This is a genomic window from Alishewanella jeotgali KCTC 22429 (genome assembly GCF_000245735.1).
Classification (GTDB): domain Bacteria; phylum Pseudomonadota; class Gammaproteobacteria; order Enterobacterales; family Alteromonadaceae; genus Alishewanella; species Alishewanella jeotgali.
Genome location: NZ_AHTH01000048.1, coordinates 57,672 through 173,014, shown reverse-complemented (window position 1 = coordinate 173,014; position 115,343 = coordinate 57,672). Strand labels below are relative to the sequence as shown.

Genomic DNA, 115,343 nt, shown 5'->3' with positions numbered 1-115,343 from the left:
ACCCAGGTCGAGCCGGAAGACCGGCCCTTTGAGTTTTTTATGAACCGCTTTCGCTTACTGGAGCCCTGCCCGATCAGTGACTTTAGCGCCCTGACCGGTTTGCCGCTGAGTGTTATCAGTGGCCCCTTGGCTGAAGCCGAACACAAACAATTACTGACGCTAAGCCCGGGTCACTGGCAAATTACGGCCAAAGGTGCCCGCTATCTGAATGATTTACTGACACTCTTTATTTAAATAACCAAACAGAGGTCTGTTATGCGACAACATTTGACTTTCCGAACTGCTACCCTGCCGCTGCTACTCGGTAGTCTGCTAATCAGTGGCTGCGGCCCGAAAACGGCTGAACCCAGCGCCGTAGTACCGACGGTTGCACAGCAACAGGTGGATATGAATGAACGGGCGAATCAGCTGTTTGAGCAAATCTTTAACGAGCGGGTGCAGCGCAACCCGGTATTACAAACCAGCCTCGGCATAAAAGATGACTATGATAAATGGCAGGATCTGTCTGATGCGGCGTTCGAAGCAGAACTGGCACTCACCCGCCAGCATCTGGCCTTACTGGGAGCGATTGATGTTGCCGCCCTGGATCCACAAAGCCGTTTAAGTTATCAGCTAATGCACAAGCAGCTACAGGAAATGCTGGAAGATGCGCGCTGGCGCCTGTACAGCTATCCGGTGAATCAGATGTTTGGCGTGCATTCGCAGGTGCCGGCGCTATTGATCAATCAACATAAAATCGACTCCGTCGACGATGCCAAAGCCTATATCGCCCGGCTAAATGCGGTGCCGGAATTATTCCGTCAGTTACAGCACCTGCTCACGCAAAGTGCCGAAGCCGGCATCATAGTACCGAAATTTGTATTTCCGCACCTATATTCGGCCAGCGAAAATCTACTGCAGGGCGCCCCGTTTTCAGAGCAGGGTGACAGTACTCTGCTGGCAGATTTTAGTAGCAAGGTGGCAGCCCTGCCGTTATCAGAGCACGAGCAAAAGCTGTTGCTGGATGAAGCCAGAGTGGCACTCATTACCAGTGTAGGGCCGGCCTATCGCAGTCTGATCAGCTTTTTACAGCAATTAGAGCAGCAAGCCGGTACCGATGATGGCGTCTGGCGTTTCCCGGATGGGGCGGCCTTTTATCAAAACCGCCTGGCCCGGATGACCACCACCGATTATAGTGCCGAGCAGATCCACCAGTTGGGGCTCAAACAGGTTGAGCGCATTCATGGCGAGATGCGGCAAATTATGCAGCAGGTGGGCTTTGCCGGCGATCTGGCGGAGTTTTTTGTGTTTATGCGCGAGGCGCCACAGTTTTACTATCCGGATACCGAGGAGGGCCGTGCGGCTTATCTGGCTGAAGCCACTGCCGTCATTGACCATATGCGTACCCGGCTGGACGAGCTGTTTTTGGTTAAGCCCAAGGCAGAGATGATAGTCAAAGCAGTTGAGCCATTTCGCGAACAAACCGCGGGTAAAGCCTTTTACCAACGCCCTTCGATGGATGGCAGCCGCCCCGGCGTGTATTACGCCAATTTGTACCGCATGAGCGATATGCCAAAGTATCAGTTGGAAGCGCTGGCCTATCATGAAGGCATTCCGGGCCACCATATGCAACTGGCTATTGCGCAGGAGCTGGACGGCATTCCGAAATTCCGCCGCTTTGGTGGTGCAACCGCCTATATTGAGGGTTGGGGCCTGTATTCTGAATTGCTACCGAAAGAAATTGGCCTTTATCAGGACCCCTACTCTGATTTTGGCCGGCTGGCGATGGAATTATGGCGTGCCGCCCGCTTAGTGGTCGATACCGGTATTCACGCTAAAAAGTGGAGCCGTGAACAAGCGATCCAGTATCTGGTCGACAATACCCCTAATCCAGAAGGCGATGCGGTAAAAGCCATTGAGCGTTATATTGTGATGCCGGGCCAGGCCACCGCCTATATGGTGGGCATGATCAAACTGCTGGAACTGCGCGAGCTGGCGAAAACCGAACTGGGTGAGCGCTTTGATATCCGCGAGTTTCACAATGTGGTGCTAAAAAATGGCGCTGTACCGCTCGATGTATTAGAGCAACTGGTAAAAGATTATATCGCCAGCAAACGCGCCTAAATAGCAGTGGGCATCAGCCGTACTGCCTGGTGGTACGGCACTCGCCATGGAGGATAACGGATGATCAGCGTCAATTATTATGATCCCGAGCTGGGAGGCTGGCAACAACAGCAGGTCAGCCGCCTGCCAGCGAATGCGCGGCATACGCCGCCGCTGTGGCTTGATTTACAACAAGCCAGCGCAGCAGAAGAGCAACAACTGCTGCAGGACCTGGGCATCGCCGCTACCATGGCCGAAGACTTTAGCAAAACGCGGCACCCGCCAAAATTTGAAGCGGTGGGTGATTTTAATTTACTGATTTTGCGCGCTTATGCCGACGCTGATTTCAGCGAATTGACTGAAAATGCCCAGCTTAACCTGCTCTTTAGTCAGGATATTCTAATCACTAAGCTGCATTGCAGCCAGCAGCTGCTGCGTAGTCAACTACAGCCGCAGTTAACACAGCCCGGTAATAACCCAATCAGTGACTGGGTAAAACAGCTGACCCTGACTGTATCCGCCAGTTATCTGGAAAAATTACTGGTGTTTGAGGATGAATTGGGTGAGCTGGAAGATCGGATGTTACACAAAGGTAATGACGAGCTGATGACGATGATGATGCGTTATCGCTCCGTATTGCGTAAAGTCAGTCGCAACCTGGCCTATCAAAAAGATCTCTTTGCTGATGCCCTGTTCGAGGAGCAGCATAGTCTGCTGCGGCGTTTTGCGCTGGCCGATTTGCGCGACTTTTATGAAAAGTTTGAACGGCTGCATTCGATGACCGAGATGTATTATGACCAGCTTAGCGATCTGGTTCAGGGCTATCTGTCGACCACCTCACATCAAATCAACGAGCGGATGAAGGTACTGACTATGGTGAGTAGTATCTTTATCCCGCTAACCTTTGTCGCCGGGATCTATGGCATGAACTTTAGCAATATGCCGGAACTGGAGCTGGAATGGGGGTATTATCTTACCCTGGGTTTTATGCTGGCGGTGGGCCTTGGCAGTCTGATCTGGTTTAAACATCTGAAATGGTGGTAATAACGAATATAATCTTATGATCTCTTGCGGCGCTCCCACGGCCGCATAATAATGCCGCTATTGGCCATTATTACCGGCCGCGTCGGAGCCCATATGAAAATAGCGATTTTATCGCGCAATGCTGAACTCTACTCCACTAAACGTCTGGTTGAAGCGGCAACGTCAGCCGGGCACGAAGTACGGGTTATCGATCCCCTGATGTGTTATATGAATATTAACCGCATTAGCTCTTCGATTCACTACAAAGGGGAAGTGTTAGAAGGCTTTGATGCGGTGATCCCCCGTATTGGCGCCTCTATTACCTTTTACGGCACTGCGGTACTGCGGCAGTTTGAAATGATGGGCGTGTACGCGCTAAATGAATCTGTCGCCATTGGCCGCGCCCGCGATAAGCTGCGCTCAATGCAGCTGTTAGCGCGCCAGGGTATTGGCTTGCCAATCACCGGTTTTGCCGATAAGCCCGGCGATATTCCGGATCTGATTGAGATGGTTGGCGGTGCACCCTTAGTGATTAAATTACTGGAGGGAACTCAGGGCATCGGTGTGGTGCTGGCCGAGACCCGTACCGCGGCCGAGAGTGTGATTGATGCCTTTATGGGGCTTAATGCACATATTCTGGTGCAGGAGTATATTAAAGAAGCCAATGGCGCTGATATCCGCTGCTTTGTCGTTGGCGACAAGGTGGTTGCAGCGATGAAGCGCCAGGCGAAAGCCGGCGAGTTCCGCTCTAATCTGCATCGTGGCGGTACCGCAACCAAAGTCAGTCTGACCCCAGAGGAGCGGCGTACCGCCTTGGCTGCCGCGAAAACCATGGGGCTGGATGTTGCCGGAGTCGATTTATTACGCTCAAATCACGGCCCTGTAGTGATGGAAGTCAACAGTTCACCCGGCCTGGAAGGTATTGAAGCGGCGACCAACAAAGACGTTGCCGCTGCCATTATCCAGCATCTGGAGAAGCGGGTGCTCAGCCAAAAAAGCCGCAAACCGGCCAGAACAAAAGGAACCGGCTAATGTCCGAACTACGCGCCCCCTTTTTCCTCGGTGAAAGTCAGATCCCGGCCGGCAGCCGGGCGGTAGTAGACATCCCTTTTGGTAAGCTCTATACCCATACCGAATTGAATATCGGCGCTCATGTGGTGCATGGCCGTCAGGATGGCCCTGTATTACTGGTTACAGCCGCGCTACATGGTGACGAAATTAACGGTGTCGAAATTTGCCGCCGCTTACTGAAGGTCCCCCGCCTGAACCGGCTGCGCGGTACTTTGGTGGTGGTACCCATTGTTAATACTTACGGCTTTGTGCAGCAGTCGCGTTATTTACCGGACCGACGGGATCTGAATCGCAGTTTTCCTGGCAGTGAGAAAGGCTCCCTGGGCAGCCGGATGGCGTTTCAGTTTACCGAACAAATCCTCAGTAAATGTACTCATGCCATAGACTTACATACTGGAGCCATTCATCGCAGCAACCTGCCACAGGTAAGAGCCAGTGCCAAGGATAAGGTGGCACTGAGTATGGCGGAAAGCTTTAACGCGCCGATTATTATCAAGGCAGCCAGCCGCGATGGCACCATGCGCGGCACAGCCAACAATTTAGGGATCCCGATTTTACTGTATGAAGCTGGCGAAGCGCTGCGCTTTGATGAGCAGTCCATTAAGATTGGCGTACGCGGTATCGTCAATGTGATGCAGCAACTGGGTATGCTAAGTCGCGGCAAGCGACTCGGTAAAACCCGCTCGCTGTTTTCGAAGAAGAGCAGCTGGGTGCGGGCCGAGCATGATGGCATCGCCCGTTATTATGTCAGCTTGGGGCAGACGGTACAGCAGGGCGATCTGCTGGCGCATATCTATTCGCCTTATTCCGACTTTGAGGTTGCGGTTACGGCGACGCTGTCCGGGGTGATTATCGGCCGCACTAACCTGCCGCTGGTGAATGAAGGCGAGGCGCTGTTCCATATTGCAGAGGTCAGTTCACTGGAGGAAGCCGAGAAAACGCTGGATGCAATCAGTGACGAAGTGGACAATGCGATGCCGTTATCGCTGACCGATGAGTATGGTGTGGTCTAAGCTAAAAACTCAACACGAGCTAGGGCGCTTTTTCGACCACTACATCAAATTCAGCCAGCTCAGGTAGTTGCTGCTGCAGCTTGGTTTCGATGTCATCCAGCTCGCGCATTCGCTGACAAAACAGCGCGGACTTGGCTTCCAACTCGACCATTTTCTGATCCATACCCAGGGTAATTTTATCCATCAGCTGATTCACTGCCTGCCAGTCCTGACTATCGGCCTTTTCAAAGTTGCTGTCCGATTGCCGCAGTGCATCGCGCAACGCGCCCCAAACCGCTCCAACGGTATGCCGTGCCAGCATAGTCAGCTGCGGCTTTAGTTCGCCGTTAAGGAAGTTATCGAGCTCATTTAAGCTTTGTGGTGCCAGATAAAAGTGATCGCCGGTGCGCACAAAGCGCGATAAAAATTGAAAGGTGGTTTCCCGGATCAGTGCGCGCCACTCGGCTTGTTGCGACTTATTACCGACGCCGGCGAGCATCGCCTCGATACTGGATAAGCCAACTTCAACGCCATCCACCGCCAGGCTAACAATTTCCGGCACAAAACGGCGTAAGCCCTGGGCATAGAGCTGCAGTAACTGTTGCGAATCATCTTCCAGCTCAAACCATTCGCCTTTGATAAAAAGTTGTTTATCTTCATTGATTTGAACGAAAGTGCGGTTATTTTGCATAATGCGGATCTGATCCGGAGAGATCAGCACACCATAGCGGAAGGCCATATTGCAATCCGCGGTGACAGAAAAACTGACAAGGAGTAATAATATTAAGCTAAGGATGCGCACTGTGTACTCTCATACCGAAAACCAATAGACAGCTTAGAAAAAAAAATGCAACAGCACACCTACCGCTATCGCAGTCAGCGACAAGTTAGTCGCATCGGTGGTTATAAAGGGCTAATAGTGGGGTGGCCATCCTGCATGACAATCAAAGATGGACCATATTCGCGGCGACTACGGATCACTTCCTTGCCAAACAAAAACTCAACGGCCGAAAATAATTGTTGTGATACCTTAACCTGCAATTGCGACAGGATTTTCAGTTTCTGTTCTTCCAAACTCCGAATTTCCTGCACTAGGGTATGAGCCAACTGTCGCTGTTCGGCAAAATCTTGCTCCAGCTGCTGCACGAGCTCATCAGCTTGACCAGCCAGCAATTTTCTTTGCTTCTCGATCCGCTCTTTTAAATCAGCTAATGAGACCTTACATTGGCTGAGCTGGGTGCGCAACGTTTCTTGTTGTTGCATCATCGGCGTTAAGTGACGATTCAGGCTTATATGCACAACTCCACTGGACGGTGACCCCAATTGACCACAGCTCAAGCCCTGCCCCAACAGCAAGTGTCCACCAACAATTTTACCCTGCGGTTTATCTACTGTGCCGGCTACCACAGTTTCCGCTTCTACCGCACAGTGCATCAGATATTTACTGACATGAAGCTGCCCATTACAAAAGAATGCTGAATATTGTGCGATATGACAATTAATGTCTCCAGCTGCTCTTAGCACTGTACTGTATTCAGCGTCAGCTGAAGGGTTGTTGAGTTGATGCCCAATAATAGAGCCGCTAATAGAAATATCGCCACCAGCCTCAACCAGCAAACCTTCCATCACACCTTTGATAAAGACATTACCACCGGCTATCACTTTCATGCCAGCGGTCACATTACCATTAATGACCACCGCCCCTTTGAAAACGATGTGACCGCTCGATAAATCAACATTTTTAACGGTAAACACATCATCTACGGTCGCACCGTTATCAATGGCTCTGGGCAAGCCATCCTGAGCCGCTAACAGCAGATCGGGATCATCAGAGCTGATTTCGACGCCATCCCCTAGCTGCCAATCCAATACCGAACCCGGAACGGGAGCGGTTTGCTGACCAGTGACATCCACACCCGCCTCTCCACTTGTCGGAGGATAACGTCGCATTAACGGCTGACCTTTGGCAACCGAGGGAATGGCACCAAAATCACGCAAGTCAGCTTTGGCATCAGACTCGATCAAGGGTTGATTGCGACGTCTAACCATATCTGAGATGAGAGGTTCGAAGCGTGAGTTGATACCATCTTTAACGGGTCGTCCATGTGCAATTTCGGCTTTTAAACGACCGCCTGGCTCTGCTCTGCTCGCTTGTTGTACCAGATGAATAATATTATCTTTACTAAAGCCAAAGACGATCCCTAATTGCTGAGCCGCTTTAACAAGTTCATTTGCGGATAATGGCGCACCACCATAGGCTGCAGTGATTACTGCAGTGGCGATCATTTTGTCGTCAGAAAGTTCAAAACTGAGTTGGGCATTGCGCTTTTCAGCAATAACATAGCTCAACACTTTACTACCTTCAGCCAAGGTCAGTGCTTTTACTTTTTGTTGAAATTGCTGATACTCTGCCAGGAGGTTATCTAGTTGATTCTGCAAGAGTAAGCACCGGCTAAAGCCAGCTTCACTCAGACCCTGCTTAACTATGGTTGCAGAGATCGCATCCGCAGTAACCGGCACCTTTATCGTAATTTTATTATCGTGCTCAGTAAATTCCATTGCCTCGTCCCGTTACTTCAGGGAAATAGTACCTTGGTTGCCTGTTAACGCGTAAAGATCCCGCTCCTCGCAGGACCCAGCTCGATAACCAGACAAGACTATACAAAATAACTACTACTGAACCAAAAATTTTGGCTAAAGGCAAGCCCTGATTCGCTACAGGGCATAATAGTGCGGGAAGGTACCACTAAAAAGTCAGATATAGTTATCCTGGTGTACCCGAATAAACATATCCGAATCACTTTTGCTGTAATCGACTTTATACTCTTTGTTGTTTAATGCCTGAATAAACAGCAAGGTTTTGGTTTCGCCAAATACCTCTACGCTGGAAACATCGACCAACTCCATGTAGCGCTCTTTAGCTTCCAGCCGACTAGCTGGAACTGCGTCGTCAAATTTCTTCACGCCGTGCCGTGTTACGATAAGAGGCGGATCCTGGTCATCATTGACAATAATCAGATCGAGTTTTTTGTTCTTATGAATGATGGTATTTCGGCCACTGACCAAAAAGGCTTTTTCATAATTATTCATTACTGCTCTGCCATTACTCTCGTTTTAGCATATTATGATACAGCACCATCCCACTGTCTAGTTTGACGGTTGTAACTGTTGTAACTGTTGCAAACGATTTTTGTTAATATCCCGACACCATTGCTCTGCCTGCTCAGCACCTACATTCACAGGCACCAGCAACTCGAAGCCACTCGCTTGCGCTAAGCGTTGCATTCGTTGGGCAAAGATGGCTTTTACGCCACTATACTGTCCAGACTGCGTTTTGAATGAATCTTTTTCACGCAGTAAGTCCGATGCGCACTGTCCGGAGCTACAGCTCTGCCTGACTGCTTCAAGATAAAGCGCCCGCTGCTCAGTCATCATCCGTACGGCAAGTCTCACCGGTAAGCCCTGTAACAGTAGATCATAGTTAGTAATTTTGAATCCAATAAATGCCAGCTGCTTCCCCTCTATCGAGGGAACTGCGCAAAAGCTAAATGCAGACCAGGGTAATAACAAGCTACCAACACGATGCTGATATCGAATACCTTGTGATTCGCAAAGTAAACTGAAAGGCGGCTCAGCCAACTTGGCCCAACCAATAAACAAGCCCATAGCACTAGCAATATAAGCTATGGCCAATATGGCGCTGAAGTTGGTAGCAAACCCTAAGGTGTAAAACACCAGTAATATAAAAACTACGCCGCTGGTGATGATGAGTCGAGCTCCGCCGCGACTGGCTGAGCCGGAAAATGCCTGCATGGTCATAACTACCTCAAACAAAAATCGTTACCTTGCAATAAAATTGGTACTACTACAGATTAGCACAGTACGGATTTACGATACGCTACAGCGCTGTGATACGACCAATAGCGCCCTTACTGCGATAACAGGAAATCTGCTTGTCGTTTATTTCCATACAATACTATCAGTTTATTTTATGATTAGCTGGAGTTACCTTGTCTTCATCACATTCGCGCTTGATTTGGTTTATCTTAGCCGCTTTACTCTGCTTTGTCGGCTTCCTTTATTGGCAATCTCAGCAAACAAATGGCAATAGCAGAGGGCCTGGCGGCCCTATCGCGGTCAAAACAGCGATAGTGCAAAGCCAGACGATGACGAGAGAAGTCGGTGCCATAGGTACCGGTATCGCCAATAACTCGATTCAACTGATCGCACCAAGCAGTGAGTTTCTGATAGAGCTCAACGTTAACGAAGGTCAGAAGGTTGCTCAAGGCGAGATTATTGCTCGCTTAAATGATGTGCAACAAAAAGCTCGGGTCGCAGAACTAGAGGCCGTGTTAAGCGAACAAAAACGTCAGCTTGACCGCTTAAAAAACCTAGCGACAACCCAAGCAACTGCTCAATCTTTATTGGATGAACAACTCACCCGCGTAAATAGTACACTGGCGCAGTTAGATACGGCTCGCAAACAGTTGCAGGATATGACTATCCGGGCTCCCTTTACCGGCTATTTAGGTTTACGACAAGTCAGTCGTGGCGCCTTTGTGAATGCAGGTACAGTAATCTCAACCCTAGACGATATGCAGCAACTAAGGGTCCAGTTTAGCGTTGCCGAGCGTCATTTAGCTGAGATTGCTGTCGGCATGCCGGTCACCGTAACCAACGTCGCTTATGGTAACCGCGCTTTTGTTGGCGAAGTCTCGGCCATAGATACCCGCTTGGATCCGGTCACTCGTTCAGTCACGGTGCACGGCGTAATCAATAACGAACAAATCTTGCTTCGTCCCGGTATGTTGCTGAATGTGCGCTTACAACTAGAAAATAGAGAAGTGCTGCGAGTGTCGGAAAAAGCACTGGTCCCTCAGCAAAACCGACAATACGTCTTTGTTGTTGATGCCGAGAACCGAGTCCGGCAGCAGGAAGTCCAGATCGGACAACGGATCCCAGGCTGGGTAGAAGTAGTTGCTGGGCTACAAGAAGGTGATGAAATCATTATTGAAGGTGTACAGAAAGTACGTACCGGCGTCACCATCAGCAAAGTCGAGGGCTAGTTATGTGGTTATCTGATACCTCTGTCAAGCGCCCGGTATTTGCCACTGTTGTGAACTTACTGTTAGTCATATTCGGTATTGTCTGTTTTACCATGCTACCGCTACGGGAATATCCGGATATCGACTCTCCGATAGTCAGTATTAATACCAATTATCCTGGCGCCTCTGCTGAAATTGTCGAAAGCAAAATCACCCAAATGCTGGAAGACCGAATCAGTGGCGTTGAAGGCATTAAAAATATTAACTCCAGCAGCCGCAATGGCCGCTCTAGCATTACTATTGAGTTTAACGTTGAGCGAGACATCGACGCAGCTGCTAACGATGTGCGCGAGCGGGTCTCCCGGGCGCTGAATAACCTACCGGATCAGGCCGATCCGCCAGAGGTATTTAAAGCCAATGCTGACGAAGACACCATTGCCTGGTTTTTGCTGAATAGCGACAATATGACCACGCTTGAACTGACTGATTATGCCAACCGCTACATTGCAGAACGCTTTTCAGTCGTCGATGGTGTAGCCCGTTTGCAGTTTGGTGGTGCCAGAGACTATGCAATGCGGGTCTGGCTAGATCGAGATGCCATGGCCGCCCGTGGCGTGACAGTTCAGGATGTAGAGGCGGTTCTCCGTGCAGAGAATGTCGAACTTCCCGCCGGTAATATCAAATCTTTTGACCGTGACTTTACCGTCAGGGTAGTACGCTCTTTCCGCACTCAACAGGATTTCGAGCGACTGGTCGTTAAACGGGGCGCCAATAATTATCTGGTTAGATTATCGGAAATCGCTGATGTTATGCTGACTGCCGAAGATGAAGAAGGCGAGTTCAGAAGCGATGGCAAGAATATTCTGGGTATCGGTATCATCAAGCAGTCCAAGGCTAATACCCTGGAAGTAGTACGGAATGCCCGGGCGGAAATGGAGCGAATTAAAGCTAATCTGCCAGCCGGCATGACAATAGAACCAGGTTACGATTCCTCAGTATTTATCGCTCAGTCGATTAAAGAGGTTTATAACACCCTTGGCATCGCCATGTGCATGGTTATACTGGTGATTTTCCTATTCCTCGGCAATATCAGAGCCACCTTTATTCCGGCTATTACCGTACCGGTGGCGCTGGTTTCAGCGGTAACAGTGCTCTTTGCCCTGGATTTCTCCATTAACCTGTTGACCTTGCTGGCGATGGTGTTAGCCATCGGCTTAGTGGTGGATGACTCTATCGTAGTATTGGAGAATATTTACCGCCGGATTGAACAGGGTGAAGCGCCGCTGTTGGCAGCCTATCGCGGTGCCCGGGAAGTCGGTTTTGCGGTGGTTGCCACGACCCTGGTACTGATTTCCGTCTTTGTGCCGCTGGTCTTTATGCAGGGTCAGTTGGGTAAGCTATTCACTGAATTTGCGCTGGCGGTGGCAGCAGCGGTGGCGTTTTCCAGTGTGGTAGCCCTGACGTTATCTCCAATGCTGTGCTCGAAAATCCTGAGTCACCGCAAACGCGAGAGTAAGCTGGGTACCTGGCTGCACGCTGCTTTTGCTAAGTTGGAAGCCGCCTATAAGAGGCAGTTAGCGGTGGTCTGCAACACACGTTGGCCGGTATTAATCGTCGTGGCGCTGTGTTTCCTGGCCAGCTATCAACTGGTACGGATGTTACCAAGCGAACTGGCACCGCAGGAAGACCGTGGCACCTTCTTTGTAATGATGAGTCCGGCTGAGGGCGCCAGCTATCAGAGCAATAGCCGCAATATGCGGTTAATTGAAGATATCCTGACCCCTTATTACCAGGACGGTCAGTTGACACGAATGCTGATCCGGGTACCAGGCTGGGGTAACAGTGGCGGTATTGCCATTGTGGGCACCGAGAACTGGTATAACGGTAAACGACCGACTCAGGAGCTAGTGACTGAAATTGGCCGAAAAATAAACGAACTGCCAGATGTTAGGGCCTTCACCTTTATGCGTGGTGGCTTAGGTGGCGGCGGTGGTGGAAACCGGCCAATTCAGTTTGTAATTCAGGGCAATACCTACGAAGAGCTAGCGCAATGGCGCGATATTATTCTGCGCAAAGCTGCAGAAAATCCAAACTTACTGATGCTGGACCATGACTATAAAGAAACAGTGCCACAGGTTTTGGTAGAGATCGACATAGATCGGGCTGGCGATTTGGGGATCTCAGTTGGGGCAATTGGTCGCTCTTTAGAAGCGATGCTGGGTGGCCGGCGGGTGACTACCTTCCTGGACCGTGGCCGGGAATATGATGTGATTATCGAAGGTCTGGACGATGACTTCCGCGCCCCCGGTAAAATCAGCAATGTGTATATCCGCTCAGACAGCAGCAGGGAGTTAATTCCACTGGATAACCTGGTGACCTTGCGTGAAGAAGCGACGGCCTCCAGCCTGAACCGCTATAACCGGATGCGCGCCATTACCATTACCGGTGGTCTGGCACCGGGTTACAGTCTGGGGGAAGCACTGGAATATCTGGAGACTATCGTCCGTACCGAAATCAATGAACCGGTCGGCATTGATTATAAAGGCGAGTCTTTACTGTTCCAGGAAAGTGGCAAATCAACCGCACTGGTGTTTGTACTGGCATTGATTATCACCTATCTGGTACTGGCGGCTCAGTTTGAAAGTTTTATCCATCCGCTGGTGATTATGATCACCGTACCACTTGGTTTGGTTGGTGCCCTGTCGGGTCTGTATTTCTCTGGCATGACACTGAATATCTACAGTCAAATCGGACTCGTGATGCTGATAGGCTTAGTGGCGAAGAACGGCATCCTGATTGTGGAGTTCGCCAACCAGCTGCGTGATGCCGGGATCGCCTTTGAAGAGGCGGTAAAGCGCGCGGCTGCGCAGCGACTACGCCCTATCGTAATGACCGCCTTTACTACGGTGATGAGTAGCTTGCCGTTAGTACTGGCAACAGGCCCGGGCTCAGAAAGCCGAATGGTAATTGGTATGGTGATTTTAAGCGGTGTCGCCTTTGCGACTCTGCTAACGCTCTACGTAGTGCCTGTGACCTATATTGCGATTGCCCGCAACACTGGCTCACCGAAAGCATTAAGTCGTGAGCTGGAACGGCTGGAGGCGGCAGCGCCGGACGAACATGCGGCTGATGAGGTGGTACCAGGCGCTATCGATAGCGATAACTCGCCTGCAAAGCCCTAACTGGCGTAAGTAAAAATCCACTTCCATAGGAGGTGGATTAAGAACGATAATAAAAAACGGGAGCCTGGTGCTCCCGTTTTTTATTGTGCCGCATCAGAGCATTAAAAAGGGATCGGCTGCCCGTCCCAGTTTAGCAGCAAACCGGAGTCCATCGGCTGGCTTTGCCGGATCACGCTTAGCAAACGTTCGGCCGTTGCCGCTGCGCTTTGCAATTGCCCAGCCGGCAGCCGCTGCTGAAAAGGTGCCGACAAAGCACTGTCGGTGGTGCCCGGATGCAAGCTAAACAGCGCTGCGGTTTTATTCACGCGGCCAAGCTCAATACTGGCGCAGCGTACCAGCATATTCAGCGCCGCTTTCGCCATCCGGTAACTGTACCAACCACCGAGCTGATTATCACTGATACTCCCGACCTTAGCACTGAGTACCGCCACTCGGATCCCCGGTTGTTTCTGTAGCCAGGGCTGCAGCGCCTGCAAATAGAAAACCGGACTAAACAGATTAATCTCCATACTCTGCTGCAGCGCCTCTCGGCTTACTTGCTGCAGACTTTTCTCTGGCAAATGCCCATCGCCATGCAACCAGCCCTGGCATATCACAACGGCGGTAACGGACAGCTGAAAAATCCTGGTCAAAACCGCGTCCGCTGCGCCCTGCTCTGCACTCTGTAGTTGGTACCAGCTCACACCGGATATCGGCTCAGCTAACGGCTGGCGGCTGATCGCCGACACCTGATGCCCGGCAGCCAATAAATTCTGTAGCAGGCCCTGCGCAATGCCGCCGCTGGCGCCAATAATTAACCAGTGTTCAGTCATTTTGTATCTGCTCCGCCACCTCAGTACCACTTAACCAGGCATTTTCTACCCTTCCGCCGCGCAACCAGTCACCGGCCAGCCAAAGGCCAGCTGCAAGACTAACCGGCGGTACTGGCTGTGCAACCTCCGCAATCTGAGCAAAGCGCCAGCGATGACAGATAGCAGCAGTAACCTCGACCGGCCGTGCCAGAACCCTAGCCAGCAATTCGACAGCAAGGTCCTGCCAGAAGCTGGGCGGCTGCTCCAGATGCTGCTGACTAAAGGCTGCCGTAAAATGCAATAACCAATGCTCCGGGCTTGCCCGTCCGGGTTTACTATTTTGCCGGCAAAGCCAGGACAACGGCAGTTGCGGGTCTTTGACAAAGATCCCGCCAACATTGCTACCGCTTGGCCTTGTCAATTGCAAATCAACCGCCCAACAGGGGGTCAATATCTGTTGTGGTAACAGTGTGCTGTACTCAGCTGGCAACATTGCCACAGCTTGCTGAGGTGGTACTGTCAGTACGATCTGGCTAAAAGGGCCATAGTCCTGGCCTGTTCTATCCTGCAGCCACCAATAATGATCTTGCTGCCAGATCCGTTGTAATTGACATTGGTAGCGGATATCCAGATCCTGCGCCAGCTGCCGCAGTGGGCTATGCATCGCCGGCACACCGACAAAACGCAGCTGAGCGTCCGGAGATGGCAGCAGTTTACCCGCCACAAACTGCGACATAGCAGCCAACCAGGGCGCAACCACGCCTTGCTGTTGCCATTGTTGAACCTGTGCCATAAAAGCCGGGTGCCGGGCGGTAAAATACTGCGCACCTAAATCAAGATAACCCTTCAGCGCTACGTTTACTGGTCATACGCCCACCCGGCCCGCGGGCTTTATCAAATAGCTGAACCGGCTTGCCCAGTTGTTGCAGCCGGTTCGCACAAGCCAGGCCGGCGATACCGGCACCGACTACCGCGATCGTCATCTTTTACTGCTCCCATCTAAACTAATAATGTGTTACTTACGTTAAACTTAAGGTAGATGATCAGATCACAGTGCAGGGAGTATCAAAAATGGCAAACGAAGTAGCAACCTTTGGCGCCGGCTGCTTTTGGTGTCTGGAGGCAGCACTGAATGAACTTGAGGGCGTGCACAGCGCGCTCAGTGGTTATATGGGCGGCCATACCGCAGCGCCGGATTATCAGAGTGTCTGCAGTGGCCAGACCGGTCATGCCGAAGTGGTGCAGGTTAGCTATGACCGGGAGCGCATCAGCTTTGCCGAGCTCTGTCAGGTATTTTTTGCCCTGCATGACCCGACCCAGCTAAACCGCCAGGGCAATGATATTGGCAGCCAATACCGCTCAGTCATTTTTTATCACAGCGGCAGCCAACAGCAACAGGCGGAGGCCTTTATTAGCGAGCTCAATCAGGCCGGTCTGTTTGATGCCGCTATCGTCACCGAGCTCAGTCCGGCCAGTACCTTTTATCCGGCAGAGGCCTATCATCAGGGCTATTACCGCCAGAATCCGCAACAAGGCTATTGCCACTGGATCATCACCCCGAAGCTGCAGAAGTTTCGCCAGCAGTTTTTAGCTCAGCTAAAACAAAGGCCGTCATAACGACGGCCTCGGGCGCACCATATCGCTTAGAATAAGCGGTATTGCAGGCTAAGATTCAGATTCACACCGGCGGTATTGTAACCGTCACTGGTTTGATACTGTTTATCCAGCAGGTTATCCACTTTGGCCCGTAGCGTCAGCGCAGGTTGCAGCTGATAGGCCAGGCCCAGCCCCCATAGCGTAAAGCCGCCCAGCTCGCTGCGGCTGGCAAAATCGCCCTGATAGGTATCACTCTGATAATCCGCTGTCACAAAGGCGCTCAGCGCCTGCCATTGCTGCTCTAATCGCCAGTGTAACGTATGTTTGGGCCGGCGCACCAAACGCTGACCACTTAACTGATTTTTGGTATTCAACAAGGTATAGGCCAGCTGTTGGGTCAAACTGCCCAGCTCTGCGGTCACGGCAAACTCGACACCGGACAAACGCGCCCGGCTGATATTTTCCGGCCGGAAGCTGGTCATATCAAACTGGATCAGATCCTGCACCTGGGTTTCGAACCAGGCCAGTTCAAAACCACCATTGGCAACCTGATAGCTAACCGCAATCTCATCCGCGATACTGCGCTCTGGCGCAAGCTCTGCATTGCCGCTGCCCGGATAGTATAAATCATTAAAGGTCGGCGCTTTAAAGGCCGCACCACGGCTGGTCCGTACTAACCAATGTTCGGCAAAACGATAGCCAGCCGCCAGTTGCCAGGTATTATTGGCGCCATATTGGTCGGTCAGATCGCGCCTGGTCGAGCCCTCCAGTAACCAGCTATCCTGCTTCAGATGCACACCACTGAATAGCGCCCGATTGATGCGCCGGCTTTCCAGATAACCGACACCCGAGCGCTGTACATCTTCGCTATACCAGTTAACACCCGCTAACCAATTCAGTGCCTCGCTCAATGCCAGGTTGGCCTGATAGTTAAACTCCTCACGCTCGGTGACAAAGGGGCTACGGGAGTCTGGACCAAAGCTGGTCTCATCATCCAGGCTACGGCTAAGCTGAGCCTGCTGTTGCAGCTGGTCGGCAGCATACTGCCAACCGAAAATATAGCTGCGATGCAATACATCGCCCTGATCTTCAGTTCCCCAGGCGGTATCATACTGATAGGTGCCGGAATTAATATCAAACTGGGCATTAAAGTCCCCCGCTACCGTGGTCAGGGCAGCAGCAAATTTGGCAAAACGCTGTTGATAGCCATCCCGATCCGGATCCAGACCATCCCGCACATCAAAACCGTCGGCCCGGCTGTAACCGAAAGCGCTGTTTAACTGCAGCGCCCCTAATTGCTGGCCCAGTGCCAGATCGGCAGCGGCCTGACCGTAACTGCCGGCATTCAGTTGCAGCTCAGCGCCCTGCCCCTGGCGGGTGCTAATGACAATCACCCCAGCGAGTGCATCGGCACCATACCAGGCCGCGCGGGGTCCACGGATCACCTCAATCCGCTCAATTAATTCCAGCGGAACCATACTCAGGGCTTTGGCACCGGTGGTAGCCGAGCCGGCACGCACACCATCAATCAACACCAGGGTGTAACCGGTATTACCGCCGCGCAGATAAAGACCGGTACTTTGGCCACGGCCACCATCCCGCGACAGGTTAATGCCCGGTAACTGTGCCAATAAAGCTGGTAGGTCAGCAGCTTGCCGGGCCAGAATATCTTCACGCTCCAGCACCGAGATACTGGCCAGTACATCGGCTTCTGCTAAGGCAGTGCGGCTGGCGTGAATATTAATGCGTTCAACAGACTCAGCCATAGTTGTGGCTGAACAAAGCGTAAGTAGCAGCGGTGCTGCCAGACGAAATTGCAACATAGCATCTCCCAATGTGCCCACCGCACATTGCATCAGGTTGGTCGGATTGTCAGGCCGGTCTCCGGGCTTGTTACCTGGCAGCTCTGGGCCACCACCTGCTTCGCCTTCCCATCTTGCGACAGTGGCATTAGAAACAGGTACAGTTACTTACCGTTGCGGGGGCAGCTCTGGTGTTACACCAGATTCCCGTTTAACCCTCGGCAGCATCTGCCAGGGCACCTGAAAATAAAAACGGCTTTTATCCGAAGATAAAAGCCGTCGCAGTTTACGCCGTAATCTCAGAATGTCAATAGACTTCTGGATGGCTGAAGCTTAATCACGGAAATTGGTGAACTGAAACGCCTGCTCCAGCTCGGCGCCACGTACCAATGCAATGACTTCCTGCAGGTCGTCGCGTTTTTTGCCGGTCACCCGTACCTGCTCCCCCTGGATCGAAGCCTGTACCTTGGCTTTGCTGTCTTTAATCAGCTTAACCAATTTTTTCGCCATCTCGGTTTCAATACCTTGTAACAGATTCAAGGTCTTACTACAGGTTTTACCGGAGAAGGTGACACTCCCCTCTTTGAATGAACGGATATCAATACCGCGTTTCACAGCCTTAGTCAGAAAAATCTCTACCATTTGCTGCAGCTGAAACTCGGCATCAGCGGTCAGGGTCACCACTTTGTCTTTTAACGCAAATTCAGCGGTGACACCGCGAAAATCAAAGCGGGTTTGTAATTCCCGATTGGCATTATCAACAGCATTCAACACTTCCTGCTGATCGACTTCTGAGACAATATCAAAGGACGGCATCTTATTCTCCTGTATGCGGTTTACTGGCGATTATAACCAGAAAACTGTTACAATCCGAGCGACTTTCGCGGAGGTTGTAACGTGCCCCAATCCTTTTATCAAGTGTTATGCTGTTTTGTGCTGCTGCTATCAACCTTCGGTTTCCTGGCTGAGCTGAGTGGTCACCGAATTGGGCTTGGTGTAGCTAATCTGGACAAACTGGCACATTTCCTGATTTTCTTAGTGCTAAGCTGGCTATTTTTTAAAGGCTTCCGGCTGGTCTTTTGGAAGCTATTTTTGTTACTTGCTATCTATGGTGCTTTAATTGAGGTAGTGCAAGAATACTTTACACGTCGACACGGTGATATCTGGGATTGGGTTGCCGATATGGCCGGTGTGTTAGCATTTTACCTGGGCCGCAAATTATGGCATCAATGGCGACCACGCAGCCGCAGTGCAGCATAGTTGGCCAGGGTGCCATCGGCTTGCTGGCAGCCAGCAACCTGCAGCTGGCTGGATGGCAGGTAAGTTTGTGGCTGCGCCAGTCAGTACCTTTAGCGATTGACTATCAGGCAATAGACGGCGCTCTTCATTCTCTGCGATTTCAGGCGTCACGCCTGCCTGCCCAGTTATTGCTGGTTCCTGTAAAAGCGTACGCACTGTTCTCTTGTCTGGATGAGTTGCTGCCTGCATTGAATCCTGGTACCCAGCTGGTAATCAGCCATAATGGTATGCCAGATCTCGCCGCTTTAACCCAGTTGGTGGGGCCGAAACAAGCTTTGTGGTTTCTCAGCACCAGCCAGGCAGCATTACGAACCCCAGCTGGTGTCAGTCATACTGGGGTTGGCAGCAGCATCCTGGCACCACTAAATCCCGAAGCTCAGGCCTATACCAAAGAAGTAACGTCTTGGCTGAACATCGCGTTAGGCCCTTTAACCCTGACTTCAGATATCCGTCCAGCGCTGTGGCGCAAACTTGCTGTTAATGCTGCAATCAATCCACTGACGGCATTATTGCAATGCAAAAATGGAGTTTTGGCGGATGCTGAATTTCAACCTCAGCTGCAGGCTATAGTGGCAGAAGTCTGTGTAGTGGCTGCTGCCGAGGGCATTGCTCTGTCACTGGACGCCACCCTAGCTCTGGTTTATCAGGTCATCGCAGCAACGGCAGCAAATCAATCATCGATGTTGCAAGATGTGAAAGCGGGCCGGCGTACCGAATTGTCTGCTATTACCGGCTTTATTGTGCAAACCGCCGCCAGGCATGGCCTGGCGGTACCTGCGAATCAGAAACTCTGGCAAGCGCTTGCCGCAACGGCTTAAGGCCGGTACACCGCCACATTTTGATAACCCATTTCCTGCAGCAGTAAGGCCTGTAGCCGGCTCATTACGCCGCGTTCGCAATAACAGTAATACTGTTTGCTCTGATCCAGTTGCGGGAATTGCGATGCCAGACGGAAAAAGGGGATCTGTTGTACCTGGTGGCTATGCAATTGCAAGGGTTTAGCCTCGGTTTCATCCGGTGACCGGATATCCAGCACCACCGCATCCGCAGGCAAGACATCTTCTACCCCAACGGTACGGGCCTGTTGCTCAGCCTGATACTCGACGGTGCGAATATCCAGAATTTTGGCGTCCCGAACCACTTGCTGCAAGATGGCACTGTCAAAGGCCGCTTCTGTCGCCTCCACCTCAGACAGCACGGCATTGACGGTCGGGCTTTTTGAGATCACGCCACAGTATTCCGGCATGGTACGGGCCAGTTCCTCAGCACCGATCTGTTTTGCCAGGTCGATGATTTCCTGCTTATCCTGATAAATCAGTGGTCGCAGGATCAGCGTATCGGTAACCCGGTCAATGACCGCCAGATTGGCAATGGTCTGGCTGGCAACCTGACCGATGCTTTCACCGGTTACCAGCGCTTTGATGCCTAAATCTGCTGCTACCTGACTGGCGGCACGCATCATCATCCGTTTTAACACTACGCCCATCAGGCCGGATTCCACTTTCTCCAGAATTTCGGTCACTACCGGCGCAAAATCAACACTGACAAATTTCACCCGATGCGACAAACTGTATTTTTGCCACAGATAGAACGCCATTTCCCGCACGCCAGTCTCATGCGCTGCACCACCTAAATTGAAGAACAGATAGTGCGTGCGTAACCCCTTGCGGATCATCAGATAGCTGGCTACCGCTGAATCATAACCGCCCGAGATCAAGGACAGCACATCAGATTGCGACGGCAGCGGGAAACCGCCCATACCGGCAAAACTTTCACTGACCAATAAAAACTGATCCTGCTTAATTTCCAGCTTAATCGTCAGCTCAGGCTTTTTCAGTTGCACCCTGGCACTGTCGACCCGCTGGTTCAGCCCGCCACCGATATAACGCTCGGCTTCCAGCGAGCTAAAACTGTGGCTCCCCTGTCGCCTGACCCGAACACAGAACGTCTTGCCCGGCAACTGAGCTTCATAAACCGCCGCTACCTGCAGAAAAATATCGTGCAGATCGGTAAACTGTCGGGTTTGCATCTGGGAAAAACTGACGATACCAGGAATACAGCTCAAACGTTCAATCATCTGGCTGCGCAGTGACGCTGTTGCCTGCTGGCTGCGCACGGTAAGGTGGTCAAAGTTATTCAGCACTTCTACCTGTTCATCCAGTTGTTTCAGGATAGTTCTCAGATTGCGCTCCAACAGCATGGTCTGCCGTTTTCGCACTGATTTACTTTTGATCGAGATTTCCGGGTGCAGCTTGATAATAAATTCCAGCATGATGGCTTGTCAGTAGCAAAAAATGGCGCGTATTATAGCGAAAAAGCCAGCGAAGTGCGAACAAGGCACTGTGCTGGCTGTGTAGACGATAAAAGGTTCGCCTAAGGTGGGCTTACCGGTTGTAAACTGACAGGCTCAGATTCTTTAGCCTTACCTTGCATAATGGCAATTTCTACCCGCCGGTTGCGACGCCGGTTTAGCTCGCTATTATTGGGCATCAGTGGTCTGGTATCGGCATGCCCTACCACGATCAAGCGATTACGGTCAAAACCTGGTGCCCTGAGCAATTCGGTCGCAACCGATACCGCCCGCTTCGCCGACAAATCCCAATTATTCAGATGCAGCTCATCCGCGACCTGGAAGTCATCAGTATGACCACTGACGGTAATTTCACCCGGAATATCCACCAGCATCCGGCCAATTTGCTGCACGATAGGTCTAAACCTTGGTTGTAGGAAAGAGGATCCAGACGGAAAGGAACCATTTTCCCGGATACGAATGATAATTTGCTGCCCCAAAGATTCCAACTCTATCGCACCATCTACAATTTGCTGTTCCAGCTCTTCAGCCAGTTTCTTAACGGTCTCATTTAATTGTTGTTGTGCTGCTTCAGCCAGGGCTTCGGCCGCCTCCTGCTCCTCAGCATTTAATGCGGACTGACCTCCGGTTTGATCATCCCGCTGTTCCTGCCGCCCACCAGCTGAGTCTTCTTCCCCTGCCTGAAACTCAATCATTTGTTGCGTTATTTCTATGGTTTGCTGTTGGATGGTCTCTATCGGCGTCGGATCCGGCCGACCAGGTCGAAACTCCATCGCAATCACGCTAGTCCCTTTTGGGATATCATCCACTTCAATTTTGTTCTGCACACCAAAGGCGAACTTCATCGAGCCGGCAATTTGCTTAAACTTCAACACATCCATTTCGGAGAAAGCCAGTAATAGCACAAAGAAGCACATCAACAGCGCCATCAAGTCGGCAAAGGTACCCATATACTGGGGTAAACCTGGCGGTGGGCATTTACACTCTTGTTCGCTATCACTCATGCAGCTTCTCCGGCGACCTCACGTCTGCCCTGAGCCAAATAATTGCGCAGGATCCCTTCGATCACTTTCGGGTTCTGTCCATCCTGAATACCCAGCACCGCATCCAGGATCAACATATTATTGAGTTTTTCCTGTTGATTGCGAATGGCCAGTTTGTCGGCCAGTGGAATGGCAATAACGTTAGCAATAAAAGCACCGTAAAGCGTGGTCAACAAGGCCACCGCCATTGCCGGACCTATCGCTTTGGGATCGTCCATATTGGATAGCATTGCCACCAAACCGATTAGAGTACCAATCATCCCCATTGCCGGTGCCACATCGCCCAGACTTTTAAATACGGCGATAGCATTTTCATGGCGCTTTTCCGTTAACGCTATATCTTTCTGTAAGGTTGCCCTTACTACATCGGCATCATGACCATCGACCAACATGTTAATGCCCTTTTGCATAAAAGCATTAGGTATTTCGGCTTCCTCTAGCGCGAGAAAACCACCTTTTCTCGCCGAATCTCCCAGTTGTACTGCTTTTTCAATTAGCTCTTCAGGTGATTCAATTTTGAACACAAATGCTTTGACCGCAGCTTTACCTGCACCTAAGAAACCCGCCAACGGAAACTTAGACAGCACAACAAAAATTGAACCACCAAGAACAATCAGTACCGAGACCAGGTCGCCAAACATCCCAGGATCACCGGCACTGCCGATAACCATCGCCATCACTATGAAACCGATGGCTCCTAACATTCCGATTAGCGTCGCTAAATCCACTTCTTACTCCTTAACAATCAGATACCTTGGCGGCCACTTCAGCTTGCTGGCTAAGTATTTTATATGAGGCAACGTACAGTTATCGACCTATGCTAGCGAACATTAAGCAATAAATCGTCACAAAATACCAATTTAGTCGTTTCCAAGCGCCGCTGCATTGACCATAATAGCCTGCTACGATAAGGTTGCGCACAGTTTTTGGGGAGTGGCATGAGTAAAAAAAACGCAGATTCGTTGCAGTTCGAGCAGTCCATGCAGGAGCTGGAGCAGATTGTGCAACAGCTGGAACAAGGTGAACTGACTCTGGAGCAAGCGCTTAACCAATTTGAGCGCGGCATTGCGCTGGTTAAACATAGCCAACTTCAATTACAAAGTGCCGAACAAAAAGTGCAAATCCTGTTACAACAGCAGCAGCAAGAGCAACTGGCTACTTTTACCCCGCAGGCAGGAGACTAACTTGACCCCCGCCAGTTTACCGCTGTTTCAGCAACGCCTGGAACAACAACTTAAATATCTTATGCAACAGGGGCTGCCGGATACGGCCGTGCTGGAGCCAGCAATGTCTTATAGTTTATTGCTTGGTGGCAAACGGATCCGCCCCTACCTCGTGTACGTCACCGGTCAGCTGCTAGGTGCCAGACTGGAAGATTTAGACGCGCCAGCCATGGCAATTGAAGCTCTACATACCTATTCATTGATCCATGATGACTTGCCAGCGATGGATGATGACGATTTACGTCGCGGTAAAGCCACCTGTCACAAAGCCTTTGACGAGGCTACGGCAATTCTGGCTGGAGATGCTTTACAAGCTCTCGCCTTTGAGGTGCTGAGCAGTCATCCTTATCAACACGTTAGCAGCACCAGCCAAATTAAGATGGTGCAAGCATTGGCAAAGGCCGCCGGAGCGGCAGGAATGTGTGCAGGCCAGGCCATAGACCTGGCGCAAACCAATCAGCCGATTGAGTTAGATAAACTGGAGCAGATGCACCGCCTGAAAACCGGCGCCCTAATTGAATGCAGTGTCAAACTGGCTTATTACTGCAGCCCGTGTCAGGATCAAGCCGTGTTGCATGCCTTGCTCACTTTTGCCAGTGCACTGGGACTAGCATTTCAGGTACAAGACGATATTCTTGATATCGAAGGTGACACAAAAACACTTGGCAAGCCCCAAGGCTCTGATTTAAAAGCAAATAAGTCAACTTACCCCGCTTTACTAGGGCTAGATGGCGCTAAACAGAAAGCCTGGCAACTTTATCAAGCTGCACTAACAGCACTAGATAAGTTACCGGGGGACACCAGTGAACTCAGGGCCTTTGCCCACTATATAATCGCCAGAACGTTTTAACCAAGGCATGTGGTAACCAAGCTATGCATATTGATATGACGGATTATCCGCTACTGGACAAGGCTAACCTGCCCGAGCAACTCAGGCAGTTGCCACAGGAACAATTACCGCAACTGAGCCAGGAATTGCGCCAATTTTTATTGAAAACGGTCAGCCAGAGCAGTGGCCACTTTGCCTCAGGACTGGGTACCGTAGAGCTAACCGTCGCCCTGCATTATGTCTACAATACGCCCTTTGATCGGCTGATCTGGGATGTTGGCCATCAGGCCTACCCACACAAAATTTTAACTGGGCGCCGTGACCGTATGCATACCATTCGCCAAAAGGACGGTCTACACCCTTTCCCTTTTCGCGAAGAGAGTGAATATGATGTGCTGTCAGTAGGACACTCCAGTACCTCCATCAGTGCAGCCTTGGGAATGGCGATTGCAGCACGCCAGGCCAAGAGTCAACGTAAAGTTGTAGCCGTTATTGGCGATGGCGCTATTACTGCTGGTATGGCGTTTGAAGCCCTGAATCATGCAGGTGAAGTTAAACCTGATATGCTGGTTATTCTGAACGACAACGAGATGTCGATTTCCGAGAATGTTGGCGCCTTAAATCAGTATTTTGCCCGGATTTTATCAGGAAGCTTTTACACCAGTTTGCGTGAGGGTGGTAAAAAAATACTCAGCGGTATGCCGCCTTTACATGAGTTAGCAAGTCGGGCAGAAGAACACTTTAAAGGCATGGTGACGCCGGGAACCTTTTTTGAAGAACTGGGATTCAACTATATTGGGCCTATTGACGGCCACGATGTGCTGGGTTTAGTTGATACGATACGAAATATGCGCGCCTTAAAAGGACCACAACTGCTGCATATCGTCACCAAAAAAGGTAAGGGTTACGCCCCTGCTGAAGCTGACCCTATTGGCTATCACGCTGTCTCTAAATTTGATCCAACTCAGCATAAGCAACCAGATAAAAAGGTGGGCAAACCGACCTTTTCTAATATATTTGGCCAGTGGATTTGTGATATGGCTGAGCAGGACGAGCGTTTACAAGGTATTACGCCAGCGATGCGAGAGGGCTCAGACCTGGTGGCATTCTCAAAACGCTTCCCGAAGCGCTATTTTGATGTTGCCATTGCCGAACAGCACGCCGTTACTTTAGCTGCGGGTTTGGCGATTGAGGGGTTAAAGCCAGTAGTCGCTATCTATTCCAGCTTTTTACAGCGCGGCTATGATCAGCTGATTCACGATGTTGCTTTGCAGCAGCTGGATGTTTTATTCGCAATCGACCGCGCCGGTATTGTCGGTGCAGACGGACCGACTCATCAGGGGGCTTTCGATATCAGCTTTATGCGCTGTATTCCTAACTTGGTCATTATGGTTCCTTCTGACGAAAATGAATGTCGTATGATGCTGTATACCGGCTACCAATATCACGGAGCTGCTGCAGTAAGGTATCCTCGCGGCAGCGGCACAGGTATAGCTGTTACAGATCAGATGCAACTAATCGCAATAGGAAAAGCACATACCGTTCGTCACGGGCATAAGCTTGCTATTCTCGCCTTCGGCCCCTTGCTTTCTGCATGCCAGAGTGTTGCAGAAGAGTTAGATGCAACCCTGGTAGATATGCGGTTCGTCAAACCCTTAGATGAAGCATTGCTGAAACAATTGATGCAGAACCACCAAGCCTTTATTACCGTTGAAGACAACGCTATCATGGGTGGTGCGGGTTCAGCGGTCAATGAGTTCTTACTGAGAGAACAATATACTGGTCGTATCGTTAATCTCGGTTTACCTGATGAGTTTATCAAACAAGGGACGCAACAAGAGATTTATGCCGAACTGGGACTGGACTCTGCCGGTATTATGGCAACAGCGCGCCAGCTGGTTTGACTTTCATTGCACCGGATGCCTCGAGACAGAGGCATTCCGGTTCACTCAACATCTAACCAAATCAATCCCTCGGCCTGCAGGCGTAATACCTGAAGCTCCAAATCTGCACTCTCTTCAAATTCAAAAGCATCCAACTGATCGGCAAACTTTAAGCAGCCAACACCACTTTGTCCTGCTCGCATTAGCTGTTGCGCGGTGAGTGTAGCCAGCTTCAACGATGACTCCCAGCCTAATAATTGGCCACCAAGTAAAGGTAATGGGAAAAATGCGTAACCACCGAATACATCTAACGCCAATTTTTCAACGGTCGTAGACGGTTGAATTAACACCGAAGATAATTGCTCGACCAGCCGTTTGCTATATGGCGCAACTTGCGCCACAGTGATATCCCGGAAAACCACCACAAATTGCCAGTTTTCCAGTCGGACAACATAGTCCGAACCCCGTGTTTCGCGACTTAACACCGCAGTAAACTGCTGTAATAAGCTGTCGGTAATACCCTTACCATATTGCTGAACCAGAGGCTCTAGTGCCTGTGGTTGTAGCACCAGCAGTGCAATACTTTTTCCTTGTTCTTGCAAAGTTTGACTGTTGCGCTGGAAATGCTCAATATCCTTTGGCAATTGTTCCAACAAAAACCTGCGATTGCGTAAACCGCTCTGGCTGTCGCGATGCGTTAGTTTTTGCAACTCTTCATTTAGCTCATTTAGTCGCTGGTTCGAGTTTTCTAACTCCTGAGTGCGTTGTCTTACCAGACGCTCCAGCTGCTCTTGTTTCAGTAAGGTATTTTGTCGATATAACCAGAATAATCCATATAACGAACTAATAATGAGTAATAACCATAACAAACGATATATCAGAGTTTCATCAAAACGACGAGGGATCACCAATTGTATTTGCGTTTGTGTCGCATCATGCCACCCTTGATGACGATATTTTGCCTGCACAACAAATTCGAAACTCCCCGGTGGTAAATTGGTATATACAGCCTCGCGTCGCTCAGTTACCTGGTGCCAGTCCGTATCGAAACCTTGTAATTGGTAGCGGAATTCGAGGCTCTCTGGCCTGCTAAACTCGAGGGCCGTATAACTAATAGTCAAATTACGTTCATATTGCTCTAGTACCAGACGCCGATCTGCATTTCCAAGCGGATATCGCTGCTGACTACTCACTTGCTTTAACTGTAATTGAATCGGGGGCATGATAGTACCAGCCGGTTGCTCAGGCACAGCTACGACCCCTTTTAAGGTGGGATACCACAGCTGCTGCTGCCAGTAAGCGACTTTTGACTGGCCGGCGCCATTACAGCAACGGCTGGACAACGACCCCATTTGTCGATCAAAGGGTGACAAAATTTCCTCAATGCGATAGCCGTCTTTAGCGGCATTATGCAAACTGGCACGCTCTAGGCGGAAAATACCTTTACTGGTGCTGATCCAAATCCAGCCGCTGTATTGATGGTAATAAAAGCTCATTGCCGGACCATGCAGTAAACCATTGCCACTGTGAAGTTGCTGCCAATTCTGCCCAGACTGTTGAATAAAGATGCCATCATCAAGCGTGCTTGCCAACACCGTTTGATCGGGCAAAATTATCACCGCCAGGATATAAGCGTTATATAACGGCGTACCTGAGCCAAGTCGGTTTAAGCGCTGCTGTTGTCGTCGGTATAGCCCTCTGCTGGTACCAATCACCAGTTGGGCTGCGGAATCGGCTAAAGCTGTAATCTGACGTGACTCAAACTCTTGATTCAAATCTGAGTATTCTAAGCCAGCCTCTGAGAAATAATAGAGCCCCTGTAGCGCGCCTATCCAGGTCCCACCAAGCACTGAACTTTGCACTACCCTAACCGTCTGCCCCAATAACTCTGGGAAAACTGGCTCGAGACGAGAATGAACCAAGCGGAATACTCCGCGTTCCAATCCAAACCACAATTCATCAGATGAGGGCCAATAAACGGCATGAACAGTTTGCCCAAGCAAGGCATCCTGCGTTAATAATGTCTGGTATTCTCCGTCTTTATCCAGAATACCGACGTCTGTCTGCGTGGCCAGCAGCAGTTTCCCCTGCGGCGTCAGAGCGAGACTGCGCACTACCGATTCAGTAGAGGGTTGCAAGCGCCGGATCTGAGTTATACCCGCACGATATACCCCGTCGCTGAAACTCGTTAGCCAAAGCTGCCCGCTGCGATCTTCAAACAACTCACTAAACCATGGCGAGTTGCCAAGCTCTTGCACCGTGACAGTCTGCCATTCTTGCTGCTGATACCGATAAAATAACTTACGATACGCTGAGATCCAGGTCGCACCTTGACTGTCCTCTAGTACCTGATAAACGGGCGTTTTGCCATTATCAGGCAAGGCTACCGGCACGACGGTTTGCATTTCCGTCAGTCGATATAACCCAGACTCAGCTGCGAGCATTAAGCCTTGCTGCGTCCAACTGACATCATAAACCGGGGTTTGCATTAACTCGGCTGGCAGCTCATATTGCGACCAGTCGCCATCGGCATTGCGCTGATACAACATTTCAGCGGCCACAACCCAGATTTTCTGTTGATATCGTTCTAACTGACTGACAACCGCCTTTATTTGCTCGATACGCCTGACTTGCCCCTGACTAACTTGGAACAACTGATCTGCGGCGATCCAGACGTCACCATCAGCCAACTCGATCATTGACGTGACTTCGTTAAAAATCGGCAAACGTTCGAACTGCATTTTTTGTGGTTTGAGCAAGGTTAAGCCAGCTTTAGTGCCAACCCAAATCCGGCCTTCAGTGTCGGTCAGTAAACGGGTTATGGCATTACTTGCAAGTTGCGGGTGGGTTTCGGTAGTAAAGACATCAAATTGATGGCCATCAAAGCGATGCAAGCCATAGAGAGTACCGAACCATAAATACCCCTGATGATCTTGTGTAACTGCACGTACCGAGTTACTACTAAGACCGTCAGCGCTGGTCCAATGTTTAATATCGTAGTCAAAAACAGAGGGAGTGTAGGCAGACAGCGGAGCTAACCAGATTAGCATTAAGATACCGCAGAACAGTCGCATCTTTCCTCCCTAGAGCATGGATCCCTATAGCCAGCCTTGCTTTAATAAAGCATGCATAATCAGTAAGGCCGGTATTGCTGCCAACAGGTCGTCCAGCATAATGCCAACCCCACCATGCACGCGCTGATCAAACCAACGGATCGGCCAGGGTTTGACAATATCAAAGAAGCGGAATAATACAAAGCCCACTAACAGACTGCTCACCGAAATCGGCACCAGCAGCATTGTTAGCATAAAGCCGATAATCTCATCCCAGACAATGGCACCGTGATCATGCTCGCCGGCATCAGATGCAGCCTTGCCACAAATATAGCAACCCAGTGCGGTGCCAAATAGCAAAAACAGCCCGTACCACAGCGTGCCTAACTGGCTGAATAATAAGATCAGTGGCACCGCAGCTAAGGTACCAAAGGTGCCGGGTGCTTTTGGCGCTAAACCACTGCCAAAACCCAGGGCTAAGAAATGCTGCCATTTAGACAGCTGAAATTTTGTGTTTTGCATCAGAAATGGACAAAGCCGGTATGTTGATAACTAATGGCCTGTTCCCCAGCTTTTAATTCCAGTTTGCCACTGGCGCCGGTAATACGGCCGATACAGGTAACGGGCACGCCATAGGGGCTTAACAGCACATCAAGGGCACCACGACGACTCTCAGGTACCGTAAACAGCAGCTCATAGTCCTCACCACCGGATAAAGCTAACTGTAAGGCTTCGGCCTGATCGCAGCTGTCTTTTAATGCCTGTGACATCGGAATGCGATTGACATCAATAAAGGCGCCAACGCCAGAGCGGCGCAGAATATGCGGCAAATCACCGGCCAGACCATCAGAGATATCCATCGCACTGCTTGCCAGATTGCGCAGCGCCTGCCCCAGGGCGACCCGGGCTGATGGATAATGAAAGCGTTGCAGCAGGTGGGCCTGATGCTTTTTACTGACCTGATGTTGGCCCTGCACCAACTTTAAACCAAGCGCGGCATCGCCCAAAGTGCCGGTAACATAGATATAATCACCGACCTTGGCCCCGCTGCGGGTAATGGCCTTACCATGCGGCACCAACCCCTTGGCAATCATGGTCAGACTAAGTGGTCCGCGGGTGGTATCGCCACCGATCAGCTGGCAGTGATAATAATCGGCGGTTTCATGTAAACCGGCAGCAAATTCCGCCAGCCAGTCTTCGTTGACTTCCGGCAAGGTTAGGGCTAACGATAACCAGGCGGGTTCCGCGCCCATCGCAGCCAGGTCGCTGACGTTCACCGCCACCAACTTATGCCCCAAAGCCCGGGGATCCACATCGGCAAAGAAATGGGTGCCACACACCATAGTATCGGTGGTGATCACCAGATCAAAGCCATCCCGCACCTGCAGTACAGCACCGTCGTCACCGATCCCCACTTGGGTATCAGCGCGTTTCGCCCCGGCCTGACTAAAGTACCGGGCAATTAAATCAAATTCACCCATACAGATTAAAAAGCCGACTTACGTCGGCCTCCATAAAGCAGGTTATGCTGGTCGTAATACCCGGACGGCTTTGTCCAGGATACCATTGACGAATTTGTGGCTGTCATCCGCGGCGAAGGCTTTGGCCAGTTCGATCGCCTCATTAATGACAACCTTATAGGGCACATCCAGGCGGTACTTCAGCTCATAAGCCGATACCCGTAACACGGCTTTCTCGACCAGATCGATATCTTCAAACGGCCGTTCCAGAAAGGGTTTAATGGCTTCATCGAGCTTGCTGTGATGTAACACCACGCCACGCAGAATATCCTGGAAGTAAGGCACATCCAGATGTTTGACATTGTTTTCCAGCAACAGTTGCTGTTCAATATCGGCAATCGGATTCTGGCTGACTTGCCAGCTGTAGATGCCTTGTACCGCTAACGAGCGGGACTGACGACGCACATTTGGTTTCATGCCGGTTTCCTGTTACAGCTGCTCAAGCACATTAATCATTTCCAGTGCCGACATCGCTGCTTCACCGCCTTTATTGCCTGCCTTGGTTCCGGCACGCTCAATCGCCTGCTCGATACTGTCAACAGTCAGCACGCCAAATGCCACCGGCAGGTCAAACTGCATCGCGACCTGGGCAATACCTTTCACACATTCGCCGGACACATATTCAAAGTGCGGCGTGCCACCACGGATCACCGCGCCCAGCGCAACGATAGCGTCGTATTTTTTGCTGGCAGCAACCCGCTGCACCGCTAATGGCAGTTCGAAGGCACCGGGGATCCGCACCACGGTAATATCTTCAGCGGCGATATTGCCGACACGCTGTAAGGTATCTACGGCGCCGCTAAGCAAACTTTCGACGATAAAACTGTTAAAGCGCGCGACCACGATCGCGATCTTTTTACCTGTTGCAGCATAGCCTGCTTCAATCACCTGCATTGCCAGTCCTTACTTGTTAACTGCCACTAAAATCAGCCGCGCATAATAGCATAGTTTGCGACGTTCTGGCAGAGGCTTATTCAGAAACGTAATCCACCACTTCCAGGCCAAAGCCTGACAGCGCGTGATACTTTTTCGGTTGGCTTAACAGCCGCATTTTCCGCACACCAAGGCTGGCCAGAATTTGCGAGCCGACGCCAACATTACGGGAGGTACCTTTCCAGGGGGCAGAGCGGGGTTTTTCACCTTTATCTTCGGCCTGGAAATTCTGCACCATTTGCACCAGCTCGTCAGTCGACTCGTGCTTACCCAGTAGCACGAGCACCCCGCCCTCGTCAGCAATACGCTGCATGGCAGTGTGCAATGGGAAACTCAGATTAGCGCCACGGTTGCTCAGTAATAAATCACTGAAGGTATTGTGTAAATGTACCCGCACCAAAGTTGGTTGTTCTGGCTGGATTTCCCCTTTCACCAGCGCAAAATGCAGCTGATTATCGATAGTATCTTTAAAGGTCACCAGTTCAAACTCGCCCATCTCCGTTGGCAGCTGGCAGGTTGCCACTTTTTCGATAGTGGTTTCATTCAGGTTACGGTATTCAATCAGATCGGCAATGGTGCCAATCTTAATATTATGTTGCTTGGCAAAGACTTCCAGATCCGGACGCCGCGCCATGGTACCGTCATCATTCAGGATCTCGACAATCACAGCGGCCGGTTCCAGGCCAGCCAGACGCGCTAAGTCACAACCGGCTTCGGTATGCCCAGCCCGCACCAGCACACCGCCGTCCTGCGCCATTAACGGAAAAATATGGCCGGGCTGCACGATATCTGCCGGGCTGGCATCACGAGCTACCGCCGCTTTCACAGTGCGGGCGCGGTCTGCCGCCGAAATACCGGTGGTAACCCCCTCGGCGGCTTCAATCGATACCGTAAAATTGGTCGAGAACGGCGATTTATTGGCATCAACCATTAACGCCAGATTAAGCTGCTTGCAGCGCTTTTTGGTCAGGGTTAAACAAATCAGACCGCGGCCATATTTGGCCATAAAGTTAATGGCTTCCGGCGTGACATATTCGGCCGCCATCACCAGATCGCCTTCATTCTCACGATCTTCATCATCCATCAGGATCACCATCTTGCCCTGACGGATATCTTCAATAATTTCAGCGGGGGTATTCAGTTGCATAACTAACCTTCTTATAAAAAGCCGCGCTGCGCCAGCAACGCCAAATCAACACCGCCCTTAGGCGCCGCAACCGGTGTGGTTAACAGCCGCTGGATATAGCGGGCTAACAGATCCACCTCTATATGTACCCGACTGCCTTTTTGCAAGGTCAGTAAGGTAGTTTGTGCTGCCGTATGCGGCACTATGGTTAAGCGAAATCGGTCAGTCAGTACTTCATTTACGGTCAGACTAATGCCATCGATAGTCACCGAGCCCTTGTGGGCAATAAAGGGCGCCAGTTCTGCCGGCAGCGCAAACCACAGTTGCCAGGCACGGGCGCTTTGTTCCATGGCCAGCAAAGACGTCACCCCATCGACATGACCACTCACCAGATGCCCACCGAGACGCCCGGTTGCCAGCAGTGCCTTCTCCAGATTCAGCAACTGCCCGACCTTATATTCACCAAAGCGGGTCAGGGCTAAGGTTTCAGCTGACAAGTCGGCACTAAAAGACTGGCTACCCAGCGCAGTGACCGTCAGACAGACGCCATTCGTCGCGATACTATCGCCCAATTTGACGTCGCTAAAATCCAGACTACTGCTCTGGATGGTGACACTGAGATCGCCGCCCTTGGGGCTAAGCCGGCTCAGGGTGCCAGTGGCTTCAATAATACCGGTAAACATCTTATTCCTCGCTCAGGCGGGCGCGCAGGCGCAGGTCCGGCCCCAGACTAATGACCTCATTAAACGCCAGTTTTGGCGTCTGCGCCAGTTGCTGAAAATCACCCAGTACCGCCAATGGCCGGCCTTGCTCGCCCAGCAGCAGCGGGGCCTGATACAGCAGTAATTCATCGACTAAGCCAGCTTTTAGCAAACTGCCCGCTAATATCGCGCCGGCTTCGGTCCACAGACTATTAATCTGTCGCGCTGCGAGTCGAGTTAGTAGCTGAGCCAGGTCCAACCGACCGTCAGCACTTAGCGCCAGTGGCAGTTGTTCCACTGTTACCCTTGTCACGGCTAACTTACGTGGCGCGGCGTCAGCGGCATAACACAGCAGCACAGGACCACCTTCATTGAACAGCGGCTCGTTGCCGCTTAACCGCTGCTGCCGGTCCAGAATCACCCGCAGTGGCTGGCGTAAACTGCCATCGGCGAGCGGCCGGATCAAGGCAGCCGGCTCTGCGCCAGCATCGCTACTTTGCCGTACCGTTAAACGTGCCGCATCGGCGAGTACAGTACTGGCAGTGGATAAAATCGCGCTAACCTGTGCCCGCCATAACTGCACGTCAGCGCGTGCGGCGTCACTGGTTAGCCATTGACTCTGGCCATTCGCCAGGGCGGTACGCCCATCCAGACTGGCCGCCAGTTTCAGATACAGATAAGGCCGCTGCCGCTCCATCCGGCTTAAAAAGCCCGGATTAAGCGCTCTGGCTTCCTCAGTTAATAAACCGTGCGCAACGCTAATGCCAGCTTGTTGCAATATGGCGACGCCCTTACCGGCGACCAGCGGATTCGGATCCAGCATTGCAATCACCACCCGGGCGACACCGGCTTTTACCAGGGCTTCCGCACAAGGTGGCGTGCGACCATAGTGGGCACATGGCTCCAGCGTCACGTAACAGGTCGCCCCCCGGGCGGCGCTGCCGGCTTGTTGTAAGGCAAAGACTTCAGCATGCGGGCCGCCGGCTTGCTGATGAAAGCCTTCGCCGAGCACCTGGCCATCCTTAACCACCAGCGCTCCCACATTGGGGTTGGGATCAGTAGTAAAACGGCCCTGTGCTGCCAGCGCCAGCGCGCGGCGCATAAAAGCATGATCGGCCTGACTAAAACTCACCTTATTGCTCTCCGAGGCGGGCAATTTCTTCACCAAACTCGCGGATATCTTTAAAGGAGCGGTACACCGAGGCAAAGCGCACATAAGCAACTTTATCGACTTTCACCAGCTCATCCATTATCAGATTCCCCAGCAAATTACTGGCGACTTCCCGCTCACCGGTAGCCCGGAGCTGGGATTTAATTTTATTAATCAGCTGCTCAATTTGTTCGGTCGCCACCGGCCGCTTTTCCAGCGAGCGTAATAAACCGCTGCGTAACTTATCTTCATTAAAGGGTTCACGGGAGCCGTCACGTTTAATAATTCGTGGCATCACCAACTCTGCCGCTTCAAAGGTAGTAAAGCGTTCGTGGCAAGCCAGGCACTCGCGACGACGGCGCACCTGATGACCATCGGCGACCAGACGCGAGTCAATGACCTTGGTATCATCGGCATTACAAAAGGGACAATACATACTGACCTTTTACCCCCTAGCTAACTGTTCAGGACAAGGCGCTAACAGCCTGTTTAGCCGGCGCTTTGCATAAAAGAATGGCCGCATTAGCGGCCATCATAGCATAGCACGAGTTATGCCTTAGGCATAAACCGGGAAGCGGCCACAGACTTCAGCCACCTGAGCCCGTACCTTGGCAATTACCGCCTCGTCACCACGGCTATCCAGCACATCACAAATCAGGTTAGCAACTAAACGTGCTTCGGCTTCTTTAAAACCACGACGGGTAATAGCCGGGGTACCGATGCGCAGACCGCTGGTAACAAATGGCGAACGCGGGTCGTTCGGTACTGAGTTCTTGTTTACCGTAATATGCGCCTGCCCTAACCAGGCATCGGCATCTTTACCGGTGATATCTTTATCAATCAGATCCATCAGGAACAGATGGTTCTCGGTACCACCGGATACAATCTTATAGCCACGGCTGATCATCTCAGCACACATGGCTTTAGCGTTCACCAGCACCTGCTGCTGATAAACTTTAAATTCCGGCTGCAGCGCTTCTTTAAAGGCTACCGCTTTCGCCGCGATCACATGCATTAACGGGCCACCCTGTCCGCCCGGGAATACCGCTGAATTCAGTTTCTTCTCAATGGCTTCATTCTTCCGGGCCAGGATCAGACCGCCACGAGGGCCGGCCAGGGTTTTATGGGTGGTGGTGGTCACCACATCGGCGATAGGTACCGGGTTGGGATACAGACCCGCCGCCACCAGACCGGCAACGTGCGCCATATCCACCATCAGGTAGGCACCGACTTTATCCGCAATCTCACGGAAGCGCTGCCAGTCAACAATACCTGAGTAAGCCGAGAAGCCGGCAATAATCAGCTTCGGCTTGTGCTCTAACGCCAGCGCTTCAGCCTGATCATAATCAATCACACCCGTTTCAGGATGCAGACCGTACTGTACTGCATGATACAGCTTACCAGAGGAACTAACTGTGGCACCGTGGGTCAGGTGACCGCCATGGGCCAGACTCATGCCAAGAATGGTATCGCCGGCATTTAATAAGGCCAGGAATACTGCTGAGTTTGCCTGTGAACCTGAATGCGGTTGTACGTTGGCGTAGTCGGCACCAAATAATTCTTTCGCGCGGGCAATGGCTAAATCTTCCGCGATATCCACATATTCACAGCCGCCGTAATAACGTTTGTGCGGATAACCTTCAGCATATTTATTGGTTAATTGTGAACCTTGCGCCTGCAGCACCCGGGGGCTGGCATAGTTTTCTGACGCGATCAGCTCAATGTGAGCCTCCTGCCGCTCAGTTTCCTGAACCATGGATTGCCATAATTCCGGATCAAAATCCGCAATATTCATATCACGCTTTAACATGCTTTCTCCTGGGCGCGGCTATCACGCTTAACGTTAACGACAGTTTGAAAAACTGGCGGCTATTCTACCCTGAAATAAAAATTGTTGCACCGAAAAAACAGCCATCCAGACTTCTGAAAAAGCAAATCTGCCGCCGGCGCCGTATTAGCGCGCTAAAAATGTGCAGCAAAGTTGCCAAAGCCGCGGCCATCGGCTACATTACTGGCTATTCATACAGTATTTTAAGTAACGATGACTTCGACGCGGAAAATTATTCATCTGGATATGGACTGCTTCTTCGCCGCCGTGGAGATGCGCGATAATCCGCGGCTGCGTGATATTCCGCTCGCCATCGGCAGTGACGGTAAACGGGGTGTCGTCGCCACCTGTAATTATCCGGCGCGGGCCTTTGGCGTGCGCTCCGCGATGTCCAGTCATGAGGCGTTAAAACGTTGCCCGCAGCTGACTTTTGTCCGCGGCAATATGGATAAATATCAGGCAGTCAGTAAGCAGATCCGCCAGATTTTTTTGCGCTACACGCCGTTAGTCGAGCCCTTATCTCTCGATGAAGCCTATCTTGATGTCAGTGCCAGCCCACATTTTGCCGGCAGCGCCACGTTGATTGCCGAAGATATCCGCCGTAGCGTGTTCGCGGAAACCGGTCTGACCGTCTCCGCCGGGGTGGCACCAAATAAATTTCTGGCAAAAATTGCCAGTGATGAAAATAAGCCGGATGGGCTTTTTGTGTTAACGCCGGCTAGGGTAGCCGACTTTGTCGCCGCTCTACCGCTACGCAAAATTCCCGGCGTCGGCCCCAAGGCAGCAGAGAAGCTGGCCAGGCTGGGACTACAATTTTGCCGCGATATTGTACCGCCGGGTGGTGAAGTGCCGCTGCCGTTACTAAGCGCCCTACTCAAAGAGTTCGGCAGTCAAACTGCCAGTTTATTAGAGCGCTGTCAGGGTATCGATCTGCGGGAGGTGCAACCGAGCCGGGAGCGCAAATCGGTTGCAGTGGAGCGGACCCTGGCCAGCGATTTACACCAGCTAACTGACGCCCAGCAGATGCTGCAACAGTTATTGCCGGATTTACAACGCCGGCTCGAGCAAAGCGGCAAGGCGCATTTACTGGCCAAAATCGGCGTGAAATTAAAGTTTAGTGATTTTCGGCTGACCACAGTCGAGACGCAAAGCCAGCATCTGGATCCGGTTTTACTAAACGAGCTGTTAACACAGGCCTGGCAAAGACGCGCGGATCAGGGTATTCGCTTGTTGGGATTGCAATTGGGCTTTAAAACACAGTGCGAAGAGCAGTTAAGTCTGCCATTTGAGGTGGCGCTAACGCATCCTAATGAATTTAATAATAGTGCAGTCTGTCTGCCTGGTTAAGCCAGCAGGTTTAAAGCATAGCAGCAGTGCCAACTAAACCGGCAATAAAGTCGGCTGCAATAAAAAGCCGGCGCTAGGCCGGCTCTTTTACAAAAACGAGACTAATTAACCGGTAACAGTGACGTTTTCAGCCTGTGGGCCTTTTTGACCTTCAGTAACTTCGAAAGTTACTTTCTGACCTTCAACCAGCGTTTTACGACCAGTGCCGTTGATGGCGCGGAAGTGTACAAACACGTCTTTGCCGCCGTCACGGGCGATAAAACCAAAACCTTTTTCCTCGTTGAACCACTTCACTGTACCAGAAATTAACTGTGACATAACATTCTCTTACTTAAACAAAAGTTTGCCGGAGCTCCGGCGTCTTAAATATTACCGGCCAGGTAATCGAGCTGATAGATATTCAACCGCATTATCAGTGGCGCTGATGCTGTGGTCAACATAAATACCGGAGCGAGCAGAACTTTCGTTGCTGCACAGGCCGTACCGGCGACATGGCAAGTTTTGCTATGTCACCTTTTGAGTGTAGCAGCAGATGTTGAAAAAATAATCACTCCGGCTGAATTTTTTTCCGCCGCACCGGTGCACTGCCATCATCGCCGCCCTGAAAGAAACGCTTGCCCGTGTCCGCTGGGCTGGCGGCAGGTTTTGCCGCTACCCGTGCTGCCTTGCCAGCACCTGGTTTAGTCAGCTTAGTTTGCGCGGCTTTCTTCGGCGCCACCTTAACTACCGGCTGACCATTAAAGCGTGCTGCCAACCCCTCCAGGGCACTGAATTCTGCTGGCCGTCGTAAGAAGGCTTCTATTTTCTGTAGTGCTGACCAATCCTTTGGCCCCACCAGCGAGATTGCGGTCCCCTTGGCACCAGCACGACCGGTACGCCCTATGCGGTGTACATATTCTTCCGGATGTTTTGGCAAATCGAAGTTAATGACATGCGATACTTGCAACAGATCCAAGCCGCGCGAGGCCAAATCGGTCGTGACCAACACCTGATACTTGCCGCTGGCGAAATCCTGCATCACTTTATTACGCTGTGCCTGATTTAAACGCGCACTTAGCCCGATAGCGGGCAAACCGGCTTGCTGACAAAACTCGGCCAGCCGGCCGGCATCGTCGCGGGTTGCGGTAAAGATAATCAATTGCTTCAGGCTTTCCTGCTGTAACAACTTCGCTAGCAGCGCTTCTTTGTGCGTTAAATGATCGGCAAAATAAAAGCGCTGGCTGATATCACTATGTATCTCGTGCCCGCTATTTACACTAACCCGAAACGGATTCTTTAACAGCGCCAGTGATAACGCATCTAAGTCGGTATGCTCGAGCGTGGCGGAAAACAACAAGGTCTGCCGTAAGCGGTGAGCGGCGGCTTTATTAATGATGGTCAGTTGTGGCAAGAAACCCAGATCCAGCATCCGATCCGCTTCATCGAGGATCAGCATTTCCAGGCCCTGTAAAAATACCGACTTATGCTCGAGGTGATCAACAAAGCGACCAGGCGTGGCCACGATAATGTCTGGCTGGCGTTTCAGCAGCTTTTCCTGATCATTAAAATTCTCGCCTCCCACCAGCAACACGGCAGTCACCGGGGTATTGGCCACGAATAGTCGTAACTGGGCATAGACTTGTTTAGCCAGCTCACGGGTCGGCGTTAGGATCAGCGCCCGCGCATCCTGTTTCGATAATGCCCGGCTTTTTAACAACCGCTGCATCATCGGCAGCAAATAGGCCAGCGTTTTACCCGAGCCGGTTTTTGACGATACCAGCAGATCGCGTCCAACCATCACTGCCGGTATGGCTTCCTGCTGGATCTCGGTGGGCCGGGCAAAGCCTAAATGTTGTACAGACCGCAGCAAACGCGGGTCAAGCCCCATATCCTGAAATTGCAAAATATCTTTCTCCAAAAATCTGGCGCCTATTATACCCTAATTGTCTGCGCCCGCCCATCGCGCTAGTATAGCGGCACCTTTCGCAACACCTGGATAAGTTAACGATGAGTAATGCCCTGAAAGAACAATTGCTGAAAGCCGGCCTGGCTGATGCCAAGAAACTCAAAGCCGTGAAAAAGCAGCAACATCAGCAACGGGTGCAGGCACCGAAAAATCAAAAAGTGGTCAATGAAGCCAGCATTCTGGCTGAGCAACGTCGGCAGGAACAGGTCGCCCGGGATCAGGAGCTAAACCGGCAAAAGCAGGCTGAACTGCAGAAAAAAGCCATCGCCGCCCAGGTGAAACAGCTGATCGAAACCAATCAGATTAAGATGAGTGGTGAAGTGGCGTTTAACTTTACCGATGGCAAGCTGGTGAAACGGCTTTACGTTAATGATAAGTTGCATAGTGAATTAACCCGTGGTTTACTAGCCATTGCCCGCTTAGGTGAGCACTATGCACTGGTGCCGGCGCAGATTGCTGAAAAGATCCAGCAGCGCCAGCCAGAAAGTATAGTGTTACTAAATAGCCGGCACGAACACCAGGTAGCGGCTGAGGACGACCCTTACGCTGCCTATCAAATCCCGGATGATCTGATGTGGTAACTTACAGCTCATCCTTACCGCTAACAGAAGGAGCAAGAGAATGCGGTTTCTGATTCAGTTTAGCCTGCTTTTATTACTATTCGTCAGCCAGTCGCTGTCGGCCGCGTCGGTTTGGCAAGTCAGTAAAGGGGATAAAACCTTTTATCTGGCAGGTACAGTACATCTACTTAGTGAAAGTGATTTTCCGCTGCCCAAAGCCTACGATACCGCTTTTAATGCCAGCTCTAAGCTGCTGTTTGAGACCGATCTTGGCGCTATGACCCAGCCGCAAGGCATGATGCAACTGATGTCGCAGAATACCTTTGCCCCGGGGCAAAGTCTGCAACAAGTCTTATCACCAGAAGTTTATGCCAAATTAAAAGCCGAAGCCGAAAAACGGCAATGGCCACTGACCTCGTTAGAACAATTTAAACCAGCCTTTGCTTCTATGACTATGTCAGTACTGGAACTACAACGGCTGGGAGCCGCCGGTACCGGCGTTGATATGCATTACTGGCAATTGGGCCAGCAACAAAACAAGACGCTGGCCGGTCTGGAAACCCTGGATGAGCATCTTGGGGTGTTAAACGCCATGAATCAGCTCGATGCCAATCTGGTGATCAGCTCGACCCTAAACGATCTGGATAAACTGGAAGCTATGCTGGGTGAGATGAAAGCGGCCTGGGTTAAAGGTGATGTTGCTCAGCTTGAAGCACTGTTTTTGAAAGATCTGCAGCAATATCCCGAACTGGAAGCCATTCTGCTGACCGACCGCAACCACGCCTGGATGAACACCCTGACCACACTGCAGCAAAATAATGTGATGGTTTTGGTGGGAGCCCTGCATCTGGCAGGCAAAGATGGCTTACTGAAGTTGTTAGCTGATCAGGGATATCAGTTGACACAAATGACGGAATAAAATCAGCCCCCTTACATTCCCAGAACACGCCCGCTATTGCGGGCGTAGTTTTAGGCGTCGGCTAGAGTTTTTCTCTGGCGCGGATCCCCTGCTGCGCCGGGCTAAAACTACTTTGTACCCGCCACTTCGGGCGGATCGGCGTCAAGGGTAATTCTCGTTTGCGCGCTACCAATAAGTAACTGGAGGCAAACAGGTTTAGAAAGCGTTCGTTAAACTTCTGCCAGCTGTTTTGCCTAAACTCCTGTGCCAGCATGGCACTGCAAAAGAACCGCTGCTCGGCAATCACTTCAAAACCGATCAAATGCAGCCAATCTTTGATCCGGGCTGCACTAAAGAAATGCCCCAGCCAGGGTAGTTGCTGCTGATAAGCAGGCAAACAGCGCCAAAACCCCAACCAGCTATGTGGGTTAAAGCCACTGAGTAGTAAATAGCCGTCGGCAACCAGCACCCGGTGTGCTTCGCGGATCACATGATGCGGATCATTCTGAAACTCCAAACAATGACTCAATAACACCGCATCGACACTGCTACTGGCGATCGGCAAGGCGTCCGGTTCAGCCACCAAATCCGGGGTAATACTGCCGGACCCCAGCCGTAACTGATGGCGCACCCGGCATTCCGGTGTGGCCAACTGGCAGCTAAGATCGCCGACTTTTAACAAATAGTAGCCGAAAATCTGCTGCCACCAGGGTGCCAGCTGCTGTTCCAGTGCCGCAGCCAAGGCCGGGCCCTGACGAAAACTTCGCCAGTGTTTCGGCGCTTGCAGCTGATTTTCACGTAATGCCGGTTTCATGTTAAGGTGCAGCCTTCTTTGCGATGCATGGAGCCTTCAAATGCCAGAACTGATCCCGCTACCTGCCTTTAATGATAATTATATCTGGGTTCTGACCGAGCAACACAACCCCTACTGTCTGGTTGTCGATCCGGGTGATGCTGAAGTAGTTATCCAGTTTCTGCAGCAACAGCAAAAAAGGCTGGCTGCGATCCTGATCACCCATCACCATGCTGATCATACCGGCGGTATCCGGCAATTAAAACAACAATACCCAGCCTGCCGGGTAATAGGCCCTGCTGCAGAAAAATCGAAAATTCAAGGGCTTGAACAGCTAGTTTCTGGTGGCGATCTATTGAGTGTACCCGAGCTAAACTGGCAGTGCCAGGTATTCGACCTTCCCGGTCATACCGCAGGTCATATTGGTTTTTATTCAGCGCCCGTTCTGTTTTGTGGTGATACCCTGTTCAGCGTTGGTTGTGGCCGCTTATTTGAGGGGACCGCAAAGCAGCTGTATCAGTCTTTGCAATCCCTGGCGGCACTGCCAGATGATACCCTGCTCTGCTGTACCCACGAATATACCCTTGCCAATATTGCCTTTGCCCTGAGCATAGAGCCAGAGAATACCGAGTTGCAGCTGTACCTAAAGCATTGCCAGCAAAAACGTCAGTTATCTGAGCCTACACTACCGGCGCTATTGGCGAACGAGAGAAAAGTTAATCCATTTTTACGCTGTGAAAACATAGTGTTACAGCGTAAATTTAACCAAAACTCGGCGTTGGCATTGTTTACCCTATTAAGACAAGCTAAAGACCAGTTTAAATCCTGACTTGCAATGTCTGGTCAGACAGGTAATATCGTCGTTTTACATTTGGAACCTTGTTATGACTGTAAGAATCTCTGCCGTAGTTTTGCTGGCTCTGCTTAGTGGCTGTGTCAGTACGACAGGGTCTAACGCTGATAACACGGCTGACACTGCGGTTCAGCCTGCAGTAAAACCTAAAGCTACTGATTTTCATAAAGATACAGCATCTGCCGAATTGATTGCTGAACGCTTATGGAGTGCCGGCCTCAGTGAGGAGCAATTGTTGGAGGCATCTGAGCTGGAAGACCTTTGGCAACGGATCCAGGCACAACTATCTTTTAAAGTACCGCAAACACGCCCCATTATTGAACACCGGAATTTCTACGCCGATAACCAGGGTTATCTGGATCGGATTGCCGGTCGGGCGCAGCCCTTTCTGTTTTTTATCGTCGAAGAACTGGAAAGACGGCAAATGCCGCTGGAGCTGGCGTTATTACCTATCGTTGAGAGTGCTTTTGACCCTTATGCCCAATCGCCCTCGCGCGCTGCCGGTATGTGGCAATTTATGCCGGCCACGGCTAAGCGTTTTGGTTTAGCGCAAAATAGCTGGTACGATGGCCGTAAAGATGTGGTGCAATCCACCCGGGCAGCGCTAGATTATTTAGAGTATCTGTATAACACCCTGGAGCATGACTGGCTCAACGCCATTGCCGCTTATAACGCCGGAGAAGGCCGCATTATGCGAGCGATCCAGGCCAACAAGAAGCGGCGCTTACCGACAGATTTCTGGTCTCTGGACTTACCCGCAGAAACCACGGCCTATGTGCCAAGACTACTGGCACTGGTCGATATTTTACAGCGGCCGGAAGAGTTTGAGATTGTCTGGAAATTTATTGCTAACGAGCCCAAGATCGCAATAGTCGATGCCGGACGGCAATTAGATTTGGCCGTCGCCGCAGAGCTGGCGGGCATCAGCGTCGCCGATTTACAGGCGTTAAATCCCGGCTACAGCCAGTGGGCAACCGCGCCGGAAGGACCACACCAACTGGTATTGCCGGTAGAAAAAGCCGAACATTTCTCTGCCCAGTTAGCCCAAACGCCGGTAGAAAAAATGATGCAGTGGCAGCCGTATCAGGTTAAAAGCGGCGATACCCTGGGTGCAATCGCCAAACGTTATGGCATCAGTGTTGCAGCACTACAAAAACTGAACAATCTGACCAGCAACAATATCCGTATCGGCCAGAATCTGTTAATCCCTAGAAGCGATACCACTGCTGCTGCGCAACAGACTCAATTAGCTGAAGCCACTGCTCAGACTCCTGCTACGGCGGTTAAACACCAGATCCAACGTGGCGACACGCTGTGGGATCTCAGCCGAAAATATGATGTGACGGTGGCACAAATCCGGGAGTGGAATAAGCTTGCCGCTGGCGCACCTTTACGTGAAGGTCAGCAACTGACCATTTACAGCAAGCAGCAACCGCTGGTACTGGCGACAACCCGCACGCTAAATTATCGGGTCAGACCTGGCGACTCGTTATCGAAAATCGCGCAACGATTCAGCGTATCGGTGGCAGATATTGTAAAGTGGAATAATATTAATACAGAAAACTTTCTACAGCCTGGACAACAACTAAAACTGTTAGTTGACGCCGGTGCAGTCTAATAGCGCGAATCGGGGGTACCTATGATCTGCCGTCTGATGCTACTATTAATGTTAATATTCAGCTTAGCGGCCAAGGCAGATTTTAAGCTGGATGGCCAACTTAGTCTTCACCTCAGTAACGGTGAACGAGAACAGAAGGCCTTTCCTTTATCTCTAATCAGGGAGCAAGGCGCTTACCTGTTCTCGGTAGGTGAGCTGACAACACGTTTGCCCAGTCCATTGCAAAAGTACTCTTTGGCGTTGGTTTTGCAACATGAGCAGGAAGTCTGGGTTACTGATTTTAGTCCACAGCCGCTACAAGGGTTTAACTTACAATTACCCGGCTACGAAATCAGTCTTTATCGGGATCCGCAAGCCAGAACAGCCAGAGGACGTTTTGTTTTACAAATGAATGAAGAGCTGTATTATTTCAGTCGAGGACCCGGCCAAATCAACTTTTTATTCAATGATCAGGGTATTAGCGAAGTCAGAGTACAAGGTATGTTCAAACCCAGACGTTAACTCGCTCTAACTTGGTCTATCAGTTTCTTGTTGAACCTGTAAAGGACGCCACAATCCGGACAACAAACACAGTAAAGGTGCTATTACCAGCAACCAAAAGTGGGGTAAAGGGATTTGATGCCACCAGGCATGTACAGCGGCCAGCAGTTGGAACAGCAGACCAAAGATACCTGCATAGCATAATACTCTGTTCGCCCAGCGTTTAGGGAAACACCACATCGATACCTCCTAATGCTTCAAATTAGCCAGCGAGCGCGCGAACACACTTAATAATAGCCTTTCCTGCTCCGTATAGTAATGATATTGGCGAACCGAATCAAAACCGACAAACCCAAGTAACTTGCTCTCGGCTCTGATTGGTAATGCCAGTAAACTTTTAATACCTTGTGGTTGCAGTAATAACTTTAAAGCATCTCCGTCAGGCAACGATGGCACGTCAGGAATATACATCTCATAACCAGCCTGATGCGTACTGACCCACTGCGGTATTGCAGCCAAAGGGACATTCTTTAAACTTTCAATTTCAGGCATGATGCCAGTTGCACACCATTCATAAGTATTTGTACAAGATTGCGCGGCAAAATCATAATCAAAAATATAGACTCGGTCAGCTTCAACTGCCTCGCCTAATTCTTGCAACGTCTGTTGTAATATCGCCGGCTGCTGCGATGGCGTCACACTAATAAAGCGTTGCAAAAGCGTAAGTAGAATAGAGCTAAGTTTGTCAGCCCCCGATGCGGGGGTACTGTGCTGCGGTAACGCAATATCAGGTAATTGATGCAAAGTAACCAGCTGATAGCCTGGTATGGGTGCGTAACTGTGGACCTGATAGTACAGCCCCGTATTTACCGAAAAATACAAGGCCCGAAGATTAAATTGACTCGCCTGGCTCTGTGTTAGTTGCTGTTCCGTCAATCCCGTAACAATTTGGAACACGGCATTTGCTGCGATACATTGGTCAACGCACTTAGCCGCAGAGAGCGTTTGAAAAAGTGCAGCGGCAAAGGGTGCTTGTCGCCACCATTGAAAACAATCTATCGCTGACATCCTGCTCCTGACAACTCCATCATTTTTCGGGAAGAATAGAACCTGCTTAGAGTCCTAAAAAGGCGAGTTTTTTAACACTGATTCTCAGCTTAACGGATTGAAAGACGGTATTCAATCTGCTCAAACTGATAACAGGCAGCCATTTGGCTGCCTGTTAGGACATTAAACCTGAGCGTCGACTTGTTGCTCCGGCGCGGCCAGTGCAAAAGCGGCCAGCTGCAGGCAATTATGGTTTACCCGACTAATTGTCGGATACGCCGCCAGGTCGAGTTTAAAACGCAGCGCGTTATAAACCTGAGGCACCAGACACAGATCCGCCAAACTGACTTCGTCACCATAACAATACTGACCAGCCGTTTGCTGCAGCTTTTGCTCCAGCGCATTAAAGCCCAATGTCAGCCAATGTTGGATCCAGCGCAGCTTTTGCGCTTCATCCAACGCCAGCTCCCCGGTCAGATACTGCAGCACCCGTAGATTATTTAACGGATGCAGATCGCAAGCAATATCCAGCGCCAGTGCCCGCACTTTAGCACGGGCAAACGGCTCTTGCGGCAACAGGCGCGGCTCGGGATAGGTTTCATCCAGATACTCGATAATCGCCAGTGACTGACTCAGGCTACCTTGCTCATCGACCAGGGTTGGTACCAGCTCAGCCGGATTTAGCGCCTGATAGGCGCTGCTATGCTGCTGACCACCGTCTTTGAGCAGATGCACCGGAATGGTTTCAAAGCTCAGCTGCTTCAGATTCAGGGCGATCCGCACCCGATAAGCGGCAGAAGATCGCCAGTAGCTGTAGAGTTTCATTGCCCCTGATACTCCACCACTTGCTGGTCAATGGCGCCAAAAATACTCTGGCCTTGCTCATCCAGCATTTCCAAGCGGATACTATCGCCAAAGCGCATAAAGTTGGTACTGGGTTTGCCATCCCGAATGGTTTCAATCATCCGGATTTCGGCGATACAGCTATAACCGACGCCACCTTCTTCAATAGAAGTACCATAGGCAGTACCTTGCTTATTCGATACCGTACCCGAACCAATAATAGCACCGGCGCCCAGATTGCGGGTTTTCGCCGCATGCGCTACCAACTCGCCAAAGTGGAAGGTCATATCAAGGCCAGCATTAGGTTTACCAAAAGCAATGCCGTTGTAATGCGACAGCAGTGGTAGATGCAAGCGCCCCCCCTGCCAGTATTTACCCAATTCATCCGGCGTCACGGCCACCGGGCTAAAACTGGATGCCGGCTTGGATTGGAAAAAACCAAAGCCCTTGGCCAGTTCATTTGGGATCAAACCGCGCAGCGATACGTCGTTGACCAGCATCAGTAACCGGATCCGGCTTAATGCCTGCTCGGCACTGATGCCCATAGGGACATCATCCGTCACCACGGCCACTTCACCTTCAAAGTCGATGCCGTGCTGCTCACTGACGGCAGCAATAGGATCGCGCGGGCCGATAAAATCATCCGAGCCGCCCTGATACATCAGCGGATCGGTCCAGAAGGTTTCCGGCATCTCAGCGTTACGCGCCTTGCGCACCAGCTCGACGTGGTTAACATAGGCACTGCCGTCGGCCCACTGATAAGCACGCGGCAGTGGCGACTCACAGTCGGCCTGCACAAAAGGTTGTTCACCGGGCACTGTACCGGCATTTAAAGCCTGATACATTTCAGCCGCCTTCGGCGCCAGGCTGGACCAATGATCCAATAATTGCTGCATGGTCACAGCGATATGCGGAATAGCAATACAGCGGCTCAGATCACGACTTACTACCACGAGCTGCCCATCACGGGTCTGATTTTTTAACGTTGCTAACTTCATCTTAATTCCTTAACTGAGCGCTCAGGCTTTAACTTTCCAGCTATTCACATAGTCCGGATTTTCGGTCGCCAGGGCCGCCTCCCCAACTTCCAATGCATCCCGGGTATCCAGCATCACTGCAACTTCATCGGTAAACTTTTTCCGATACTCCAACCCCGCCTGAAAGGCTTTCGGATGCGGGCCATGGGTAAAACCGGCCGGATGGAAGGTGACCATGCCTTTCTCGATATTATCACGACTGAAGAAATCGCCGGCATGATAGAACAGCACTTCATCGTAATCGTCATTATTATGATAAAACGGCACCTTTAACGCGCCCGGGTCGCTTTCAATTGGCCGGGGGACAAAGGTACAGACCACAAAGCGCTGTGCTACAAAGGTGGTATGCGCTGATGGCGGTAAATGATAGCGGTGACTCATTAAGGGCCGGATATCGCGCCAGTTAATCCGCATCACAGCTAAATCGCCATGCCAGCCAATGGCATCCAGTGGGTTATAGGGGTAAGTAATCACTGACACCTGGCCGTGGCGTTTTACCTCAACCTGCCAGCTATCTTCGCTGTACTGAGCTTTAAAAGCATCATCGATTTTCGGGGTATCCAGCATCGCCGGATCAAAGATCGCATGATTGCCAACCAGGCCTTTTTCCGGCAACTGATAGCTGTCGTTAGTGGCTTCAATCAATACCACATGCAATGGCTCCAGCGGCTCTAAGCGCCACATAGTAGAGCGTGGAATGACCACATAGTCGCCATCGCGCAAGGTCAGATGACCATAGTCGCAAAACAGCTCGGCACTGCCCTCATGGATAAACAATAATTCATCGCCGTCAGCATTACGCACCAGCCGCGTCATCTTATCGCTCAAGCGCCAGGTGCGGAATTTACAATGCGCATTATGCAGCAGCAAAGGGACTGCCCAGGGTGAGTCGGTACTCACTTCCAGGTTGTTAAAATCAAACAAGCGGGGACGCAGTGGCCCCTGCCAGTCACTCCAACCGGTTGGTGCATGGCGGTGATGGAAATGCGTAGCCGGACCGAAAAAGCCGCTACGACCGGTTTCCCGCTCGTAAATCGCCTGCTCGGGAAAATCGGCATGCGCCTGACGTGATACATCACCTTCTTTTAATGGAAAGGACGCCCATTTACGCATTGCTTAGCACTCCGCGCTGGATCTGATCTTCTTCAATCGACTCGAACAGAGCTTTAAAGTTACCCTCGCCAAAGCCTTCGTTGCCTTTACGCTGAATAATCTCGAAAAACACCGGGCCAATGACCGTCTTGGTAAAGATCTGCAACAAAATACCGTCTTTCATCGGTGCGCCGTCAATCAAAATGCGCAGTTCTTTTAACTGCTCCAGATCTTCGGTATGGCCTTCAACCCGCTCATTGACCTTGGCATAGTAGGTATCCGGCGTTGGCATAAAGTCCATGCCGCGCTCACGTAAAGTACGCACCGTCTGATAGATATCGTCGGTGGTCAGGGCGATATGCTGAATGCCCTCGCCTTTGTATTCGCGGATAAATTCTTCAATCTGTGACTTATCATCAGAGGATTCGTTAATTGGAATGCGGATCTTGCCACAAGGTGCGGTCATCGCCTTTGATACCAGGCCGGTCAGCTTGCCTTCAATATCAAAGTAACGGATTTCACGGAAGTTACCGATCTTCTCATAGAAACCGGCCCACAGGTTCATATTGCCGCGCATCACGTTATGCGTTAAGTGGTCCAGCACCTCCAGACCCACGCCATGCTTGGCCATCTCGACCTGCCAGTTATCATAATATTTGAAGTCAATATCATAGACTGAGCTGGCACCATAGCGATCAACAAAGTACAGCAGACTACTACCGATACCATACACGGCCGGAATATTCAGCTCCATCGGGCCAATCTGATTTTTATATTCTTTGGCACCGTTGGCTAGAGCATGTTTTAGCGCCGCAGCCGCATCTTTTACCCGAAATGCCATGGCACAGACTGACGGACCATGCTTACGGGCGAATTCTTCCGCCTGAGAGTTCGGTTCAGCATTAATGATAAAATTGATATCGCCCTGCTTATACAGCCAGGCTTCTTTCGAGCGATGTTTCGCTACTTCAGTAAAACCGAGTGAGCTGAATAAATCTTTCAGCTTCTGAATACCCCCGGCATCGGCTGCGGTATATTCCACAAATTCAAAACCATCGGTACCCAGCGGATTAATCATATCGGTCATGTGTCTACTCCTGTCTTTTATTTATGACGCCAAGCGCTTGAGCGCTATCATGCGGTAGCGCCAGAAAAAAGGAAGAGGCGGCATTATTGTTGCGATATCAGGCGCTGACCTGACAAGTGTAAAATTAGTGATACAGTGGCTAATTTAGCGGCAGCGACATGAATGGAAAGGCCGCCACTGTGCAGCGGCGGCCAAAATAGCGTATAGAAGTCAGCACAAAGCGTAATTAAATTTTTACAGTCTTCCGGCTAATACCATAATCCCGCAGTTTATTCGCCACCGCGGTATGGCTTAAACCGAGCTTTTTCGCCAGCTGCCGTGAGCTGGGGTAAGCCGGAAACAGCTTCCGTAGCAAATTGGCCTCAAACCGTTTTACCGCCTCATCCAGGGTGCCATCAAAATCCTGCTCCAGGTAACCAAAGTCATTGGTATAGCTTGGCAACTGCAGATGTTGCTTTTCCAGCTCGTTACCATCCAGCAGGGTAACGGCCCGATACAGCGCGTTTTCCAGCTGCCGCACATTGCCCGGCCACGGATACTGCTGTAAAAACTGGCTGCAGTTATCGGTCAGTTTCGGGGCTTTGCGGCCGAGTCGTGCCGCGTAACGGGCAATAAAGAACTCCGCCAGCGGCAGTACATCCTGTTTGCGATCACGTAGCGGCGGTATACTTAGCGTCAGCACATTCAGACGGTAGAACAAATCTTCACGGAATTTGCCCTCCTGCACCATCGCCGGTAAATCTTTCTGGGTAGTACAGATCACCCGCACATCGACCCGCACTTCTTTTTCTTCTGCTACCCGGCGGAAACTGCCATCCTGCAAAAAGCGCAGTAATTTGGTTTGCAGTTGCGGTGACATCTCACCGACTTCATCGAGAAACACCGTGCCGCCATTGGCTTGTTCAAAGATCCCTTTCTTACCCTCAGCCGTGCCGGGGAAGGCATTAGGTCCATAACCAAACAGCTCTGACTCGGCCACATTATCCGGCATCGAGGCACAGGGTACCGTTAAAAAGGGTTTGCCGTTGCGGCCACCGGCGGCATGACAGGCCCGCGCCAACAATTCTTTACCGGTGCCGGTTTCGCCAACGATTAAAATAGGTGCATCAAGCTGCGCCATGCGCCGGGCTTCCCGTACTACCTTGCGCATGGTATTACTGCTGGCCTGTATACTGTTAAAGCTCTCGGCATCGCCTTTTTTAAAGGCAATCATATGCTGACCGAGCCGGCTTTCCGATTTCAGGTTAATTACCGCCCCGGCTAAAATGTCCTGGCCGGTTTCATCCGGCACCAATACCGGCAAAATATCGGCGATAAAACGTTTACTATGAATTTCCAAACGCCGGGTTTGCGCCAGTACATCCTCGCCCTCCAGCCAACGCTGAAAATTAAAGCCTTTCACCATACCTTGCAATGACTGACCAATGATAGCGTCGTAGCTCACCGACAAGGCTTCTAATGCCGCCTCATTGATCACGGTAACATTGGCTTTCAGGTCAATGGCAATCAAACCATCGGGCAAGGTGCGCAGCAGCGTCATCACTTCGTTATGTTCACGCTCAGATGGCATAAAGGCGGTGGTTTTCACATCCTCCACGCCCTGAATGCGGCGCATTCTGGCCATCAATTCCTGGAACTGCTCAAAATTCACGGTTGGAAAAGACACATAAATCTTATTTAACGACGGATCAACTTCGATACCGCGCAGATCCAACTGATAGCTAACCAGCACATTGAGGACATCTTGCGCCAGCCCTAATCGATTTTGACACTGTATTTCTAAACGCATAGCCGCCTTACACCTCTGGCCTGACCGATGCTGCATCATACGGTAAATTAAAGCAGACAGACCAGTTTTTTTGTAAAGAATTATGAACAAAAAAGGACGCACCGGGCGTCCTGTTACAATAAGACAGTAGGCTTATGCTGACAGCAGCGCATCCGTCTTGGCAGCACAAATAAAATCATTCTTGTGCAGGCCTTTGATCGAGTGTGACCACCAGGTTACGGTCAGCTTGCCCCACTCCAGCAGCAGCGCCGGATGATGGCCTTCCGCTTCTGCCATTTCGGCCACTTTATTGTGAAAGGCCCAGGCTTGTTTGAAGTTTTTAAATTTGTACTCGCGTTCCAGCTGTAAGATACCGTCACGGACCACAGGCGTCCAATCCGGGATCTGGCGCATTAATTCTGGCAATTCGGCCTCTGATACTTTTGGCGCATCAGCACGGCAGGCTTCACATTTCATTGCAGTTAATTCGGTCATGCTTGGTTTCCTAGCTTGCTTGCTTTTCTTTAGGTGGGAATTTCGGGGCATGTAAACCCAGAGCGCGCGCCTGTTCAACCAGCGCCATCAGATCCAGATGGGCGATATCAAACAGATCATCGATGCGGTTAATCATAAAATAAATCGGCTGCATAATATCGATTCGGTACGGTGTACGCAGTACATCCAAGGCATCAAACGGCTTACGCTCTGGCAGCTCGGATTGCAGCGCATAACGGGTTTCACCCGGCGATGACAGAATACCGCCACCGTAAATGCGAAGCCCGTCCGGCGTTTGCAGCAAACCGAACTCAATGGTAAACCAGTACAGTCTGGCCAGATACACCCGATCCTGCTTATTCGCCGCTAAACCCAGCTGACCATAAATATGGGTAAACTCTGCAAAGGCCGGGTTGGTTAACATCGCGCAGTGGCCAAAAATTTCATGGAATATATCCGGCTCTTGCAGATAGTCGAATTCTTCGCGGCTCCGGATAAAGGTCGCTACCGGAAATTGCTTATTGGCCAGCAACTCAAAAAAGCGATCAAAGCTAATCAATGCCGGCACCTCAGCGCATTCCCAGCCAGTGGTTGCACGCAATACCTTACTGACTTCCTCCAATTGCGGAATGCGATCAGTGGGTAAATTCAGGCGTTGCAGCCCCGCCATATATTCATCACAGGCTTTACCTTCGATCACACCCAGCTGCCGGGTGATCAACTCGTGCCAAATCTGATTTTCTTCGTCACTCCAATGGATAATGCCGTTGGCATCCGATTGGCGCGACACATATTTACTGGTCTTAGTCATACACTACCTGTTGTCTTGATCGTTAACAGCACAGGGCTGCTGGCTCAGTATTTTGATTTTTATAAAAGGGAGCCGATGCAGCGGATACTAGACGATAGTGACGACGGTGTTAATCTTTGGTCCCGGAAAAAGCCACGGCTAAAGTGTAACAAAAGCATTACACCCTAATCGCTTTTCACGGTGATGACGGGGGCAATGCAGCCCCGCAGGACTAAGCGTGCTGACTTGCTGTTAACCAATGATTGACGGCAGTCAATAATTCATCCGGGTGAAACTTGGCAATAAATTGATCGGCGCCGACTTTTTTCACCATCGCCTCGTTGAACACACCGCTTAACGAAGAGTGCAAAATAATATGGATCGGGCGCAGTGCCGGCTCAGCTTTAATTTCTGCCGCCAGGGTATAACCATCCATCCGTGGCATTTCTATGTCTGAAATCAACAGCGGTACGCGCCGGATGACGTCATCGCCCCACTCTTTGGCTTTGTTACGTAACCAATCAAGTGCTTCCTGACCATCCTTAACCAACTCGGATTTAACCTGAATACTGTCCAGCGCTCTTTTGATCTGATTACGCGCTACAGCGGAGTCGTCCGCTACCAGTACCAGGATTTTATCCAAGGCTAAACCCTGCGATTTGGCCTTGGTATCATCACTAACCTCTTCATCAACGGGCATAATTTCAGCATAAACTTTTTCAACATCAATAATTTGCACCAGTTTATTTTCTATCTCAGTAACCGCAGTCAGATAATGTGATTTACCAGCACCTTGTGGTGGCGGTTTAATTTGCTCCCAGGTCATGTTCACGATCTTATCGACACTGGATACCAGAAACCCCTGCACACTGCGGTTGTACTCGGTAACAATCACAAAGGCATTTTCGGTTTTACCTATGCCCTTGCCGGTGGTCGCTTCGGCTAAGTCCAGCACCATCACCGGTTCACCCCGCAAATGCGCAATACCTTTAACACAGGGATGCGAGCCAGGCATTTCAGTCAACTGTGGGCACTGAATGACCTCTCGTACTTTAAAGACATTAATTCCGAAAGGCTGCGGGCCATTGAGCCGGAACAGTAACAACTCGAAACGATTCTGCCCGGCCAGATTGGTACGCTGATTTACCGCATTCAGCAAATTGCTCATCGATATTTCCCTGCAATAACTTGACACTCATGTTAGTTATAGCAGCTTTCCGGTTCCTGTTTTGGATTTAACGCAAGCTTTGGCTTAACTTTTGTGCTTTGTTGCGTTAACGGCGCCAGTGCCTGCTCCAAATCGGCCAAAATATCGTCAACATGCTCCAGACCGACAGAGATCCGGATCAAGCCATCACTGATCCCGGCGGCGGCCCGCTCTTCTGCAGTATAGGGACTATGGGTCATCGAGGCCGGATGCTGAATTAACGACTCGGCATCGCCCAGACTGACTGCCAGACTAAGCAAACGGCAACGGTTAATCATCTCCCGGCTTTGCTCCAGACTAGCGTTGAGCTCAAACGCCAGCACGCCACCTGCGGCCTGCATCTGCGTACCAAGGAAGCGATAGCCCGGATGACCAGGCAGGCCCGGATAATGCACCACAGCTACCGCCGGGTGCGCCGCCAGATATTCGGCGACCTTTTGCGCATTACTGCAATGCCGCTCTAACCGTACCGATAACGTTTTTAAACCACGGATAATCAGCCAGGCATCGTGTGGGCTGATAGTGGCGCCCATATCTTTTAGCGTGGTCAATTTGATGGTGCGGATTTTTTCTTCATCCGAGACAATAATGCCGGCCACTACATCACCATGGCCATTCAGATATTTAGTCGCGCTATGGATAATAATATCAGCGCCAAATTTCGCCGGCTGCTGTAACAGTGGCGTCAGGAAGGTATTATCAATCACCGACAGGATATTATGTTGCCGGCACAGACCACATAAGAAAGCCAGATCCAATACCACCAAATGCGGGTTAATCGGCGTTTCGGCAAACAGCATTTTGGTATTAGGCTTAATGGCCGCCACCACCGCCGCATGGTCGGTCATATCAACAAAACTGACTTCAATACCATAGCGGGCAAACTGATGACTAAACAGCGCAAAACTGCAGCCATAAATGGCTTTACTGGCAATCAGGTGATCACCCTGCTGTAAAAACGCCAGTGTCGCGGCTGCCACGGCGCCCATACCGGTCGCCGTCGCTGCAGCATCTGCCATGCCTTCCAGTGCTGCCACCTTAAGCTCCAGCTCACGGGTAGTCGGGTTACCTAAGCGGGTATAAATATAACCGTCCTGCTCACCGGCGAAACGGGCTGCGCCCTGCTCGGCATTGTCAAACACGAAGGTCGAGGTTTGGTAAATCGGTGTACTGAGCGCGCCATACGGCTGTTTGGTTTTGCCGGCATGGATACACAGGGTTTCAGCATGTTTATTATTATTTTTCATAAGGGTGTTCTGCTAATGACTGCAACTTTATTCAGCATTAACAGAAAACGCTAAAATGGGAAGCAAGCCAGACGGCTTGCTGTCTGAAGTAATAAAAACTCTGACCAGTGCCCGCTGTCAGCTTTTGTTGGCAGACGGCGCTATCAGCTTTTGTTGGCAGTCGGCTCAGCCGGGCTAAAACGTCCAACCAGGGCTTTTGCCAGCTGTGCGGGCTGAATTTTCTGACTTTGCGCTAAGGGTAAAGGCCGTAATTGCATCATGGCGATATTGCCCAGCCGCGCCACCAATAAACCGGCAACCACGCCTTGCCCGGCCCGGGCAGAGAGTTTTGCCGTTAATTCACTGCTTAACACATCCGCCGCCATGTCGAGCGCCAATTCTGAGCTGCCGGCCCAAAGTAAGGTTGCTATCGCCTGCTTGATTAATACCAGACTACGCAACTGGCCAACAGGTGCGCCGTAGAGCCTGGCCAGCTGGCGTAACATCCGGCTGCTGCGCCACAGCACCAGTAACATATCCGCCAGCGCGAACGGGCTGATCGCGACAGCCAGACTGCTGTCGGTGGCACCGCGCCAGATCAGCTGTTGCGCCTGCCGATCCAAGGGTTGCAGCAGTTGCTGCTCAAATAAGGTCAGGATCTCGGTATCGCTGTGTTCAGGCTTGATCGCAGCACGCCAGTCAGCTATTGCAGTTTGCGTCAGCGCATCCGGCGGCAAAGCGCGCAAAATGGCATCGCAAAGCGGTAAGGCCTCGCCAAATTGTACATTCGCCGCAATACGTTGCGCCTGTTGCTGCCACTGCTGATTACGTTGCAGCTGCCGCCACAAGCGCCACTCGCGGTAACATAGCACCAACAGGATGGTCAGCACAGCGCCACTAAACAGGCTAACCAGAGTACCGGCCAGCAGGCTTTGCTGCCATTGCTGTGTCAGCCAGGCTGTCCACTGCCAAAGCCCCAGTGAGATTAACGCCAGCAAGGCGCACATTGCCGCCAACCATAACACACTGAACCGGCTGGAGGCGGAAGGCTCTGGCGGCGCCACGTCATCCAGCGGTAACAGCGGCTGGGGTTCTAACTGCTGACGGGCTTTCGGGAGCTCCATTGCTGCTATCTGCTCCTGACTAAAATGCTGGGCCGACTTTAAGGGTTTCATCGTAGTTTGTCTCCGAGCAAAAACTCCAGCACATGATCCATCCGGACATGGGGTAAAGGTAAGGCGGCGGCCTGCGTTGTCGGCAATAAGGCTGGAAATTGAAACTGATGTTGCTGATACAAACCGGCCGGCGGGATCTGCGCCGGCACTTCGCCCGGATACAGGGTCACCGGCTCGCCAGTTGCCAGATCACGGCCGCTGATACAAGGCTGGCGTTGCCCCTGCTGCAACACAAAGCCAGCCTGACTGGCGCGCACAGCTGCAATCGCCATCGCTTCAGTGGCCGCACTGGCATAGACGCTTTGTTTGATCGGTTGCTGCAACAACTGCTGCAGCAATAACGTCAGGGCCTTATGCTGGTCCGGCGTCACATGATCCGCCTTACTGGCGGCAAACAGTACCTTGCTGATCTGCGGCTGAAATAACCGGCTTAGCAAGCTGGCCGGGCCATAGCGAAAGCTTTGCATTATCAAGCCGAGTGCCTGCTGTAACTCCTGTACCGCACTGTAACCGGCGTTTAATGCAGCCAGACAGTCCACCAGCACCACCTGACGGTCGAGCCTTGAAAAATGCTGCCGGTAAAAAGGCTTGATCACATAATCACAGTAGCTTTGATAATGCTCGGTCATGCGACGCAATAGCGGCGAATCTGTTTCCAGTTGCTCCGGCAATAACGGAAACAGTTGTAGCATCGGCGCGCCGGCCAGTTCACCGGGGATCAGTAACCGACCGGGTTGCTGCAGATAACAACCGCTCTGCTGACTGTATTGCAGCAGCAGGCTGCGGTAACTCTCTGTCAGCTCTTGCAGTTGTACCTCAGACAGGCTCTGTAAATCACACTGCTGCAAAAGTGCTTTAAACGCCACACTGCTGGCCTGACGGTGTGGCTGTTGAAACAGTTGCCAGCAAAATGTTGACCATTGCCGGTAATCCTGCTGTAGCAGCGGCAAATCGAGCAGCCATTCTCCCGGGTAATCAATAATTTCCAGCTGCAGCTCGCTATGTTGCTGCAACCGTGACCGAATAGCGCCCTGCGGGCGGTAGCGCAAGCTCAGGTTAAGCTGGCTCCAGCCGGTGGTTGACGGTGGCCATTGCGCTGGCTCAGCGCTCAGATAGCGTAAATTCTGCTCATACGGAAAGCGGGGGATCGCCAGCGGCTGGTTTTGTGCCAGCCGGCCACCGAGATAACGCCCCTGTTGTAGCACGCTAAAAAAAGGCAGATGCGCTGTTTGGTCGCCGACGGTCAACTGATGCACCAGTGAACTGATAAAGGCGGTTTTGCCGGCACCGCTCAGCCCGGTAACGCCAAGCCGCAGGTGCCGGTCCAGAGTGCGATGGCCAAGTTGCCGGCCGTGATACTGAATACTTTCCAACCAACTCATGCGCAGTCCGACAGTCAGGGGTTACAGGTTATTAAATTCACGGTTCAGCTGAAAGCGGCTGGATGTGACATGCCGCTCCATATCCCGCAATTTCAGCTCCATGCTGTTAAACTGATGATTCAGGTGTTGCAACGCCTGACGTGGTGACTCACCTCGCTGCCAAACCCGGGTTTTTAACTCCACCGGCTTATTGGCATAATCCTGGCTAGCCTCAGTCGAGCCGGCGGCAAAAGCCGCTTTCGACTTTTTTTCCAGCACCACCCAGGCCGCAATATAGAGCACCAGTACAATGCCACCACCGCCGAGGAAGAACGCCGAGACAGTAATGATCCGCACCAGCCACAATTCCCAGCCGAAGTAATCCGCAATACCGGCGCAGACCCCGGCGATTTTGCCGTTCTCGTCGTCCCGTAACAGTTCACGCTTTTTACTGACCATGCTGATTCCTCCATCTTGGGCTGTCGGCATCTAAAATGGCTTCCAGGGTTTTGATCCGCTCGGCCATTTTCTCAGCTCTGACGGTCAACTCGTTCAACTGGTTCAACTCAGCATCACTCAGGCCCTGTTTAATCTTATTTTTACTGCGGTAGTGCATAATCACCCACAGCGGTGCCACAAAGATCATAAACAGGATCAGTGGCACAAAAATAATCTCATGAATATCCATTCGTTAGTCCTTCAAAAAGGACGCCTGTACTCAGGCGTCTTTGTTCTGCATTTTGGCTTTCAGAGCAGCCAGTTCCTGGTCAATTTTGTCTTGCGCAGCCAGCTCAGCAAATTCGTCTTTTAACGATTTCTTACCTAAATCATAGGCTTCAACCTGAGCTTCCAGCGTATCAATTTTCTGCTCGTAACGCTCAAATTTGTACATCGCATCGTTAATTTTGTTGCTATCCAGTGTTTTCTTCACTTCCAGACGGTTAGCAACGGTCTGACGGCGCATTAACATGCTCTTTTGCCGTGCTTTGGCATCGGCCAGCTTTTCCTGTAACTGGGCGACTTCGTCCTGTAACTTGCTGATATGCTCATCCAGATTAGCAATGTCACGGGCAACTGCATCGGCTTGTTCGCTGGCTTTCTCCCGTTCAATCAGGGCAGAGCGTGCCAGATCGTCACGTTCCTTTGACAATGCCAGTTCGGCCTTCGCCTGCCAGTCTGCGGCTTCTTCCTGCAGCCGGTTGATCAGGCGTTGTAACTCTTTTTTCTCCGCGATGGTTTTCGCTGAAGAAGAGCGGACTTCGACCAGTGTATCTTCCATTTCCTGAATAATCAGGCGGACCATTTTCTCCGGATCTTCCGCTTTATCCAGTAAAGCGTTGATATTGGAGTTCACGATATCGGAGAAGCGTGAAAAAATACCCATAATAATTACCTCTGTTTAATGATGACTGACATCGACACCTTTTGTTATTCAGGTTTCTTGCCAACTTGCAAAATCAGATTAACTAGTTGAAATATAACATTATTTTTTATTTTAAAATTCAACTATCGCTTAGTCACGTTATGAAATACACTATTTATTAGTAATTTTCGCTAACTTATGGCTGCTCATGAATAGGAAGTTCCAACAAGATAACCTGCTAGGCCAGGCCAACAGTTTTTTAAACGTGCTGGATCAGGTGTCACAACTGGCGCCGCTGGATAAGCCGGTGCTGATCATTGGCGAGCGCGGTACCGGTAAAGAGCTGATTGCAGCCCGCCTGCACTTTCTGTCGCAGCGCTGGGATCAACAATATCTTACGCTGAACTGTGCCGCCTTAAACGAAAATTTATTAGAAAGCGAACTGTTCGGGCATGAAGCCGGTGCCTTTACCGGCGCCAGTAAACGCCATGAGGGCCGCTTTGAGCGCGCCAATGGCGGCACCCTGTTTTTGGACGAATTGGCCAATACCCCGGCCATGGTGCAGGAAAAATTGCTGCGGGTTATTGAATATGGTGAATTTGAGCGGGTTGGTGGCAGCCGGCCGGTGCGGGTGGATGTGCGCCTGGTCTGCGCCACCAATGAAGATCTGCCCTCGATGGCAGAACAAGGCGAATTTCGGGCAGATTTACTGGACCGTCTGGCGTTTGATGTGATCACTCTGCCGCCGATGCGCGAGCGCCGGGAGGATATTCTGCTGCTGGCGGAGCACTTTGCCATCAACATGGCACGCGAGCTGGGGCTGGAGTTATTCAGCGGCTTTACTGAAAAAGCTAAGAAAACGCTGCTGGACTACGACTGGCCCGGTAATGTACGGGAGTTGAAAAACGTGGTTGAGCGCGCCGTATACCGCAACAATAATGGCTATGTGCCGGTACATACTATTCAGCTCGACCCCTTTGAATCAGCCTACCGGCCTCAGAAAAGGATCAAAGCACCAGTGAGCCGGGTGCTATCTGAGCCGCTACCGCAGGCAACGCAGCCCCTGGCATCGGCCCTACAGCCCGGCTCGGCGGCAGTACAAGGCGTTGCCGCAGAGTTTGATTTTTCCGGCAACCTGGATTTTAAAACGCTGTCGCAGGACTTTGAGGTGCGCTTAATTAAGCAAGCACTGGCAGCTTGTCAGTATAATCAGAAAAAAACCGCCGATGTGCTGGGACTGACCTATCATCAGCTCAGGGGGTATATGAAAAAATATCAGTTACTGGATAGTCAGCAGTGAAATATCTGTCTTGTTTAAGCCTGCTTTGTGTTGCCCTGCTCGGCGGCTGCAGCCGGGATCAGGGCCCGCTGCGTGAGGGCGGTTTAGTCTATTGCGCAGAGGGCTCACCGGAACATTTTAATCCACAGCGGGTGACCTCTGGCACCACCATTGATATTATCAGCCAGCAACTGTACGACCGGCTGCTGGATATTGACCCGCAAAGTGGCGATCTGCTGCCGGCTCTGGCCAGCAGCTGGCAGCGCTCTGCCGACGGCAGAACCTATGAGTTTCAGCTCAGACCCGATGTGCAGTTTCATCAGACACATTATTTTACCCCCAGCAGACCATTGCAGGCAGCCGATGTGGTCTTTACTTTTAATCGTATTTTACAGCCAGACCATCCTTTCCATGCTGTCGGTGGTGCTGTCTATCCCTATTTTCAGAGTGTTGACTGGACTGCTCTGGTAACCGAAGTGCGGGCAACGGGTCCGCTTACCGTGCAGTTTCAGCTTAGCCGGCCCGACAGCTCTTTCCTGTCCAATCTGGCCACGGATTTTGCCGCTATTCTGTCGGCTGAATATGCCGGGCAGTTACTGGCCAGCGGCCGGCCGGCACAAATTGATAGTCTGCCGGTTGGTACAGGGCCGTTTTTCTTCCGCGAGTACCAAAAGGATGTTCTGGTGCGCTTTTACCGGCATGCCAACTACTGGCGTGGGGAAGCAGCGATGGCACAGCTGGTATTTGATATAGTGCCGAATAACGCCCGACGAATGGCCAAGTTGTTAACCCATGAGTGCGACATTATTGCTTACCCGCGACTGGCCGAGCTGGCGCTAATCACCGAGCGGCCTGATGTCCGGGTGCAGGAAAGCACCAGTATGAATGTCGGTTTCTGGGCCTTTAATACCCGCAAAGCGCCCTTTGACAATGTTAAGGTACGCCAGGCGTTATCGCTGGCGATCAATCAACGGGCGATTTTGCAAGCCGTTTATTTTAATCAGGCCACCGCTGCCCGCTCCGTATTGCCGCCGACTTCCTGGGCCTTTAACCCGCAAATTCCGTTACATGAATATAACCCACAACGGGCGCGCGAGCTGCTGGCCGAGGCCGGTTATGGCAATGGCTTTAATATGAACATCTGGGCGATGCCGGTACAACGTTTGTACAACCCCAATGCGCTGAAAATGGCTGAGTTGCTGCAGGCCGATTTGGCGCAGATCGGGGTTAATGCCAGCATTGTCAGCTACGAGTGGAATGCTTTCCGCCGCCGGCTCAGCCAGGGCGAGCATGATTCCGTACTGATTGGCTGGGCCGCGGACAATGCCGATCCGGATAACTTTTTCCGGCCACTGCTTAGCTGTGCAGCCGCAGACAGCGGCTCTAACCGGGCCCTGTGGTGTGATCCGGTCTTTGACCGCATGATTAATCAGGCGCTGCTGACCAGCGATCAGCAGCAAAGACGTAGTTACTACCTGGCAGCCCAACAATATCTGCATAACGAGCTCCCTCTGGTTGCTATGGCGCATTCGCAGCGGATCCAGGCGCTGAACTCGCAGGTAGAGGGCGTCAGCATTAACCCCTATGGTGGTATTGCCTTATTTCAGGCCAGACGGGTGCAACCATGACGATTTACCTGTTGCGCCGGCTGTTTTTACTTGGCACCGTATTACTAGGTTTAAGTATTTTCGCCTTTAGCCTCGGCTACCTGTTTCCCGGCGATCCATTACAAAACTTCTCCGGTTTACGCTATCTGGATGACAGCACACGCGAACAGCTGACCCTGGCATACCGGCTCGATGGCTCCTATTTACAGCAGTATCTGGCTTTTATTCAGCGCCTCTGGCACGGCGATTGGGGACTCTCTCTCGCCAGCCAGCAACCGCTGTTAACTGAGATCAGGCAGGTATTACCGGCAACGCTGGAGCTAACCAGCTACGCCCTGCTGGTATCCTTTTTTGTCGGCATACCGCTTGGTATTCTGGCGGCAATCAAACCAGATGGTGTGATCGGTAAAGCGATCTCAGCCATAGCCATTACCGGCTATTCGCTGCCAATATTCTGGTGGGGGTTGTTGCTGATTATGGTATTTGCAGTGGGTCTGGGCTGGTTTCCATCCGGTGGCCGCCTTGGCGTGCTCTACGAGATCCCGCCGCAAACCGGTTTTATGCTGGTCGATATTCTGTTGTCCGATGTCAGCTACCGCCAGGCGGCGCTGCAGGATGCCTTGCGGCATTTGCTGTTACCCACACTAGCGCTGGCGACCTTTCCAACCACTGTGATGATCCGCTTTGTGCGCGATGCGATGCTGGATGTCTGGGAGCAAAGCTATATTAAAACCGCAAAAGCCAAGGGGTTAAGCCGCTTGCAGGTGCTGTACCGCCATGGTCTGCGCAATGCCCTGTTACCGGTGATCCGGCAAATCGGCCTGCAGTTTAGCACCCTGATCACGCTTGCCATGCTAACCGAAGTGATCTTCTCCTGGCCTGGTATTGGCCGCTGGCTGATCGACAGCATCTATCAGCGCAATTTCCCGGCGATCCAGGCCGGATTAATGATTATTTCGGTACTGGTGATTACGGTTAATATGCTGACCGAAATCCTGCATACGTTCTTCAACCCGCTGGCCAGGAAGCGTTAAGATGCAGAAGTTTCGCTTGTATTTTGAAGAAAATAACCGCTCCCCTCTGGTGCAGCTGTGGCGTGAATTTGCGCGCCAGCACAGTGCCCTGTTTGGCCTGGCCTTGTTTGCCGGTTTTTTGTTACTGAGTATTCTGGCGCCGCTACTGACACCACATGACCCCTATCTGCAGGCCGACCATTTATTACTGTTACCGCCGTCCTGGTCAGAACAAGGTCTGGTACAGTATCCCTTTGGTACCGATGATCTGGGGCGGGATTTGCTGTCCAGAATGCTCAAGGGTACTACCTATACCTTCGGTCTGGCACTGGTCACGGTGCTGGGAGCCTTAATCGCCGGTCTGGCACTGGGCGCACTGGCTGGAATGAGCCGTGGCGTTAAATCAAGCTTTTTCAATCATTTACTTGATTTAATCCTGACCATCCCGTCGCTACTATTGGCGATTATTATTGTCGCGGTATTAGGCCCCGGCCTGGCGAACACCGCCTGGGCTGTTAGTCTGGCGCTACTGCCACAATTTGTACACGGCATTCGTAATGCTATTGCTGAACAACTGAAGCAGGACTACGTTACCGCCTACCGGCTGGACGGCGCCAATAACTGGCAGGTTCTGACCCGGTTGGTGATCCCGAATATTTGGGAGAAAGTCACCATTATGTGTTCCATGGCCTTATCCACCGCCATTTTAGATATCGCGGCGCTGGGCTTTCTCAGCCTGGGTGCCCAGGCGCCAACTGCGGAATGGGGTGCGATGATCAATGACTCGCTGGATCTGATTTATCTGGCGCCGGCCAGCGTTGCGATCCCAGGCTTATTGATTTTTACTGCTGTACTCTCTGTTAATCTGGTCGGCGATGGCTTGAAAATCGCCATGCAACGCAGGCGGGAAGGCTGATGCTACTACTGGATATTAAAAACCTGACCATAGAGCTGGAGACCCCGGATGGGTTGATCCGGGCTGTTGACCGGGTCAATTTGTCATTAAAAGAGGGCGAAACCCGTGGCCTGGTCGGTGAGTCCGGCTCGGGAAAAAGTCTGGTGGCCAAGGCCATTGTCGGCGTGTTAAACCGGCGCTGGCATGTGCATGCTGACCGTTTTAACTGGTTAGGGCAAGACTTACTCAGGATCAGCAGCGAGCAGCGGCGACAGATTATCGGCCGCGACATCGCCATGATTTATCAGGAGCCAAGCCGCAGCCTGGATCCGACCGCAGAAATCGGTGAGCAGCTGGAAGAGGCGATCCCAAGCCATCTGCTGGAGAGTCGTTGGTGGCAAAGACCCTTTGAGCGTAAGAAACGCGCTATTGCCCTGCTACACAAGGTTGGGATCCGCGATCATCAAAATGTGATGCAAAGTTATCCGTTTCAGTTATCAGAAGGGGTGTGTCAAAAAATTATGATCGCGATGGCGATTGCGAAAAACCCGAAACTACTAATTGCCGATGAACCCACCACGGCGCTGGAGAGCACCACCCAGGCACAACTATTTCGGTTACTGGCCAGTTTTAATCAGTTAAAAGGTATGGCAGTGCTGCTGATCAGTCATGAACTGGAAAGCGTTGCCCGTTATACCCAAAATTTAAGCGTCCTATATTGCGGGCAACTGGTCGAAAGTGGTGACACTGCCAGCTTGCTGCAACAGCCTTTGCATCCCTATACCGACGCCCTGATTAAAAGCGTACCGGAGTTTCAACCCGAGCTGGCCCCCAAAAGTCCGCTCTATGCCCTACATGGCAGCATTCCAACGTTACAGCATTTGCCTATCGGTTGTCGGCTCGGCCCCCGCTGTCCGAATGCCCGCAAGGAATGTGTAAAGACACCGCAGCAGGAACGCTTACAAAATCATTTTTTTAGCTGTCATTTTCCGCTGCTGGGTAAAGGTGATAAATGAGTAACTTACTCGAAGTTGAACAGCTGTCTAAAACCTACGTCAAGCATTTAGGTTTATTCCGGCGTAAACGGATCCAGGCGTTACGCGATATCAGCTTTAGTTTGCAGTCTGGTAAAACCCTGGCGATAGTCGGCGAAACCGGCTCGGGTAAAAGTACCCTAGCGAAGTTACTGGTTGGGATCGAAAAACCGGATAGCGGGGTGATCCGCCTGGCTGGCGAGCCGGTGGAGATCAGCCACTATAAAAAGTATAACCATGTGATCCGCTTTATTTTTCAGGATGCCAGTCAATCACTGAACCCATTGCAGAAAGTCGGTCAGATGCTGGAAGATGTACTACGGTTCAGCACCATTCTCGACCCGACGCAACGCCGCACCAAGATCCGCCAGACACTACGTCAGCTTGGTTTATTAGACGAACATGCTGAGTTTTATCCACATATGTTTTCCGGCGGGCAGCTACAACGGGTGGCACTGGCCAGAGCCTTGATCCTCGATCCCAAGCTGTTAATTCTTGATCAGGCCCTGTCGGCACTGGACCCATCCCTGCGCGCCCAAATCGTTAATCTGCTGCTGGAATTACAGCAAAAAAACGATCTGGCCTATCTGCTGATTACCAATAACCTGCAGCTGGTACAGCATCTGAGTGATGATATGTTGGTATTGTCAGAAGGCGAAACAACGGATTATGGCCCCACGGCCGAGGTTTTTCGTGCGCCGCGCCATGACTACACCCGTAAATTACTCAATAGCTTGCTCTAAAGTACAGCTATAATTAGGGCGTGTTAACGTCTGCTGCAAAAACAAGCAGCAAACGTTAACACGCCCTACTACAACTCAGGGATAGTTGCGCTTGCAGGATACTTTATGTTTACAGCACTTTTCATTCTCAGCATCCAGACCATAACGCCGGCACAGATGGGCACCAATATGCCACTGGATAATCAGGATGCCAGCCGGCGGCAGATAGACTGCATTTTCCAACGATTGCAACAACCCTACCAGCTAGTAAGTTTACCCTGGCTCAGAGCGCGGCAGGAAGTCCGGCTAAATCGCCTTGACGGCTATTTTAGCGCTATTCTGCTCAGCGAAATGAAACCCTTTGGCGAACTCTCAGCGCCGCTGTATCTGGAAAACTGGTACTGGATTGAACATCTTCAGTCGGTAAAACTGGCCGGTCAGGAAAAGGCGCTGGGGGCGGTGCGCGGCAGTCACCAGCAAAAATGGTTTCAACTGATGGCAGAAACCGTGACTACCGAAGTCAATACCGATGAGGAACTGGTCCGCCTGCTGCAATTAAAGCGCGTAGACCGGATCCTGATGGACTTAGAGGTATTTCAATTAAACGCTGCACGGCTGGGTCTGAATCAAAGCGACTACCAGCTACGCTTTTTCCGTTATGTGCCGTTGGGGGTTTACTTCTCAAATCAGTTTTTGCAACTCAGACCACAGTTTCTCAGTCGCTTTAACGCCCTGATCGCTGGCTGCAGCCAACAGAGCTTTGCGCTCTCACCGCAGGAACAGCAGTTAATACTGCAGCGCTTTTTGCCGCAGGCGCAGGCACTAAGCCGTCGTCAGGATGTGCAGCAGGCATTACTCGCTGCCAAGCAGCAGCTGTGGACCGAACAGCAGATCCTGCAACAGGATCAACAATGGATCGAAGAAGTGGAACTGGGTATCGCGACCCTGGCAAAGCAAATGTTACTAAGCCCGCTTTCCATACAACTACAACAATTTCAACAAAGCTCTGCCGGCCAAGTTGCAGAAATTATTCTGATGGATGTACAGGGCCGTAACGTTGCCATCAGCGAGATCACCTCAGATTTCTGGCAGGGTGACGAAGCGAAATATCAGCAAGTCTTCGGCACTAAGCAAAGCTACTTTTTGGATGAGGTACAGTTTGATGCCTCAACCGCACGCTTTCTAACCCAGCTTAGTATCCCGGTAATCGCTGCCGATGGCCGTCAGCTTGGCGTCCTTACTCTGGGGCTGGATGTTGAAACTAGTCTGCAATATTGCCAACTAAACGGTGATAGTATCGGCAGCTGCGACACTCAATAGCAGAGTGTGTGATAATCAAAAAAAAACCCCGGATATCCGGGGCTTGTACTAGCTGAGATTTAAATATCGTCAGGTTGGGTAGTATTGCGCAGTTGACGGCTGATTTTCGCATCAGCCCGCAGTACTGCCAGTAACGCCTGATAATTTTGCTCTGCCTGCTGACGGGCAATAGCTTCCAACTGACCAGCATCCGGTACACTGCTGATCTCAGCGTCCGTTACTGCTGATACCGCTACCAGAGCCACATCGCCATTGGCCAGTTGCACTGAATCCAGACTGGTAGCGCCACTTTCTGGTCTTGGCATAGCGAAAGCTTTGGTACGGATCTCAGTACCCAGAGCGCCACCAAAACGCGGGGTTGCCGGATGGTCATTAATGGTTACCGCAACCTGAGTTGCCAGACTGTCCAGATCCGTTTTCGCTGCAAGTAACTCAGCCGCATAGGCCGCGGTTAATCTGGCCAGCTCTTGCTGTTGTACCGCTGCTTCAACCTCTGGGCGTACTTCATCCAGTGGCAGGGTGCGGGCAACCTGATGCTCTTTCACCCGCACGACCAATACCTGATCCCGCGCCAGTTCAATCACATCACTGTTTAAACGCTCAGCAATAAAGGTCGGATTAAACAAGCGGCTTAATACCGCTGGTTGCGCCAATAAGGCCGGTGCAGTGTCGCGGCTAAATAAAGTCGTGTGCTGGACCTTGACTCCGATAGCTTCGGCTGCATCTTCCAGGTTATCCGGCTGTTCGAAAGCGGTTTGCGCCAGTCGCTGCTGCAGATCGTAAAACAGTGCTGTGGCCTGATCGGCCTGTAACTGATTACGGATTTCGGTTGCCACCTCAGCCAGGGTCTTGGTTGTCGCAGGGGTAAATTTACTGAGTTTGATAATATGATAACCAAACTCACTACGTACCACTCCCGACAGCTCACCTTCTGCCGCTAATGCCATCGCCGCCGCTTCAAAAGCCGCATCCATCTGGCCGGCGACTAACGGACCTAATTCACCGCCGTTTTGAGCTGAGAAGGTATCCGCTGAATGCTGCTGCGCCAGGGCGGCGAAATCTGCACCCGCCTTCAACTCAGCTAATAAAGCCTGAGCCTGTTGCTCAAGTGCACTGTCATCCTGCTCGGATTCCAACATAATATGTGCAACTTCACGCTGTTCGGCACTGCCAAAGCGCGCCTGATTAGCCTGATAGTAGTCAGCCACCTGCTGCTCAGTTACTTCGATATCCGCTGCCAGAGCCGCTGCTGATAACTCCACATACTCAACCGCCACTTGCTCAGGCGTCATAAAACGCGCAATTTGCTGCTGATAATAGCTTTGTATTTGTTCTTCGCTCAGGTTTAATTGGCTACGGAAACGCTCAGCCGGTATCGTCAGGTAGCGGATGTCGCGGGTTTGCTGTTGCAGCGCCAGCAGCTGATTAATCTCACCGGCTAAACCAAACTCACTACCCAGCAGGCCTTGCATCAGCTGGCTGCCTGACAGATCTTCGCGGATCAGTTCACGGAACTCAGCTGGCTGATAACCTGCCTGACGCAGAATGGCAATAAAACGGTCATTATTAAAGACACCGTCAACCTGAAAATCCGGCAAATTCACCACCGCAGCACGCACCTGATCATCGCCTACCCGCAAGCCCAAACGACGGGCAAATTGCTTTTGCAGGGTGTCGTCAATCAGCCGCTCTAACACTTCACTACGAAAATTGGCCATATAGCCTGGGTCAGCAGCCAGCATGTCGTACATTTCACCAAACTGCTGCTGCATCCGCGAGCGTTCACTTTGCAACGCTTGCTCAAAGCGTGCCTGACTGATTTCTTCGCCGTTCACCACGGCGACTATCGCCTCACGGGGTGAGCTGAGGTAACCGCCGACGCCTGCTAATGCAAATGTCAGGATCACCAGGCCAAGAATGATCTTGGCGGTCATACCCTGTGAGCCTTCTCTGATTCGTTCTAACATCGTTGCGCTTTCTCTGTTATGTCGTGACACAAAAGTTGTGTTAAAAAAAAAGCGCATCTTAACAGATGCGCCTTTTTTATAGAAGCCTGAGCTAAGCTACTGGCTTGCGGAACTCCCCCGGCGCGCCGGACGGAAATTCTATCAGTTAACTGCGTCTTTTAACGCTTTACCTGGCTTGAAAGAAGGAATTTTCGCAGAAGCGATTTGGATAGTAGCACCGGTTTGTGGGTTACGACCAGTACGGGCTGCACGCTCACGTACGCTGTAAGTACCAAAACCGACAAGAGCTACTGAGTCGCCTTCCTTAAGAGCTTCGGTAACAGCGTCGATGAACGCGTCTAACGCGCGACCTGCTGCGGCCTTAGAAATATCTGCATTCGCAGCAATTTTGTCGATCAGTTGAGACTTGTTCACAATATCATCCCCTTCAATTGTTATTATTTTCTACAACTACAAGCTATTAGGTTTAATCCTTGCCTGCTTGTTATAACAAGCAAAGACCTTGCTTGCAAGCAGCAGAAACATTAAAACTAATTTTTTTGGCTTAGGCTACAGCCCTTGCTACACAAGGGCTTAGCCGAAACTGTCCATAACTTAGCACAGCCAACGGGAATGAAAAGCCCCTAAACCGGATTTTTTTCGGTTTTTTTGCTTTTTGCTGCATTTTTTGCCGTATTTGGCACCGTTACCCGTGCCAATGGCTCTTGCAATGCGGCTTCCAGCACCTCTTCAATCCATTTTACCGGCGTGATTTCCAGCGCACTTTTCACGTTTTCCGGAATTTCTTTCAGGTCGCGGACATTATCAAAAGGTATTAATACCCGTTTTATACCACCGCGATGTGCGGCCAGTAACTTTTCTTTTAAGCCACCAATAGGTAACACTTCACCGCGCAGCGTAATTTCACCGGTCATAGCGACATCAGCCCGTACCGGATTACCGGTTAAACTGGAGACCAGTGCGGTGACCATCGCAATACCGGCACTGGGGCCATCTTTTGGCGTTGCCCCTTCCGGCACATGCACATGAATATCGCGTTTCTCGTAAAAATCTTCGTTTATCCGCAGCCCCTCAGCACGGCTACGCACCACTGTCATCGCCGCCTGAATGGATTCTTTCATCACATCACCGAGCGAGCCGGTATAAGTCAGCTTACCTTTACCCACTACTGCCGCCGCTTCAATGGTCAGTAAGTCGCCGCCAACTTCAGTCCAGGCCAGGCCGGTAACCTGACCAATGCGATTACTGTCTTCCGCTTTCCCATAGTCAAAGCGATGTACACCTAAGAACTCTTCCAGGTTAGCGTCGTTAATCACCACCTGCTTTAAGCCTTTATTCAGCAGGATCTGCTTTACCGCCTTACGACACAGTTTCGAGATTTCCCGCTCTAAGCTGCGCACCCCGGCTTCACGGGTGTAGTAACGGATAATGCCGATAATGGCGCTATCCTCAATCAACACTTCGGATGGCTTCAAGCCATTGCGACTAACCTGTTTTGGTACCAAGTGCTGTTTGGCAATATTCAGTTTTTCATCCTCGGTATAACCAGACAGCCGGATCACTTCCATCCGATCCAGCAGGGCCGGCGGAATATTCAGGCTATTGGATGTGGCGAAAAACATCACATCAGACAGATCGTAGTCAACTTCAAGGTAATGATCGCTAAAGGCGCCATTCTGCTCCGGATCCAGGACCTCTAACAGCGCCGCTGCCGGATCACCGCGGAAATCCGATGCCATCTTGTCAATTTCATCCAGCAGGAACAGTGGGTTACGCACCCCGACCTTTGCCATCTTCTGGATGATCTTACCCGGCATCGAGCCGATATAAGTACGGCGATGACCACGGATTTCTGCTTCATCCCGCACGCCGCCTAAGGCCATCCGCACATATTTGCGGCCGGTTGCCTTGGCAACAGATTGCCCAAGCGAGGTTTTACCGACACCCGGCGGACCAACTAAACATAGAATCGGCCCTTTTAACTTGTTCACCCGCTGCTGCACTGCCAGATATTCCATAATGCGCTCTTTGACCTTTTCCAGGCCATAGTGATCAGCATTCAGGATTTGCTCAGCGGCGGCCAGGTTTTTCTTTACCTTAGAGCGTGTCTGCCACGGCACCTGAGTTAACCAGTCAATATAGCTGCGCACCACTGTAGCCTCTGCCGACATCGGTGACATCATTTTCAGCTTTTGCAGCTCGGCCTTAGCCTTGGCTTCTGCTTCAGCCGGCATTTTCGCCTCAGCAATTTTTTTCGACAGGGTTTCAAACTCATCCGGCGCATCTTCCAGCTCACCGAGCTCGCGCTGGATTGCTTTCATTTGTTCGTTCAGATAGTACTCGCGCTGGCTTTTCTCCATCTGCTTTTTCACCCGGCTGCGGATGCGGCGCTCGACCTGCAGAATATCGATCTCGCTCTCCATCATCGCCATCAGATACTCCAGGCGTTCGGTCACGTCCGTCAGCTCCAGTACCTTTTGCTTATCTTCGACTTTCAGCGGCATATGCGCCGCCATAGTATCAGCCAGACGGGCCGCATCATCGATACCACTTAGCGCAGTGAGTACCTCAGGCGGGATCTTTTTATTTAGCTTGATATAGCCTTCAAACTGGTTAATTGCCGAACGCAGGAATACTTCCTGCTCACGGCTATCGATGTCCTGAGTTGGCACCAGCTCGACAAAGGCCGCAAAGCTGTCTTTGGTCTCAGTAAATTTACTCAGTTTTGCGCGCTTACCGCCTTCAACTAACACCTTAACGGTGCCATCCGGTAGTTTTAACAGTTGCAGAATAGTGGCAACGGTACCGATCTGATACAAATCTTTTTCGGTAGGATCATCCAGAGTGGCGTCTTTTTGTGCCACTAAAAAGATCTGCTTATCATTGTCCATCGCCGCATCTAAACACTTGATAGACTTCGCCCGGCCAACAAAAAGTGGGATCACCATATGCGGGTAAACAACGACATCCCGCAATGCCAATACCGGCATATGCAAGGTTTCTTGGTGTTCTGTGGTCATGAAATAGCTCTCGAAATTAATAACTGCAGGCGATATAAGCCAGTATATGGGGCTTTTTCCGGAAACTTCAATTCATCAGATAAAAAAGGAGCTTTGCAGCTCCCTTTTTTAATGCGATTCGGCTACCGCCGGCTCACTGCTCTCGTAGATAAGTATGGGCTGACTCTCACCGCGGATCACTGTCTCGTCGATAACAACCTTGCTGACATCCTGCATCGACGGTAATTCGTACATGGTATCCAGCAACACGCCTTCGACGATAGAGCGTAGACCCCGGGCACCGGTCTTACGGTCCATGGCTTTTTGGGCGATGGCTTTTAAGGCATCATCGCGAAACTCCAGATCGACCTCTTCCATCGCGAACAAGGCAGCAAACTGCTTGATCAGCGCATTCTTTGGCTGACTCAGGATCTGCATCAGCGCATCCAGGTCCAGCTCGGTCAATGTAGCAACTACCGGCAGACGGCCAATAAATTCCGGGATCAGGCCGTATTTCACTAAGTCTTCCGGTTCTACATCGCGGAAGCTTTCGGTCAGGCTGCGGCTACTTTCTTTGCTTTTCACTTCAGCGCCAAAACCAATACCTGAGCCTTTCGCCATCCGCTGTTCAATAACTTTGTCCAGACCAGCGAAGGCGCCACCACAGATAAACAGGATCTTTGAGGTATCAACCTGCAAAAACTCCTGCTGTGGGTGCTTACGACCGCCCTGCGGTGGTACCGACGCAATGGTGCCTTCAATCAGCTTTAACAGCGCCTGCTGTACCCCCTCACCGGACACATCACGGGTAATCGACGGGTTATCAGACTTGCGGGAGATCTTGTCGATTTCATCGATATAGACAATACCGCGCTGCGCTTTTTCGACGTCGTAATCGCATTTTTGCAGCAGTTTCTGAATGATATTTTCCACGTCTTCACCAACATAACCAGCTTCGGTTAATGTGGTGGCGTCGGCCATGGTAAAAGGCACATCCAGTAAACGCGCCAGGGTTTCAGCCAGCAGCGTTTTACCGCTACCGGTAGGACCGATCAATAGAATATTACTCTTACCCAGTTCCACATCCTGCTTTTGCTGGATGCTACGCAGGCGTTTGTAGTGGTTATAGACCGCTACCGCCAGAACTTTCTTCGCATGCTCCTGACCGATCACATAATCGTCCAGATGTTTGCGGATCTCGCGCGGCGTCGGCAACTTTTCGGTATCACGCTTCGGCGAGATATCTTTAATCTCTTCCCGAATGATATCGTTGCATAGGTCAACGCATTCATCACAAATATAAACTTGTGGCCCTGCGATCAACTTACGCACTTCATGCTGTGATTTGCCACAAAAAGAGCAGTACAGTAATTTGCCGCTCTTATCGCCGTCAGTGCGGTGATCAGACATGTAACTACCTCTTGTTCAACCAGCCGGGCCAAAACCCGGCCTGCTTTAAATTATTTCGCATCCCGCTGCGTTAATATGGCATCGATCAGGCCATAGTCCAAGGCTTGCTGCGCGCTTAAGAAGTTATCGCGCTCGGTATCCTTGCACACTTGCTCATAGCTCTTGCCTGAGTGTTCCGCCATTAAGCGGTTTAGCTTCTCTTTGATACTTAAAATCTCCCGGGCATGGATCTCAAAATCCGTTGCCTGGCCCTGGAAACCCCCTAACGGCTGGTGAATCATCACCCGGGCATTAGGTAAACAGTAACGTTTACCCTTGGTACCACCGGATAACAGGAAAGCGCCCATACTTGCTGCCTGACCAACACACACAGTAGCGATATCCGGCTTGATATAACGCATCGTATCATAAATCGATAAACCCGCCGTGACCGAACCGCCCGGTGAATTGATATAAATATAGATGTCTTTTTCCGGATTTTCAGATTCAAGGAACAATAATTGGGCGACAATCAGATTCGCCATATGGTCTTCAACCTGACCAGTCAGGAATATTACCCGCTCTTTTAACAGACGCGAGTAAATATCAAAAGAGCGTTCACCCTTGGCGGTTTGTTCAATGACGATGGGTACTAAGGCGTTGACAATCTCATTCATGTCACGAGACATTGGCATAATCTGGGATCCCTTCTCTAAAGCTGTAAGGTGTCGAAAATAGCGGTGCCACAAAATAAAATGGCCCGAACAGGTGTCCGAGCCATTAAAACCGTGCCAGCCTAAGAAGTCAATCTTAGTTAGCGGCCTTCGGGTTCATAATCTCATCGAAAGCAGCAGCTTGTTCAGTTACTTTAGCAGCTGCCAGCACCACTTCGATCGCCTGCTCTTCTAAAGCCACGTTACGCATGCTTTGCATCAGCTCTTTGTTGCCTTTGTAGTAAGCCACAACTTCAGCCGGATCTTCGTAGGCAGAAGCGACGTTATCGATCAGCTCTTGTACCTTAGCTTCGTCAACTTTCAGGCTGTTAGTCTTGATGATTTCGCCCAATAACAGACCGACTTTAACGCGATCTTTCGCCTGCTCTTCGAACAGAGAAGCGGGCAGCTCTGGTAATTGCTTTGGATTTACATTCTGACCAAAACGCTGCATCGCTTGCTGACGCAGTACGTCAACTTCGCTGGCGATCAGGGCTTTTGGTACTTCAACTTCGTTAGTTGCCAGTAAGCCTTTGATAACTTGCTCTTTCACTTTACCTTTGATGGTTTGCTTCAGCTCGCGTTCCATGTTTTTACGCACTTCAGCTTTCAGTGCGTCAACAGTGGCTTCAGTTAAACCAAACAGCGCTGCGAACTCGTCGTTCAGTTCAGGCAGTACTTGTTGCTCAACTTTGTTTACCGTTACGGCGAAGCTGGCAGCTTTACCTTTCAAGTTTTCAGCGTGGTACTCTTCTGGGAAAGTCACGTTAACAGTTACCGCTTCACCGGCTTTTTTGCCGATGATGTCATCTTCAAAGCCTGGAATCATCCGGCCCTGACCTAACTCCAGTACGAAGTTAGAGGCCTTACCGCCTTCAAACTCTTCACCGTCGATAGAACCAACGAAATCAATCGTTACGCGATCACCGGCAGCAGCAGCGGCGTCAGAGGCTTCCCACTTGGCGTGTTGCTTGCGCAGCGTTTCCAGCATCTTGCTCAGATCGTCTTCAGAGATCTCAACCACTGGCTTAGTCACTTCCACTTTATCCAGTGCAGCAACAGTCACTTCCGGATACACTTCGAAGGTGGCAGTGAAAGCCAAATCTTTACCGCTTTCCAGCGCTTCTGGTGCAAAGGTTGGCGCGCCAGCTGGGGTTAATTTGTGTTCGATAATGGCTTCGTAAAAAGCGCGCTGCATTTGCTCAGACGCCACTTCCTGCAGTACCGCTAGGCCAAAACGTTTTTGGATGATTGAAATAGGCGCTTTACCAGGACGGAAGCCATCGATACGCTGACGTTTTGCGACGTCACGCAGGCGGCTTTTTACTTCGTTATCTAATGTTGCAGCCGGCACAGTAATATTTACACGGCGCTCTAAACCCTGGGTGGTTTCAACAGAAACTTGCATCGTTTTACCTCAAATTCAATGTCAGGCGCCTTGGATACGCCGTTTTGTCTTGGCCGGGTGTCGACAAACTTAGGATGAACCTGACCTGTTAATAATTGGACGCGGCATTATAGCGGGCTAGAAGCCGCGAGTCGAGCCCTTCAATTTACAGTCTTTAAGTGTTTGTAAGAGCTAATAAAAAACGGGCTTTCGTTAAACGAAAAGCCCGTTTTTTCTGCATTTTTTGCGACAACAAGTCAGATTTATTTCGATCCGTTAGCCGCGCGTCTGCCCCTCCCCCTGGACCACAAATTTTTCAGTGGTCAAGGCTTCCAGTCCCATCGGGCCATAGGCATGTAATTTACTGGTAGAGATGCCAATCTCTGCGCCCAGCCCCAGCTCACCACCATCAGAAAAACGCGACGACGCATTATGCATGACTACAGCAGTATCTACACTGGCGAGGAAGCGGTCAGCTGCGGCCTGATCAGCGGTGCAAATCACTTCAGTATGCTGACTGCCAAAGCGATCAATATGTGCCAGAGCCGCAGTCAAATCATCCACTACCCGTACTGCAATCTCCGGTGCCAGATACTCCTGACCAAATTCGTCATCAGCAATCGGCGAAGCACCATTAAAGTAAGGCAAACTGCGCTGACAGGCATGCACCTTAACCTGATGTTCGGCCAGTGCCTGCGCAGCCAATGGTAAGAAGTCGGCCGCAATCGCCTGATGCACTAACAACCCCTCAAGCGCATTACAGACGCCGGGACGCTGTACTTTACCGTTTAACAGCAGTTTCAGCGCCATGGCCGGATCGGCGGCCTTATCAACATACAGATGACAGACACCTTTAAAATGTTGGATCACCGGAATGCGGCTCTGCTCGGTAACAAAGCGGATCAGGCCCTCACCACCGCGCGGGATCACTAAATCGATATACTCTTCCTGCTTTAACAAGGCTAACAGCAGGTTACGATCTGGATCCGGCACTATCGTCAACACCTCGGGCGGCAACTGATGCTCGGTTAATGCCTGACGCATCGCACCGGCAATCGCCAGACTGGTTTTAATCGCCTCACGGCCACAACGCAGGATCACCGCATTACCGGCTTTAAAGCACAAGGCCCCGGCATCGGCCGTGACATTCGGCCGGGCTTCATAAATCATACAAATTACGCCCAGCGGAATACGGCGCTTACTAATCTGAATACCATTTGGCCGCTGCTCGATAAAGCGGCTTTGCCCGACCGGGTCCGGCAACTGAATAATTTGCTCAATGGCCGCCGCCATGGCTTCAATACGTTCTGCGGTCAAGGTCAGACGGTCCAGCATGGCTGCACTGGTGCCATTCGCCGCCGCTTCGGCAACTTCAGCCCGGTTTTCTGCCAGAATGGTAGGCGTAGCCAGGCGGATCTTGTCGGCAAAAGCTTGTAATACCGTATTTTTTTCAGCGGTGCTCAAGGTCGCAACCGCTTTGGCGGCCTGAGCGGCACCGGCGGCTAAACTGGCCGCAACATCGCTAATCATAATTTCTCCAGTAACATCATTTCACTGCGGTGGATCACCGCATTACTGCCATTGGGGCAAAAACCCAGGCAAGAGGCAATTTTTTCACTGTGCTGGCCTTTGATCGAAAATAACTGGCTGGCACTAAAACGGCTAACCCCTTTGGCAATCGAGCGCTTGCTAACTGAACAACGCACAATCACTGCATCGCCCGGCGCGAAATCGCCCGTCACCCGCACTATACCACTGCTCAATAATGAAGCGCCATGCTGGCACAACGCATCAACACAGCCGTCATCAACCCAAATTTCGCCTTTGGCACGCAGGGTATGTCTAACCCAATGTTTTTTAGCCGGTAAGGGTATTTTCTGACCATAGAAAATAGTGCCCGGATTGTTACCCGCTAAAAGACACTGAAAGGTTGCTGCCTGATGACCATCGACAATCAGAGTATCCACCCCCTGAGCGGTGGCCTTTTCTGCCGCTTCAATTTTGGTGCGCATACCGCCGGTACCGACCCGCGAGCTGGCGCCACCTGCCAACGCATAGATCTCCGGGGTAATTTGCCTTACTTCCGGGATCAGTTTGGCGGCGGGATCTTTGTTTGGATCGGCGGTATATAAACCATTCACATCTGAGCAAATAATTAAGGCATCAGCCTGAACCACACTGGCGACCATCGCAGCCAGGTTATCGTTATCACCGACTTTCAGCTCATCGGTAGCGATAGTATCGTTTTCATTAACGATCGGTAAAACACCATGATCTAACAGCCGCTTCAGGGTATTTTTAACATTAATATGCCGCACCCGATCACTGAGATCGCCATGGGTCAGTAATACCTGGGCACAGGGGAAATCGAAGCAGCGGCTCCAGAAATTCATCATTTCGGTTTGACCAACAGCAGCCATAGCCCGTTTCAGTGCGATTGGCACCCGCTGATGTTGAAACTGAAAATGATGGCGACCGGCAGCGACGCTACCTGAAGAAACCAGGATCACTTCCCGGTTAAGTTGACGACATTGTTGAATAAATTCGGCAATAGGACGCAAATATCTTTCGCTGCATCCATCTTGGTCCGGCGCAATCAGGGCACTGCCGACTTTCAGTACTACCCTGCGCCAGGATGGCTTAAGCATAACTCCTCCATTGGTTGTTCCGCTGGCTATTCTAGCAAAAACTGTAACCCGGCACCACCTTGGTTACAATTTGCATCGCGTTCACGTTTCAACATAAGCATTATTATTCATAAATTTAGCATCAAACCACAAAATCTTTGCTGTTTTAATAGACGATAGGAATAGCGGAAAACTGTAATTAAATTACAAATTTAGTGGCTATGTTGCGGGCTGAGTGCCGCCTAGGATCGGTGGGCAGCTTAGTCTGGTATTGATTTGCGAAATGTTGGGTATAGCGGTGTGGATCAACGGAATGCTTACTACCTCGTTCGATTTCTGAGAGTCGTCATGACTCAACGATATTAGTTAAGCCCTTAGCTGCGGTAGAATTTTCGTAACAGCAGCAGGGATGCTGCGGAGGCTGAAAGGGCAAAGGGATGTGATCCTTGAAGCCGGTGGAGAAAATTACTACCCTGCTAAGGGCGCTGCCCCAATCTCAACGCTGCTGCTCATCGTTACGCAGGTTCTAGCTCGGTGCATCCGGCGGCTAAACGCGCCGTACAACTTTGCCGGGGCACGCCGTGAACCCATCCATGGGGAATTATAAACTTCATCCTGAAGTTTACCCTGCGGGCCAGCGCAAGCGCTGTTCAAATTCGTTCCCGACGAATTTGTCTCTTTCGCATCCATGCGAAAGACGTCCCCGGTCAAAGTGTACTATGCATTTACCGCCTCGTTCGGCAGAGGCTTCTGCACTAGCGATTTCCGACCGAAGCTCGGTGAATGTCATGAATACTCCCTGAAAGAACTCTTGGTAGCGCTATAGTGAACGAGGTGGCAAGCATTCCGTGCACTTTGTAAGGGACTGTATTTTTCAGGGATGAAAAATGCAAGCGTACAGGGATGTATCCACAGCGTGTCCCGTCAAAGTTGTACGGTGTGCTTGCCGCCGGAAGCTTTGATCCGGACTGTGGAAATACGGAATTTAAATTTTATAAACGGCAATAAAACGAATACGAGGATTCAATAATGCTATGAGCCAACAGTAAATTCAGTAATGCTGTGGGAAAATAAAGTGGTCGGTGATGCAGGATTTGAACCTGCGACCCCTTGGACCCAAACCAAGTGCGCTACCAAGCTGCGCCAATCACCGACTTAAAGGGGGATGGGGTGGATGATGGGGCTCGAACCCACGACAACCGGAATCACAATCCGGGGCTCTACCAACTGAGCTACAACCACCACATTTTAGAAACTTTTCGCCAAATGGCGCGCCCGATAGGATTCGAACCTATGACCCACGGCTTAGAAGGCCGTTGCTCTATCCAACTGAGCTACGGGCGCATAATGTACGCCTATCTGGGATAGAGATAGTAGTTGCTTATGTGGGATTTGAACCTTCGACCTGTTAGATCGAGAGCACCCAAACCAAGTGCGCTTACTACTATCTTAAAATGGTCGGTGATGCAGGATTTGAAACTTCGACCCGTTGGATCGAGAGCACCCAAACCAAGTGCGCTACCTAACCGTTTTAAATTGGTCGGTGATGCAGGATTTGAACCTGCGACCCCTTGGACCCAAACCAAGTGCGCTACCAAGCTGCGCCAATCACCGACTATGCTGCACTGCTGCAACGGGGCGGAATATTAACGCCCGCGACCTGTAGCGTCAAACTATTTTTTGCTAATTTCAGCCGATTGGCGATTATTTGAACCTAAAGCGAGAAAAAGCGGCGGTTGCCGATCAAGGATGGCAGAAAACTGGCTGCTGTGCGAAAATACTGCTTTCAAAACTGGCGGGAATTCAGCAGGCATGACAGCACAAATTATTGATGGTAAAGCCGTTGCCCAGGCAACAAAAGATAAGGTCGCAGCACAGGTTCGGGCACGGGTTGCCGCCGGTAAGCGTGCGCCAGGTCTGGCAGTGGTGTTAGTCGGTCTGGATCCGGCGTCGCAGGTATACGTCGGCAGCAAGCGTAAAGCCTGCGAGGAAGTGGGTTTTCACTCGGTGTCCTATGATTTGCCGGCAGATACCAGCCAACAGCAATTATTCGATTTAATTGATCAGTTAAATCACGACCAAAGCGTCGATGGTATCTTGGTTCAGCTGCCCCTGCCCGCCGGTTTAGATGCGTCAGCCATTTTAGAGCGGATTGACCCCAGAAAAGATGTTGATGGTTTTCATCCCTATAATATCGGCCGCCTGGCACAGCGGATGCCGGCACTGCGTCCCTGCACGCCGAAAGGCATTATGACCCTGCTGCACAGCACCGGGGTCAATATCAAAGGTATGGATGCGGTGGTGGTTGGTGCCTCTAATATCGTGGGCCGGCCGATGGCGCTGGAGCTGTTACTGGCAGGCTGTACCACTACCGTATGCCATAAATTTACTAAAAATCTGGAGCAGCAGGTGCGGCGCGCCGATTTACTGGTGGTGGCGGTCGGCCGGCCGGAGTTTATTCCGGGTGACTGGGTTAAACCTGGTGCTTTAGTGGTCGACGTCGGTATCAACCGTCTGGATAGCGGTAAACTGGTCGGCGATGTCGACTATGCCAATGCGGTTAAGCATGCCCGCTATATCACGCCGGTACCGGGTGGTGTCGGCCCAATGACCGTTGCCAGCCTGATTGAAAATACTCTGGAAGCCTGTGAGCTCTATCACGACGCCAGCTAAGCTGCATTAATTTATCAAGCCAATAAAAAAACCGCAGTAAAGCGGTTTTTTATTGGCTGTGGCGACAGGCTTTACGCTTTACGCCAACTGGTGACACCGTTTTTATCTTCCAGCACTATCCCCAGCGCTGTCAGCTCGGCGCGGGCTGCATCGGCTGCCGCCCAATCTTTCGCCGCACGGGCGGCGTTACGTTTCGCTATTAAGGCTTCGATTTGCCCTACTTCATCATCCGAAGCGCCGGATTTTAAGAAGGCTTCGGCATCACCCTGTAAAATCCCCAGCACGCCGGCCAGAGTTTGTAACACCGCAGCTAACTCAGCGGCTTTGGCCGGCTCAGTGGTTTTAAAACGGTTTACTTCGCGCGCCAGTTCAAATAACACCGGTAAGGCTTCCGGCGTATTAAAATCATCATCCATCGCCGCTTTAAAGCGTGTGACATAGTCATTATTTAAATCGACCTGAGTTGCCGGCGTAATATCCCGCAGCGCATTATATAACCGTCCCAGCGCCGCATGTGCCTGCTCTAGATTCTCTTTTGAGTAATTCAGCTGACTACGGTACTGGCTGGATAATAAGAAGTAACGTACGGCTTCCGCATTGTACTGCGCCAGCACCTCTTTGACGGTAAAGAAATTACCCAGCGATTTGGACATCTTCTCTTTATCAACCTGTACCATACCGGTATGGATCCAGGTATTAACGTATTTATGGCCATGGGCACAGGTCGACTGGGCAATTTCATTTTCGTGATGCGGGAACTGTAAGTCTGAACCGCCGCCATGAATATCAAAATGCGCGCCTAAATGTTTGGCACTCATGGCCGAACACTCGATATGCCAGCCCGGTCGGCCATTGCCCCACGGTGATTGCCAGTACGGCTCACCCGGCTTGGCCGTTTTCCACAGCACAAAGTCCAGTGGATCGTCTTTGCTATCCGAGACTTCTACCCGGGCACCGGCTTGCAGCATCTCCAGGTTTTGCTGGCTCAGTGCGCCATAAGCTTGATACTTGCTGACATCAAACAGCACATCACCGTCTTTAGCGATATAGGCATAGCCCTTATCCAGCAGCTGCTGCACCATCAGGATAATCTCCTGCATATGGCCAGTTACCGTCGGTTCAATATCTGCCGGCAGCAAGCCCAGCGCATTAAAGTCAGCATGCATAGCCTGAGTAAAACGGGCTGTTAACGCATCACAGCTTTCACCATTTTCCGCCGCGCGTTTAATGATTTTATCGTCAACATCAGTGATATTACGTACATAGGTCACATCATAGCCACAAAACCGTAAATAACGGTTAATCACATCGAAAGCGACATAGGTACGGGCATGGCCAACATGACAGTAATCGTAGATGGTAATACCGCAGACATATAAGCCCACTTTGCCCGGCGTAATAGGGGTAAAGACTTCTTTTTGACGGCTTAAGGTGTTGTAAATCTGCAGCATGCTTTCCTCGTAATTGCTGGCCCGATAAAAAGGGAGCTAGTGTAACATTGCCGGACAAGGCCCGCTATCCTTGCTTTGTTTATCACGGCGGCTGCGCTAGAATAGACGCACTTTAACCTGACAGGACCCTATACTATGGTTAGCTTACATACCAATTTTGGCGTAATTAAACTGCAATTGTTCGCCGACAAGGCCCCCGTTACTGTTGAGAATTTTTTAAGCTATGTAAAAGATGGCTTTTTCGACGGTACCATTTTTCACCGGGTAATTGACGGCTTTATGATCCAAGGCGGCGGTTTTACCCCGGATATGGATCAAAAAGACACCAAGAAACCCATTAAAAACGAAGCCAATAACAAGGTTTCGAATAAAAAAGGCACCATTGCGATGGCTCGTACCAGCGATCCGCACTCAGCCACCTGCCAGTTTTTTATCAACGTCGCCGATAACAACTTCCTGGATTTCAGCTCAGAGAGCATGCAAGGCTGGGGTTACTGTGTATTTGGTGAAGTGATCGAAGGCATGGACGTGATTGATAAAATCCGTAAAGTGCGTACTGGTCGTTTCGCCGGCCATGCCGATGTACCAGTAGAGCCGGTCGTAATCGAGCGCGCTGAGCTGCATAGCGCCTAAGCGGTATTGGCGCAGATGGCGTATACGCTTTTTATTGCCGATCTTCATCTGGCAGCAGACAGGCCTGATATTACTCAGGCCTTTTTGCAATTCCTCGCTGCTGAAACGCAGCAAGCCGATGCGCTCTATATTCTCGGTGATTTATTTGAAGTCTGGATTGGTGATGATAATCCGGAGCCGTTACTGGCAGAGGTTGCTGCCGCACTGCAGGCGGTCAGTAAGCAGCTGCCGGTATTCTTTATTCACGGCAACCGTGATTTTCTGTTAAAAGCGCGCTACGCCAATAAAGCCGGCATCACCTTATTGCCGCAGCAGCAGGTGATTGATCTCTACGGTACCCCTACGTTGATTATGCATGGCGATAGCCTCTGCACCCTGGATTTAGCCTATCAGAAATTCCGCCGCTGGTGGAATCAGCCCTGGTGGCAGACACTGATGTTGTCGTTACCACTTAGCATACGACAGCGGATTGCCCGTAAAGCCCGCGAGAAAAGTGCGAAAGCGAAAGCGCAATATATGCGACAAGATGCCGCCAGCATTATGGACGTGACACCAGAAGAAGTGCCAAAAGTGATGGCGCAATTTGGCGTGCAGAAACTGATCCATGGCCATACCCACAGACCGGCAGTACATCAGCTGCAAGTCAATGGTCAGGCAGCTGAGCGCTACGTGCTGGGGGACTGGTATACGCAAAGCAGCTATCTGAAAGTCACTGCCGAACAGTGGCAACTGGAATTTGATCCGTTGCCCGCTACCTCCTGATTAGTCTCAGGCGATCGCTTGCAGGCTTGCGGCCGGTACCCCGCTATGAAACTTAAAATCCGTATCCGGGCTTAAAATCAGCTCGGCTTCAACCCCGGCAAAAAACGCCACCCGCGCACTGATATCGCTACCGGCAATCTGCTGTGCCAAGCTCAGGTAATCCTGATAATGGCGCGCTTCCGAGCGCAGCAGCGAAATATAAAAATCACCAATTGCAGCAGGCAATAAAGGCGCTAAGCGGGCGAAACGCTCACAGGAACGCGCTTCGATAAAGGCACCACAAATCAGTTTGTCGACCAGCGCATTTGGCTCAAAAGTACTGACGTGCCTGAGCAAACCTTTGGCGTAACGGCTGGAGGTGATCTTGTCGTAGGGTACGCCGAACTGCTGCATGATCTCCAGTACCTGATAAAAATGGTGCAGCTCTTCTTTAATTAACAGCACCATTTTATCAATTAGATCCTGCCCATAGGCCGAGCTGGCTTTGGGTAGCATCGACTTTTTCAGCTTATGTTCGGCCAGTTGCTGCCAGTCGCCAAGCTGGCGGTAGGTAAAATCTTCGTATGGCTTTAGCCATTGCAATAAGGCTTCAGCGCTTTGCTCATCTACTGCATAGCGACGAATTAAAAACATCGCAGATTGCGCCGCCTTTAACTCACAGATCAGATGATCTGTCAGCAATACCGGCAAAGACTCGGGCCTCGCCGCTTGTACTAACCAGGCATCAGGGGTAACACAGCCAAGAAACTGCTGGATCGGTGCCAACAGCTGTTGATATTCGCAACTTTGCATCAGATAACCGCTCTAAAAATCAGCGGCAAAGTATACCGAATCGGTTACAGCGCCGCCAGCAGCTTCCGATAGCCTGCTTCGCTGGTGTTTAAAAATTCAACGCCAGGCTTGACGAAGTTCTGACCATCAGTCATAACTTAACTACGGGCAACTGCGTTATTGCCCGGACAAGGGTGCAGTTTTGCAGTAATAAGGATAATAATTATGATACTAAACCATTTATGGGGCTTGTATGCCCACCCGAAAGAAGAGTGGCATACTATTGATGCCAGACACGAAAGTTTCCGCTATAGCATGATCCATATCTTGCTGGTAGCGCTGATACCCTCTATTTGTGCCTACTATTCGGCGGTACATTTGGGCTGGAGCATCGGTGTGGGTGAAAGAATCTTTTTAACCGCCGAAAGCGCACGCTTGATGGCAGTGGCAATGTATATCGCCCTGATCGCCGGTGTCTTTGCACTGGGATTGTTAGCACATTGGATGGCCCACACCTTCGGTGCTGAACCCACTTATACCCAAACGCTGGAGCTGGCATCCTATACCTCAACGCCACTGTTTATGGTGGGTTTAGCCGCGCTATATCCTGAGCTGTGGTTTGTGATGATGGTTGGTCTGGCTGGTTTAGCCTATTCGGTGTATTTGCTCTATGTCGGGGTACCGATCCTGATGCATATCCCGGAAGAACGTGGTTTTATTTATGCCAGCTCGGTGGTAACGTGCGGTCTGGTATTACTGGTTGTAGTACTGGCGTCTACCGCCATCTTGTGGAGCTCGGGTTATGGCCCGGCCTTTACACACTGATATTAATGAGAATAACGCAATAAGCTAAGACAAGGTATTAACTAAAACGGCTGCCAATGGCAGCCGTTTTTTATTTTTTTCAGCGCAGACTGCTGATTGCAGTGCTGAGCATCAAAACCATTACTTAGCTTAACCCTCGTTATAGGTTTCCAGATGTGAAGCCATTGACATGACTGAAGCTGCTTTAGCATCGTCACTACGCATCTGATCCAGCCGGTTCAGGTAATCCTGATCGATATCGTTGGTGACGTAATGGCCGTCAAACACTGAGGTTTCAAAACGTTTGATATCCGGGTTTTCGCTACGCACCGCGGCAATCAGATCCGGCAGCGATTGGAAAATCAGACCATCGGCACCAATGATCTGACAGATGCTTTCGACGTCATGGCCATGCGCAATCAACTCATTAGCCGATGGCATATCAATACCATAGACGTTCGGAAAACGAATTTCCGGCGCGGCAGAGGCAAAGTATACTTTTTTGGCCCCAGCTTCCCGCGCCATTTCGATGATTTGGCCAGAGGTAGTACCGCGGACGATCGAATCGTCAACCAATAACACATTCTTACCTTTAAACTCCTGCCAGATCGCATTCAGCTTGCGCTTTACCGATTTCTTGCGCTGCGTTTGTCCCGGCATAATAAAGGTACGGCCGATATAGCGGTTTTTCACAAAGCCCTGACGATACGGTAAACCGAGGACACTGGCAATTTCCAGCGCCGCGTCATTACTGGTTTCAGGGATCGGGATCACCACATCGATATCCAGATGCGACCACTCGCGTTTGATTTTCTCACCCAGATATTTCCCCATCGCCACGCGGGAGGCATACACCGAGATATTGTCCATCGTCGAGTCTGGCCGCGCAAAATACACATATTCAAAGATACAGGGGGTATAGCTTGGGTTTTCTGAACATTGCTGGCTGTGCAGCTCGCCCTGCTCGGTAATATACACCGCTTCACCCGGCGAAATATCACGCAGCACGGAGAAACCATCCGCATCCAGCGCCACACTCTCGGACGCCACCATATATTCAGTACCCGCCGGTGTTTCCCGCTTACCCATTACCAGTGGCCGGATGCCGTTCGGGTCGCGGAAGGCAATGAGGCCATGACCGATCACCAGAGCGACTGCCGCATAGCCACCGCGTACCTTACGGTGCACATTGGCAATGGCTTTAAAAATTTGCTCTGGCTCCAGCTGCATACTGCTTTGCACTGCCAGTTCATGCGCCAGCACATTCAATAATACCTCGGAGTCAGAGGTAGTGTTTACGTGGCGGCGCGCCAGTCGGAAAATTTCGTCTTTCAGTTCATGCGCATTGGTCAGGTTACCATTGTGCGCCAGAGCGATACCGAAGGGGCTATTGACGTAAAACGGCTGTGCCTCTGCAGTGCTGGAAGAGCCCGCGGTAGGGTAGCGGACATGGCCAATACCAATTTTACCGGCCAGGCGCTGCATATGCCGGGTTTCAAAAACATCTTTAACCAGGCCATTCGCCTTGCGTAAGCGCAAGGTATTATTATCCACCGTAACAATACCGGCTGCATCCTGCCCACGGTGCTGTAACACTGTCAGACCATCATATAAGGCCTGATTGACCGGATACTTACCTACGATACCAACAATACCACACATTGAAATTTCCTCGCCGGCTAGGGCTTTTGCATAAAACTGGAATGGCTTTGCAAATACTCGAAAAACCATTCAATGATAAAACCAAATTCGGGGATCAATACCGATTGTCGCCACCAGTCACTGCTGGCAGCCGGAGTGAAGGCATCAGCAAAAAATAACACCGCACTGACTACCAGCACGCCACGTAGGGCACCAAAAATCAGCCCGAGCAGTCGATCGGTGCCGGACAGTCCCGTCGATTGCACCAGCTTGCTAATCAGATAGTTAATTAAAGCACCAACAATCAGTGCGCTGATAAACAAAATGGCGATCGCTACGGCGTTTCTGATGGTGTCGTCGGTAAGGTTAGTGAAAAAGCTGGCAAGATGCGGATAGTAAGAGCTGGCAATAAAGAAGGCGGCGATCCAGACGGTCAACGAGATAGCCTCTTTTACGAAGCCCCGGACCAGACTTATCACGGCGGATAAGGCAATGATCGCCAGAATGCTGAAATCAATCCAACTCATTTGCTACCAAAGGATGCTTATTGACGGCGCGCATTCTACCAAATTGCGCCGTGCAATAGCTAATTATTTTCCGCTGGCTGGTAATTGCTAATCACCAACCGCTCTACGCCGGTAAGCTGGCGTAGCTTAGGTAATCCCTGCTCCAGCTTTTCACGGCGAATTTCCGGGCCAACGAAGACACTGGTTAGCTGCTGGCCACTGGCGTTAGTAATATCACGGGTAAAGGTAGCAAAACCTTCCTGGCGCAACTTGGTCACCAGAGCATTGGCATTTTGACGGTTACTAAAACTGCCCACTCTGACAACCCAGGCAGCCTGATTCAGCGCTGGCGTGGAAGCTGATGGCGGGTTAGCCGCCGGCTGACTTACCGTAGTAGGTGCCGGAGTTGTTGCAGTCTGAGTTTGCGCTTGCCCTGCCGCATCAACAGTCACAGTCGCAAATTGCTGTGACGGCAACTCCGGCCGACTGGCCGTTTGTTCGTCCAACGGCACCTCATCTTGATCCGTATGCAGCTCTGTGACGGTTTGTGCTTGTGTTAAGGCACTGTCATCAAAAGGGGTAACCTGCTGCACGCCTGCAAACTCCGGGCGCTCTGGAATGACCTGAAAATCATCCTTCACCACCTGCTTTTGACCGTCCAGCAGATCCGGCAAAAATATAATCGCCAGCATCAGTAAAATACTGGTACCAAGCAAGCGATGTTTAAATTTTGCACTCATTCTTCCTCCCGCGACAGCGCCAATACGCCGGCAACAGTAACAAAAGATCCAAAAACAACCAGCAAATCCGTCGCGGCCATGGCATCACGAAGCTGGGTAAATGCCTGGGCCACATCCTGATGTTGCGTTGCCTGCACGGTCGGTAATACCGTGTCTAGCGCCGCTGCCAGTTGCTCACTACTGGCTCCCCGATTACCGGGCAGGCTGACAAGATGCCACTCATCGATACAGGTCGTCAAGGGCAGTAGCGCCTGTGGCAAATCCTTATCTTTCAGCATACCCACCAGGCCAATCAGCCGCGGATAGCGCTGGCGCAGTTGTTGTAGCTGGCTCGCCAAATAAGCCACCGACTGCGGATTATGCGCCACATCAAGCAGTACTGCCGGTTGTTGTTGCAGCCACTGCATACGTCCGGGCAGGCTAAGCCTGGGTAACGCCTCTGCCAATAACGCCGACTCAGGTAATACGCCCAGTTGCTCCAGTACCGTCAGCGCCGTAGCAACATTCTGTAGCGGCACCGCCGGTATCGGTAAACCACTACGCTGCTGTTGTCCCTGCCAGCTCCAGCTATCTGCCTGTTGTTGATAATAATAATCGCGATTGATCAGCAGCAACTTAGCCTGCGTCTGCAGTGCAACGGCACTGACGCTTTGCGGTAGCTGCAGGTCACCACAAACAGCAACTTTATCAGCGCGGAAGACACCGGCTTTTTCACGCCCGATACTTTCCCGATCCGGCCCCAGAAATGCCTGATGATCCAAATCGATGGTGGTAATAACACTGATATCAGGATTAACGATATTAGTGGCATCCAGGCGGCCGCCTAAGCCGACTTCAATCAAACAAAAATCCGGCTGCGCCGCACGCAGGATGGTAAAGGCCACCAGGGTGGTAAATTCAAAGTAAGTTAGCGGAATATCCTGGCGTAAGCTTTCGACCTGCTGAAAAGCACTCAGCCAGGCATCATCTGCCACATCCTGGCCATCGATACGTAAACGCTCATTGAAGCGCAGTAAATGCGGTGAGCTGTATACGCCTACCCGATAACCCTGCGCCAGCAGCAATTGCTCCAGGGTGCGCGCTGTGGTGCCTTTGCCGTTGGTGCCGGCAATCAGGATAACCTTGCCAGGCAAAGCAGCTAAGTTACCGCGGCTGGCAACTTCGGTTACCCGCTGCAGACCCAGTTCAATTTTATCAATAGGATGGCTTTGTTCAATATAACAAAGCCAATCGGCCAGGCTATGGCACGATTGGCTGGTCAACGGCTGGACAGACATAACTCTCCGGAATGCATTACTCCGACTGTGGAGCAGGTAATTGCATAAACTTCGCTAAAAGTCGGGCAATTGTATCGCGCATTTTCCGCCGGTCAACGATCATATCAATAGCACCGTGCTCCAACAGGAATTCGCTGCGCTGGAAACCTTCCGGTAGTTTCTCGCGTACGGTTTGTTCGATCACGCGCGGACCGGCGAAGCCAATTAGTGCCTTGGGCTCACCGATATTGATGTCACCCAGCATCGCCAGACTGGCCGAAACACCACCCATAGTCGGGTCAGTTAATACCGAAATATAAGGCAGCCCCTGCTCACTCATCCGGGCCAGCGCAGCACTGGTTTTCGCCATTTGCATCAGCGAGAACAAAGCTTCCTGCATCCGGGCACCACCACTGGCAGAAAAGCAGACAAAGGGGATTTTATGTTTTAGCGCATATTCAACGCCTGCGACAAACTTAGCACCGACGACAGAAGCCATCGAACCGCCCATAAATTCAAATTCAAAAGACGCCGCCACCACAGGCATACCGTGCAGGGTGCCGTGCATCACTACCATCGCATCTTTTTCATTGGTTTCTTTTTGGGCAGCGACAATCCTATCTTTATACTTCTTACTGTCTTTAAACTTTAATAAGTCTTGCGGCTCTAACTCAGCCGCCAGCTCGGTAGTTGAGTGCGTATCAAAAAAATGCTGTAAACGGCTGCGGGCAGAGATCCGCATATGATGATCGCACTTCGGGCAAACCCCTAGATTACGATCCAGATCGGCTTTATACAGTACCGCATCACAAGAGGTACACTTGGTCCACACCCCTTCCGGAATATTACGGCGATCTGACGATGACGTTCTGGGCAGAATTTTTTCTAACCAACTCATAACCTTTTCCTAATTTGGTGATTGCCGGCTTATGCGGGCAAAAAATACGCTAAAACCATCGAAATGGCGAAAATGCGGCTATTAAAACACAAATCAAGCAGGGCAGAATACATAAAACTGGTCTTAGTAGTGCGCCGTGCTACCCAGCGTTCAGGTCGGTGGCAAAAATAACGGCCCCAGCTCAACCTGCGGTATCGCATAGTGCGCGGGATAATCGACCTCAACCAGATACAAGCCCCCCGCTTTCGCCGTTGCTGCCGCCTGGGTACGATCCCGACTGGCCAGCAGTTGTGCCAACCACACAGGTGGCTGCCGCCGCATGCCGATTTCCAATAAGCTACCGGTAATATTCCGCACCATATGATGTAAAAAAGCATTGGCCTTGATATCAAGGACAATATAGTCACCAAAGCGTTCAATGCGCAGATGATGCACATTGCGAAACGGCGTTTTCGATTGACACTGGATGGCACGAAAGGCGCTGAAGTCTTGCTCACCTAACAAAGCCGGCGCAGCTTGTTGCATCAGCGCAATATCCAGCTGCTGATGATAATGACTGAGCCCGGCTCGCAGAATAGCCGGCCGATGTTTATGATTGTAAATTACATAACGGTAACGGCGCGCCGTGGCGCTGAAGCGGGCGTGAAAGTCATCCGGTACAACCTTGGCCCAACGCACGGCAATTTGATCCGGCAGCTGGGCATTGGTACCCATCACCCAGGCTTTTTCATCCCGCACCGCGTCGGTATCAAAGTGCACCACCTGACCGGTGGCATGCACACCGGCATCAGTTCTGCCGGCACAAAAGAGTTCTACTGGCTGATTGGCCACTTTGGCAAGTGCCGTTTCCAGTTCCTGCTGCACGCTATTAACTTCGCGCTGACGTTGCCAGCCATAAAAGCTGCTGCCGTCATATTCAATTCCTAAGGCTATCCGCATCTTGGCCCCTACTAAAATTCGGGGCTAGTATAACCCAGCGAGCGTCAGTTACCTACTCTGGCCGCAGCTGACGTGCTTCGTCCTTAACATGCTCAGGTGCCGCTGAGGTCAGGATTTCATCAATCAGCAGGGTTGCACTTTCAGGTTCATCCATCTCGATGTAAGCCCGTACCAAATCTAACTTGGCGGCGAAGCCATTATCTTCCTGATCAACATCCATCTTGGTATGTTCACCGATAATATCGGCAAATTCATCCAAGCCAACATCCACATTCAGCTGTTCAAAACGACTGTCGTCGTTATCAGGTTGTTCCAGCGCCGATAACAAATTATCAATTTCAACAAAATCTTGCTCTGAAATAGCTTCATGCTGCAGTCCATTCGCCTCGGCGTTAAACAGGCTACTACTCGCATTATCAAGCAGCTCAGACTCGGCATCAGTGTCCGCATTGACACCTGGCTCAACTTGCTCTAACTCAGTTAGTAACTGCTCAAACTGCGCGTTTTCCAGATCTGTGAGATTGAATTGCTCAGGAGTCAGCTCCGTTATTGAATCTTTACTCGACGCTTCGTCAGGATCTGTTGTTAATTGCTCCAACTGTCTGGAAAGCGCCTCTAACTGACGCTCATCGTCTGGATCAAAATCACTGAGGTCAAGCTCCGGATATTCTTCCAGCATTTGACTCGGATTTTCCACCGATAGCGATGCCTCAGTGGGTCGAATAACACTACTGTCTTCGGCAGCGGCCAAGTCCAGATTTAACTCAGTCTCTGCCTCCAACTCCGTATCTTGCTCAATATCCACATCGGTTAAACCAGTAATTGGCTCCAAGGGAAATTCATCTAACTCTAACTCAGCCTCTGCAGTATCGCCGGCTGAGTCCTGATGTTCGCTGTCACTCGCAGGGATTTGTGATGGTTCGACTGCAAATTCATTGGCTTGATCGATGCTTACATTCTGTTCTGCGGCCTGAACCAAAATGTCATCGAGCTCGCGCTGCAACATTTCCTCATCCTCACTTTGGATCAGATCATCTTCTAATAGCGGTGAGGATTCCTCTGCAGCTAATTGCTCGGCAAACGCTTCCAACTCGCTGCTGTCAAATTTAATGTCGTCAGATGCCGCTAACCCAAGTTCATCATCCCAAGTCGTATCCATCAGCGCATCTCTCGACTCTTCAAGTTCAGAAGCCACTTCCAATGGCGCTTTGGATGGCTCAGGCGAGAGGGTCAGAGGATTTGAGAGCTGCTCTTGAGCCGGCTCAATCTCGCTTGAGCTGGCTTCAGGCCAATCCAGCTCGATCTCTTCCAGCAGATTATCGATATCGTCCTGATCTGTCAGACTTAGGTCAGAGTCTGCTTCGGCTAACTCTGGCTCAGGTATATTCTCAGTATCCGCCAACTCGATAACTTCTTCATGCTCATCATCTGCAGCTAATAGAGAAGCTAAATCTGTGTCAGATAAGATATTGTCGGCATCGAAGTGCAGTTCATTTGCAGCCTTAGCAGTACTGGCTTCCGCGGTATCAAGGGTTGTCAGTCCATCATCTAGGTTGAAGGAGTCACCCTGGACATCGTCTAGTAAGTCAGTTTGCAGGGGATCATGCTCGTCAAGCTCATCCAATAAAATATCATCACTGAAATCTGGCAATTCATCATCGCCCATCGGGGTCGATTTACCCGGCGTAACAGCAGGCTCAAAGGCGTCATCCAGCAAACTATCATCCAAAGTGAACAAACTATCGTCAAAATCCTGACTATTGTCCAAAGGTGGAACTGGCGATTGATAGCCGGCAGTAGCCACAGGCTCTTTTGTTGCTGCCGCTATGACTTCTTCCGTCTTCTTACTCCGTCGTTTAATCCAGAATAACAGCCCCAGCAAAGCCAACAACGCTGGCGTTGATGCAGCCAGCGCCCAAGTAAGTGGATTAGCCATCAGTTGACTCAGGGTGCTCTGCGGCGCCTGCTGCGCAGCTAACTCTGCGAGCCGGCGTTGCTCCTGCTCAGCCAAGATCTGTTGCTGTTGTTGAAGTAATTGGTTCAGTTGCGTTTGCAACAGGCTATCTTCCGCCAACTGAGCCTTTAACCCCTCTAACTCTTGCTGCAGTCGACCAAGAGAACCACGTAACTGCTCATTTTCGCGGGCAATGCCTTCAATCAATAGCATTGAGCTTTGATAGTTATCTTTTAGCGTATTTAACTCGGTCAGTGCTTGTTGTTGCACCTGATTAGGTTTAGCGGCTTGCTCGCGCGCCCGGGCTCTGGCCTCTGCTTCACGGCGGGTACGCTCCGCCCAGGCCTGATCATCCAGTTCGGCTTTACGTCTGGCTTGCTCGGCATCGACACTGCGAATTTCCCGCAAATCTGGCAGGATTAAGATCGCGCCCGGCCGTAAATGATTAAAGTTAGCGTCATTAAAGGCACCAGGGTTTTTCAGAAACAGCGCGTACATCACCTGATAGGTGGTCACGCTATCGTTGGGCTTAACCTGCTCGGCAATCCGCCATAGGGTATCGCTGGCCGTTAGCGGGCCAAACTGTTGCTGGATAAAGGCATTATCGCTGCTTTTCGGGCCACGGATCTGCGTTGGCGTACTTTGCGAGAACGCAAACGTCGAAAAATTGACAAGCAACAATACTAATAAAATACGAACGGGCATCAGTTTTCCTTAGCCGAGCAACCAGACTCACGTCATTAAGCCAAACTTTATTTCAGAGCTATGCAAACAGCGTTCCATCATTCTCAAAGTCAGCCCGACAACTATAATGCAGATGCACGAAACTGACCAGAGGCGAGCCTCTGTTACCAAGCACCGTTGCCGTTATCACCGCCAAAACAAAAACAGGCCGCAAATGCGGCCTGTAACAGTAATATACTACTTTACGATTATCTGACTACAGATAGTCACGGATCAGCACTTCGGCGATCTGAATACTGTTGGTGGCAGCACCTTTACGAATGTTATCGGCCACAACCCACATATTTATACCATTTTCATGTGATAAATCCTGACGGATGCGGCCAACAAAGACGTCATCCTTACCGGTAGCACTGCAAACCTGGGTTGGGAAGTCGGCATTGTTTTCCAGTAATACCACACCCGGCGCATTGGCCAGCAAGGCTTTCACCTGCTCTGGCGAAATCGGCATCCGCGTTTCGATATGCACCGCTTCGGCGTGACCATAGAATACCGGTACCCGCACTGCAGTGGCATTAACGGCGATGCTGCTGTCGCCCAGAATTTTCTGGGTTTCCCAGTGCATCTTCATTTCTTCTTTGGTGTAACCATTTTCCAGAAACACATCAATCTGCGGAATAGCATTAAAGGCAATTTGCCGGGCAAACTGCCCCTTCTCATCCAGTGGCCGGCCGTTCATCAGCTGCGCGGTTTCGCTGGCCAGGGCTTCCACTGCCGATTGTCCGGCCCCACTGACCGACTGATAAGTCGCCACATTGACCCGGCTAATGCCAACAGCATCATGGATTGGCTTTAACGCCACCAACATCTGAATCGTTGAACAGTTGGGGTTGGCAATAATATTACGGTTACGGTAATCGGCAATGGCCTCTGGGTTAACTTCCGGCACCACTAATGGAATATCTGCCTCATAACGGAAATGGGAGGTGTTATCAATCACCACACAGCCCGCTTCCGCGGCTTTAGGGGCGTAAATCGCCGAGACACTGCCGCCGGCGGAGAATAAACCAATCTGCGCCTGGCTCCAGTCAAAGGTTTCAGCATCCAGCACCGTCAGTTTTTTACCCTTAAAAGTCACAGTACCGCCGGCCGAGCGGCTGCTGGCCAACGGGAACAGCTGCGCAACCGGAAAATCACGCTGCTCCAGAATTTCAATTAAATGTTGGCCGACCAGACCGGTCGCGCCTAAGACTGCGACATTGTATTGCGACGCCATGCGATGCATCCTCTTAATTACTGACGACTAAAGCCTAAAGAGTCAAGCCAGGCCGGTAAAGCCGGGCCGCTCAGTTGTAGCGCACTGTACTCGCGCCTCGCAGGATAAGACTTTCTGAGCCAGTCAAACCCGTTACCTGTTATATGATACCGGAACAAGGCATCATCCCGCCGCACATCATATAACATCCTGGCGAGATTTTGGACATCTGGAAGCCCAAAATTAGCGGAAAGTTGTAGTTTTTCCATTGCTGGCACCGGCAAGAGCGCAGCCAGACTCACCCGGGGCTGCTGTTGCAGCAGTTCACAGCAGCGCTGATACAGCATTTCAGTGCCCCGCGCCTTGCCTTCGACACTATGACCGGCAATATGAGCTGTAGCCAGATCGCAATAAGGCAGCAACGGTAACAAGATATCCGGCTCCTGTTCCCAAACATCCAGCACCAGCGGCCGACGTTTGCGCTGTTGCGCCGTTAGCAGCGCCTGATTATCGATCACGGCGCCACGCGAGGCGTTGATCAGGGCGCAGTCGGGCTTTAGCAGCGCCAGGTGTTCGGCATCCAATAAATGGTAGCTGGGATAAGGCCCGTTTTTTTCAAGCGGGGTATGAAAACTAATGATATCGGCCTGCTGACACAAGGTGGCAAAATCGGTATGTGGAAAATCCGCCTCTTGCGCAGCACGCAGCGGATCACAGAGCAGCAGCGGGATCCCCAGCGCCTTTGCCGCGGTTGCTAAACGCTGGCCGATACTACCGACCCCGACAATACCCAGCACTTTATGCGGCAATGACCACTGATAACGCTCAGCCAGAAACCATAAACTACTAAGTACATATTCCAGCACCGACTGGGCATTGCAGCCGGGCGCCGAACTAAAACTAATCTGCCGGGAAGCTAAATAATCCGTATCAACATGTTCAGTACCGATAGTGGCCGTGCCGACAAAACGTAAGCGGTTATTCTGCGACAGCAAGCTGGCATTGACTGGCGTCACCGAACGCACCAGCAGGATATCGGCTTCGCGTAATACCTCAGCCTGTACGTTACGACCATCAAAGGTCGTCACCTCGCCAAGGTCGGCGAAAAACTCGCGCACCAGCGGCATATTTTCATCAGCGTAAATGTTCATTATCGGCCCCGTTGTTCGGATGCGTGCATTCTAGCAAGAAAAGTCGTGTCGCAAGAACTGAACTTGAGCAAGAAAAAAGGCGCTGATGTCAGCGCCTTAAGTGATAACAGCTGCGGTTAGCCGTTATGGCGTTGCATTACGCTTTATAACGTTGCATTACCCTTTGTAACGTTGCATTACCCTTTGTAGCGTTGCATTACTAAGGTGGCATTGGTGCCGCCAAAGCCAAAGCTGTTCGACATCACGGTATTTAAGACTGCGTCGCGGGTTTGGGTCACGATATCCAGACCTTTAGCCGCCTCATCCAGCTCACCGATATTGATCGACGGCGCAATAAAGTTATGTTTTAGCATCAGCAGCGAATAAATGGCCTCATGCACACCGGCCGCACCCAGCGCATGACCAGTCATCGCCTTAGTCGCACTGATGGCCGGGGTTTTGCCGGCAAAAACTTCCTGGATCGCGCCCAGCTCTTTGACATCACCCACCGGGGTGCTGGTGCCATGAGTATTCAGATAATCAATAGGTGCGTCCACGCCCTGCATCGCCATTTGCATACAACGTACGGCGCCTTCGCCGCTTGGTGCCACCATGTCATAACCATCTGACGTCGCGCCATAACCGACAATTTCCGCATAGATGGTAGCACCGCGCGCCAGCGCATGCTCTAACTCTTCAACCACGACGATACCGCCACCACCACTGATGACAAAACCATCACGGTTGGCGTCATAGGTACGCGAGGCTAGTTCTGGCGTGTCGTTGTAACGGCTGGATAAGGCGCCCATCGCATCAAACTCCATCGCCAGCGTCCAGTGCACTTCCTCACCACCACCGGCAAACACAATATCCTGTTTGCCCAGTTGGATCAGTTCCATCGCATGACCGATACAGTGTGCACTGGTGGCACAGGCTGAACTGATGGAATAGTTGACGCCTTTAATTTTAAAGGGCGTAGCCAGACAGGCCGAGCAGGTGCTGGACATGGTTTTCGGCACGGCATAGGGGCCGACCCGTTTTACGCCTTTTTCACGCAGAATATCGGCCGCTTCAACCTGAGTTTTTGACGAAGCACCACCTGAACCGACAACCAGACCAACTCGCGGATGCGAAATTTGCTCATCGCTTAAACCGGCATCCCGCATCGCTTGCTGCATCGCCAGATAGGCATAGGCAGCAGCATCACCCATAAAGCGCATCGCTTTACGATCAATCAGTTCGCTGGGGTCCAGTTTAATATTGCCCCATACCTGCGATCTTAAACCCAGCTCTGCAAATTCCTCGGCGCGGCTGATACCGGACTTACCGGCTTTTAACGAGGCCAAGACCTCAGCCTGATTATTACCGATACTAGATACAATGCCTAAACCGGTGATCACCGCTCTTTTCATGCTTACTCCCCATGCCTGTCGTTACAGGTACTGAATGTTAAAAATTATCTTTGCCATGCTGCCGCCCAGTCAGGCCGCAGAATTAATACCGCAATTCTACGGACTTTCGCCGCGAAACTGGTCTGCTTTCAGCGCACAGCTGTACTCTGTTTTCAATTTTGCTTCAGGCTGCGGTAAACTACAAGATGAAATTTTGCCAAAGGTTTGTTATGTCTGCCCTATCACACGCCCGGATCCACTTTAATGAGCAAGGCACCCCGGTTGCCACTGACTTTGACGATATCTATTTTTCCAACGATGGCGGCATGGCGGAAACGGATTACGTGTTTTTGCAGCAAAACGGGTTACCTGAGCGCTGGCAAAGTCATGCCCGCCCCTGGTTTCATGTTTTAGAAACCGGCTTTGGTACCGGTGCCAATTTTTTACTCTGCTGGCAACGTTTTCGGGAGTATCGCCGCCAGTATCCGGATGCTCAGTGTCAGCGGCTGTATTTTAGTAGCTTTGAAAAATACCCGTTAAGCCGCGCCGATCTGACACAGGCATTAAGTGTACACACTGAATTAGCCCAACTTTGCCAACAGCTATTGGCCGCCTATCCACCGGCCACCGCGGGCTGTCATCGACTATTGCTGGATGGGGGCCAAGTAATGCTGGATCTGTGGCTGGGTGATGTTAATGTACTGTTGCCGACAGTGCCGGAGCAGAATCGGGTCGATGCAATCTTCCTTGATGGTTTTGCGCCAGCGAAAAACCCCGATATGTGGCAACCGGGATTATTTCAGCAGCTATTTCGCTTAAGTTATCCCGGCACCCGCCTTGCCACCTTTACCTGTGCCGGGGTGGTAAAACGCGGCCTAAGCGAAGCGGGCTTTCAGATTGCCAAAGTAAAAGGCTTTGGTAAAAAGCGCGAAATGCTGATTGCCTGGCATCCACAGCCGGCGGAGTCGTTATCCCCCGACAGGCAGCACAGCAATCCTGTTAGTGATCCTGTCACCATTATCGGTGGTGGTCTGGCAGCCTTAACCACGGCCTATGCCCTGCTGCGCCGGGGTATTGCCGTCAACTTGCTTTGTGCTGATGCCGAAGTCGCCCAGGGTGCTTCACATAATCGCCAGGGTGCGCTTTATCCGAATTTGCCAGTTAAGCTCACGCCACAGGGGTTATTTCACTGTCAGGCCTTTTGGCAAGCGCGGCAGTTTTATCAGCACTGTCAGCAACTGGGCTTAGACTTTCCGCTGGATTACTGTGGTGTGCTGCATCTGGCCAGCACAGAACAACTGGTTGAGCGGCAACAGAAAATGGCAGAGGCTGCGGTCTGGCCACAGGAGTTACTGCAATTTGTCGATGCAGCCGCTGCCACTAAGTTCGCTGGTGTGAGTTTGCAGCAGGGCGGCATCTTTTTGCCGCTGGCCGGTTGGCTGGCACCGCAAGCCTTTTGTCAGGCATTATGGCGCTACCTTAGTACCCAGCCAGGCTTTAGCAGCCAGTTTAATTGCCGGGTGGAACAACTTGAAGCCCTCTCGGATGGCTGGCGACTGCATACCGCGACAACGACACTCACCGCACAACTGCTGCTGATCGCTAACGGTGCAGAGCTGACGCGCTTAGCCCCCTTTGCCGCTCTGCCGGTAAATCGGGTACGCGGTCAGGTTAGCCATGTCGAAGCCCCGGGTCTGACGGCGCTGCGTACCGTGATCTGTCATAAAGGCTATCTTACGCCTGCCTGGCAAGGACTGCACTGTATTGGCGCCACCTTTGATCGCACAGCAGAAACGGCGCAGTTACTGGATGCAGACGATACCCAAAATATTGCCGAGCTGCGGCAACAGTTACAGACGCCTGATTGGTCTGCCCAACTGGCCGTACACTCTGCGAAAGCTGCCTTTCGGGCGACAGTGCCGGATCATCTGCCACTCTGCGGTCGCTACCGGTTAGCAGACAACCGCAAAGCTGCGCCGCTGTGGCTAAATGTCGGTCTGGGTGCCCGCGGCTTGCTGTTTGCACCGCTATTGGCAGAATACTTGGCCGCTGCCATCAGCGGTGAACCGCGGCCGCTTAGTCAGAGCACAGCGAACTTACTCAGCCCAGAGCGCTTTAGCAAAAAAGCGGCGACTTGACCCTAATTATTTGCTAGAGTTTTTATTACAGGAAACTAATCAAGGAATTACTATGTCTGGTCGTAAGTTAGGTTTCGCCGTGCTGGTATTGGCAAGCTGCCTGCTCAGTATCGGGAAGGCGCAAGCTACCGAGTTTCAGCGCATCCCACTGCCGGCCGATGCCCGTGAACAGCTGAGACTGGAACAAAAGCTGCCGGCCGTGCTGCACTTTTACAGCCGCGCCAGTCAGCAAGAATTACTCAGCTTTTACCAGCAGCATCTCGGGCAACCAAGCCTGCAGAAAGTCGTGGCAGGTCAGCTACAGCTAAATTTTCTGCGTAACGGTGAGCAAATCCGCGTGATTATCGCCGAGCGCAATGGCTGGCGCGATGTATCCTTGATGGTGGAGCGACGTTAAACAGACGGCAAGGTCGAAGCCTGCATCAGGGCTTATTGACGCTTGCAGCTTAATATTGTTGCCAAGGTTAACACGCCTTAGGGCTTTGCCATTTGCAATACTAAACGGCGGTTAACTGCCCGCCCCAGAGCACTGTCGTTCGGCGCGGCATGACGACGCTCACCAAAGCCTTCAATCTGCACTTTTTCTGGCGCGACGCCGGCAGCAACTAAGAAATCTTTAATTTTCTGCGCCCGCTGTACCGATAACTGCTCGTTCATCCAACGTCCGCCAAAGCTGTCGGTATAGCCCTGCAGATCAATCGACTCAATTTCCTGATCGTACTTCAGATACTCCGCGATCTGGCTTAAACGACGACGTGATTCTCGGGTTAGTTGATCACCACCGCTCTCATAACTTAATACCGTAAACGCAATATCTTCAAAGTTATAGGGTAACAAACCGGCGATACAGTGGCTAAAGGCCTGATACTGAGTTGGAAATTGCACCGGATTCAGAGCCGCCACCACCTTATCATAGGGGCTGTACCAATCACTATAATAAAAGGTCGGACTAAAACCCTGCTCCAGTTCGGTCAGCAAGGTCCAGGCGGTTTTCTTCGGTAAATCACCATTAAACTGCTTTAACAGTCGCATACTGGCCAGGGTTTTGGTTTTTTCGCCGGCACGCCACTGCGGGGGTACTGACAGCACCTCCGCCAGACCATAACTATCAGGCCGGCGCAGCATCTGTAATTCAAAGTCCATATTCAGACTTTTACCGGCAGCACTGCGAAACACCGCCTTGCCAAAATTCGGGATCTCATGCTCCAGCTGGCATTGCAGAGGCGTATTACTGCTTAGCTGCCAACGCGATTGCTCAATAGTGGCGGAATATTGACGCCACTGGCTGGGAGTTGCTGCCAGCTGGCTTGCCGTCAAAACCGCACTGATACTAAAGATTAGCGTTATCGCCCGCATGTACTGCCCCATTGTTTGCAAAAGAACCTCCCGCTTCGTAACGACCATAGCAAGCATTATGCCCAAAACAAGACCTATCGCATTTTTTTTGGCATAATGCCGGCCTCTGACTGCTACGGTGACTCTATGACCTCAACACCTTCTGCTGCGACAAAGGCCACGGCTTCAGGCGCAACTAAAAGCGCTTCTCTATTAGCCCAGCGTTTTCGCGGCTACTACCCTGTTGTTATCGACGTCGAAACGGCAGGCTTTAATCCAAAAACCGATGCCTTGCTCGAAATTGCGGTAAATCTGCTGGAAATGGATGCAGAGGGCCAGTTAAAGCCCGGCAAAACCCTGCATTTTCATGTTGATCCTTTTGCCGGCGCCAATTTGGACGCCAGCTCACTGGCATTTAACGGCATCGATCCCTTCAACCCGCTGCGCGGTGCCGTGCCTGAGCGCGAGGCCATTACTGAAATTTGTAAAGCCGTGCGCAAAGCGCAAAAAGACGCCGGCTGTCAGCGCTCTGTGCTGGTCGCACATAATTCGGCTTTTGACCAAGGCTTTTTTAATGCCGCCATCAGCCGCTTAAATTATAAACGCTCGCCGTTTCATGCTTTTGTTTCGTTTGATACCACCAGCCTGGCGGCGCTGGCGCTCGGACAAACGGTCCTGGCCAAGGCCTGCCAACAGGCGGGAATTGCCTTTAATACCAAAGAAGCCCATAGCGCTCTGTATGACACCGAGCGTACCGCGGAGCTGTTCTGTTACATCGTTAATAAATGGCAGCAACTGGGAGGCTGGCCACTAAGCAATGCGCTACCGGCCGATGAGGAACAGGACGAAGAGACTGAAAACACGGCATAACGGATATGCCGTGTCTTACTGAAGGTTTATTCCGCCGCTGGCTGTTCGGCTTTAAACTTTTCAGCCGTGGCTTTAATCAGCGGTTGTAACTCGCCACGCTGAAACATTTCCAGCACGATATCACAACCACCAATCAGCTCGCCCTCGACCCACAGCTGCGGGAAAGTCGGCCAGTTAGCGTATTTTGGCAGCTCGGCCCGGATATCCGGATGCTGCAGAATGTCGACAAAGGCAAACTGCTCACCACAGGCAATCAGCGCTTGTGACGCCTGAGCCGAAAAGCCACAACTGGGGAATTTTGGCGAACCCTTCATATACAACAGGATCGGGTTGTCGGCGATTTGTTGTTTGATTTTGTCTAACGTTTCCATTACTACCTCTCGGATTAAGATGAAAGTTGGCCTATTTTACTCCTTCTTCCCCTCGCCCGCACTTGAGATTTGCAGAAAGTGCCCAATATTGTCTGAACCAACAACAGCGCCTGCGGCTATAATGATCGCAGGCAAACGCAGGCCGGCAGGTATAAAACTTGAGTATTTTAGTCAGGTTTTGTAGTCTACGCCATGCAGACACTTTAAACAACGAACGGAGAGCTACAATGGCCTTTGAATTACCCGCCTTACCATACGCAAAAGATGCTTTAGTGCCGCATATTTCTGCTGAAACCCTGGAATATCACCACGGTAAGCACCACAACACCTACGTCGTTAAGCTGAATGGTCTGATTGAAGGCACGCCTTTTGCCAGCCAGTCATTAGAAGAAATTATCCGTAACAGCGAAGGTGGCGTATTTAACAACGCAGCTCAGGTTTGGAACCATACGTTCTATTGGCACTGCTTATCACCAAATGGTGGCGGTCAACCAACTGGCGCCCTGGCCGATGCCATCAACGCCAAGTGGGGCTCTTTCGATGCCTTTAAAGCTGCCTTTAATGACAAAGCGGTCAATAACTTCGGTTCCAGCTGGACCTGGTTAGTGAAAAAAGCGGATGGCAGCCTGGATATCGTCAACACCAGCAACGCCGGCACGCCAATTCAGGACGCGGCAGTAACGCCAATTATCACAGTTGACCTGTGGGAACACGCTTACTACATCGACTACCGCAATGCCCGCCCAACTTACCTGGACGCATTCTGGGCCCTGGCGAACTGGGAATTTGCTGCGGCGAACTTCGCTAAGTAACGCTGCAATTCCTGCCTCTGATACCCGGCCACTGCCTGTCTCTTATACACAAATCCCCCGGTTTTTACTGGGGGATTTTTTGAACTCTCCGCACGCTTTCCGATCAGATCTTTCACTTAATCTAAAGGTGAATACTGATGAACAATGCACAATGGGCAAAAAGTACTTTTGGTCAGGCCGACTTAGGGGATCCCCGCCGAACCACACGTCTGGTAAAGTTAGCGGAAACCTTAGCAAACGATCCAGGAAAGCCATTCGTGTCTATTACACAATCCCCCGCCGATATGGAAGGCGCTTATCGTTTTATCCGTAATGAGCACGTCAATGCTGACGCGATAGCAAAAGCAGGCTATCTGGTCACAGCAGCGCAAGCCGCCAAACATAATTTATTACTGGCTTTAGAGGATACCACTGCCATCACTTACAGCCATCGTTCCGTGCGAGATGAGCTTGGTCATGTCAATCAAGGAAATAACTATCGGGGCATACTTGCGCACAGCGTTTTGTTATTCGCTCCTGAGCAACAAGAGCTTGTTGGATTAATTGAACAATCCCGCTGGACACGGGATATCAGCACGCGCGGAAAGAAACATGTGCGAACACAAACACCTTATGAAGAGAAAGAAAGCTTCAAGTGGCAGTCTGCTTCGGTCAATCTATCGGCACGATTAGGCGCTAAAATGGCCGATGTGATATCCGTCTGCGACCGCGAAGCTGATATCTATGAGTACTTGCAGTATAAGCTCTCAAAGCAACATCGCTTCGTGGTTCGTTCCATGCAGAGTCGCCATATTGAGCAGTCTGAACAGAAGCTCTACGACTATGCTGCAGGTCTTGAAAGCGCCGGACAAAAGCAAATCCATATAGCGCAAAAAGGTGGACGTAAAGCACGTACAGCAACAGTAGACATTGTCTTTGCGCCAGTCACGTTGCAAGTGCCGGCAAATAAGCGTGGCGAATCACTATCGCTTTATTATGTCGGGTGCGAAGAGCGAGCCGATGACAAAAACGCGTTAAATTGGCATTTGCTGACTACCGAACCAGTCCAGAGCAAAGCAGATGCACTGAACATCATCCGTTATTACGAGCATCGCTGGTTAGTAGAAGAATATCACAAAGCCTGGAAAACGGATGGTACAGATATTGAGAATGCCCGCTTACAAAGTAAAGATAACATTGAGCGGCTTGTGACCATCAGCGCCTTTATTGCTGTAAGAATAGTGCAGCTGAAGTTTGCGCGCGAACAACCAGACGAGATAAGTTGTGAACAGGTGCTGTCGCCAAAAGCCTGGAAATTGTTATGGATAAAACGGGTCAGCAGGACCTTACCTGACACCGTCCCCTCGATGAAGTGGGCTTATACCGAGCTTGCAAAGCTCGGTGGGTGGAAAGATACAAAACAAACCGGCAAGGCCTCGGTCAAGGTATTGTGGCAAGGATGGTTCAAACTACAAACCATCCTTGAAGGTTATGACCTAGCAAAGTCTCTTGAGGCTGACTTGTGATCAAGAGACAGGCCACTGCCGGGTATTTTTTTATCTGCGCTCCTGCCCCGTTCGGGCTGAACCTTTTACCAACACTTTAGCTCAAAAAAGCAACTGAACCCTTTATCGAGACAAAGCGTACCATTACCCAGTAACGATTTTTTACTGAAACATTGGGCAAAACAGCGCTTTAGTGTCTACCCTTAAAGTGAGTAGTTTGGGCGTTAGCTGCCAATACGGGTAACTAATACGGCTGCCCAACTAGCGTAAAAGTTGTCATGCCGGACGATGGGCTGGAGGTATTTATGGGGATCTTTGAGCATTTCAGAACCAGGTACGAAACCACCAAAGAAGAGGAAATGAGCCTGCAGGAGTTTCTGCAGCTGTGTAAAAAAGACAAAAGCTGCTACAGCAGTGCCGCTGAACGTCTGCTGCAGGCGATTGGCGAACCCGAGCTGATTGATACTTCGCAGGACTCTAAGCTCAGCCGCCTGTTTTCAAACCGCCTGATCGCCCGCTACCCTGCCTTCCATGAATTTTACGGTATGGAAGAGGCCATCGAACAAATCGTTTCCTATCTCAAGCATGCGGCGCAAGGACTGGAAGAGCGCAAACAAATCCTCTATTTATTAGGGCCTGTGGGTGGCGGTAAATCGTCGCTGGCCGAAAAGCTGAAAGCCCTGATGCAGCAAGTCCCGATTTATTACCTGAAGGGCTCGCCGGTACAGGACCACCCGCTGTGTCTGTTCGATGCAGCGGAGGATGGCGCCCTGCTGGAGCAGGAATATGGCATCCCCAAACGCTATCTGCGAGCCATTATGTCACCCTGGGCCAGTAAAAGATTGCATGAATTCAATGGCGATATCAGTCAATTCCGGGTGGTGAAACGCAATCCCTCTATTCTGGATCAACTCGCCATCGCCAAAACCGAACCGGGAGATGAAAACAATCAGGATATTGCCGCCCTGGTCGGTAAGGTCGATATCCGTAAGCTGGAGCACTTTGCCCAAAACGATCCCGATGCCTACAGCTATTCCGGTGCGCTTTGCCGTGCCAATCAGGGCCTGATGGAATTTGTGGAGATGTTCAAAGCGCCAATTAAGGTGCTGCATCCACTGCTGACCGCGACCCAGGAAGGTAACTACAACGGCACCGAAGGGCTGGCGGCCCTGCCGTTTGATGGCATTATTCTGGCACACAGTAACGAGTCCGAATGGCAGACCTTCCGCAATAATAAGAATAACGAAGCCTTCCTGGACCGGGTTTATATTGTCAAAGTGCCTTATTGTCTGCGTGCCAGTGAAGAAATGAAAATTTACCAGAAACTACTGGAGCACAGCGAGCTCAGTCAGGCGCCTTGCGCCCCAGGCACCCTGAGTTCGCTGGCGCAGTTTGCGGTATTATCCCGACTGAAAACGCCGGAAAACTCCAGTATCTACTCCAAAATGCGGGTGTATGACGGCGAAAGCTTGAAAGATACCGATCCCAAAGCCAAGTCCTATCAGGAGTATCGCGACTTTGCTGGTGTCGATGAGGGTATGACCGGTTTATCGACCCGCTTTGCTTTTAAGATCCTGTCACGGGTATTTAATTTTGACTCGACCGAAGTTGCCGCCAACCCGGTACACCTGTTTTATGTGCTGGAACAGCAAATTGAACGGGAGCAATTTCCGGCAGATACCGCCGAACGCTATCTGGAGCACCTGAAAGGCTACCTGATCCCGAAATATGTCGAGTTTATTGGTAAAGAAATTCAAACCGCTTATCTGGAATCCTATTCGGAGTATGGACAGAACATCTTTGATCGCTATGTTATCTATGCCGATTTCTGGATCCAGGATCAGGAATACCGGGATCCGGAAACCGGTCAACTGTTTGATCGGGCGGCACTGAATGCCGAGCTGGAGAAAATTGAAAAGCCAGCCGGCATCAGCAATCCAAAAGATTTCCGCAACGAAATAGTCAATTTTGTGCTGCGGGCCAAGGCCAAAAACAATGGCAAGAATCCGCTGTGGACCAGTTACGAAAAACTACGCACGGTGATAGAGAAAAAAATGTTTTCCAGCACCGAAGAACTGTTACCTGTCATTTCCTTTAATGCCAAAACCAGTACCGAGGATCAGAAAAAACACGACGACTTTGTTAACCGGATGATGGAGAAAGGCTATACCCGTAAACAAGTCCGGCTGCTGTCGGAATGGTATTTACGGGTACGTAAATCACAGTAGCTCCGGAGGGTGTATGGCGCATTTTATCGATCGCCGTTTAAATGGTAAGAATAAAAGCGCGGTAAATCGCCAGCGCTTTATCCGGCGCTATAAACAGCAGATTAAACAGGCCGTATCGGACGCCATCAGTAAACGCAGCGTAACTGACCTGAGCAGTGGCGAGAGTATCAGTATTCCGGCACGTGACATTACCGAGCCGTTTTTTCATCAGGGCCAGGGCGGCGTAAAGCAACGGGTACATCCGGGCAACGACCAGTTTAGCCCCGGCGATCGCATTCCCAGACCACAAGGCGGTGCGGGCGGCAGTGGCAAAGGTGATGCCAGCGCCGATGGTGAAGGTAGCGATGACTTTGTGTTTGCCATTTCCAAGGACGAATATCTGGACCTGTTGTTTGAAGATCTGGCACTACCGGATTTAAAACATAATCAACTGGATAAACTGGTGCAGTATAAAACGGTCCGCGCAGGTTACCGGGCCGAGGGGGTACCGGCCAATATTGATATCGTGCGCTCGTTACGTGGTTCGCTAGCGCGCCGCATCGCCATGTCAGCGGATAAAAAGCAACAGTTAAGGCAAGCCGAGGCTGAATTGGCCGAGCTGGAACTGGCCGCAGTGCCAGATGAACTGGCACGACGCGCGCTATTGGAGCGGATCAGTGAACTAAAACAGCGACTTGCGGCAGTACCTTTTATTGATAGCTTTGACCTGCGCTTTCGTAACTATCAGAAAAAACCAGAGCCAACCAGCAAGGCGGTGATGTTTTGCCTGATGGATGTCTCTGGCTCAATGGATCAGGCCACCAAAGAGATGGCCAAACGCTTTTACATTCTGCTGTATCTGTTCTTAAGCCGCAGCTATAAAAATGTTGAAGTGGTCTATATCCGTCACCATACGCAAGCTAAGGAAGTGGATGAGCAGGAGTTTTTTTACTCTCAGGAAACCGGCGGTACCATTGTTTCCTCGGCCTTAAAATTGATGCAGGAAATCATTGCCAAGCGCTTTAATCCGCAAGAGTGGAATATCTATGCCGCTCAAGCTTCAGACGGCGATAACTGGGCAGAAGACAGTCCGCTTTGTGCCGAACTGCTAAGTAAACAGATCCTGCCTGCAGTACGTTATTACGCCTATATCGAAATTACACCACGGGCGCACCAGTCGCTGTGGGAGCAATATGAACGCCTGCGGGCAAGTCAGCCGAAGCTGGCGCTGCAGCATATCCGTGAGGTGAGTGATATCTATCCGGTATTCCGGGAGCTATTTAAGAAACAGGCAGCCTGATCGAAGGAGGCAAAATGCGTAGTGTCGCCTTAAGCAAAGGGCCTTGTCTGCCAGACGGGCCAGACTGGAGTTTCGAACTGTTAACCCAGTATCAGCAGGAGATTGCCCGGGTCGCGGCCTATTATCAGCTGGACACCTACCCCAATCAAATCGAGGTAATCAGCGCCGAGCAGATGCTGGATGCCTATTCCAGTATCGGCATGCCGATTGGTTATCATCACTGGTCTTTTGGTAAGAAATTTATCCAAAGTGAGCAACAGTACAAAAGAGGCTATATGGGGCTGGCCTATGAAATCGTTATTAACTCTGACCCCTGCATTGCCTATCTGATGGAAGAAAACACCTTGCCGATGCAGGCACTGGTGATGGCCCATGCCTGTTATGGCCATAATTCGTTTTTCAAAAACAACTATTTATTCCGCACCTGGACCGATGCCAGCTCCATTATCGATTATCTGGTGTTCGCGAAAAACTATGTCAGCCAGTGTGAGGAAAAATATGGTATTGGCGAAGTAGAGGATTTTCTCGATTCCTGCCATGCGCTGATGAACTATGGTGTGGATCGCTATAAAAGACCACAGAAGATCTCGATGGCCGAAGAGCAACGCCGGCAGCAGGAGCGGGAAGCCTTTTTGCAATCCCAGGTCAATGAACTCTGGCGCACACTACCGGCAAAGGCCAACAGCAATCCGGCCGAGGCGCATTTTCCAGCCGAACCACAGGAAAATATCCTGTACTTTATCGAGAAAAATGCACCACTGTTAAAACCCTGGCAGCGTGAACTGGTGCGTATCGTACGCAAGATTTCGCAGTACTTTTACCCGCAAAAACAAACCCAGGTGATGAATGAGGGCTGGGCAACGTTTTGGCACTATACCTTGCTGCAGCATTTGTATGATGAAGGCCGGGTCAGTGATCGCTTTATGCTGGAAGTGTTACACAGCCACACCAGCGTAGTATTGCAACCGCCTTACAACAGTAAATACTATTCCGGCATTAACCCCTATGCGCTGGGTTTTGCCATCTTTACCGATCTGCGGCGCATCTGTGAACAGCCCACTGCCGAGGATCGTGAATGGTTTCCGCAACTGGCCGGCAGCGACTGGCTGGAAAGCCTGCATTTTGCAATGCAAAACTTTAAAGATGAGAGCTTTATCAGCCAGTATCTGTCACCTAAGGTGATCCGGGATTTTCATCTGTTTGCTATTACTGACGATAGCCAGGACAGCAGCCTGGAAGTCAGTGCGATCCATAATGCCGAAGGTTATCAACAGATCCGGCAAATGCTGTCGGCGCAATATAATCTGAGCCAGCTGGAGCCAAATATTCAGGTGCAGCAAGTGAATATCAGCAGTGATCGGGCTTTAACGCTGCGCTATACCCCGCACAATAAGATCCCATTGGGCGGCGCTATTGAACAGTTGATGCGGCATTTACACCGGCTGTGGGGCTTTGAAGTCGTACTTGAGCAACTCGATCATAATAACCAACTCAGTGTGCTGGCACGCTGTCCGACACCACATCACCCCTGACGGAACAGTGCGTTTTCGGCTATAAGGTGTCATGGAAGCGAGTAACCTGATTCCGACCTGCTGCTTTTGAGTGGTACAGCGCTTTATCCGCAGCATCTAGCCACTGCAAATAATCCTGCATCGTTATCGCGCGCTCCGCTAAACCAAAACTCATTGTTAATTTGATCGTGTGAGATTGAAAACTGAGTTCTAATTGCTCCACTTTGCGTCTAATTCGTTCAGCCAAGTAGCTTGCTTGATCCGCTGTGGTATCCAGCAATAGAAGCGCAAACTCTTCACCACCATAACGACCAGGTAAATCAGTGCTGCGTAGACTCTTGCGAATCACTTCGGCTACAGCTTTGATTACTATATCGCCTGCAGCATGGCCGTAGGTATCATTAATCCGCTTAAAGTGATCAATATCACACATGATCAGGCTACTGGTGTGCTGCGAATAGCGCTGCAAACGGTTAAATTCTAATTTCAGACTTTCTTCCCAATTTCCACGATTTCGCATCTGGGTCAGATAGTCCGTCGTCGACAACTGGCGCAATTGGCCATTCATTGACTGTAATTCCAGTTTACTCACGGCGGCATCGGTCACATCATAGATAATGAAACATAGGTGACTGACCTGACCACGACTATCTGTTAATGGAAAGATGGTGCTGTTTTGATACATATAGTCCGCGTGCCCGGTGATTGAGCGATAGTTCTTAAAGCGGAAAATATAGGGTCGTTGCTCCCAAATGGTAAAAGCACGGTTCTTCAGCAGAAAAACTGGCTCACATTTGCGGCGCAGCCAGTCTTCATCAATTTCAGAGAATAAATCAAACAACTGTCTGTTGCGGACTTGCCGTGGAAGTAAACCACTGTGGTTTTCCATAAAACCATTCCAGAGTTGGATCCGATATGAGGTATCTACCACGACCAGACCGACGTCGACGGTTTGCAACATATCCATTAGCCAATGAAGTTCGGAAGCGCCAAGCTCTTCTATGGTCATTCTGCATCATCCATTAAAAATGCCAGTTTATAACGAAAAGTTTTTAAACTGTCTTCGGTAAACAACAAGAGCAAATCACAATGAATATGAAAACCTTCAATCCCATAACTTAACTCTATCGTTAGAGTCCGCCGCCAGCGTTTAGCATTAGCTTTAATCAGTTCGGTAACGGGTGCATGTTGCCCTAATACCACAGGGTGCCCCTGGCTGAAGCTTATATCCAGTTGTTCCGCTATACCTTTTAACACTGCACCAATCAAAATATTAGCGACATCCATCAGCAATTCTAATTCAGCTGCAGTATTCAGCTCACCCTGATAATTTAACAAACGTGCTATATCGGCAAAACTGGAGTCTGTCAAAATCAATAATGCTTCGCCAGCAATACCGCTACCGATAAAGCCCTGACAAATCCCCGACGTTTGACTATCGGGTGCAACTGAAGCCAATGCCATCGTCAATTCACTAACTTCGATTAAATTGACATTCGGGATCGGTAATTTGACAAACACATTCAACAAACGCGCTAATAAATCTCCGGCTTGCCCCATGGCAACGTTAGCAACTTCCTGAAAGACATCGCGTAATTCTGCATCCAGTTGCGTTAACTCTTCGATAACAGGCGGAGTCGGTACTGCAACTTTTGGGTTGACAGCGACCGTTGTCTGCAATAATGCTGCAAGCTGTGCACTATCTACTGGCTTTTTTAGAAACGCCTTAGCACCCAGAGCCATCACCCTGTCATAAGCCTCAGGCTGGATATCGCCTGAAACCACAACAATTTGTAGCGGTAACTTGAGTTTTTGCAGCTCAGCCAGCACCTGATAACCGTCCATTACGGGCATATTCAAATCAAGAAATAACCAGTCAAATGCGTACTTCTTCAGTGTTGCCAAGGCCTCCGCACCATGTCCGGCGAAGCGAATGGTACTCTGCCAATCATGTGGTAAAATCCGGGCCAGTTGTTTTCTGGCCAGGTTGGAGTCATCGCAAATTAATACAGCAGGGATCATAACTTTCTTGCCTTAATGCGGTCTGACCCTATCATAACGTTGATTGACTTTTGGAGCAGCAAAATGTTTATAAAAAGAAAAAATAATACCAAGATACTATTTACGCTGATGCTGGCAGCTGCGGCTTTTTTCTCACAAGCTATTGATATTACAGCAAACCTGCCGGCGAGGATCAGTGATGTTAAAGCGGGTGGCCAACAAATTGTCTTGCTTGGCGATGAATTGAAAGTGGGTCAACAGGCCCCAGATTTCAAAGTTGTGGACAATAGTTTTAAGCCAGTCCGCTTATCTGACTTTCAGGGTAAAACCTTAATGCTTAGCATAGTACCCAGTATTGACACAGGCATTTGCTCATTACAGACAAAACGTTTTAATGAAGAAGTCGCTAAGTTACCCGACTCCGTCCAGTTGTTGACCATCAGCACGGATTTACCCTTTGCACAGAAGCGTTTCTGCGAGCAAGAGCAGGTAAATAACATGGCAGTCCTGTCGGACGCAGTGTGGCGAGACTTTGGCAGCAATTATGGTTTGTTAATTAAAGATATGGGCCTATTAACCCGGGCAATCATTATCATTAATCAGCAAGGTAAGGTCGCTTACCTGCAGCTGGTACCAGAACTGGCGCAAGAACCGGATTACGACGCCGCATTACAGGTCTTACGCCAGACTATTGGCAGTTAAACGAAAAAACCCGGTCAGCACCGGGTTCTTGCATCGCATACCGTCACTTTAGCCCAGTAATGAGATAAGCTGCTGACTGACACGCTCAACCGGCTGGGTACCATCCAGGTGATGGTAACGGGTTTCACCCCGCTCAGCCGCTTTACGGTAGTAACCAACCAATAATTCGGTTTGCTCATGGTAAATGGCCAGCCGTTTGCGTACCGTTTCTTCTACATCGTCCGCCCGGATCACTAAGTCTTCACCGGTTTCGTCGTCTTTACCGGCTACCTTTGGCGGGTTATATACCAGGTGATACACCCGGCCCGATGCCGGATGCACCCGACGACCACTCATCCGCTCTACAATCACATCATCCGGTACATCAAACTCAATCACATGATCAACCTTGATCCCAGCTTCCTGCATCGCATCAGCCTGCGGAATAGTGCGTGGGAATCCGTCTAATAAGAAACCTTTGGCACAATCGGCTTTGGCTACACGTTCTTTTACCAGACCAATAATAAGCTCATCCGATACCAACTGGCCGGCATCCATAATCTTTTTCGCGGCAACCCCCAGCTCCGAGCCTTCTTTAATCGCGGCCCGTAACATATCACCAGTGGAAATTTGTGGGATACCGTATTTACTCATCAGAAACTGTGCCTGAGTTCCTTTACCGGCACCCGGGGCGCCCAACAAAATTATGCGCATAGCCTTTACCCTCTTATCCTGGGATTAATCTGTAATTTTTACCGGGTCTAATCTTTGCATAATGCGCCGGGTGAAACAAGAAATTTGTCAACTGGTGCTACCTGACACTGCGCCAATCCTCGCCTTTAGTCGATAGCTTGAGCAGAGCAGCCAATTCAGCAGTGAATCGCTGGCAAAGGGTAAAAAATGGCTATTTTGTTGCCCTTGCCAACGTAGTTCTGCGACTAAAGTCTGAAGCGTTTTACCAGCTCCTGCAGTTGCTCTGCCAGCCTCGACAGCGCAGTGCTGGCTTGCGCCGATTGACTGACATTATCATTGGTTTGGTAGGCTACATCACTGATTTTATGAAAATTTTGATTAATATCCCGTGATACTACGGTTTGTTGTTCAGTTGCCGTAGCAATCTGATGGGTAGTACTGCTAATCAGCTCAACCGCTTCATAAATTGCCGCTAATGCCTGATCAGCCGCCGTGGCACGCTCGGCGGTATTTTGCGCCGCTTTCTCGCTGTGCTCCGTAGCCTTCACCGCGTTCTCAGTGCCCTGCTGCAGCTTATCAATCATTTGTTTAATTTCAGTCGTAGAATCCTTAGTTCGGCTGGCCAGGGTACGAACCTCATCTGCCACTACAGCAAAACCGCGACCACTTTCACCGGCGCGCGCGGCTTCAATGGCTGCATTAAGCGCCAACAGATTCGTCTGCTCGGCGATACTTTCAATCACCTGTAGAATATTACCGATCTGATCACTGTCGTGCTTTAACAAACGAATAATAGCTGCCGCACCGCTAACATTATCCGATAATTCAGCCAGATCCCGAAGCGTGGTACTTACCACCTGACGCCCGGTGTTACTTTGCTGCTCAGCCATCGCAGCCGCATCCGCCGCTTGCTGGGTATTACGCGACACCTCTTCCAGAGTACTGGTCATTTCGTTCATCGCTACCGCAGCGCTGCTGATTTCCGTATTTTGTTGCTGCATCCCCTCACTGGTTTGCTGATTAATCTGCGACAGCTCAGTGGCCGCTGCCGCGACCTGATCCGAGTAATGACTGACATCGGCGAGCATTTGTTTTAAGCGTTGTTGCATCTGAGCAATTGCAGCCAACAAACTCTGTTGATCTCCAACGCGCAGCTTGATACTGCCACTTAAATCCCCCTCAGCAACCCGCTGTACCACAGCAGCAGCATACTCCGGCTCGCCGCCAAGAGTGCGGGTTACTTTTTTTACTAACCAGAGACAGACGATAGTTGCTACCCCTAATACCAACATGGCGGCAATCACCAGTGTCCAAAACATTGCCCGCACCTCTGCCAGCGCTTCCTGCTGCCGACTTTCCAGCACCAGGCTCCAACCCAGCATCGGCATAAACTGATAACTGCCAATCACCGCGGTGCCGGCAGCATTTTGATATAAGCCAACACCACTTTGCTGTTGTTTAGTCGCCGCCGCAGCCTGAGTCGTTAATTCGGTATCTTTCGGTACTGAGGGCGCAGTGGTAATCGCCTTACCCGCTGTATCCAGCAGGTAAATCTCGGTATAATTGTTGCGGCTAAGTTCATTGACTTTAGCAAAGATCGTATCCAGCTTTACCGCACCACGCATGACGGCGACAATCTGATTTTTCTGGCGAATAGGGATAGCTACGGTACTGACTGTCTGACCGGTCGCGCGTGATACGACCGGCTGCGAAAAGGTATTCTGACCGGCAATCGCCTGCTTAAACCAGGCTCGGTCGGCTACATTAAAGTTATTGGCTTCAGTTTCTGTCAGGGCTTTTGCCTGACCGTTGGCAAAACTGACGCCGGCCATGCCGATGCCATCTGGGCCAACCACAAAGATGGTGTCATAAAAGCCGCTGTTTTGTGCCAATTGCAGCATCAGTTCAGTTGCCAGAGGTAAATCCAACTGCTGGACGGATGGCAAAGTCGCCAGAAAACGCATTTCTTCCTGTCGTACCAGCAGCCAATCGGTAAAAGCCTGGGCATTTAGCTCTGCCGCACTTTGCAGGG

The 115,343-nt window shown here is 51.0% G+C and carries 106 protein-coding genes, 4 tRNA genes and 1 riboswitch (2 of these 111 cut by a window edge); of the genes, 40 read left to right on the top strand and 70 right to left on the bottom strand.

Annotated elements, in window-relative coordinates; all coding sequences use genetic code 11:
- From hemW to AJE_RS14730, 5 genes are all read left to right on the top strand, one after another.
- Window positions 1–234 carry the 3' end of a radical SAM family heme chaperone HemW gene (gene hemW / locus AJE_RS14750; RefSeq protein ID WP_008951502.1) on the top strand. It extends 909 nt beyond the left edge of the window, so 234 of the gene's 1,143 nt are visible here — the last part of the coding sequence; its start codon lies off the left edge, out of view; its stop codon occupies window positions 232–234.
- Window positions 235–255: 21 nt separating this feature from the next.
- The gene (locus tag AJE_RS14745; RefSeq protein WP_008951501.1) at window positions 256–2,103 is read left to right on the top strand and encodes a DUF885 domain-containing protein; all 1,848 of its coding nucleotides are present in this window, start codon (window positions 256–258) and stop codon (window positions 2,101–2,103) included.
- Window positions 2,104–2,163: 60 nt separating this feature from the next.
- Window positions 2,164–3,126, top strand: a complete 963-nt coding sequence (locus AJE_RS14740) for a magnesium transporter CorA family protein (protein ID WP_008607598.1) — start codon at window positions 2,164–2,166, stop codon at window positions 3,124–3,126.
- 93 nt (window positions 3,127–3,219) lie between these two features.
- Window positions 3,220–4,137 (top strand): 30S ribosomal protein S6--L-glutamate ligase, encoded by a 918-nt coding sequence (gene rimK, locus AJE_RS14735; protein WP_008951500.1) that lies wholly within the window; start codon window positions 3,220–3,222, stop codon window positions 4,135–4,137.
- Window positions 4,137–5,189, top strand: a complete 1,053-nt coding sequence (locus AJE_RS14730; protein ID WP_008607596.1) for a succinylglutamate desuccinylase/aspartoacylase family protein — start codon at window positions 4,137–4,139, stop codon at window positions 5,187–5,189. Before rimK ends, AJE_RS14730 begins: the two co-directional genes overlap by 1 nt.
- Window positions 5,190–5,208: 19 nt before the next feature.
- Here AJE_RS14730 and AJE_RS14725 read toward each other — a convergent pair whose 3' ends face one another.
- The 4 genes from AJE_RS14725 to AJE_RS14710 form a co-directional block, all read right to left on the bottom strand.
- Window positions 5,209–5,907 (bottom strand): DUF2884 family protein, encoded by a 699-nt coding sequence (locus tag AJE_RS14725; RefSeq protein ID WP_008951499.1) that lies wholly within the window; start codon window positions 5,905–5,907, stop codon window positions 5,209–5,211.
- A gap of 164 nt (window positions 5,908–6,071) precedes the next feature.
- On the bottom strand, window positions 6,072–7,727 hold the full coding sequence (locus tag AJE_RS14720; protein ID WP_008951498.1) for a DUF342 domain-containing protein: 1,656 nt from the start codon (window positions 7,725–7,727) through the stop codon (window positions 6,072–6,074).
- Between the two features lie 195 nt (window positions 7,728–7,922).
- Window positions 7,923–8,258, bottom strand: a complete 336-nt coding sequence (locus tag AJE_RS14715) for a hypothetical protein (protein WP_008951497.1) — start codon at window positions 8,256–8,258, stop codon at window positions 7,923–7,925.
- A 57-nt stretch (window positions 8,259–8,315) separates the two neighbouring features.
- Window positions 8,316–9,002: a DUF2982 domain-containing protein gene (locus tag AJE_RS14710; protein WP_008951496.1), complete on the bottom strand. Its 687-nt coding sequence runs from the start codon at window positions 9,000–9,002 to the stop codon at window positions 8,316–8,318.
- 176 nt (window positions 9,003–9,178) lie between these two features.
- On the opposite strand from AJE_RS14710, the gene AJE_RS14705 reads away from it, so the two are divergent.
- Window positions 9,179–10,234 (top strand): efflux RND transporter periplasmic adaptor subunit, encoded by a 1,056-nt coding sequence (locus AJE_RS14705; protein ID WP_008951495.1) that lies wholly within the window; start codon window positions 9,179–9,181, stop codon window positions 10,232–10,234.
- A 2-nt stretch (window positions 10,235–10,236) separates the two neighbouring features.
- Window positions 10,237–13,395, top strand: a complete 3,159-nt coding sequence (locus AJE_RS14700; protein ID WP_008951494.1) for an efflux RND transporter permease subunit — start codon at window positions 10,237–10,239, stop codon at window positions 13,393–13,395.
- 101 nt (window positions 13,396–13,496) lie between these two features.
- Here the strand turns inward: AJE_RS14700 and AJE_RS14695 are convergent, their stop codons facing one another.
- The 3 genes from AJE_RS14695 to AJE_RS18820 are packed head-to-tail and all read right to left on the bottom strand — an operon-like array spanning window position 13,497 to window position 15,169.
- Window positions 13,497–14,207: an SDR family NAD(P)-dependent oxidoreductase gene (locus AJE_RS14695; protein ID WP_008951493.1), complete on the bottom strand. Its 711-nt coding sequence runs from the start codon at window positions 14,205–14,207 to the stop codon at window positions 13,497–13,499.
- On the bottom strand, window positions 14,200–14,979 hold the full coding sequence (locus AJE_RS14690) for an NAD(P)/FAD-dependent oxidoreductase (protein ID WP_008951492.1): 780 nt from the start codon (window positions 14,977–14,979) through the stop codon (window positions 14,200–14,202). Before AJE_RS14690 ends, AJE_RS14695 begins: the two co-directional genes overlap by 8 nt.
- Before the next feature lie 40 nt (window positions 14,980–15,019).
- Window positions 15,020–15,169, bottom strand: a complete 150-nt coding sequence (locus tag AJE_RS18820) for an FAD-dependent oxidoreductase (protein WP_008951491.1) — start codon at window positions 15,167–15,169, stop codon at window positions 15,020–15,022.
- A gap of 88 nt (window positions 15,170–15,257) precedes the next feature.
- Between AJE_RS18820 and msrA the strand changes: the two genes are divergently transcribed.
- Window positions 15,258–15,803, top strand: coding sequence for a peptide-methionine (S)-S-oxide reductase MsrA (msrA, locus tag AJE_RS14685; protein ID WP_008951490.1), 546 nt, complete (start codon window positions 15,258–15,260; stop codon window positions 15,801–15,803).
- Window positions 15,804–15,829: 26 nt separating this feature from the next.
- On the opposite strand, the gene AJE_RS14680 is transcribed toward msrA, so the two are convergent.
- Together AJE_RS14680 and AJE_RS14675 are read right to left on the bottom strand one after the other, a co-directional pair.
- Entirely contained in the window at window positions 15,830–17,605 is a 1,776-nt protein-coding gene (locus AJE_RS14680) for a TonB-dependent receptor domain-containing protein (RefSeq protein ID WP_008951489.1), read from the bottom strand.
- 35 nt (window positions 17,606–17,640) lie between these two features.
- Window positions 17,641–17,843, bottom strand: a riboswitch (cobalamin riboswitch).
- A 74-nt stretch (window positions 17,844–17,917) separates the two neighbouring features.
- A complete protein-coding gene (locus AJE_RS14675; RefSeq protein ID WP_008607581.1) occupies window positions 17,918–18,400 on the bottom strand; it encodes a YajQ family cyclic di-GMP-binding protein in 483 nt (160 codons plus the stop codon).
- 81 nt (window positions 18,401–18,481) lie between these two features.
- Between AJE_RS14675 and AJE_RS14670 the strand changes: the two genes are divergently transcribed.
- Window positions 18,482–18,844, top strand: a complete 363-nt coding sequence (locus AJE_RS14670; protein ID WP_008951488.1) for a VanZ family protein — start codon at window positions 18,482–18,484, stop codon at window positions 18,842–18,844.
- The gene (locus AJE_RS14665) at window positions 18,814–19,701 is read left to right on the top strand and encodes a ketopantoate reductase family protein (protein ID WP_008951487.1); all 888 of its coding nucleotides are present in this window, start codon (window positions 18,814–18,816) and stop codon (window positions 19,699–19,701) included. The genes AJE_RS14670 and AJE_RS14665 overlap by 31 nt, the downstream gene beginning before the upstream one ends.
- Here AJE_RS14665 and thiI read toward each other — a convergent pair.
- The 3 genes from thiI to pomA form a co-directional block, all read right to left on the bottom strand.
- The gene (gene thiI, locus AJE_RS14660; RefSeq protein WP_008951486.1) at window positions 19,698–21,155 is read right to left on the bottom strand and encodes a tRNA uracil 4-sulfurtransferase ThiI; all 1,458 of its coding nucleotides are present in this window, start codon (window positions 21,153–21,155) and stop codon (window positions 19,698–19,700) included. The two genes, AJE_RS14665 and thiI, sit on opposite strands and share 4 nt — an antisense overlap.
- Window positions 21,156–21,256: 101 nt before the next feature.
- Window positions 21,257–22,198: a flagellar motor protein MotB gene (locus tag AJE_RS14655; protein WP_008951485.1), complete on the bottom strand. Its 942-nt coding sequence runs from the start codon at window positions 22,196–22,198 to the stop codon at window positions 21,257–21,259.
- On the bottom strand, window positions 22,195–22,965 hold the full coding sequence (gene pomA / locus AJE_RS14650) for a flagellar motor protein PomA (RefSeq protein ID WP_039928853.1): 771 nt from the start codon (window positions 22,963–22,965) through the stop codon (window positions 22,195–22,197). Before pomA ends, AJE_RS14655 begins: the two co-directional genes overlap by 4 nt.
- A gap of 210 nt (window positions 22,966–23,175) precedes the next feature.
- Here pomA and xseB point away from each other — a divergent pair, with 210 nt between their 5' ends.
- The 3 genes from xseB to dxs are packed head-to-tail and all read left to right on the top strand — an operon-like array spanning window position 23,176 to window position 26,193.
- Entirely contained in the window at window positions 23,176–23,421 is a 246-nt protein-coding gene (gene xseB / locus AJE_RS14645; protein ID WP_008951483.1) for an exodeoxyribonuclease VII small subunit, read from the top strand.
- 1 nt (window position 23,422) lies between these two features.
- Window positions 23,423–24,310, top strand: coding sequence for a (2E,6E)-farnesyl diphosphate synthase (gene ispA, locus AJE_RS14640; protein WP_008951482.1), 888 nt, complete (start codon window positions 23,423–23,425; stop codon window positions 24,308–24,310).
- 23 nt (window positions 24,311–24,333) lie between these two features.
- On the top strand, window positions 24,334–26,193 hold the full coding sequence (gene dxs / locus AJE_RS14635) for a 1-deoxy-D-xylulose-5-phosphate synthase (protein ID WP_008951481.1): 1,860 nt from the start codon (window positions 24,334–24,336) through the stop codon (window positions 26,191–26,193).
- A 41-nt stretch (window positions 26,194–26,234) separates the two neighbouring features.
- On the opposite strand, the gene AJE_RS14630 is transcribed toward dxs, so the two are convergent.
- The 10 genes from AJE_RS14630 to glyA form a co-directional block, all read right to left on the bottom strand.
- The gene (locus AJE_RS14630; protein ID WP_008951480.1) at window positions 26,235–29,246 is read right to left on the bottom strand and encodes a two-component regulator propeller domain-containing protein; all 3,012 of its coding nucleotides are present in this window, start codon (window positions 29,244–29,246) and stop codon (window positions 26,235–26,237) included.
- Between the two features lie 24 nt (window positions 29,247–29,270).
- Window positions 29,271–29,747, bottom strand: coding sequence for a phosphatidylglycerophosphatase A family protein (locus tag AJE_RS14625; protein WP_008607571.1), 477 nt, complete (start codon window positions 29,745–29,747; stop codon window positions 29,271–29,273).
- Window positions 29,747–30,706, bottom strand: a complete 960-nt coding sequence (thiL, locus tag AJE_RS14620) for a thiamine-phosphate kinase (protein WP_008607570.1) — start codon at window positions 30,704–30,706, stop codon at window positions 29,747–29,749. The genes AJE_RS14625 and thiL overlap by 1 nt, the downstream gene beginning before the upstream one ends.
- A 42-nt stretch (window positions 30,707–30,748) precedes the next feature.
- Window positions 30,749–31,162 (bottom strand): transcription antitermination factor NusB, encoded by a 414-nt coding sequence (gene nusB, locus AJE_RS14615; protein ID WP_008607569.1) that lies wholly within the window; start codon window positions 31,160–31,162, stop codon window positions 30,749–30,751.
- A gap of 12 nt (window positions 31,163–31,174) precedes the next feature.
- Window positions 31,175–31,639, bottom strand: coding sequence for a 6,7-dimethyl-8-ribityllumazine synthase (ribH, locus tag AJE_RS14610; protein ID WP_008607568.1), 465 nt, complete (start codon window positions 31,637–31,639; stop codon window positions 31,175–31,177).
- A 76-nt stretch (window positions 31,640–31,715) separates the two neighbouring features.
- Window positions 31,716–32,825, bottom strand: a complete 1,110-nt coding sequence (ribBA, locus tag AJE_RS14605; protein WP_008951479.1) for a bifunctional 3,4-dihydroxy-2-butanone-4-phosphate synthase/GTP cyclohydrolase II — start codon at window positions 32,823–32,825, stop codon at window positions 31,716–31,718.
- 11 nt (window positions 32,826–32,836) lie between these two features.
- A complete protein-coding gene (locus tag AJE_RS14600; RefSeq protein ID WP_008951478.1) occupies window positions 32,837–33,487 on the bottom strand; it encodes a riboflavin synthase in 651 nt (216 codons plus the stop codon).
- A gap of 1 nt (window position 33,488) precedes the next feature.
- The gene (gene ribD / locus AJE_RS14595) at window positions 33,489–34,637 is read right to left on the bottom strand and encodes a bifunctional diaminohydroxyphosphoribosylaminopyrimidine deaminase/5-amino-6-(5-phosphoribosylamino)uracil reductase RibD (protein WP_008951477.1); all 1,149 of its coding nucleotides are present in this window, start codon (window positions 34,635–34,637) and stop codon (window positions 33,489–33,491) included.
- Window position 34,638: 1 nt separating this feature from the next.
- Entirely contained in the window at window positions 34,639–35,091 is a 453-nt protein-coding gene (gene nrdR / locus AJE_RS14590; RefSeq protein ID WP_008607564.1) for a transcriptional regulator NrdR, read from the bottom strand.
- A gap of 120 nt (window positions 35,092–35,211) precedes the next feature.
- Window positions 35,212–36,465, bottom strand: coding sequence for a serine hydroxymethyltransferase (gene glyA, locus AJE_RS14585; protein WP_008951476.1), 1,254 nt, complete (start codon window positions 36,463–36,465; stop codon window positions 35,212–35,214).
- Window positions 36,466–36,696: 231 nt separating this feature from the next.
- Here glyA and dinB point away from each other — a divergent pair, with 231 nt between their 5' ends.
- Window positions 36,697–37,830 carry a DNA polymerase IV gene (dinB, locus tag AJE_RS14580; protein ID WP_008951475.1) on the top strand — a complete coding sequence of 378 codons (1,134 nt, stop codon included), beginning with the start codon at window positions 36,697–36,699 and terminating at the stop codon, window positions 37,828–37,830.
- 105 nt (window positions 37,831–37,935) lie between these two features.
- Here dinB and AJE_RS14575 read toward each other — a convergent pair whose 3' ends face one another.
- Complete coding sequence (locus tag AJE_RS14575; RefSeq protein WP_008607558.1) at window positions 37,936–38,148, bottom strand: cold-shock protein; 213 nt, start codon at window positions 38,146–38,148, stop codon at window positions 37,936–37,938.
- 229 nt (window positions 38,149–38,377) lie between these two features.
- Window positions 38,378–39,712: a DEAD/DEAH box helicase gene (locus AJE_RS14570; protein WP_039928875.1), complete on the bottom strand. Its 1,335-nt coding sequence runs from the start codon at window positions 39,710–39,712 to the stop codon at window positions 38,378–38,380.
- A 104-nt stretch (window positions 39,713–39,816) separates the two neighbouring features.
- Here AJE_RS14570 and AJE_RS14565 point away from each other — a divergent pair, with 104 nt between their 5' ends.
- Both AJE_RS14565 and AJE_RS14560 read left to right on the top strand, forming a co-directional pair.
- Window positions 39,817–40,356: a DUF2058 domain-containing protein gene (locus AJE_RS14565; protein WP_008951473.1), complete on the top strand. Its 540-nt coding sequence runs from the start codon at window positions 39,817–39,819 to the stop codon at window positions 40,354–40,356.
- Window positions 40,357–40,396: 40 nt separating this feature from the next.
- On the top strand, window positions 40,397–41,254 hold the full coding sequence (locus tag AJE_RS14560) for a TraB/GumN family protein (RefSeq protein ID WP_008951472.1): 858 nt from the start codon (window positions 40,397–40,399) through the stop codon (window positions 41,252–41,254).
- A gap of 61 nt (window positions 41,255–41,315) precedes the next feature.
- On the opposite strand, the gene AJE_RS14555 is transcribed toward AJE_RS14560, so the two are convergent.
- Complete coding sequence (locus AJE_RS14555; protein WP_008951471.1) at window positions 41,316–42,047, bottom strand: class I SAM-dependent methyltransferase; 732 nt, start codon at window positions 42,045–42,047, stop codon at window positions 41,316–41,318.
- A gap of 40 nt (window positions 42,048–42,087) precedes the next feature.
- Between AJE_RS14555 and gloB the strand changes: the two genes are divergently transcribed.
- Genes gloB through AJE_RS14540 form a run of 3 tightly spaced genes read left to right on the top strand, consistent with a single transcriptional unit; the run spans window position 42,088 to window position 44,998 of the window.
- Complete coding sequence (gene gloB, locus AJE_RS14550) at window positions 42,088–42,855, top strand: hydroxyacylglutathione hydrolase (RefSeq protein WP_008951470.1); 768 nt, start codon at window positions 42,088–42,090, stop codon at window positions 42,853–42,855.
- A gap of 55 nt (window positions 42,856–42,910) precedes the next feature.
- Entirely contained in the window at window positions 42,911–44,497 is a 1,587-nt protein-coding gene (locus AJE_RS14545; RefSeq protein WP_008951469.1) for a lytic transglycosylase, read from the top strand.
- Window positions 44,498–44,545: 48 nt separating this feature from the next.
- Window positions 44,546–44,998 carry a hypothetical protein gene (locus tag AJE_RS14540; RefSeq protein ID WP_237709368.1) on the top strand — a complete coding sequence of 151 codons (453 nt, stop codon included), beginning with the start codon at window positions 44,546–44,548 and terminating at the stop codon, window positions 44,996–44,998.
- Between the two features lie 228 nt (window positions 44,999–45,226).
- Here the strand turns inward: AJE_RS14540 and AJE_RS14530 are convergent, their stop codons facing one another.
- The 15 genes from AJE_RS14530 to pspA all read right to left on the bottom strand — a co-directional run bounded on the left by AJE_RS14530 (window position 45,227) and on the right by pspA (window position 59,489).
- Window positions 45,227–46,045: a GAF domain-containing protein gene (locus tag AJE_RS14530; protein ID WP_008951466.1), complete on the bottom strand. Its 819-nt coding sequence runs from the start codon at window positions 46,043–46,045 to the stop codon at window positions 45,227–45,229.
- A 162-nt stretch (window positions 46,046–46,207) separates the two neighbouring features.
- Window positions 46,208–46,849 (bottom strand): maleylacetoacetate isomerase, encoded by a 642-nt coding sequence (maiA, locus tag AJE_RS14525; protein ID WP_008951465.1) that lies wholly within the window; start codon window positions 46,847–46,849, stop codon window positions 46,208–46,210.
- Window positions 46,846–47,865, bottom strand: a complete 1,020-nt coding sequence (locus tag AJE_RS14520; protein ID WP_008951464.1) for a fumarylacetoacetate hydrolase family protein — start codon at window positions 47,863–47,865, stop codon at window positions 46,846–46,848. Before AJE_RS14520 ends, maiA begins: the two co-directional genes overlap by 4 nt.
- 21 nt (window positions 47,866–47,886) lie before the next feature.
- Complete coding sequence (locus tag AJE_RS14515) at window positions 47,887–49,017, bottom strand: homogentisate 1,2-dioxygenase (protein WP_008951463.1); 1,131 nt, start codon at window positions 49,015–49,017, stop codon at window positions 47,887–47,889.
- The gene (gene hppD / locus AJE_RS14510) at window positions 49,010–50,083 is read right to left on the bottom strand and encodes a 4-hydroxyphenylpyruvate dioxygenase (RefSeq protein ID WP_008951462.1); all 1,074 of its coding nucleotides are present in this window, start codon (window positions 50,081–50,083) and stop codon (window positions 49,010–49,012) included. Before hppD ends, AJE_RS14515 begins: the two co-directional genes overlap by 8 nt.
- A 226-nt stretch (window positions 50,084–50,309) precedes the next feature.
- Window positions 50,310–51,872: a transcriptional regulator TyrR gene (gene tyrR / locus AJE_RS14505; protein ID WP_008951461.1), complete on the bottom strand. Its 1,563-nt coding sequence runs from the start codon at window positions 51,870–51,872 to the stop codon at window positions 50,310–50,312.
- 132 nt (window positions 51,873–52,004) lie between these two features.
- The gene (locus AJE_RS14500) at window positions 52,005–52,346 is read right to left on the bottom strand and encodes a 4a-hydroxytetrahydrobiopterin dehydratase (protein ID WP_008951460.1); all 342 of its coding nucleotides are present in this window, start codon (window positions 52,344–52,346) and stop codon (window positions 52,005–52,007) included.
- Between the two features lie 10 nt (window positions 52,347–52,356).
- Complete coding sequence (gene phhA / locus AJE_RS14495) at window positions 52,357–53,157, bottom strand: phenylalanine 4-monooxygenase (RefSeq protein ID WP_008607538.1); 801 nt, start codon at window positions 53,155–53,157, stop codon at window positions 52,357–52,359.
- Between the two features lie 211 nt (window positions 53,158–53,368).
- Window positions 53,369–54,304: a chemotaxis protein gene (locus AJE_RS14490; RefSeq protein ID WP_008607537.1), complete on the bottom strand. Its 936-nt coding sequence runs from the start codon at window positions 54,302–54,304 to the stop codon at window positions 53,369–53,371.
- Window positions 54,305–54,336: 32 nt separating this feature from the next.
- A complete protein-coding gene (locus AJE_RS14485; RefSeq protein WP_008607536.1) occupies window positions 54,337–55,590 on the bottom strand; it encodes a trans-sulfuration enzyme family protein in 1,254 nt (417 codons plus the stop codon).
- 143 nt (window positions 55,591–55,733) lie between these two features.
- Window positions 55,734–56,744 carry a YcjF family protein gene (locus AJE_RS14480; RefSeq protein ID WP_008951459.1) on the bottom strand — a complete coding sequence of 337 codons (1,011 nt, stop codon included), beginning with the start codon at window positions 56,742–56,744 and terminating at the stop codon, window positions 55,734–55,736.
- On the bottom strand, window positions 56,741–58,126 hold the full coding sequence (locus AJE_RS14475; protein WP_008951458.1) for a YcjX family GTP-binding protein: 1,386 nt from the start codon (window positions 58,124–58,126) through the stop codon (window positions 56,741–56,743). The genes AJE_RS14480 and AJE_RS14475 overlap by 4 nt, the downstream gene beginning before the upstream one ends.
- Before the next feature lie 21 nt (window positions 58,127–58,147).
- The gene (pspC, locus tag AJE_RS14470) at window positions 58,148–58,564 is read right to left on the bottom strand and encodes an envelope stress response membrane protein PspC (protein ID WP_008607530.1); all 417 of its coding nucleotides are present in this window, start codon (window positions 58,562–58,564) and stop codon (window positions 58,148–58,150) included.
- Window positions 58,554–58,793, bottom strand: coding sequence for an envelope stress response membrane protein PspB (pspB, locus tag AJE_RS14465; protein ID WP_008607529.1), 240 nt, complete (start codon window positions 58,791–58,793; stop codon window positions 58,554–58,556). Before pspB ends, pspC begins: the two co-directional genes overlap by 11 nt.
- 30 nt (window positions 58,794–58,823) lie before the next feature.
- Window positions 58,824–59,489 (bottom strand): phage shock protein PspA, encoded by a 666-nt coding sequence (gene pspA / locus AJE_RS14460; RefSeq protein WP_008607528.1) that lies wholly within the window; start codon window positions 59,487–59,489, stop codon window positions 58,824–58,826.
- Between the two features lie 187 nt (window positions 59,490–59,676).
- Here pspA and pspF point away from each other — a divergent pair, with 187 nt between their 5' ends.
- The 7 genes from pspF (at window position 59,677) to AJE_RS14425 (ending at window position 67,338) form a co-directional block, all read left to right on the top strand.
- Window positions 59,677–60,768 (top strand): phage shock protein operon transcriptional activator, encoded by a 1,092-nt coding sequence (gene pspF, locus AJE_RS14455; RefSeq protein ID WP_008607525.1) that lies wholly within the window; start codon window positions 59,677–59,679, stop codon window positions 60,766–60,768.
- Window positions 60,765–62,375 (top strand): ABC transporter substrate-binding protein, encoded by a 1,611-nt coding sequence (locus AJE_RS14450; RefSeq protein WP_008607524.1) that lies wholly within the window; start codon window positions 60,765–60,767, stop codon window positions 62,373–62,375. The genes pspF and AJE_RS14450 overlap by 4 nt, the downstream gene beginning before the upstream one ends.
- Entirely contained in the window at window positions 62,372–63,388 is a 1,017-nt protein-coding gene (locus AJE_RS14445; protein WP_008951457.1) for an ABC transporter permease, read from the top strand. The genes AJE_RS14450 and AJE_RS14445 overlap by 4 nt, the downstream gene beginning before the upstream one ends.
- Window position 63,389: 1 nt before the next feature.
- On the top strand, window positions 63,390–64,283 hold the full coding sequence (locus tag AJE_RS14440) for an ABC transporter permease subunit (protein ID WP_008607520.1): 894 nt from the start codon (window positions 63,390–63,392) through the stop codon (window positions 64,281–64,283).
- A complete protein-coding gene (locus AJE_RS14435; RefSeq protein WP_008951456.1) occupies window positions 64,283–65,278 on the top strand; it encodes a peptide ABC transporter ATP-binding protein in 996 nt (331 codons plus the stop codon). The genes AJE_RS14440 and AJE_RS14435 overlap by 1 nt, the downstream gene beginning before the upstream one ends.
- Window positions 65,275–66,039: an ATP-binding cassette domain-containing protein gene (locus AJE_RS14430; RefSeq protein WP_008951455.1), complete on the top strand. Its 765-nt coding sequence runs from the start codon at window positions 65,275–65,277 to the stop codon at window positions 66,037–66,039. The genes AJE_RS14435 and AJE_RS14430 overlap by 4 nt, the downstream gene beginning before the upstream one ends.
- A gap of 105 nt (window positions 66,040–66,144) precedes the next feature.
- Window positions 66,145–67,338: a transporter substrate-binding domain-containing protein gene (locus tag AJE_RS14425; protein WP_008951454.1), complete on the top strand. Its 1,194-nt coding sequence runs from the start codon at window positions 66,145–66,147 to the stop codon at window positions 67,336–67,338.
- 59 nt (window positions 67,339–67,397) lie between these two features.
- Here the strand turns inward: AJE_RS14425 and AJE_RS14420 are convergent, their stop codons facing one another.
- From AJE_RS14420 to AJE_RS14360, 12 genes are all read right to left on the bottom strand, one after another.
- Window positions 67,398–69,305, bottom strand: coding sequence for a SurA N-terminal domain-containing protein (locus tag AJE_RS14420; RefSeq protein WP_083835120.1), 1,908 nt, complete (start codon window positions 69,303–69,305; stop codon window positions 67,398–67,400).
- A 141-nt stretch (window positions 69,306–69,446) separates the two neighbouring features.
- Window positions 69,447–69,719 (bottom strand): nucleoid-associated protein HU-beta, encoded by a 273-nt coding sequence (hupB, locus tag AJE_RS14415; RefSeq protein WP_008607515.1) that lies wholly within the window; start codon window positions 69,717–69,719, stop codon window positions 69,447–69,449.
- A gap of 209 nt (window positions 69,720–69,928) precedes the next feature.
- The gene (lon, locus tag AJE_RS14410) at window positions 69,929–72,325 is read right to left on the bottom strand and encodes an endopeptidase La (RefSeq protein ID WP_008951452.1); all 2,397 of its coding nucleotides are present in this window, start codon (window positions 72,323–72,325) and stop codon (window positions 69,929–69,931) included.
- Window positions 72,326–72,433: 108 nt separating this feature from the next.
- A complete protein-coding gene (clpX, locus tag AJE_RS14405; protein ID WP_008951451.1) occupies window positions 72,434–73,714 on the bottom strand; it encodes an ATP-dependent protease ATP-binding subunit ClpX in 1,281 nt (426 codons plus the stop codon).
- Window positions 73,715–73,764: 50 nt separating this feature from the next.
- On the bottom strand, window positions 73,765–74,370 hold the full coding sequence (gene clpP / locus AJE_RS14400; RefSeq protein WP_008607512.1) for an ATP-dependent Clp endopeptidase proteolytic subunit ClpP: 606 nt from the start codon (window positions 74,368–74,370) through the stop codon (window positions 73,765–73,767).
- 133 nt (window positions 74,371–74,503) lie between these two features.
- On the bottom strand, window positions 74,504–75,814 hold the full coding sequence (tig, locus tag AJE_RS14395; RefSeq protein WP_008607511.1) for a trigger factor: 1,311 nt from the start codon (window positions 75,812–75,814) through the stop codon (window positions 74,504–74,506).
- A 255-nt stretch (window positions 75,815–76,069) separates the two neighbouring features.
- Window positions 76,070–77,323 carry a glutamate-5-semialdehyde dehydrogenase gene (locus AJE_RS14390; protein ID WP_008607509.1) on the bottom strand — a complete coding sequence of 418 codons (1,254 nt, stop codon included), beginning with the start codon at window positions 77,321–77,323 and terminating at the stop codon, window positions 76,070–76,072.
- A complete protein-coding gene (gene proB / locus AJE_RS14385) occupies window positions 77,320–78,441 on the bottom strand; it encodes a glutamate 5-kinase (RefSeq protein WP_008607508.1) in 1,122 nt (373 codons plus the stop codon). The genes AJE_RS14390 and proB overlap by 4 nt, the downstream gene beginning before the upstream one ends.
- 1,055 nt (window positions 78,442–79,496) lie before the next feature.
- Window positions 79,497–79,573 (bottom strand) — tRNA-Pro (locus AJE_RS14375).
- A gap of 13 nt (window positions 79,574–79,586) precedes the next feature.
- Window positions 79,587–79,662, bottom strand: a tRNA-His gene (locus AJE_RS14370).
- A 25-nt stretch (window positions 79,663–79,687) separates the two neighbouring features.
- Window positions 79,688–79,764 (bottom strand) — tRNA-Arg (locus AJE_RS14365).
- Between the two features lie 193 nt (window positions 79,765–79,957).
- Window positions 79,958–80,034, bottom strand: a tRNA-Pro gene (locus tag AJE_RS14360).
- Between the two features lie 198 nt (window positions 80,035–80,232).
- Here AJE_RS14360 and folD point away from each other — a divergent pair.
- On the top strand, window positions 80,233–81,093 hold the full coding sequence (gene folD, locus AJE_RS14355; protein WP_008951449.1) for a bifunctional methylenetetrahydrofolate dehydrogenase/methenyltetrahydrofolate cyclohydrolase FolD: 861 nt from the start codon (window positions 80,233–80,235) through the stop codon (window positions 81,091–81,093).
- A gap of 71 nt (window positions 81,094–81,164) precedes the next feature.
- Here the strand turns inward: folD and cysS are convergent, their stop codons facing one another.
- Complete coding sequence (cysS, locus tag AJE_RS14350) at window positions 81,165–82,544, bottom strand: cysteine--tRNA ligase (protein ID WP_008951448.1); 1,380 nt, start codon at window positions 82,542–82,544, stop codon at window positions 81,165–81,167.
- Window positions 82,545–82,679: 135 nt separating this feature from the next.
- Between cysS and AJE_RS14345 the strand changes: the two genes are divergently transcribed.
- Both AJE_RS14345 and AJE_RS14340 read left to right on the top strand, forming a co-directional pair.
- Window positions 82,680–83,177 carry a peptidylprolyl isomerase gene (locus AJE_RS14345; protein WP_008951447.1) on the top strand — a complete coding sequence of 166 codons (498 nt, stop codon included), beginning with the start codon at window positions 82,680–82,682 and terminating at the stop codon, window positions 83,175–83,177.
- 15 nt (window positions 83,178–83,192) lie between these two features.
- Window positions 83,193–83,939, top strand: a complete 747-nt coding sequence (locus AJE_RS14340; protein ID WP_008951446.1) for a UDP-2,3-diacylglucosamine diphosphatase — start codon at window positions 83,193–83,195, stop codon at window positions 83,937–83,939.
- 6 nt (window positions 83,940–83,945) lie between these two features.
- Here the strand turns inward: AJE_RS14340 and miaE are convergent, their stop codons facing one another.
- A complete protein-coding gene (gene miaE, locus AJE_RS14335; protein WP_008951445.1) occupies window positions 83,946–84,731 on the bottom strand; it encodes a tRNA isopentenyl-2-thiomethyl-A-37 hydroxylase MiaE in 786 nt (261 codons plus the stop codon).
- 204 nt (window positions 84,732–84,935) lie between these two features.
- Here miaE and AJE_RS14330 point away from each other — a divergent pair, with 204 nt between their 5' ends.
- The gene (locus AJE_RS14330; protein ID WP_008951444.1) at window positions 84,936–85,535 is read left to right on the top strand and encodes a Yip1 family protein; all 600 of its coding nucleotides are present in this window, start codon (window positions 84,936–84,938) and stop codon (window positions 85,533–85,535) included.
- A 129-nt stretch (window positions 85,536–85,664) separates the two neighbouring features.
- On the opposite strand, the gene purF is transcribed toward AJE_RS14330, so the two are convergent.
- From purF to fabB, 10 genes are all read right to left on the bottom strand, one after another.
- The gene (gene purF, locus AJE_RS14325) at window positions 85,665–87,176 is read right to left on the bottom strand and encodes an amidophosphoribosyltransferase (RefSeq protein WP_008951443.1); all 1,512 of its coding nucleotides are present in this window, start codon (window positions 87,174–87,176) and stop codon (window positions 85,665–85,667) included.
- 17 nt (window positions 87,177–87,193) lie between these two features.
- Window positions 87,194–87,682, bottom strand: coding sequence for a CvpA family protein (locus tag AJE_RS14320; protein ID WP_008951442.1), 489 nt, complete (start codon window positions 87,680–87,682; stop codon window positions 87,194–87,196).
- A gap of 59 nt (window positions 87,683–87,741) precedes the next feature.
- Complete coding sequence (locus tag AJE_RS14315) at window positions 87,742–88,401, bottom strand: SPOR domain-containing protein (RefSeq protein ID WP_008951441.1); 660 nt, start codon at window positions 88,399–88,401, stop codon at window positions 87,742–87,744.
- On the bottom strand, window positions 88,398–89,678 hold the full coding sequence (folC, locus tag AJE_RS14310; protein WP_008951440.1) for a bifunctional tetrahydrofolate synthase/dihydrofolate synthase: 1,281 nt from the start codon (window positions 89,676–89,678) through the stop codon (window positions 88,398–88,400). The genes AJE_RS14315 and folC overlap by 4 nt, the downstream gene beginning before the upstream one ends.
- Before the next feature lie 16 nt (window positions 89,679–89,694).
- Window positions 89,695–90,555 (bottom strand): acetyl-CoA carboxylase, carboxyltransferase subunit beta, encoded by an 861-nt coding sequence (gene accD, locus AJE_RS14305; protein ID WP_008607463.1) that lies wholly within the window; start codon window positions 90,553–90,555, stop codon window positions 89,695–89,697.
- Between the two features lie 150 nt (window positions 90,556–90,705).
- Window positions 90,706–91,494, bottom strand: coding sequence for a tRNA pseudouridine(38-40) synthase TruA (gene truA / locus AJE_RS14300; protein WP_008951439.1), 789 nt, complete (start codon window positions 91,492–91,494; stop codon window positions 90,706–90,708).
- Between the two features lie 52 nt (window positions 91,495–91,546).
- Complete coding sequence (locus AJE_RS14295) at window positions 91,547–94,153, bottom strand: FimV/HubP family polar landmark protein (RefSeq protein ID WP_008951438.1); 2,607 nt, start codon at window positions 94,151–94,153, stop codon at window positions 91,547–91,549.
- A 235-nt stretch (window positions 94,154–94,388) separates the two neighbouring features.
- Entirely contained in the window at window positions 94,389–95,408 is a 1,020-nt protein-coding gene (locus AJE_RS14290) for an aspartate-semialdehyde dehydrogenase (RefSeq protein WP_008607460.1), read from the bottom strand.
- Between the two features lie 17 nt (window positions 95,409–95,425).
- The gene (locus AJE_RS14285; RefSeq protein ID WP_008951437.1) at window positions 95,426–96,538 is read right to left on the bottom strand and encodes a 4-phosphoerythronate dehydrogenase; all 1,113 of its coding nucleotides are present in this window, start codon (window positions 96,536–96,538) and stop codon (window positions 95,426–95,428) included.
- Window positions 96,539–96,714: 176 nt separating this feature from the next.
- Complete coding sequence (gene fabB, locus AJE_RS14280) at window positions 96,715–97,929, bottom strand: beta-ketoacyl-ACP synthase I (RefSeq protein ID WP_008951436.1); 1,215 nt, start codon at window positions 97,927–97,929, stop codon at window positions 96,715–96,717.
- A gap of 34 nt (window positions 97,930–97,963) precedes the next feature.
- Between fabB and AJE_RS18575 the strand changes: the two genes are divergently transcribed.
- The 3 genes from AJE_RS18575 to AJE_RS14270 are packed head-to-tail and all read left to right on the top strand — an operon-like array spanning window position 97,964 to window position 100,443.
- A complete protein-coding gene (locus tag AJE_RS18575; RefSeq protein ID WP_157999938.1) occupies window positions 97,964–98,173 on the top strand; it encodes a hypothetical protein in 210 nt (69 codons plus the stop codon).
- The gene (gene mnmC, locus AJE_RS14275) at window positions 98,139–100,046 is read left to right on the top strand and encodes a bifunctional tRNA (5-methylaminomethyl-2-thiouridine)(34)-methyltransferase MnmC2/FAD-dependent 5-carboxymethylaminomethyl-2-thiouridine(34) oxidoreductase MnmC1 (protein WP_008951435.1); all 1,908 of its coding nucleotides are present in this window, start codon (window positions 98,139–98,141) and stop codon (window positions 100,044–100,046) included. Before AJE_RS18575 ends, mnmC begins: the two co-directional genes overlap by 35 nt.
- A gap of 52 nt (window positions 100,047–100,098) precedes the next feature.
- Window positions 100,099–100,443 carry a hypothetical protein gene (locus AJE_RS14270; protein ID WP_008951434.1) on the top strand — a complete coding sequence of 115 codons (345 nt, stop codon included), beginning with the start codon at window positions 100,099–100,101 and terminating at the stop codon, window positions 100,441–100,443.
- A 77-nt stretch (window positions 100,444–100,520) separates the two neighbouring features.
- Here AJE_RS14270 and AJE_RS14265 read toward each other — a convergent pair whose 3' ends face one another.
- Complete coding sequence (locus AJE_RS14265; protein WP_008951433.1) at window positions 100,521–101,402, bottom strand: flagellar protein MotY; 882 nt, start codon at window positions 101,400–101,402, stop codon at window positions 100,521–100,523.
- Window positions 101,403–101,528: 126 nt separating this feature from the next.
- Here AJE_RS14265 and rnt point away from each other — a divergent pair, with 126 nt between their 5' ends.
- Window positions 101,529–102,251 carry a ribonuclease T gene (rnt, locus tag AJE_RS14260; RefSeq protein ID WP_008951432.1) on the top strand — a complete coding sequence of 241 codons (723 nt, stop codon included), beginning with the start codon at window positions 101,529–101,531 and terminating at the stop codon, window positions 102,249–102,251.
- A 26-nt stretch (window positions 102,252–102,277) separates the two neighbouring features.
- Here rnt and AJE_RS14255 read toward each other — a convergent pair whose 3' ends face one another.
- Entirely contained in the window at window positions 102,278–102,622 is a 345-nt protein-coding gene (locus AJE_RS14255; RefSeq protein WP_008951431.1) for a Grx4 family monothiol glutaredoxin, read from the bottom strand.
- A gap of 227 nt (window positions 102,623–102,849) precedes the next feature.
- Here AJE_RS14255 and AJE_RS14250 point away from each other — a divergent pair, with 227 nt between their 5' ends.
- The 5 genes from AJE_RS14250 (at window position 102,850) to AJE_RS14230 (ending at window position 109,957) form a co-directional block, all read left to right on the top strand.
- Window positions 102,850–103,434 carry a Fe-Mn family superoxide dismutase gene (locus AJE_RS14250; protein WP_008607450.1) on the top strand — a complete coding sequence of 195 codons (585 nt, stop codon included), beginning with the start codon at window positions 102,850–102,852 and terminating at the stop codon, window positions 103,432–103,434.
- A 137-nt stretch (window positions 103,435–103,571) separates the two neighbouring features.
- Window positions 103,572–104,939, top strand: coding sequence for an IS4 family transposase (locus tag AJE_RS14245; RefSeq protein ID WP_008949889.1), 1,368 nt, complete (start codon window positions 103,572–103,574; stop codon window positions 104,937–104,939).
- Window positions 104,940–105,223: 284 nt separating this feature from the next.
- Window positions 105,224–107,146, top strand: a complete 1,923-nt coding sequence (locus AJE_RS14240) for a PrkA family serine protein kinase (protein WP_008951430.1) — start codon at window positions 105,224–105,226, stop codon at window positions 107,144–107,146.
- A gap of 13 nt (window positions 107,147–107,159) precedes the next feature.
- Window positions 107,160–108,425: a YeaH/YhbH family protein gene (locus AJE_RS14235; protein ID WP_008607446.1), complete on the top strand. Its 1,266-nt coding sequence runs from the start codon at window positions 107,160–107,162 to the stop codon at window positions 108,423–108,425.
- A 14-nt stretch (window positions 108,426–108,439) separates the two neighbouring features.
- Window positions 108,440–109,957, top strand: coding sequence for a SpoVR family protein (locus tag AJE_RS14230; protein WP_008951429.1), 1,518 nt, complete (start codon window positions 108,440–108,442; stop codon window positions 109,955–109,957).
- A gap of 19 nt (window positions 109,958–109,976) precedes the next feature.
- Here the strand turns inward: AJE_RS14230 and AJE_RS14225 are convergent, their stop codons facing one another.
- Together AJE_RS14225 and AJE_RS14220 are read right to left on the bottom strand one after the other, a co-directional pair.
- A complete protein-coding gene (locus tag AJE_RS14225) occupies window positions 109,977–110,945 on the bottom strand; it encodes a sensor domain-containing diguanylate cyclase (protein WP_008951428.1) in 969 nt (322 codons plus the stop codon).
- Entirely contained in the window at window positions 110,942–111,958 is a 1,017-nt protein-coding gene (locus tag AJE_RS14220) for a response regulator (protein WP_008951427.1), read from the bottom strand. Before AJE_RS14220 ends, AJE_RS14225 begins: the two co-directional genes overlap by 4 nt.
- 63 nt (window positions 111,959–112,021) lie before the next feature.
- Between AJE_RS14220 and tpx the strand changes: the two genes are divergently transcribed.
- Window positions 112,022–112,639 carry a thiol peroxidase gene (gene tpx, locus AJE_RS14215; protein WP_008951426.1) on the top strand — a complete coding sequence of 206 codons (618 nt, stop codon included), beginning with the start codon at window positions 112,022–112,024 and terminating at the stop codon, window positions 112,637–112,639.
- 48 nt (window positions 112,640–112,687) lie between these two features.
- On the opposite strand, the gene adk is transcribed toward tpx, so the two are convergent.
- Entirely contained in the window at window positions 112,688–113,332 is a 645-nt protein-coding gene (gene adk / locus AJE_RS14210; RefSeq protein ID WP_008951425.1) for an adenylate kinase, read from the bottom strand.
- 224 nt (window positions 113,333–113,556) lie between these two features.
- A protein-coding gene (locus AJE_RS14205; RefSeq protein ID WP_008951424.1) for a methyl-accepting chemotaxis protein crosses the window boundary here: on the bottom strand, window positions 113,557–115,343 show its 3' portion. 142 nt of this gene lie beyond the right edge of the window; only the last 1,787 of its 1,929 coding nucleotides appear in the window; the start codon falls outside the window, past its right edge; its stop codon occupies window positions 113,557–113,559.

Excerpts from the sequence above, each read along its gene's own strand:
- AJE_RS14500 (WP_008951460.1), bottom strand. The coding sequence starts at position 52,346 with ATGACCGAATTAACTGCAATGAAATGTGAAGCCTGCCGTGCTGATGCG.
- AJE_RS14490 (WP_008607537.1), bottom strand. The coding sequence starts at position 54,304 with ATGAGCAATTTGCTGAATGCGGTAAATCAGCGTACCAATCTGGCCGGG.
- AJE_RS14625 (WP_008607571.1), bottom strand. The coding sequence starts at position 29,747 with ATGCAAAACACAAAATTTCAGCTGTCTAAATGGCAGCATTTCTTAGCC.
- AJE_RS14230 (WP_008951429.1), top strand. The coding sequence starts at position 108,440 with ATGCGTAGTGTCGCCTTAAGCAAAGGGCCTTGTCTGCCAGACGGGCCA.
- AJE_RS14255 (WP_008951431.1), bottom strand. The coding sequence starts at position 102,622 with ATGGAAACGTTAGACAAAATCAAACAACAAATCGCCGACAACCCGATC.
- AJE_RS14690 (WP_008951492.1), bottom strand. The coding sequence starts at position 14,979 with ATGGCACAGGTTCAACAATGGCAACAGCAAGGCGTGGTTGCGCCCTGG.
- AJE_RS14480 (WP_008951459.1), bottom strand. The coding sequence starts at position 56,744 with ATGAAACCCTTAAAGTCGGCCCAGCATTTTAGTCAGGAGCAGATAGCA.
- dinB (WP_008951475.1), top strand. The coding sequence starts at position 36,697 with ATGACTTCGACGCGGAAAATTATTCATCTGGATATGGACTGCTTCTTC.
- AJE_RS14420 (WP_083835120.1), bottom strand. The coding sequence starts at position 69,305 with ATGTTAGAACGAATCAGAGAAGGCTCACAGGGTATGACCGCCAAGATC.
- purF (WP_008951443.1), bottom strand. The coding sequence starts at position 87,176 with ATGTGTGGTATTGTTGGTATCGTAGGTAAGTATCCGGTCAATCAGGCC.
- AJE_RS14565 (WP_008951473.1), top strand. The coding sequence starts at position 39,817 with ATGAGTAATGCCCTGAAAGAACAATTGCTGAAAGCCGGCCTGGCTGAT.
- AJE_RS14475 (WP_008951458.1), bottom strand. The coding sequence starts at position 58,126 with ATGAGTTGGTTGGAAAGTATTCAGTATCACGGCCGGCAACTTGGCCAT.
- AJE_RS14520 (WP_008951464.1), bottom strand. The coding sequence starts at position 47,865 with ATGAAGTTAGCAACGTTAAAAAATCAGACCCGTGATGGGCAGCTCGTG.
- proB (WP_008607508.1), bottom strand. The coding sequence starts at position 78,441 with ATGCTTAAGCCATCCTGGCGCAGGGTAGTACTGAAAGTCGGCAGTGCC.
- pspB (WP_008607529.1), bottom strand. The coding sequence starts at position 58,793 with ATGGATATTCATGAGATTATTTTTGTGCCACTGATCCTGTTTATGATC.
- AJE_RS14245 (WP_008949889.1), top strand. The coding sequence starts at position 103,572 with ATGAACAATGCACAATGGGCAAAAAGTACTTTTGGTCAGGCCGACTTA.
- AJE_RS14700 (WP_008951494.1), top strand. The coding sequence starts at position 10,237 with ATGTGGTTATCTGATACCTCTGTCAAGCGCCCGGTATTTGCCACTGTT.
- AJE_RS14390 (WP_008607509.1), bottom strand. The coding sequence starts at position 77,323 with ATGATTAGCGATGTTGCGGCCAGTTTAGCCGCCGGTGCCGCTCAGGCC.
- AJE_RS14285 (WP_008951437.1), bottom strand. The coding sequence starts at position 96,538 with ATGAACATTTACGCTGATGAAAATATGCCGCTGGTGCGCGAGTTTTTC.
- clpX (WP_008951451.1), bottom strand. The coding sequence starts at position 73,714 with ATGTCTGATCACCGCACTGACGGCGATAAGAGCGGCAAATTACTGTAC.
- AJE_RS14725 (WP_008951499.1), bottom strand. The coding sequence starts at position 5,907 with ATGGCCTTCCGCTATGGTGTGCTGATCTCTCCGGATCAGATCCGCATT.
- glyA (WP_008951476.1), bottom strand. The coding sequence starts at position 36,465 with ATGTTAAAGCGTGATATGAATATTGCGGATTTTGATCCGGAATTATGG.
- AJE_RS14225 (WP_008951428.1), bottom strand. The coding sequence starts at position 110,945 with ATGACCATAGAAGAGCTTGGCGCTTCCGAACTTCATTGGCTAATGGAT.
- ribBA (WP_008951479.1), bottom strand. The coding sequence starts at position 32,825 with ATGCAACTGAATACCCCCGCTGAAATTATTGAAGATATCCGTCAGGGC.
- folC (WP_008951440.1), bottom strand. The coding sequence starts at position 89,678 with ATGTCTGTCCAGCCGTTGACCAGCCAATCGTGCCATAGCCTGGCCGAT.
- AJE_RS14440 (WP_008607520.1), top strand. The coding sequence starts at position 63,390 with ATGCAGAAGTTTCGCTTGTATTTTGAAGAAAATAACCGCTCCCCTCTG.
- AJE_RS14445 (WP_008951457.1), top strand. The coding sequence starts at position 62,372 with ATGACGATTTACCTGTTGCGCCGGCTGTTTTTACTTGGCACCGTATTA.
- AJE_RS18575 (WP_157999938.1), top strand. The coding sequence starts at position 97,964 with ATGTTAAAAATTATCTTTGCCATGCTGCCGCCCAGTCAGGCCGCAGAA.
- thiL (WP_008607570.1), bottom strand. The coding sequence starts at position 30,706 with ATGGGTGAATTTGATTTAATTGCCCGGTACTTTAGTCAGGCCGGGGCG.
- AJE_RS14250 (WP_008607450.1), top strand. The coding sequence starts at position 102,850 with ATGGCCTTTGAATTACCCGCCTTACCATACGCAAAAGATGCTTTAGTG.
- folD (WP_008951449.1), top strand. The coding sequence starts at position 80,233 with ATGACAGCACAAATTATTGATGGTAAAGCCGTTGCCCAGGCAACAAAA.
- AJE_RS14675 (WP_008607581.1), bottom strand. The coding sequence starts at position 18,400 with ATGCCGTCCTTTGATATTGTCTCAGAAGTCGATCAGCAGGAAGTGTTG.
- tig (WP_008607511.1), bottom strand. The coding sequence starts at position 75,814 with ATGCAAGTTTCTGTTGAAACCACCCAGGGTTTAGAGCGCCGTGTAAAT.
- pspA (WP_008607528.1), bottom strand. The coding sequence starts at position 59,489 with ATGGGTATTTTTTCACGCTTCTCCGATATCGTGAACTCCAATATCAAC.
- cysS (WP_008951448.1), bottom strand. The coding sequence starts at position 82,544 with ATGCTGCAGATTTACAACACCTTAAGCCGTCAAAAAGAAGTCTTTACC.
- AJE_RS14745 (WP_008951501.1), top strand. The coding sequence starts at position 256 with ATGCGACAACATTTGACTTTCCGAACTGCTACCCTGCCGCTGCTACTC.
- AJE_RS14530 (WP_008951466.1), bottom strand. The coding sequence starts at position 46,045 with ATGTCAGCGATAGATTGTTTTCAATGGTGGCGACAAGCACCCTTTGCC.
- AJE_RS14515 (WP_008951463.1), bottom strand. The coding sequence starts at position 49,017 with ATGCGTAAATGGGCGTCCTTTCCATTAAAAGAAGGTGATGTATCACGT.
- AJE_RS14270 (WP_008951434.1), top strand. The coding sequence starts at position 100,099 with ATGTCTGGTCGTAAGTTAGGTTTCGCCGTGCTGGTATTGGCAAGCTGC.
- AJE_RS14545 (WP_008951469.1), top strand. The coding sequence starts at position 42,911 with ATGACTGTAAGAATCTCTGCCGTAGTTTTGCTGGCTCTGCTTAGTGGC.
- accD (WP_008607463.1), bottom strand. The coding sequence starts at position 90,555 with ATGAGTTGGTTAGAAAAAATTCTGCCCAGAACGTCATCGTCAGATCGC.
- xseB (WP_008951483.1), top strand. The coding sequence starts at position 23,176 with ATGAGTAAAAAAAACGCAGATTCGTTGCAGTTCGAGCAGTCCATGCAG.
- AJE_RS14320 (WP_008951442.1), bottom strand. The coding sequence starts at position 87,682 with ATGAGTTGGATTGATTTCAGCATTCTGGCGATCATTGCCTTATCCGCC.
- nrdR (WP_008607564.1), bottom strand. The coding sequence starts at position 35,091 with ATGTATTGTCCCTTTTGTAATGCCGATGATACCAAGGTCATTGACTCG.
- AJE_RS14235 (WP_008607446.1), top strand. The coding sequence starts at position 107,160 with ATGGCGCATTTTATCGATCGCCGTTTAAATGGTAAGAATAAAAGCGCG.
- AJE_RS14330 (WP_008951444.1), top strand. The coding sequence starts at position 84,936 with ATGATACTAAACCATTTATGGGGCTTGTATGCCCACCCGAAAGAAGAG.
- AJE_RS14680 (WP_008951489.1), bottom strand. The coding sequence starts at position 17,605 with ATGTTGCAATTTCGTCTGGCAGCACCGCTGCTACTTACGCTTTGTTCA.
- dxs (WP_008951481.1), top strand. The coding sequence starts at position 24,334 with ATGCATATTGATATGACGGATTATCCGCTACTGGACAAGGCTAACCTG.
- msrA (WP_008951490.1), top strand. The coding sequence starts at position 15,258 with ATGGCAAACGAAGTAGCAACCTTTGGCGCCGGCTGCTTTTGGTGTCTG.
- tyrR (WP_008951461.1), bottom strand. The coding sequence starts at position 51,872 with ATGCGTTTAGAAATACAGTGTCAAAATCGATTAGGGCTGGCGCAAGAT.
- AJE_RS14630 (WP_008951480.1), bottom strand. The coding sequence starts at position 29,246 with ATGCGACTGTTCTGCGGTATCTTAATGCTAATCTGGTTAGCTCCGCTG.
- AJE_RS14560 (WP_008951472.1), top strand. The coding sequence starts at position 40,397 with ATGCGGTTTCTGATTCAGTTTAGCCTGCTTTTATTACTATTCGTCAGC.
- AJE_RS14695 (WP_008951493.1), bottom strand. The coding sequence starts at position 14,207 with ATGACTGAACACTGGTTAATTATTGGCGCCAGCGGCGGCATTGCGCAG.
- hppD (WP_008951462.1), bottom strand. The coding sequence starts at position 50,083 with ATGACCGATATGATTAATCCGCTGGGTACCGATGGTTTTGAATTTGTG.
- AJE_RS14655 (WP_008951485.1), bottom strand. The coding sequence starts at position 22,198 with ATGAGTGATAGCGAACAAGAGTGTAAATGCCCACCGCCAGGTTTACCC.
- miaE (WP_008951445.1), bottom strand. The coding sequence starts at position 84,731 with ATGCAAAGTTGCGAATATCAACAGCTGTTGGCACCGATCCAGCAGTTT.
- AJE_RS14340 (WP_008951446.1), top strand. The coding sequence starts at position 83,193 with ATGGCGTATACGCTTTTTATTGCCGATCTTCATCTGGCAGCAGACAGG.
- AJE_RS14720 (WP_008951498.1), bottom strand. The coding sequence starts at position 7,727 with ATGGAATTTACTGAGCACGATAATAAAATTACGATAAAGGTGCCGGTT.
- AJE_RS14345 (WP_008951447.1), top strand. The coding sequence starts at position 82,680 with ATGGTTAGCTTACATACCAATTTTGGCGTAATTAAACTGCAATTGTTC.
- AJE_RS14715 (WP_008951497.1), bottom strand. The coding sequence starts at position 8,258 with ATGAATAATTATGAAAAAGCCTTTTTGGTCAGTGGCCGAAATACCATC.
- AJE_RS14540 (WP_237709368.1), top strand. The coding sequence starts at position 44,546 with ATGTTAATATTCAGCTTAGCGGCCAAGGCAGATTTTAAGCTGGATGGC.
- nusB (WP_008607569.1), bottom strand. The coding sequence starts at position 31,162 with ATGAAACCAAATGTGCGTCGTCAGTCCCGCTCGTTAGCGGTACAAGGC.
- pspC (WP_008607530.1), bottom strand. The coding sequence starts at position 58,564 with ATGGTCAGTAAAAAGCGTGAACTGTTACGGGACGACGAGAACGGCAAA.
- rnt (WP_008951432.1), top strand. The coding sequence starts at position 101,529 with ATGACCTCAACACCTTCTGCTGCGACAAAGGCCACGGCTTCAGGCGCA.
- maiA (WP_008951465.1), bottom strand. The coding sequence starts at position 46,849 with ATGAAACTCTACAGCTACTGGCGATCTTCTGCCGCTTATCGGGTGCGG.
- clpP (WP_008607512.1), bottom strand. The coding sequence starts at position 74,370 with ATGAATGAGATTGTCAACGCCTTAGTACCCATCGTCATTGAACAAACC.
- AJE_RS14240 (WP_008951430.1), top strand. The coding sequence starts at position 105,224 with ATGGGGATCTTTGAGCATTTCAGAACCAGGTACGAAACCACCAAAGAA.
- pspF (WP_008607525.1), top strand. The coding sequence starts at position 59,677 with ATGAATAGGAAGTTCCAACAAGATAACCTGCTAGGCCAGGCCAACAGT.
- gloB (WP_008951470.1), top strand. The coding sequence starts at position 42,088 with ATGCCAGAACTGATCCCGCTACCTGCCTTTAATGATAATTATATCTGG.
- AJE_RS14435 (WP_008951456.1), top strand. The coding sequence starts at position 64,283 with ATGCTACTACTGGATATTAAAAACCTGACCATAGAGCTGGAGACCCCG.
- AJE_RS14295 (WP_008951438.1), bottom strand. The coding sequence starts at position 94,153 with ATGCCCGTTCGTATTTTATTAGTATTGTTGCTTGTCAATTTTTCGACG.
- AJE_RS14665 (WP_008951487.1), top strand. The coding sequence starts at position 18,814 with ATGGCGACCACGCAGCCGCAGTGCAGCATAGTTGGCCAGGGTGCCATC.
- adk (WP_008951425.1), bottom strand. The coding sequence starts at position 113,332 with ATGCGCATAATTTTGTTGGGCGCCCCGGGTGCCGGTAAAGGAACTCAG.
- ribH (WP_008607568.1), bottom strand. The coding sequence starts at position 31,639 with ATGCAGGTGATTGAAGCAGGCTATGCTGCAACAGGTAAAAAGATCGCG.
- AJE_RS14575 (WP_008607558.1), bottom strand. The coding sequence starts at position 38,148 with ATGTCACAGTTAATTTCTGGTACAGTGAAGTGGTTCAACGAGGAAAAA.
- truA (WP_008951439.1), bottom strand. The coding sequence starts at position 91,494 with ATGCGGATAGCCTTAGGAATTGAATATGACGGCAGCAGCTTTTATGGC.
- thiI (WP_008951486.1), bottom strand. The coding sequence starts at position 21,155 with ATGCTGGAATTTATTATCAAGCTGCACCCGGAAATCTCGATCAAAAGT.
- AJE_RS14740 (WP_008607598.1), top strand. The coding sequence starts at position 2,164 with ATGATCAGCGTCAATTATTATGATCCCGAGCTGGGAGGCTGGCAACAA.
- tpx (WP_008951426.1), top strand. The coding sequence starts at position 112,022 with ATGTTTATAAAAAGAAAAAATAATACCAAGATACTATTTACGCTGATG.
- AJE_RS18820 (WP_008951491.1), bottom strand. The coding sequence starts at position 15,169 with ATGACGATCGCGGTAGTCGGTGCCGGTATCGCCGGCCTGGCTTGTGCG.
- AJE_RS14220 (WP_008951427.1), bottom strand. The coding sequence starts at position 111,958 with ATGATCCCTGCTGTATTAATTTGCGATGACTCCAACCTGGCCAGAAAA.
- AJE_RS14555 (WP_008951471.1), bottom strand. The coding sequence starts at position 42,047 with ATGAAACCGGCATTACGTGAAAATCAGCTGCAAGCGCCGAAACACTGG.
- phhA (WP_008607538.1), bottom strand. The coding sequence starts at position 53,157 with ATGACTAAGACCAGTAAATATGTGTCGCGCCAATCGGATGCCAACGGC.
- lon (WP_008951452.1), bottom strand. The coding sequence starts at position 72,325 with ATGACCACAGAACACCAAGAAACCTTGCATATGCCGGTATTGGCATTG.
- AJE_RS14430 (WP_008951455.1), top strand. The coding sequence starts at position 65,275 with ATGAGTAACTTACTCGAAGTTGAACAGCTGTCTAAAACCTACGTCAAG.
- AJE_RS14485 (WP_008607536.1), bottom strand. The coding sequence starts at position 55,590 with ATGAAAAATAATAATAAACATGCTGAAACCCTGTGTATCCATGCCGGC.
- rimK (WP_008951500.1), top strand. The coding sequence starts at position 3,220 with ATGAAAATAGCGATTTTATCGCGCAATGCTGAACTCTACTCCACTAAA.
- AJE_RS14730 (WP_008607596.1), top strand. The coding sequence starts at position 4,137 with ATGTCCGAACTACGCGCCCCCTTTTTCCTCGGTGAAAGTCAGATCCCG.
- AJE_RS14265 (WP_008951433.1), bottom strand. The coding sequence starts at position 101,402 with ATGCGGGCGATAACGCTAATCTTTAGTATCAGTGCGGTTTTGACGGCA.
- AJE_RS14425 (WP_008951454.1), top strand. The coding sequence starts at position 66,145 with ATGTTTACAGCACTTTTCATTCTCAGCATCCAGACCATAACGCCGGCA.
- AJE_RS14290 (WP_008607460.1), bottom strand. The coding sequence starts at position 95,408 with ATGGCGTCGCAATACAATGTCGCAGTCTTAGGCGCGACCGGTCTGGTC.
- fabB (WP_008951436.1), bottom strand. The coding sequence starts at position 97,929 with ATGAAAAGAGCGGTGATCACCGGTTTAGGCATTGTATCTAGTATCGGT.
- mnmC (WP_008951435.1), top strand. The coding sequence starts at position 98,139 with ATGTCTGCCCTATCACACGCCCGGATCCACTTTAATGAGCAAGGCACC.
- AJE_RS14600 (WP_008951478.1), bottom strand. The coding sequence starts at position 33,487 with ATGTTTACCGGTATTATTGAAGCCACTGGCACCCTGAGCCGGCTTAGC.
- AJE_RS14315 (WP_008951441.1), bottom strand. The coding sequence starts at position 88,401 with ATGAGTGCAAAATTTAAACATCGCTTGCTTGGTACCAGTATTTTACTG.